At 67.2% G+C, this 111,759-nt stretch carries 113 protein-coding genes, 1 tRNA gene and 3 pseudogenes (2 of these 117 cut by a window edge); 57 read left to right on the top strand and 60 right to left on the bottom strand.

The annotated features are described in order from the left end of the window. The 5 genes and pseudogenes from D3874_RS08145 to D3874_RS08130 form a co-directional block, all read left to right on the top strand. Positions 1-93, top strand: the end of a protein-coding gene (locus tag D3874_RS08145) for a response regulator (protein ID WP_119777635.1). Its footprint begins 633 nt before the window's first position; only the last 93 of its 726 coding nucleotides appear in the window; its start codon lies off the left edge, out of view; its stop codon occupies positions 91-93. 46 nt (positions 94-139) lie between these two features. After that, positions 140-1,231: an FIST signal transduction protein gene (locus tag D3874_RS08140; protein ID WP_119777634.1), complete on the top strand. Its 1,092-nt coding sequence runs from the start codon at positions 140-142 to the stop codon at positions 1,229-1,231. 311 nt (positions 1,232-1,542) lie between these two features. Continuing rightward, a pseudogene (locus D3874_RS31935) lies at positions 1,543-1,938 on the top strand (PAS domain-containing protein); the annotation flags it as partial. 482 nt (positions 1,939-2,420) lie between these two features. Further along, on the top strand, positions 2,421-2,786 hold the full coding sequence (locus D3874_RS31930) for an ATP-binding protein (RefSeq protein ID WP_408899985.1): 366 nt from the start codon (positions 2,421-2,423) through the stop codon (positions 2,784-2,786). A 16-nt stretch (positions 2,787-2,802) separates the two neighbouring features. After that, entirely contained in the window at positions 2,803-4,014 is a 1,212-nt protein-coding gene (locus tag D3874_RS08130; protein WP_158595897.1) for a response regulator, read from the top strand. Positions 4,015-4,107: 93 nt separating this feature from the next. Here D3874_RS08130 and D3874_RS08125 read toward each other — a convergent pair whose 3' ends face one another. From D3874_RS08125 to D3874_RS08100, 6 genes are all read right to left on the bottom strand, one after another. Beyond that, positions 4,108-4,545, bottom strand: a complete 438-nt coding sequence (locus D3874_RS08125) for a DUF2852 domain-containing protein (RefSeq protein ID WP_119777631.1) — start codon at positions 4,543-4,545, stop codon at positions 4,108-4,110. Between the two features lie 159 nt (positions 4,546-4,704). Beyond that, positions 4,705-5,295, bottom strand: a complete 591-nt coding sequence (locus D3874_RS08120; RefSeq protein ID WP_199698991.1) for a TetR/AcrR family transcriptional regulator — start codon at positions 5,293-5,295, stop codon at positions 4,705-4,707. Between the two features lie 55 nt (positions 5,296-5,350). After that, positions 5,351-5,734, bottom strand: a complete 384-nt coding sequence (locus D3874_RS08115) for a YdbL family protein (RefSeq protein WP_158595896.1) — start codon at positions 5,732-5,734, stop codon at positions 5,351-5,353. Next, the gene (locus tag D3874_RS08110) at positions 5,709-5,933 is read right to left on the bottom strand and encodes a YnbE family lipoprotein (protein ID WP_233559874.1); all 225 of its coding nucleotides are present in this window, start codon (positions 5,931-5,933) and stop codon (positions 5,709-5,711) included. Before D3874_RS08110 ends, D3874_RS08115 begins: the two co-directional genes overlap by 26 nt. Beyond that, complete coding sequence (locus tag D3874_RS08105) at positions 5,930-6,889, bottom strand: intermembrane phospholipid transport protein YdbH family protein (RefSeq protein WP_119777628.1); 960 nt, start codon at positions 6,887-6,889, stop codon at positions 5,930-5,932. The genes D3874_RS08110 and D3874_RS08105 overlap by 4 nt, the downstream gene beginning before the upstream one ends. Further along, positions 6,886-7,752 carry an intermembrane phospholipid transport protein YdbH family protein gene (locus D3874_RS08100; protein ID WP_119777627.1) on the bottom strand — a complete coding sequence of 289 codons (867 nt, stop codon included), beginning with the start codon at positions 7,750-7,752 and terminating at the stop codon, positions 6,886-6,888. Before D3874_RS08100 ends, D3874_RS08105 begins: the two co-directional genes overlap by 4 nt. A 159-nt stretch (positions 7,753-7,911) precedes the next feature. On the opposite strand from D3874_RS08100, the gene D3874_RS08095 reads away from it, so the two are divergent. The 12 genes from D3874_RS08095 to D3874_RS08040 all read left to right on the top strand — a co-directional run bounded on the left by D3874_RS08095 (position 7,912) and on the right by D3874_RS08040 (position 21,556). Next, entirely contained in the window at positions 7,912-8,619 is a 708-nt protein-coding gene (locus D3874_RS08095) for a putative 2OG-Fe(II) oxygenase (RefSeq protein WP_119777626.1), read from the top strand. A gap of 148 nt (positions 8,620-8,767) precedes the next feature. After that, on the top strand, positions 8,768-9,823 hold the full coding sequence (locus D3874_RS08090; RefSeq protein WP_158595895.1) for a sulfatase-like hydrolase/transferase: 1,056 nt from the start codon (positions 8,768-8,770) through the stop codon (positions 9,821-9,823). After that, positions 9,802-11,160, top strand: a complete 1,359-nt coding sequence (locus tag D3874_RS08085) for a sulfatase-like hydrolase/transferase (protein WP_199699335.1) — start codon at positions 9,802-9,804, stop codon at positions 11,158-11,160. The genes D3874_RS08090 and D3874_RS08085 overlap by 22 nt, the downstream gene beginning before the upstream one ends. Then, positions 11,157-11,978, top strand: coding sequence for an SUMF1/EgtB/PvdO family nonheme iron enzyme (locus D3874_RS08080; protein WP_233559873.1), 822 nt, complete (start codon positions 11,157-11,159; stop codon positions 11,976-11,978). The genes D3874_RS08085 and D3874_RS08080 overlap by 4 nt, the downstream gene beginning before the upstream one ends. 92 nt (positions 11,979-12,070) lie before the next feature. Beyond that, positions 12,071-13,849, top strand: coding sequence for an AMP-binding protein (locus D3874_RS08075; RefSeq protein ID WP_119777623.1), 1,779 nt, complete (start codon positions 12,071-12,073; stop codon positions 13,847-13,849). A gap of 213 nt (positions 13,850-14,062) precedes the next feature. After that, on the top strand, positions 14,063-14,275 hold the full coding sequence (locus tag D3874_RS08070; protein WP_119777622.1) for a cold-shock protein: 213 nt from the start codon (positions 14,063-14,065) through the stop codon (positions 14,273-14,275). A gap of 191 nt (positions 14,276-14,466) precedes the next feature. Then, complete coding sequence (locus D3874_RS08065) at positions 14,467-14,976, top strand: CinA family protein (RefSeq protein ID WP_119777621.1); 510 nt, start codon at positions 14,467-14,469, stop codon at positions 14,974-14,976. Between the two features lie 199 nt (positions 14,977-15,175). Further along, complete coding sequence (locus tag D3874_RS08060; RefSeq protein ID WP_147385570.1) at positions 15,176-16,507, top strand: outer membrane lipoprotein-sorting protein; 1,332 nt, start codon at positions 15,176-15,178, stop codon at positions 16,505-16,507. Continuing rightward, positions 16,504-17,463, top strand: a complete 960-nt coding sequence (locus tag D3874_RS08055) for an MMPL family transporter (protein ID WP_119777619.1) — start codon at positions 16,504-16,506, stop codon at positions 17,461-17,463. The genes D3874_RS08060 and D3874_RS08055 overlap by 4 nt, the downstream gene beginning before the upstream one ends. Positions 17,464-17,471: 8 nt before the next feature. Then, a complete protein-coding gene (locus D3874_RS08050) occupies positions 17,472-18,803 on the top strand; it encodes an efflux RND transporter permease subunit (RefSeq protein WP_119777618.1) in 1,332 nt (443 codons plus the stop codon). A 14-nt stretch (positions 18,804-18,817) separates the two neighbouring features. Then, complete coding sequence (locus D3874_RS08045) at positions 18,818-20,191, top strand: hypothetical protein (protein WP_119777617.1); 1,374 nt, start codon at positions 18,818-18,820, stop codon at positions 20,189-20,191. 48 nt (positions 20,192-20,239) lie between these two features. After that, a complete protein-coding gene (locus tag D3874_RS08040) occupies positions 20,240-21,556 on the top strand; it encodes an Hsp70 family protein (RefSeq protein ID WP_338016695.1) in 1,317 nt (438 codons plus the stop codon). Here D3874_RS08040 and D3874_RS08035 read toward each other — a convergent pair. Continuing rightward, a complete protein-coding gene (locus tag D3874_RS08035) occupies positions 21,546-22,250 on the bottom strand; it encodes a glutathione S-transferase N-terminal domain-containing protein (protein ID WP_119782211.1) in 705 nt (234 codons plus the stop codon). The two genes, D3874_RS08040 and D3874_RS08035, sit on opposite strands and share 11 nt — an antisense overlap. Positions 22,251-22,392: 142 nt before the next feature. Here D3874_RS08035 and D3874_RS08030 point away from each other — a divergent pair, with 142 nt between their 5' ends. The 4 genes from D3874_RS08030 to D3874_RS08015 are packed head-to-tail and all read left to right on the top strand — an operon-like array spanning position 22,393 to position 26,768. After that, the gene (locus D3874_RS08030; RefSeq protein WP_119777615.1) at positions 22,393-23,472 is read left to right on the top strand and encodes a toxic anion resistance protein; all 1,080 of its coding nucleotides are present in this window, start codon (positions 22,393-22,395) and stop codon (positions 23,470-23,472) included. A gap of 4 nt (positions 23,473-23,476) precedes the next feature. Next, positions 23,477-25,048: a vWA domain-containing protein gene (locus D3874_RS08025; protein WP_199698990.1), complete on the top strand. Its 1,572-nt coding sequence runs from the start codon at positions 23,477-23,479 to the stop codon at positions 25,046-25,048. 17 nt (positions 25,049-25,065) lie between these two features. Beyond that, positions 25,066-25,680: a 5-bromo-4-chloroindolyl phosphate hydrolysis family protein gene (locus tag D3874_RS08020; RefSeq protein WP_158595894.1), complete on the top strand. Its 615-nt coding sequence runs from the start codon at positions 25,066-25,068 to the stop codon at positions 25,678-25,680. Next, positions 25,677-26,768: a hypothetical protein gene (locus D3874_RS08015; RefSeq protein WP_119777613.1), complete on the top strand. Its 1,092-nt coding sequence runs from the start codon at positions 25,677-25,679 to the stop codon at positions 26,766-26,768. Before D3874_RS08020 ends, D3874_RS08015 begins: the two co-directional genes overlap by 4 nt. Before the next feature lie 44 nt (positions 26,769-26,812). Here the strand turns inward: D3874_RS08015 and D3874_RS27890 are convergent, their stop codons facing one another. From D3874_RS27890 to D3874_RS07990, 4 genes are all read right to left on the bottom strand, one after another. Then, complete coding sequence (locus D3874_RS27890) at positions 26,813-27,550, bottom strand: calcium-binding protein (protein WP_147385569.1); 738 nt, start codon at positions 27,548-27,550, stop codon at positions 26,813-26,815. Further along, the gene (locus tag D3874_RS08000; protein ID WP_158595893.1) at positions 27,484-30,654 is read right to left on the bottom strand and encodes an ExeM/NucH family extracellular endonuclease; all 3,171 of its coding nucleotides are present in this window, start codon (positions 30,652-30,654) and stop codon (positions 27,484-27,486) included. Before D3874_RS08000 ends, D3874_RS27890 begins: the two co-directional genes overlap by 67 nt. A gap of 219 nt (positions 30,655-30,873) precedes the next feature. Continuing rightward, positions 30,874-32,877 carry a PhoX family protein gene (locus D3874_RS07995; protein ID WP_119777612.1) on the bottom strand — a complete coding sequence of 668 codons (2,004 nt, stop codon included), beginning with the start codon at positions 32,875-32,877 and terminating at the stop codon, positions 30,874-30,876. 171 nt (positions 32,878-33,048) lie between these two features. After that, positions 33,049-35,058, bottom strand: coding sequence for a PhoX family protein (locus tag D3874_RS07990; protein ID WP_119777611.1), 2,010 nt, complete (start codon positions 35,056-35,058; stop codon positions 33,049-33,051). Between the two features lie 226 nt (positions 35,059-35,284). On the opposite strand from D3874_RS07990, the gene D3874_RS07985 reads away from it, so the two are divergent. The 3 genes from D3874_RS07985 to D3874_RS07975 all read left to right on the top strand — a co-directional run bounded on the left by D3874_RS07985 (position 35,285) and on the right by D3874_RS07975 (position 36,217). Further along, entirely contained in the window at positions 35,285-35,500 is a 216-nt protein-coding gene (locus D3874_RS07985) for a hypothetical protein (RefSeq protein ID WP_147385568.1), read from the top strand. A gap of 90 nt (positions 35,501-35,590) precedes the next feature. Further along, the gene (locus tag D3874_RS07980; RefSeq protein WP_147385567.1) at positions 35,591-35,869 is read left to right on the top strand and encodes a hypothetical protein; all 279 of its coding nucleotides are present in this window, start codon (positions 35,591-35,593) and stop codon (positions 35,867-35,869) included. A 15-nt stretch (positions 35,870-35,884) separates the two neighbouring features. Next, positions 35,885-36,217 carry a type II toxin-antitoxin system RelE/ParE family toxin gene (locus tag D3874_RS07975; RefSeq protein WP_119777608.1) on the top strand — a complete coding sequence of 111 codons (333 nt, stop codon included), beginning with the start codon at positions 35,885-35,887 and terminating at the stop codon, positions 36,215-36,217. 146 nt (positions 36,218-36,363) lie between these two features. Here D3874_RS07975 and D3874_RS07970 read toward each other — a convergent pair. The 8 genes from D3874_RS07970 to D3874_RS07935 all read right to left on the bottom strand — a co-directional run bounded on the left by D3874_RS07970 (position 36,364) and on the right by D3874_RS07935 (position 40,962). Beyond that, positions 36,364-36,440 (bottom strand) — tRNA-Pro (locus D3874_RS07970). Between the two features lie 103 nt (positions 36,441-36,543). Beyond that, positions 36,544-37,098, bottom strand: coding sequence for a MerR family transcriptional regulator (locus tag D3874_RS07965; RefSeq protein ID WP_119777607.1), 555 nt, complete (start codon positions 37,096-37,098; stop codon positions 36,544-36,546). Between the two features lie 6 nt (positions 37,099-37,104). After that, positions 37,105-37,440, bottom strand: a complete 336-nt coding sequence (locus D3874_RS07960; protein ID WP_119777606.1) for an integration host factor subunit alpha — start codon at positions 37,438-37,440, stop codon at positions 37,105-37,107. Between the two features lie 77 nt (positions 37,441-37,517). Then, positions 37,518-38,507: a beta-ketoacyl-ACP synthase III gene (locus D3874_RS07955; RefSeq protein WP_119777605.1), complete on the bottom strand. Its 990-nt coding sequence runs from the start codon at positions 38,505-38,507 to the stop codon at positions 37,518-37,520. Then, on the bottom strand, positions 38,504-39,577 hold the full coding sequence (plsX, locus tag D3874_RS07950; RefSeq protein WP_233559872.1) for a phosphate acyltransferase PlsX: 1,074 nt from the start codon (positions 39,575-39,577) through the stop codon (positions 38,504-38,506). The genes D3874_RS07955 and plsX overlap by 4 nt, the downstream gene beginning before the upstream one ends. Before the next feature lie 19 nt (positions 39,578-39,596). Further along, entirely contained in the window at positions 39,597-39,782 is a 186-nt protein-coding gene (gene rpmF, locus D3874_RS07945) for a 50S ribosomal protein L32 (RefSeq protein WP_119777604.1), read from the bottom strand. Positions 39,783-39,856: 74 nt separating this feature from the next. Next, entirely contained in the window at positions 39,857-40,417 is a 561-nt protein-coding gene (locus D3874_RS07940) for a YceD family protein (protein ID WP_119777603.1), read from the bottom strand. Then, positions 40,414-40,962 (bottom strand): ubiquinol-cytochrome C chaperone family protein, encoded by a 549-nt coding sequence (locus D3874_RS07935; RefSeq protein WP_119777602.1) that lies wholly within the window; start codon positions 40,960-40,962, stop codon positions 40,414-40,416. The genes D3874_RS07940 and D3874_RS07935 overlap by 4 nt, the downstream gene beginning before the upstream one ends. Before the next feature lie 141 nt (positions 40,963-41,103). On the opposite strand from D3874_RS07935, the gene D3874_RS07930 reads away from it, so the two are divergent. Then, positions 41,104-41,610, top strand: a complete 507-nt coding sequence (locus tag D3874_RS07930) for an outer membrane protein assembly factor BamE (RefSeq protein ID WP_119777601.1) — start codon at positions 41,104-41,106, stop codon at positions 41,608-41,610. Positions 41,611-41,743: 133 nt separating this feature from the next. Here D3874_RS07930 and D3874_RS07925 read toward each other — a convergent pair whose 3' ends face one another. From D3874_RS07925 to D3874_RS07845, 17 genes are all read right to left on the bottom strand, one after another. Beyond that, entirely contained in the window at positions 41,744-43,840 is a 2,097-nt protein-coding gene (locus tag D3874_RS07925; RefSeq protein WP_119777600.1) for a sodium-translocating pyrophosphatase, read from the bottom strand. Positions 43,841-44,032: 192 nt separating this feature from the next. Next, a complete protein-coding gene (locus tag D3874_RS07920) occupies positions 44,033-45,217 on the bottom strand; it encodes a pyridoxal phosphate-dependent aminotransferase (protein ID WP_119777599.1) in 1,185 nt (394 codons plus the stop codon). A 239-nt stretch (positions 45,218-45,456) separates the two neighbouring features. Then, positions 45,457-45,648 (bottom strand): hypothetical protein, encoded by a 192-nt coding sequence (locus tag D3874_RS07915; protein WP_119777598.1) that lies wholly within the window; start codon positions 45,646-45,648, stop codon positions 45,457-45,459. A 66-nt stretch (positions 45,649-45,714) separates the two neighbouring features. Further along, positions 45,715-46,908 carry an MFS transporter gene (locus D3874_RS07910; RefSeq protein ID WP_119777597.1) on the bottom strand — a complete coding sequence of 398 codons (1,194 nt, stop codon included), beginning with the start codon at positions 46,906-46,908 and terminating at the stop codon, positions 45,715-45,717. A gap of 4 nt (positions 46,909-46,912) precedes the next feature. Continuing rightward, positions 46,913-47,377 (bottom strand): hypothetical protein, encoded by a 465-nt coding sequence (locus D3874_RS07905; protein ID WP_147385566.1) that lies wholly within the window; start codon positions 47,375-47,377, stop codon positions 46,913-46,915. Next, positions 47,374-48,336, bottom strand: a complete 963-nt coding sequence (gene thiL, locus D3874_RS07900) for a thiamine-phosphate kinase (protein WP_119777595.1) — start codon at positions 48,334-48,336, stop codon at positions 47,374-47,376. Before thiL ends, D3874_RS07905 begins: the two co-directional genes overlap by 4 nt. Positions 48,337-48,354: 18 nt before the next feature. Further along, complete coding sequence (gene nusB, locus D3874_RS07895; protein WP_119777594.1) at positions 48,355-48,864, bottom strand: transcription antitermination factor NusB; 510 nt, start codon at positions 48,862-48,864, stop codon at positions 48,355-48,357. Then, positions 48,861-49,385, bottom strand: a complete 525-nt coding sequence (gene ribH / locus D3874_RS07890; RefSeq protein ID WP_338016694.1) for a 6,7-dimethyl-8-ribityllumazine synthase — start codon at positions 49,383-49,385, stop codon at positions 48,861-48,863. Before ribH ends, nusB begins: the two co-directional genes overlap by 4 nt. A gap of 8 nt (positions 49,386-49,393) precedes the next feature. Continuing rightward, a complete protein-coding gene (gene ribB, locus D3874_RS07885; protein WP_119777593.1) occupies positions 49,394-50,527 on the bottom strand; it encodes a 3,4-dihydroxy-2-butanone-4-phosphate synthase in 1,134 nt (377 codons plus the stop codon). Beyond that, positions 50,524-51,132, bottom strand: coding sequence for a riboflavin synthase (locus tag D3874_RS07880; protein ID WP_119777592.1), 609 nt, complete (start codon positions 51,130-51,132; stop codon positions 50,524-50,526). The genes ribB and D3874_RS07880 overlap by 4 nt, the downstream gene beginning before the upstream one ends. Positions 51,133-51,141: 9 nt before the next feature. Continuing rightward, positions 51,142-52,260, bottom strand: a complete 1,119-nt coding sequence (gene ribD, locus D3874_RS07875; RefSeq protein WP_233559871.1) for a bifunctional diaminohydroxyphosphoribosylaminopyrimidine deaminase/5-amino-6-(5-phosphoribosylamino)uracil reductase RibD — start codon at positions 52,258-52,260, stop codon at positions 51,142-51,144. Next, positions 52,247-52,711, bottom strand: a complete 465-nt coding sequence (gene nrdR, locus D3874_RS07870; RefSeq protein WP_119777590.1) for a transcriptional regulator NrdR — start codon at positions 52,709-52,711, stop codon at positions 52,247-52,249. The genes ribD and nrdR overlap by 14 nt, the downstream gene beginning before the upstream one ends. A 75-nt stretch (positions 52,712-52,786) precedes the next feature. Continuing rightward, a complete protein-coding gene (glyA, locus tag D3874_RS07865; RefSeq protein WP_119777589.1) occupies positions 52,787-54,091 on the bottom strand; it encodes a serine hydroxymethyltransferase in 1,305 nt (434 codons plus the stop codon). A gap of 30 nt (positions 54,092-54,121) precedes the next feature. Further along, positions 54,122-54,568 (bottom strand): ribose 5-phosphate isomerase B, encoded by a 447-nt coding sequence (gene rpiB, locus D3874_RS07860; protein ID WP_199698989.1) that lies wholly within the window; start codon positions 54,566-54,568, stop codon positions 54,122-54,124. 262 nt (positions 54,569-54,830) lie between these two features. Next, complete coding sequence (locus tag D3874_RS07855) at positions 54,831-55,469, bottom strand: glutathione S-transferase family protein (protein WP_119777587.1); 639 nt, start codon at positions 55,467-55,469, stop codon at positions 54,831-54,833. A gap of 107 nt (positions 55,470-55,576) precedes the next feature. After that, positions 55,577-57,352, bottom strand: coding sequence for an aspartate--tRNA ligase (gene aspS / locus D3874_RS07850; protein WP_119777586.1), 1,776 nt, complete (start codon positions 57,350-57,352; stop codon positions 55,577-55,579). 260 nt (positions 57,353-57,612) lie between these two features. Then, positions 57,613-57,897 (bottom strand): helix-turn-helix domain-containing protein, encoded by a 285-nt coding sequence (locus D3874_RS07845; RefSeq protein ID WP_119777585.1) that lies wholly within the window; start codon positions 57,895-57,897, stop codon positions 57,613-57,615. A 163-nt stretch (positions 57,898-58,060) separates the two neighbouring features. Between D3874_RS07845 and D3874_RS07840 the strand changes: the two genes are divergently transcribed. The 10 genes from D3874_RS07840 to D3874_RS07795 all read left to right on the top strand — a co-directional run bounded on the left by D3874_RS07840 (position 58,061) and on the right by D3874_RS07795 (position 67,250). Beyond that, positions 58,061-58,312, top strand: coding sequence for a type II toxin-antitoxin system Phd/YefM family antitoxin (locus D3874_RS07840; protein WP_119777584.1), 252 nt, complete (start codon positions 58,061-58,063; stop codon positions 58,310-58,312). A 2-nt stretch (positions 58,313-58,314) separates the two neighbouring features. Then, positions 58,315-58,758, top strand: a complete 444-nt coding sequence (locus D3874_RS07835; RefSeq protein ID WP_119777583.1) for a type II toxin-antitoxin system VapC family toxin — start codon at positions 58,315-58,317, stop codon at positions 58,756-58,758. Between the two features lie 67 nt (positions 58,759-58,825). Then, entirely contained in the window at positions 58,826-59,941 is a 1,116-nt protein-coding gene (locus tag D3874_RS07830; RefSeq protein WP_119777582.1) for an aromatic ring-hydroxylating oxygenase subunit alpha, read from the top strand. Between the two features lie 51 nt (positions 59,942-59,992). Then, positions 59,993-61,162 carry a ribonuclease D gene (rnd, locus tag D3874_RS07825; RefSeq protein ID WP_119777581.1) on the top strand — a complete coding sequence of 390 codons (1,170 nt, stop codon included), beginning with the start codon at positions 59,993-59,995 and terminating at the stop codon, positions 61,160-61,162. 37 nt (positions 61,163-61,199) lie between these two features. Further along, positions 61,200-61,991 carry a PrsW family intramembrane metalloprotease gene (locus D3874_RS07820; protein WP_119777580.1) on the top strand — a complete coding sequence of 264 codons (792 nt, stop codon included), beginning with the start codon at positions 61,200-61,202 and terminating at the stop codon, positions 61,989-61,991. A gap of 308 nt (positions 61,992-62,299) precedes the next feature. Then, positions 62,300-63,163, top strand: coding sequence for an ABC transporter permease subunit (locus D3874_RS07815; RefSeq protein WP_119777579.1), 864 nt, complete (start codon positions 62,300-62,302; stop codon positions 63,161-63,163). Further along, a complete protein-coding gene (locus D3874_RS07810; RefSeq protein ID WP_119777578.1) occupies positions 63,160-63,873 on the top strand; it encodes an ABC transporter ATP-binding protein in 714 nt (237 codons plus the stop codon). The genes D3874_RS07815 and D3874_RS07810 overlap by 4 nt, the downstream gene beginning before the upstream one ends. Before the next feature lie 27 nt (positions 63,874-63,900). Next, on the top strand, positions 63,901-64,917 hold the full coding sequence (locus D3874_RS07805; protein ID WP_119777577.1) for an NrtA/SsuA/CpmA family ABC transporter substrate-binding protein: 1,017 nt from the start codon (positions 63,901-63,903) through the stop codon (positions 64,915-64,917). A 9-nt stretch (positions 64,918-64,926) separates the two neighbouring features. Then, on the top strand, positions 64,927-66,147 hold the full coding sequence (locus tag D3874_RS07800) for an acyl-CoA dehydrogenase family protein (RefSeq protein WP_119777576.1): 1,221 nt from the start codon (positions 64,927-64,929) through the stop codon (positions 66,145-66,147). A 23-nt stretch (positions 66,148-66,170) separates the two neighbouring features. Further along, positions 66,171-67,250, top strand: coding sequence for an LLM class flavin-dependent oxidoreductase (locus tag D3874_RS07795; protein WP_119782206.1), 1,080 nt, complete (start codon positions 66,171-66,173; stop codon positions 67,248-67,250). 22 nt (positions 67,251-67,272) lie between these two features. On the opposite strand, the gene ppx is transcribed toward D3874_RS07795, so the two are convergent. The 6 genes from ppx to D3874_RS07765 are packed head-to-tail and all read right to left on the bottom strand — an operon-like array spanning position 67,273 to position 74,578. Continuing rightward, the gene (ppx, locus tag D3874_RS07790) at positions 67,273-68,784 is read right to left on the bottom strand and encodes an exopolyphosphatase (protein ID WP_119777575.1); all 1,512 of its coding nucleotides are present in this window, start codon (positions 68,782-68,784) and stop codon (positions 67,273-67,275) included. A 13-nt stretch (positions 68,785-68,797) separates the two neighbouring features. Next, positions 68,798-70,987 (bottom strand): RNA degradosome polyphosphate kinase, encoded by a 2,190-nt coding sequence (locus D3874_RS07785; RefSeq protein WP_119782205.1) that lies wholly within the window; start codon positions 70,985-70,987, stop codon positions 68,798-68,800. A 57-nt stretch (positions 70,988-71,044) separates the two neighbouring features. Further along, positions 71,045-71,746 carry a P-loop NTPase family protein gene (locus D3874_RS07780; protein ID WP_119777574.1) on the bottom strand — a complete coding sequence of 234 codons (702 nt, stop codon included), beginning with the start codon at positions 71,744-71,746 and terminating at the stop codon, positions 71,045-71,047. Next, a complete protein-coding gene (locus tag D3874_RS07775) occupies positions 71,739-72,827 on the bottom strand; it encodes an AI-2E family transporter (protein ID WP_119777573.1) in 1,089 nt (362 codons plus the stop codon). The genes D3874_RS07780 and D3874_RS07775 overlap by 8 nt, the downstream gene beginning before the upstream one ends. Then, entirely contained in the window at positions 72,824-73,375 is a 552-nt protein-coding gene (locus D3874_RS07770) for a CDP-alcohol phosphatidyltransferase family protein (protein WP_119777572.1), read from the bottom strand. Before D3874_RS07770 ends, D3874_RS07775 begins: the two co-directional genes overlap by 4 nt. 18 nt (positions 73,376-73,393) lie before the next feature. Next, the gene (locus tag D3874_RS07765; RefSeq protein WP_158595892.1) at positions 73,394-74,578 is read right to left on the bottom strand and encodes a DUF2066 domain-containing protein; all 1,185 of its coding nucleotides are present in this window, start codon (positions 74,576-74,578) and stop codon (positions 73,394-73,396) included. Positions 74,579-74,756: 178 nt separating this feature from the next. On the opposite strand from D3874_RS07765, the gene purM reads away from it, so the two are divergent. Genes purM through D3874_RS07750 form a run of 3 tightly spaced genes read left to right on the top strand, consistent with a single transcriptional unit; the run spans position 74,757 to position 77,435 of the window. Then, positions 74,757-75,842 carry a phosphoribosylformylglycinamidine cyclo-ligase gene (gene purM / locus D3874_RS07760; protein WP_147385565.1) on the top strand — a complete coding sequence of 362 codons (1,086 nt, stop codon included), beginning with the start codon at positions 74,757-74,759 and terminating at the stop codon, positions 75,840-75,842. Positions 75,843-75,895: 53 nt separating this feature from the next. Then, complete coding sequence (gene purN / locus D3874_RS07755) at positions 75,896-76,486, top strand: phosphoribosylglycinamide formyltransferase (protein WP_199699266.1); 591 nt, start codon at positions 75,896-75,898, stop codon at positions 76,484-76,486. 31 nt (positions 76,487-76,517) lie between these two features. Further along, complete coding sequence (locus tag D3874_RS07750; protein WP_233560174.1) at positions 76,518-77,435, top strand: transglycosylase SLT domain-containing protein; 918 nt, start codon at positions 76,518-76,520, stop codon at positions 77,433-77,435. On the opposite strand, the gene D3874_RS07745 is transcribed toward D3874_RS07750, so the two are convergent. The 3 genes from D3874_RS07745 to ndk form a co-directional block, all read right to left on the bottom strand. Continuing rightward, positions 77,429-77,995 carry a type II toxin-antitoxin system VapC family toxin gene (locus D3874_RS07745; protein WP_119777568.1) on the bottom strand — a complete coding sequence of 189 codons (567 nt, stop codon included), beginning with the start codon at positions 77,993-77,995 and terminating at the stop codon, positions 77,429-77,431. The genes D3874_RS07750 and D3874_RS07745 overlap by 7 nt on opposite strands. After that, positions 77,996-78,268 carry a hypothetical protein gene (locus tag D3874_RS07740; protein WP_199698987.1) on the bottom strand — a complete coding sequence of 91 codons (273 nt, stop codon included), beginning with the start codon at positions 78,266-78,268 and terminating at the stop codon, positions 77,996-77,998. A 127-nt stretch (positions 78,269-78,395) separates the two neighbouring features. Continuing rightward, positions 78,396-78,818, bottom strand: a complete 423-nt coding sequence (gene ndk, locus D3874_RS07735; protein ID WP_119782202.1) for a nucleoside-diphosphate kinase — start codon at positions 78,816-78,818, stop codon at positions 78,396-78,398. 117 nt (positions 78,819-78,935) lie between these two features. Between ndk and D3874_RS30110 the strand changes: the two are divergent. After that, positions 78,936-80,810: pseudogene (locus D3874_RS30110) on the top strand (ABC-F family ATP-binding cassette domain-containing protein). Here D3874_RS30110 and D3874_RS27885 read toward each other — a convergent pair. The 5 genes from D3874_RS27885 to D3874_RS07710 form a co-directional block, all read right to left on the bottom strand. Then, on the bottom strand, positions 80,750-81,001 hold the full coding sequence (locus tag D3874_RS27885; RefSeq protein WP_147385563.1) for a hypothetical protein: 252 nt from the start codon (positions 80,999-81,001) through the stop codon (positions 80,750-80,752). The pseudogene D3874_RS30110 and the gene D3874_RS27885 sit on opposite strands and share 61 nt — an antisense overlap. A 12-nt stretch (positions 81,002-81,013) precedes the next feature. Further along, positions 81,014-81,625: a hypothetical protein gene (locus D3874_RS07725; protein ID WP_158595889.1), complete on the bottom strand. Its 612-nt coding sequence runs from the start codon at positions 81,623-81,625 to the stop codon at positions 81,014-81,016. A 175-nt stretch (positions 81,626-81,800) separates the two neighbouring features. Continuing rightward, complete coding sequence (locus D3874_RS07720; protein ID WP_119777566.1) at positions 81,801-83,855, bottom strand: flavin-containing monooxygenase; 2,055 nt, start codon at positions 83,853-83,855, stop codon at positions 81,801-81,803. Positions 83,856-83,957: 102 nt separating this feature from the next. Further along, positions 83,958-84,416, bottom strand: a complete 459-nt coding sequence (locus D3874_RS07715; protein ID WP_119777565.1) for a DNA polymerase III subunit chi — start codon at positions 84,414-84,416, stop codon at positions 83,958-83,960. Between the two features lie 169 nt (positions 84,417-84,585). Further along, on the bottom strand, positions 84,586-86,082 hold the full coding sequence (locus D3874_RS07710) for a leucyl aminopeptidase (protein ID WP_119777564.1): 1,497 nt from the start codon (positions 86,080-86,082) through the stop codon (positions 84,586-84,588). Positions 86,083-86,212: 130 nt separating this feature from the next. Here D3874_RS07710 and D3874_RS07705 point away from each other — a divergent pair, with 130 nt between their 5' ends. The 8 genes and pseudogenes from D3874_RS07705 (at position 86,213) to rsmA (ending at position 95,608) form a co-directional block, all read left to right on the top strand. Continuing rightward, positions 86,213-87,700: an ArnT family glycosyltransferase gene (locus D3874_RS07705; protein ID WP_119777563.1), complete on the top strand. Its 1,488-nt coding sequence runs from the start codon at positions 86,213-86,215 to the stop codon at positions 87,698-87,700. 46 nt (positions 87,701-87,746) lie between these two features. Beyond that, a pseudogene (gene lptF, locus D3874_RS30105) lies at positions 87,747-88,802 on the top strand (LPS export ABC transporter permease LptF); the annotation flags it as partial. Between the two features lie 46 nt (positions 88,803-88,848). Continuing rightward, positions 88,849-90,000: an LPS export ABC transporter permease LptG gene (gene lptG, locus D3874_RS30100; protein WP_119777561.1), complete on the top strand. Its 1,152-nt coding sequence runs from the start codon at positions 88,849-88,851 to the stop codon at positions 89,998-90,000. Beyond that, positions 90,000-91,211 carry an LPS-assembly protein LptD gene (locus D3874_RS31130; RefSeq protein ID WP_119777560.1) on the top strand — a complete coding sequence of 404 codons (1,212 nt, stop codon included), beginning with the start codon at positions 90,000-90,002 and terminating at the stop codon, positions 91,209-91,211. The genes lptG and D3874_RS31130 overlap by 1 nt, the downstream gene beginning before the upstream one ends. Beyond that, entirely contained in the window at positions 91,172-92,236 is a 1,065-nt protein-coding gene (locus D3874_RS31125) for an LPS-assembly protein LptD (protein ID WP_158595886.1), read from the top strand. The genes D3874_RS31130 and D3874_RS31125 overlap by 40 nt, the downstream gene beginning before the upstream one ends. 146 nt (positions 92,237-92,382) lie before the next feature. Then, positions 92,383-93,711: a peptidylprolyl isomerase gene (locus D3874_RS07680; protein WP_158595885.1), complete on the top strand. Its 1,329-nt coding sequence runs from the start codon at positions 92,383-92,385 to the stop codon at positions 93,709-93,711. A 41-nt stretch (positions 93,712-93,752) separates the two neighbouring features. Beyond that, a complete protein-coding gene (gene pdxA / locus D3874_RS07675; RefSeq protein ID WP_119782201.1) occupies positions 93,753-94,766 on the top strand; it encodes a 4-hydroxythreonine-4-phosphate dehydrogenase PdxA in 1,014 nt (337 codons plus the stop codon). Then, positions 94,763-95,608 (top strand): 16S rRNA (adenine(1518)-N(6)/adenine(1519)-N(6))-dimethyltransferase RsmA, encoded by an 846-nt coding sequence (gene rsmA / locus D3874_RS07670; protein ID WP_119777557.1) that lies wholly within the window; start codon positions 94,763-94,765, stop codon positions 95,606-95,608. The genes pdxA and rsmA overlap by 4 nt, the downstream gene beginning before the upstream one ends. 3 nt (positions 95,609-95,611) lie before the next feature. Here rsmA and D3874_RS07665 read toward each other — a convergent pair whose 3' ends face one another. Next, positions 95,612-96,472, bottom strand: a complete 861-nt coding sequence (locus D3874_RS07665) for a helix-turn-helix domain-containing protein (protein WP_147385561.1) — start codon at positions 96,470-96,472, stop codon at positions 95,612-95,614. Positions 96,473-96,523: 51 nt separating this feature from the next. On the opposite strand from D3874_RS07665, the gene D3874_RS07660 reads away from it, so the two are divergent. The 4 genes from D3874_RS07660 (at position 96,524) to D3874_RS07645 (ending at position 100,058) form a co-directional block, all read left to right on the top strand. Then, positions 96,524-97,792: an SDR family NAD(P)-dependent oxidoreductase gene (locus D3874_RS07660; protein ID WP_199698986.1), complete on the top strand. Its 1,269-nt coding sequence runs from the start codon at positions 96,524-96,526 to the stop codon at positions 97,790-97,792. Then, positions 97,789-98,655: an MOSC domain-containing protein gene (locus D3874_RS07655; RefSeq protein ID WP_119777554.1), complete on the top strand. Its 867-nt coding sequence runs from the start codon at positions 97,789-97,791 to the stop codon at positions 98,653-98,655. The genes D3874_RS07660 and D3874_RS07655 overlap by 4 nt, the downstream gene beginning before the upstream one ends. An 88-nt stretch (positions 98,656-98,743) precedes the next feature. Continuing rightward, positions 98,744-99,259, top strand: a complete 516-nt coding sequence (locus D3874_RS07650) for a winged helix-turn-helix transcriptional regulator (RefSeq protein WP_119777553.1) — start codon at positions 98,744-98,746, stop codon at positions 99,257-99,259. 10 nt (positions 99,260-99,269) lie between these two features. Next, positions 99,270-100,058, top strand: coding sequence for an acyl-CoA thioesterase (locus tag D3874_RS07645; protein ID WP_119777552.1), 789 nt, complete (start codon positions 99,270-99,272; stop codon positions 100,056-100,058). On the opposite strand, the gene D3874_RS07640 is transcribed toward D3874_RS07645, so the two are convergent. Continuing rightward, positions 100,055-100,399 carry a DUF3703 domain-containing protein gene (locus D3874_RS07640; RefSeq protein WP_199698985.1) on the bottom strand — a complete coding sequence of 115 codons (345 nt, stop codon included), beginning with the start codon at positions 100,397-100,399 and terminating at the stop codon, positions 100,055-100,057. The two genes, D3874_RS07645 and D3874_RS07640, sit on opposite strands and share 4 nt — an antisense overlap. A gap of 76 nt (positions 100,400-100,475) precedes the next feature. Between D3874_RS07640 and D3874_RS07635 the strand changes: the two genes are divergently transcribed. Further along, positions 100,476-101,327 carry a dienelactone hydrolase family protein gene (locus D3874_RS07635; RefSeq protein ID WP_119777551.1) on the top strand — a complete coding sequence of 284 codons (852 nt, stop codon included), beginning with the start codon at positions 100,476-100,478 and terminating at the stop codon, positions 101,325-101,327. Here the strand turns inward: D3874_RS07635 and D3874_RS31120 are convergent. Then, a complete protein-coding gene (locus D3874_RS31120; RefSeq protein ID WP_274380574.1) occupies positions 101,308-102,261 on the bottom strand; it encodes a TetR/AcrR family transcriptional regulator in 954 nt (317 codons plus the stop codon). The genes D3874_RS07635 and D3874_RS31120 overlap by 20 nt on opposite strands. On the opposite strand from D3874_RS31120, the gene D3874_RS07625 reads away from it, so the two are divergent. Then, complete coding sequence (locus D3874_RS07625) at positions 102,146-102,742, top strand: hypothetical protein (RefSeq protein WP_147385560.1); 597 nt, start codon at positions 102,146-102,148, stop codon at positions 102,740-102,742. The genes D3874_RS31120 and D3874_RS07625 overlap by 116 nt on opposite strands. On the opposite strand, the gene gmk is transcribed toward D3874_RS07625, so the two are convergent. From gmk to fabD, 7 genes are all read right to left on the bottom strand, one after another. Next, positions 102,717-103,352: a guanylate kinase gene (gmk, locus tag D3874_RS07620; protein WP_119777548.1), complete on the bottom strand. Its 636-nt coding sequence runs from the start codon at positions 103,350-103,352 to the stop codon at positions 102,717-102,719. The genes D3874_RS07625 and gmk overlap by 26 nt on opposite strands. A 25-nt stretch (positions 103,353-103,377) precedes the next feature. Beyond that, a complete protein-coding gene (locus D3874_RS07615; protein WP_119777547.1) occupies positions 103,378-104,265 on the bottom strand; it encodes a YicC/YloC family endoribonuclease in 888 nt (295 codons plus the stop codon). A gap of 75 nt (positions 104,266-104,340) precedes the next feature. After that, positions 104,341-105,315 carry an endolytic transglycosylase MltG gene (gene mltG / locus D3874_RS07610; protein ID WP_119777546.1) on the bottom strand — a complete coding sequence of 325 codons (975 nt, stop codon included), beginning with the start codon at positions 105,313-105,315 and terminating at the stop codon, positions 104,341-104,343. A 19-nt stretch (positions 105,316-105,334) separates the two neighbouring features. Further along, positions 105,335-106,597: a beta-ketoacyl-ACP synthase II gene (fabF, locus tag D3874_RS07605; protein WP_119777545.1), complete on the bottom strand. Its 1,263-nt coding sequence runs from the start codon at positions 106,595-106,597 to the stop codon at positions 105,335-105,337. A 40-nt stretch (positions 106,598-106,637) separates the two neighbouring features. Next, on the bottom strand, positions 106,638-106,874 hold the full coding sequence (locus D3874_RS07600) for an acyl carrier protein (protein ID WP_119777544.1): 237 nt from the start codon (positions 106,872-106,874) through the stop codon (positions 106,638-106,640). Positions 106,875-107,104: 230 nt separating this feature from the next. Next, positions 107,105-107,845 carry a 3-oxoacyl-[acyl-carrier-protein] reductase gene (gene fabG, locus D3874_RS07595; protein ID WP_119777543.1) on the bottom strand — a complete coding sequence of 247 codons (741 nt, stop codon included), beginning with the start codon at positions 107,843-107,845 and terminating at the stop codon, positions 107,105-107,107. A 12-nt stretch (positions 107,846-107,857) separates the two neighbouring features. Beyond that, positions 107,858-108,802, bottom strand: a complete 945-nt coding sequence (fabD, locus tag D3874_RS07590) for an ACP S-malonyltransferase (protein ID WP_119777542.1) — start codon at positions 108,800-108,802, stop codon at positions 107,858-107,860. A 347-nt stretch (positions 108,803-109,149) separates the two neighbouring features. Here fabD and rpsF point away from each other — a divergent pair, with 347 nt between their 5' ends. From rpsF to D3874_RS07570, 4 genes are all read left to right on the top strand, one after another. Then, positions 109,150-109,569 (top strand): 30S ribosomal protein S6, encoded by a 420-nt coding sequence (gene rpsF, locus D3874_RS07585; protein WP_119777541.1) that lies wholly within the window; start codon positions 109,150-109,152, stop codon positions 109,567-109,569. After that, positions 109,566-109,835 (top strand): 30S ribosomal protein S18, encoded by a 270-nt coding sequence (gene rpsR, locus D3874_RS07580; protein ID WP_119777540.1) that lies wholly within the window; start codon positions 109,566-109,568, stop codon positions 109,833-109,835. The genes rpsF and rpsR overlap by 4 nt, the downstream gene beginning before the upstream one ends. Positions 109,836-109,847: 12 nt before the next feature. Continuing rightward, positions 109,848-110,396: a 50S ribosomal protein L9 gene (rplI, locus tag D3874_RS07575; RefSeq protein WP_119777539.1), complete on the top strand. Its 549-nt coding sequence runs from the start codon at positions 109,848-109,850 to the stop codon at positions 110,394-110,396. A gap of 273 nt (positions 110,397-110,669) precedes the next feature. Further along, positions 110,670-111,759 carry the 5' portion of an SAM-dependent methyltransferase gene (locus D3874_RS07570; RefSeq protein WP_233559869.1) on the top strand. It continues 86 nt past the right edge of the window, so the window shows 1,090 of its 1,176 coding nt (coding positions 1-1,090); the start codon lies at positions 110,670-110,672; its stop codon lies off the right edge, out of view.

The following is a 111,759-nucleotide window of genomic DNA, read 5'->3' as shown; positions in this document are numbered from 1 at the left end:
GCCGGCGCCCCGCTGACCGAGCACATGGTCGACCGGTTGCGCGAATTGTCCCGGGATCGTCCCGACCTGCGTAGCGTTCGCGTCCAAAAATAGGAATTGGCCCCGCCGCCAGGGGCATTGGGATCCCAAGGGGAGCGACATGACACTGCAGCCACCACCCGGATTCGCCGAAGGCGGCATAGCCCTCGACCCCGCCCTGGTGCGGGTCGTCAGGACGGACGGCGCCCTGTCGGGCATGTCGCCCGACACCCTGCGCTGCTGCGGCCGGCCGGCCGGCCTGATCGTCGCCTTCCTTTCGCCGAACGTCGATTTTTCCGCAACCTGCAAAGCCCTGCGTGGCATGAGCGCCGGTGCCCCCCTCCTCGCGGTATCGACCGCGGGTGTCCTGTGCGAGGTGCCGGATGCCGCAGCACCGCTGTACGAGGCGGCGGGCCCCGGCTGGCAGACCGTGCTGGTACAGGTTTTCAGCCCCGAGCTGATCGACCAGGTCAGCCTGCATTCGGTGCCCCTCCACAACGAGGACATCCGCCATGGCGCGCCCAAGCTGTCGCGGCGCGAGCGCATCCAGCGCATCGCGGACTCGCTGGATGCGGTACGGGTCCCGTTCCATATCGACAGTGCCGACACCCTGGCCCTGACCTTCGTGGACGGCATGTCGGCCTGCGAGAGCTATTTCATGGAGGCTGTCTACCGTGTCGGCCGATTTCCCTGCCTGTTCATCGGCGGCTCGGCGGGCGGCAATCTCGACGGCGGCAAGACCTATACGTTCGATGGTCGTTCGGCGTCGGAGAACCACGCCGTGGTGGCTTTCGTCAAGCTGGCCCAGGGCAAGCGCTATGCGGTTCTGAAGACCCAGAATTTCCGCAAGACCGACAAGCAGTTCATCATCCTCGACTCCGATCCCGATCGCCGGACGGTCTCGTCGGTGGTCGACCCGGAAACCTTCACGGCACATCCCATCATCGACCATATCTGCGGCCTGCTGGGTTGCGCCCGCGCCGAGCTCGAAGGCCATCTGGTCAAGCAGACCTTCGGCATCGAGGTCGCCGGCGAAGTCTTCGTCCGCTCGATCGCCCGAATCGACCTGGAGAACGACGAGATCTCGTTCTTCTGCGACATCAGCACCGGCGACCGCCTGTTCCTGCTCGAGTCGACCGACTTCGTGACCCAGACCCGCGACGACTACCAGGCGTTCCTGCGGGCAAGCCGCAGCCGGTGGCCGGGCTTCTGAACGACTGTATCCTGCGCCGTCTCAACAACCAGCAGGACATCGCCGCGGTCGAGCAGTTCTGGGGCTGCCCGGTCGCCGGTTTTTCGACCTTCGGCGAATTGTTCGGGATCAACATCAACCAGACCCTGACGGCGATCTTCTTCTTCGATGTGGCCCAGGGCCAGGCATTTTCCGATGCCTTCCTGGATTACTTTCCGGCGCACTACGGCAATTTCCAGAACTACTTCACCCTGGTCCGCCTGGCCCGGGTCGAACTCCTGGTCGAGATCCGGGCCCGCGCGGCCAATCAGTTGACCGACCGCTTCGCCGACATGGCCAACCTCTCCGAAGAGGTGGAAGCCATGGCGGTCCATGCCCGGCAGGAGCGGGCGCAGCGCAAGTTGAAGAAACAGCTCCAGGCCATCACGGCGAGCCTTCACGAAGGCGTGCTGCTCGTCGATGCCGAAGGCCGGATCATCTTCGCCAACCCTTCCGCCGGGCATCTCCTCGAACAGCCGGCGCTGCCTCTCCTCGCCCTCGACGAGGTGATGAAGCTGATCGTGCATGACGAAGCCGTGCCCTTCGCACAGGGCCCGTTCCGCACCGTGATCGAAAGCGGCGCCAGCAATTTCGCCGATGATTGCTTCGTCGCTCTCGCCGACGGCAGGCGCCTCAACGTCGCCTACACCGCATCCGCGCTCGAAGATGGCGGCGAGCTACGGGCCGTCGTCATCTCGTTCCGCAGCATCGAGACGCTGAAAGAGGCCCAGCGCCAGGCCCTGCAATCGTCGCACCTGGCCAGCATCGGCCAGCTTGCCGCCGGGATAGCCCACGAGATCAACACGCCGATCCAGTATGTCGGTGACAACCTGCATTTCATCATCGACTCCTTCGGCGACATCGCCGCCACCCTGACGGCCTTGCGGCGCGATCAGGCGACGGCCGGGGCCAACGAGGCGATCGAGATGATGTGTGCCGAAAGAGCCATCGACGACCTGCTCGAGGAAGTCCCCCTGGCCGCGAGCCAGTCCCTGGACGGGATCAGGCACGTTGCCCACATCGTGAAGTCGATGAAGGAGTTCTCCCACCCGGGTACGGGCGTGAAGGTCCCGACCGACATCAACAGCCAGATCAGAACCACGATGACGATCTCGCGCAGCGAATGGCGGGAAGTGGCGCACGTCGAAACCGACCTTGCTGACGATCTGCCATCGATCCCCTGTTTCCCGACCGACATCAACCAGTTGCTGCTGAACCTCGTGGTCAATGCGGCGCAGGCAATCGGTGCGCAAAAGCGCGCGTCCCCCGGCCATATCGGCATCACCACCCGCCGCCTTGCCGGCCATGTCGAAATCCGCATCAGCGACGACGGCCCGGCGTTCCCGAAAAGGTCCGCGACCGGATCTTCGATCCCTTCTTCACCACCAAGGAAGTCGGCAAGGGCACCGGGCAAGGCCTGGCGATCGCGCGCGACGTGGTCGAAAGCAAACACGGCGGCACCATTGCGCTCGACCTGAGCGTTCCCCTGGGTGCCTGTTTCGTCGTCCGCCTGCCCATCACCGACGCTGCGCCCTGACCCGTGGATGAACGACATGACCGACCTCCAGCCTCCTCCGGCACCGGCGCCCACGACCTCCATCTTGTTCGTCGACGACCAGACCAACCTGCTTCAAGGGCTTCAACGCAGTCTGCGCGGCATGCGTAACGAATGGACCATGCGCTTTGCCTCGAGCGGCAAGGAAGCCCTGGCCATGCTCGACATGGCACCGGCCGATGTGGTCGTCACCGACATGCGGATGCCGGAAATGAACGGCGCGGAACTTTTGAGCGAAATCAGGGCACGCTTTCCCGACACTGTCCGGATCATCCTGTCAGGGGAATTCGACCAGCAGACCGGATTGAAAGCGCTCGAATCCACCCACCAGTTCCTGTCGAAACCCTGCGACAGCCACCAGCTCATCGATGCCATCCGACGTAGTGCCCAGCGACGGGAACTGCTGTCCAACGCCACGGTTCGCCAAATCGTCTTGTCCCTTGATGCTTTGCCCAGCCTGCCCGAGGTCTACACCAGGCTACTCGACCTGCTGCAGGGCACCGACGCACCATCGAAGGAAATCGCGGCGCTGATCGAAAGCGATATCGGCCTGTTCTCGAAGACCCTGCAAGTCGCCAACTCCTCCTTCTTCGCCATGAGCAGGCAGGTGACTTCGGGTTTGCAGGCGGTCAATATGCTCGGCCTCGACGTCATCCGGGGCCTCGTCCTGAGCCACGGCATCCAGCAGAATTTCCAAGCCCGGCTGGACGCCCGGATCATCGAGGGGCTGTGGCAGTCCGCCATGACCATCGCAACCCTGGCCTCGGCGCTCGCCCGCCGCCTCGACCTCCCCCTCGCCGTCCAGACCGAGACCTTCACCGCGAGCTTGCTGCGCGATGTCGGCCAACTGGTTTTCCTGTCGATCGAGCGTCGCTACATCGACATTCTCGACGCCCACCGCAATGATTTCGAAACTTTGCTGGGCCGCGAGACCAGCACCTTCGGCACCACCCACGCCGACGTCGGTGCCTATCTTCTGGGCCTGTGGAATCTGCCGGACGTGATTGTCGAGACCGCCGCCTTCCACCACCAGCCGAGCCGCTCGCCGGTACGGCAAAAGGGCGCGCTCGCCATGGTCCACGTGGCCGGCGCCCTCAGCGCCGTCGCAGCAGGCCAGAAGAACCCGCTCGACCAGGCCTACCTCCGCGAGGCCGGCCTGCCGGCCGACTTGGGCTTCTGGCAGGCGGCTCTGTTGGCAAGCGGAGTCTAGAGCCGGTCAATCGCCTGCTGCCGGTTTCGGTCCTGAAACCGAAAAGGGCCTCCCCTTGCGGGAAGGCCCTTTGTCGACTGGCGCCGGTTGGTATCAGCCCTCGGGCTGCGGCTGAGGCGCGCTGTCGTCGCTGCGGCGGCGACGATCGGCCATGAACTGGTCGAATTCCGCCTTATCCTTGGCGCGGCGCAGATCGTCCAGGAAGGAATTGAATTCCTGCTGCTCGTCTTCGAGCCGGCGCAGGGTTTCCGCGCGGTATTCGTCGAAGGCGCTGTTGCCGCTGTCGGCATGGCGCCGGCGCCGCGAACCGCCGCACGAGGGCGAGTGCCAGCGGCCGTGACCATGATGCATGCCGTGCATGCCGCCGTGTTTCCAAAATGCCATGCGACCGCTCCAGATGAGATAGGCAAGAACGCCCAGGCCAACCGGCCAGAAAAGGATGAAACCTGCGATCATCACGCCGATCCAGGCGGGTTTTCCGATCTCGTCCAGCCTCGCTGTGATGCCGTCGAGCTTTGCTGCGATGTCCATCTGTGTCCTCGCGCCATGTCAATGTAAATGACATTTACATAAATGCGCGCGGGTCCGGCAACTGTCAAGAAGCCCCGTTGAAAAAAATCTAGGCCGGCCCGTCCAGCCCCAGGCCCTGGAGATAGACCAGCACGCCGGCCTCCAGCAGATCCTCGGGCGTCATGGGCAGCTTGCGCCGCCCCCGTCGCCGCGGGCAAAGAGCGAGGCAATGCCGTGCGACAGGGACCAGATGTGCAGGGCCATCATCAGGGCCGGCGGACGGCGGCCCTTGGGCAGGGTCGCCGACAGCACGTCGGCGGCTGTGCGGACGATGGCAAAGGCCTTGTCGCCGGCCAGGCGCAGGTCGGGATGATCGTCCAGCGCGATGCCGGCCTCGAACATGGCGGTGTAATAGGCCGGCTCGCTTCGGGCAAAGGCGAGGTAGGCCTTGCCAACCTGGTTGAAGGCCGTCATCGGGTCGGGCCGGCCGTCGTTCCAGGCCGCCCCCAGGCGATCGGCGAACAGTTCGTAGCCCTGGCGCGCCACATCGGCCAGCAAGGCGTCGCGATCACGGAAATGGCGGTAGGGGGCGGCTGGGCTGACCCCGGCGGCACGGGCGGCCTCGGCGAAATTGACGCCGGCCAAGCCCTTGGCCAGGATCAGGTCGAGTGCTGCCTTGATCAGCGCTTCCCGCAGATTGCCGTGGTGATAGCCGCGCCGCCCCGCCTCCGCGCGGCTGTCCGGCCCGTCCTTGTCCTTTGACCAACTCATGTAAATAGCTCTTACATGAGTTGGTGCGGCGCCGCAGCGAAAATGTGGGCCGTCGTTACTTCTGGGCCCACTGCCCGCTCTCGGACAGGAACCAGGTGCCTGCCGGGGCCGACTTGATGATCTCGGCCGCATAGATCTTGCCGATGTCCAGGATCGAGACACCCTGGGTCTTGGCCCGCTCGGCATAGAGCGCCTTGCGCTCGGCATTCACCTTGTCGACCAGGGCCGTAATGTCAGGCGTCACGGTGCCGCGGGTCACCGCATAGCCGTCATAACGCTCGCCCACCGTGCCCGCCACGCGGGGTGCATCGAGCGGGCGCACCTCGGCATTTGCCCGGGGCGATAGGCCGAACAGCGCCAGGCCCAGCGCCGCGGCGCCGGCGCCGACCAGCCATTGGCGGCGGTTCAGGCGCTTAAAAGATAGGCTTTGTTCCGACATCTTCCTTGGCCTTCTCTTCGATATGCAACCGCACATCCGCGTCGAGCTTGATGTTCAGGTTGATCGTGATGGGTTCCTTGGGCGCCACCACCTGAACGGTAGGCGTGCAGCCGGCCAGGACGGCGGGGATGGCCGCGGATGCCAGCAGGAAAAGCAGCCGGCGGCGGCGCGTGGCGTGGTCCATCGAAGTATCGCTCAACGTCCAGCACTCCTCGCGGCGCGGTCCAACAGCTCTTGGGCCGACGTTAGACTTAGCAGGGCATATTCAGCAAGCCGGTCGAAATTGCTGTCGATCCTGATGTTGAAATTATAGGGCTGGTCGGCCGCGACCTCGGGGTTGCGCCCTTCGAGCGCCAGCAGCACCGTGCCCTCGCCATTGATGCCCTTGTCGAGGCCGAGGCTGAGCCGTTCATAGTGAAAGCCGCCAAGCACCCGCAGCATCAGGTCGACGTCGTCGCCGGCCTGGGCGATCTGGGGCGGCAGATTGTCGGGACGGAAGCTGAGCAGGCCTGGCCCGCGGGCCGCCAGCTTGCCGCCGGCGATCGCCACCTTGCCGTCGGCCAGGGTCAGCGGAATGGTGCCGTCGAGTTGGCCGGTGCCGCTCAAGCCACCGATGCCGATGATCCGGGTGATCTCGGCCAATTCCACCCCGGTGACGGTCAGGACCGTCTCGATCTTCGCCTTGCCGGTGTCGACCATGAAGGGGCTGGCGGCGATCGTGCCGCCGGCCGCCCCGACCTCGAGCTTGGACAGGCGCAGGGCCGGCTTGGCCGTCAATTGCCCGGCCAGTTTCACCTTTGCCGTCTCGCCGCCGCTCTGCACGGTGGCGCTCAAGGCCTGATCGGCAGCGGTTACAGGCGGCCACAGTTTGGTAAAGCGCAAATTGCCGTTCAGGGCGCTGACCTGGGCGCCCGCTGCGGCGAAGGCCAGATCCTTCAGCCGCAAGGTGAGGTTGGGCGACAGCACGTTCTTGGCCCAGCGCACGGTTCCATCGACGGCCACGGCGCCTTCCAGGGGCGGCGCGCCGGCGCCCAGGGCGGGCGACAGGCCGGCCGGTTGGCGCCCGCCCCGCTTGAAGGCGATCGGGGCCATGGTCACGGTTGCCGAACCGCTGTTGGCCGCCTGATCATGCTGACCCTTGATCTGCACCTTCACTCCACTTTCCGTCTGGCTTTCGACCCGAGGGTGAAATCCACCAGCGAGCCCGCCAGCGTCGCGTTACCGGTTAACTGCAACGGCACGACGAGGGCCGGCTGCTGAAGATTAACCAGTTGGCCCGAGGTTAGTTGCAGGCTGGCCTTGTCGGACTGCCAAATAAAGTCGCCGGTGACCGATTGGACCGCCCAGGGCAGATCCTTGGGGGTGATCGCCCCCTGCGCCAGGGTCACGTGCACGCCGCCGTCCGCCTGCAAGGTGAGGCCGATCTGCTCCATCGCGATCGTCGCCGCCTGGCGCTGGCCGCCCACGGTGATGGCGAAATCAGCAGTGAACCCCGTGCCCTGGATCACACCGTCTGCCAGGGTCATCGTGGTCGAGACGGTCGCCTCGATCGGCCCGTCGTCGGGCCGCAGGACCGACAGCCGGGCGTCCCGCAGTGCAAAAGAATCGATGCGCAGCCCGCCCAGCGGCGCCCCCGGCACGGTCGCGACATCGCCCGCCGTCGCGGGCGGAAACGGCCGACCATTCAGCTCGATCCCGGCGTCGCCTAAGGTGATGGTGGCGACCAGGCCGTTGATTTCGACCTGGGTGATGTGGCCCGCATAGAGGTCGAACAGATCGTAAGTGACGACGATTTCGCTGGCTTCGATCGCCTGGCCGCCCAGCGCGAGACGATCGAGATGCAAGGCATCGAAGCCGACCGATTTGACCGCGAGGCGTACCGGGCCAAGGCCCTGGCGCTCCAGCACGCTGGTTGCGACTTGCGTCAGGATCTCGACGCGAGCGAACCACGCCGCCGCGCCGCCGACTACGATCAAGCCCGTGAAGATGAGGGCAAGGCGAACAAGCCATCGGCGCATTGAACACTCCGCGACCGGGACGATGAACCTTATCTAACAGGTTGTGGGCGATTGGGGTGCGGCGGCGTTCACGTTGACGCCGACTCCACCGCCAATATAGTGGCGGGGGCGTTCCAACCAAAGATCGCTCGCACCCTGAAGCGGCCTTGTGGAGATCGGATGAGTGACATCGAGCTCAAACCCGGTTTTCACGCCTTGTGGCCCACCCCGCTGGGTATCTACCGGCTGGCGGGTGTGTCGGAATTCAATGCCTTGCTCGTTCGTGCTCTTGGCGCCATACGCGCCGAGCAACTGGAGCAGCGGCGGCAGGCGCCGGCGAATTTCTTCGCCAGCGACGACGATCTTCTGCAGCGCATCAAGCTCAAGGAATGGGATCAATTCGTCCGCTTCGTCGTCGATCGCCTTCACGACACCGTCGAGCAGGCCAATGCCGGTTCCTGGCCGGCGGAAGGCCTCAATCTCGAAGTCGCCATGAAGGGCATGTGGTTCCAGTGCAGCAACGGCGGCGCCTTCCACGACGTGCATACGCACGGCAATTGCTCCTGGTCCGGGGTCTATGTGGTCCAGGTCGACGAGGCGCCGCTGCGTGCCCGCCACCCGGTTTACGGCGCGGCCAATGGGGTCACCCGGTTCTATGGCCCGCCCTTCGCGACGCTGGGCGGTGCCTTCGTCGATGTGGCGAACGCCTATCTGCAGCCGCCGCACCGTGACGTCGAGCCCGTGCCCGGACAACTCACCATCTTTCCGTCCTGGCTCGCCCATCAGGCGCTGCCCTATGCCGGCGACGCCGATCGCATCATCATCTCCTTCAATGCAAGCGTCCATGCCACCGGGGGCGACCAGCTACACGACTACAGTCCCCGCTGACTGACGCGGACCGCCCCCATCTCCCCGATCAGCGGCTTGGTCATTGACGAATTCCGTCTGCTCGGCGACTATTGGCATGGACCGTGCCAATAAAAATCACGCAGGGCAAGCGCCGGTTTGTCTGCCCCTGCGAAATGGAGAGAACGCCATGAGCGAGGACAAGAAACCCAAGCGCGGGCTGGACCGGCGCTCCCTGCTGCTGGGCGCGGCGGGCGGCGTGGCCGTGACGGGCGCGGCGGCGGCGGGTTTTGTCACCCTCGACCGCCAGGCGCGCAGCCTGCGCACCCCGGCCGCGGTCGAGGGCGGCCCGGCGCAGATCGCCGAATCCTTCCAGGACTCGCGCCCGGCTTACGCCGAGGCGGTGACGGCGCCGGCGGACGCCCCCAACATCATCGTCATCGTGCTGGACGACATCGGCTTTGCCGATCTCGGCTGCTACGGCAGCGAGATTGCGACGCCCAACATCGACGCGATCGCCGGGGCCGGCCTGCGCTATTCCAACTTCCGCACCTGCGCCATGTGCTCGCCCACCAGGGCCGCCCTGATGACCGGGCTCAACCATCATTCGGCCGCCATGGGCTGGCTCGCCGACCTCGACAGCGGCTATCCCGGCTATCGCGGCGACCTGACCCACGAGGCCGCGACCCTGGCCGAAGTCTTGCAGGAAAAGGGCTGGAACACGCTGCATGTGGGCAAGTGGCACGTGAACGTGGCCCACACCAACGGCGCCAACGGCCCGACCGACAACTGGCCGACCAGCCGCGGCTTCGACCGCGCCTATTGGTTCCAGGGCCACTCCACCGATTACTTCCGCCCGGGCGAACTGCTCGAAGGCACCGCGCCCGTCGAGCCGCCCGACAGGCCCGGCTATTTCGTCGTCGACGACCTGACCGACCGGGCGATCGCCTACATCAACACCCAGAAATCGATCGATCCCGAGCGGCCCTTCCTGCTCCAACTGTGCTATCCCGCCGGCCATTCGCCGCTGCAGGCGCCCGCGGCCGATCGCGACACCTATCGCGGGAAGTACGATATCGGCTGGGACGGGGTCCGCACCGAGCGGCTGAAGCGCCAGCAGGCCCTGGGCCTGGTGCCCGAGACCACCGTGCTGCCCCCGCTGGCCCCGGGGTTTCCACCTGGTCGGCCCTGTCGGCGGAGGAGCAGAAGCTGTTCGCCCGCTACATGGAGGTCTATGCCGGCCTGATCACCAATACCGACCGCAACATCGGCCGCCTGCTCGCGGCGCTCGATACGCTGGGCGTGCGCGACAACACCATGATCGTGCTGATGTCCGACAACGGCGGCTCGGCCGAGGGCACCCAGACCGGCACGCCCAACGTCTTCGCCGCCGCCTTCGGCCGGCCGGTGCCGGTGCCCGAGGCGGCCAGGCTCTATGACGTCATGGGCGAGGACCAGACCTTCCCGCACTATCCCATCGGCTGGGCCTGCGCCTCGAACACGCCGTTCCGCCTCTACAAGCAATATGCCCACTTGGGCGGCGTGGCCGATCCGCTGGTCATCGCCTGGCCCAAGGGCATTGCCGCCAAGGGCGAGATCCGCTCGCGCTTCGTCCATGTCATCGACCTCTATCCTACCATCCTGGAGGCGATCGGGGTGGAACGGCCCGCGACCTATCGCGGCCGCAAGCTGAAACCCCTGGAAGGCGCCAGCGCCGCCGCCACCTTCAAGAGCGACAGCGCACCGACCCGCAGCGAGCAATATTTCGAACTGGGCGGCCAGCGCGCCTATATGGACGGCAACTGGCGCGCGGTGATCCGCCACGAGCGCGGCACGCCCTTCGAGGGCGACCGCTGGGAACTCTACGATCTCAGCCGGGAGGTGAACGAGATCACCGACCTTGCGGATCAGCAGCCCGAGAAGGTCGCCGCCCTGGCCGCCAAGTGGCAGGCGGCGGCCGAGCGCTACGGCGTCTTCCCCATGGACGACCGCAACCTGATCATCAAGCTGTCGCAGGACCGCCTGCGCCGGGGCACCAAGACGCATTTCGACATGCGCGCGCCCATGGACCGCCTGTCGGCTCATGTCTCGCCCCAGGTCGGCGGCTATTCGCACGAGATCATCGTCGACCTCGTGCGCCGGCCGGGTGCCGGCGACGGCGTCCTGTTCGCCTGCGGCTCGCGCCATGCGGGCTTCGTCATGCACATCAGGCAAGGCCGGCTGGTCTACGAGCAGAGCATGACGCCCTGGGTCGAGCGGATCGAGCCGGCCGAGGCGCTGCCCGACGGGCCCTTGCGCCTGCGCTATGTCCAGACCATGACCGCCCGGCCCTTCGAGGGCGGCGGCGCCCTCTTCCTGGGCGAGCGCAAGCTGGCGGAGCGCACCTTCGCCAACGTGCTGCTCTCGACCTCCTACGACGGCTTCTCGCTGGGTGCCGACCTCGGCAACCGGGTCTCCACCCTCTACGAGGGACACAACCCATTCCAGGGCGAGCTGGTGCGCGTACAGTTCAATATCGACAGCACCCCCTTCGACCTGATCGAGAGCAAGCGCTTCATCGACCGCATCGGGATCAGGGTGTGAGCCTCGAGCGCGACATGGTCCTGATCCCGGGCGGCGTCTACCGCCTGGGATCGGACGACTATTACCCGGAGGAACGGCCGGCGCGCCTGGTCGATGTCGACGCCTTCTGGCTCGACCGCCGGCCGGTGACGAACGGCGATTTCGCCCGCTTCGTCGCCGCCACCGGCCATGTCACTTTGGCCGAGCGGGCCGCGCCGGCCGGTTCGGCGGTATTCACCATGACCGCGGGGCCGGTCGACCTGCACGATCCCTCGCACTGGTGGCGCTTCGTGGCGGGGGCCTGCTGGCGCGCGCCGCGGGGGCCGGGCTCGACCCTGGACGGCCTCGACGCTTGCCCGGTGGTTCACGTCGCCCTGGCCGACGCCCAGGCCTTCGCCGCCTGGGCCGGCAAGCGCCTGCCCAGCGAAGCCGAATGGGAGGCGGCAGCGACCGCCGCCGACTGGAGCAAGACCTATCCCTGGGGCAACCGGCTGATGCCGGAAGGCCGGCTGATGGCCAATATCTGGACCGGCGCCTTCCCCTGGTATTTCGCCCGCGAGGGCGCCCCCGACCCCTCGCCCGTCGGCACTTTTCCGCCCAACGGCTGGGGCCTCTACGACATGATCGGCAATGTCTGGGAACTGACCGCTTCGCGCTTCGACCGCGAGGCGAGCTGCGGCTGCGGCCCCATCCAGGGCACCGCCCTGCTCACCGCCAAGGGCGGCTCGTTCCTGTGCGCGGGTGACTATTGCGCCCGCTACCGCCCGGCGGCGCGCATCGGCGTGAGCGCGGAGTCGACCGCGGCCAATGTCGGTTTCCGCTGCGCCCGCTCGACATGACGCCGTCCCTGGTGCTTGACTTTCCCCGCTGATCGCTCAAGATTTACGTACACTGTACGGAAACAACAAGAAGCGTCGCGGGGAGGTTCGTCATGACCCAGTTTTCCGGCAATGTCCACGCAGCGCTGGAGGCCACCTGCCGTGACCATGGCGGGCGGACGGCCCTCACCTTCCTGGCCTCGGGCGAGCCGGGCGCCGCGCGGGTGGAGGTCACCTATACGCAACTGCTGGCCGGCATTGCCCAGGCCGCCAACCTGTTCCGCGCGCGGGGCATCGGGCGGCGCGACGCCGTGGCGATTCTGCTGCCGTCGCTGGTCGACACCCAGTTGGTGCTGTGGGGGGCCGAGGCCGCCGGCATCGCCTTCCCGGTCAATCCCCTGCTCCAGGTCGACGAGATCGCCGCCCTGATCCAGGCCGCGGGGGCGAAGGTGCTGGTCGCCTTCGGCCCGGCGCCGGGCATCGACATCTGGGAGAAGGCCTTGAAGCTGCGTGACCGCGTCGACGGCATCACCACGCTGGTGAAGGTCGGCGGCGGGCCGGTCGAGACCCCGGATGTCGTCGACTTCGCCGCGGCCCGGTCGGCCATGGCGCCTACCCTGGCCTTTGCCGACCGGGCGGCGGCCGATGACGAGGCCGCCTATTTCCACACCGGCGGCACCACGGGATCGCCCAAGCTGGTCATCCACACCCATCGCAATCAACTGGCGGCCGCCTACGGCGTCGCCGCCGGGATCGAATTGACGCCCGACGATGCCGTGACCAACGGCCTGCCCATGTTCCATGTCGGCGGCACCATCATCAGCGCCCTGGCCTTCCTGCTGGTCGGCGCGCGCGTCGTGCTGCTGTCGCCCAGCGGCTTCCGCAACCCCAGCATCGCTGCCAACTACTGGCGCATCGTCGAGGAGACCGGGGCGACCCTGGTGGGCGGCGTGCCCACCGCCCTGGCCGCGGTCGGCGCCGTCGATCCGGCCGGCCACGACCTGTCGGCCGTCAGGCTGGCCCTGTGCGGCGGCGCCTCGACGCCCAAGGTGGTGGCCCAGCGCATCGAGCAGATCACCGGCAAGCCGCTGCGTGAAGTCTACGGCATGACCGAGACCGCCGGGGCGATCTGCATCGACCCGATCTCGGCCCCGCGCGTGCTGGGCTCGGCCGGCCTGCCGATCCCGTTCTGCCGGGTCGAGGCACGCGCCGTGCTGGCCGATGGCGCGGTGGGCGACACCTGCCCGCCGGGCGTCGCCGGGGTGATCGTGGTGTTCGGCCCCAATGTCACGCCGGGCTACAAGAACAAGGCGCAGAACCGGGGCCTGTTCACCGCCGACGGCTGGCTGATCACCGGCGACCTGGGCTTCGTCGACGGCGCCGGCCGGGTCTTCATCACCGGCCGGGCCAAGGACCTGATCATCCGCGGTGGCCACAACATCGATCCGGCGATCATCGAGGAATGCCTGCTGGCCCACCCCGGCGTGCGCGATGCCGCGGCGGTGGGCATGCCGGACGGCTATGCCGGCGAGGTGCCGGTCGCCTATGTCGTGCTGAAGCCGGATCGGGCGGACGCAGAAACCGCCCTGCTGGCCTTCGCGGCCGAGCGAATCGCCGAACGCCCGGCCCTGCCCAAGCGCATCATCGTCGTGGATCAGTTGCCCCTGACACCGGTCGGCAAGGTCTTCAAGCCGGCCCTGCGCCTCGATTGCGCCGAACGCCTGTTCCGCGAGGTCCTGGCCGGCGAAGCGCTGGACATGATCACGGTCCAGCAGGATGCCCAGCGCGGCCTGGTGATCCAACTGGCCGCGGCGCCGGACCTGTCCTTGCAGTCCCGCGTCGCGACCCGGCTGCAAAACTACCTGGTGACGGTCGACTGGACCGAGGCTTAAACCAGCGGAATCGGCCGTGATCTGAAGATATTTCTCAAAGACCCTTGTATTTAATCCGGGCCGAGACCAAATTGTGCTGGCCGATGAATGGCCAGACGACTTGGCCTTGCGCAATTAATTTGCGCCAAGCTGAAATTCTTCTACCTGAAAATGCGACTTCGGCGGCCCGCGTTTTGCGCGGGAGAGCAGATTCTATACGTTGAAAGGGATCCCATGAAGACGGGAACCGTAAAGTGGTTTAACGCCCAAAAGGGCTTTGGTTTCATTGCGCCGGACGATGGCGGCAGCGATGCCTTTGTCCACATCAGCGCCGTGGAGCGTTCGGGCATTGGCGAACTGCGCGAAGGCCAGAAGATCGGCTTCGAGCTCGTCGCCGATCGCAAGAGCGGCAAGATGTCGGCTGACAACCTGAAGAACATCGCCTGATTGCAACGCCGGCGGCTTGGTTTGACCGACCGCCGGCGGCCAGCATCATTCCACCGATCGACCACGGATGTACTGGCGATAGGTTAAGAATGATGCGGCAGCATCTGGTGTGACTTGACACCCGACCAGGAAAACCCCGTCCCTCTCCGAGGTGGCGGGGTTTTTCTTTGTCATGGCGGGAGACGACGGGCATGCACGACATTCTGGCCATGGGCACCCGAGCCGGCAGCCTGCTGAAGGCGCGGGGCGAGAAGATCGCGGTGGGCGAAACCTCGGCGGGGGGCCTGATTTCTGCCAGCCTGCTGGCCGTACCCGGTGCCTCGGCCTATTTCGCCGGCGGCGCCATCACCTATTCCGCCCGCGCCATCCGCGGCCTCGTCGGCATCTCGACCGATGACATGCGCAGCAGCGGCGTCCGGTCGAGTTCCGAACCCTATGCCCAGCTCCTGGCGCAAGCGGTGCGCGCCAAGCATGGCCGAATCACCTGGGGCCTGTCCGAGACCGGTGCCGCCGGCCCCGGCGGCAACCCCTATGGCGACCCTTCGGGCCACAGCTGCATGGCGGTGGTCGGGCCGGTGAACCTTGTCCGCACCCTGCGCACCGGCCTCGACGACCGCGTCGCCAACATGTGGGCCTTCGCGCAAGCGGCCCTCGCCCTCCTCGTCGAGGCCCTGGAAGCAGCCCCGCCGCGCCAGCCATGAACCGCCGGCGCCGCCTTGCCCGCGCCCGGCCCATATGAAAAACTTTTCCCCGACTCGCTTTCGCGCCGCCGCCGACCGTTGATTCCGGCCAAGCGCTGCGACCGCAAGCCACGCCCATAACGGTGACGAGTTGGCTTGAGCGTATATTCCGATCGCCGCAAAACTATGCCCGGGGGGAGTGCTGGTGGGGGCGGTCTCGATGAATGGACAGACACGGTGGTACATCGAGGCCTATCGACACGGTATCGGCTCGATCAGGCTGCCGTTGTTCATCTGCGTCACCATGGCCGCGGTCAGTGCGGCGGCGGCCGTCTTCGAGCTGTGGCCGCTGGCCCTGCCGGCGGGGGTGCTGTGCCTGACCCAGGCGGCGGACTGCCGCAGCCGGCTGCGCGAATACGCCATCCTGCGCCGCCTGCTCGCCCTGGGAAGGATCGAGCCGGCTTGGCGCTTCGCCCGGCGCAACCGGCAGTCCCTGTGCCAGCGCTCGACCATGCGGGCCGCCTGGCGGGATGCGACGGGTGACGATACACTGCCGGCCTTCTACCGCGACCTGGGCTATCGCTGGCGCCACTTCGTGCCCGATGAACTGTTCACACGGCACTCGCTCGTCCTCTCGGGGCGCTTCTGGCTCTGCGCTTTCAGCCTCGGGCTGATCCGCCGCCCCGGCCCCTTCGTCGGCGGCCCGCCGCGACCGGCCGCGGCCGCGCCTTTCGCGCTGCGCCAGCGCAGGATCGCCGCGGCCTGCGCCTTCACGGGTTTCGTCGCCGTGGCGATCTGGGCTTCCGTCAGTCTCGCCGACGGCGCGAGCGGGCGCGCGATCATGGACGAGGTCGCCGCCCGCCACGACCTGCCGCATGAATTCGCGGTCGAGGCCATGCTCATCAAGGGCGCCGACGGCCGCGAGGCCCGGCGGGTGTTCCGGCGCTATGCCCGGGCTTTCGGCCCCTCGGCCTATCGCTACCTGCTGACCGTCGACGAGCCCGCCAGCGTGCATGGCACCGCCGTCCTGACCTGGCAGCGCCCTGGCGAGCCCGACGACCAATGGACCTACCTGCCCGCCCTCTCGGTCTTGAAGCGGGTGATCGGCGGCGGCCGGCGCTCCTCCTTCGCCGGCTCGGATTTCACCCATGAAGACCTGGTGAACGAGGATCGCGACGATTACACCTATGTCCGCGAGGGCGACGAGGCCATCGCCGGCGCGGCGGTGTTCGTCGTCACCGCGACGCCGACGGCCGACATTGCCGACGACAGCAGCTATGCCTTCCGCCGGCTCTACATTCGGCAGGACAATTACCTGATCGTCGAGACGCGCTACTACGAACGCGGCTCGGGCAGGCCGCTCAAGACCTTTACGGTCGAGGAGGCCGAGCCGGTGACGGCCCGTGCCTGGCGGCCGCGTGTGGCCGTAATGACGGACCTCGTCACCGGCGGCTCGACCCGGGTCACGACCGTCAGCCGTTCGATCGCGGCCGACAGTGTCCCTGAGGACGTCTTCTCCCATCGCTTCCTCGAGAGCCGGGCGCATCTATGAGCACGCCGACCGCGGTGCGCGCGACCAGCCTCTTCGAGTGGCTGTTTCATCGCCGCCGCCTGGTCTTCGCGCTGCTCGCCCTGGTCACCCTCGTCACTGCCACCGGGCTCGGCCGGGTGTCCCTGGATGTCAGCTACAGCAGCCTGGTCGATCCCACCCTGCCCGATCATGCCTTCTACGCCGAGACGACGGCGCGCTTCGGGTCGGACTATGTGGTCCTGGTCGTGGTCGCGGACGACGCCCTGTTCACCACGCCCAAGCTGACCCGGCTGCGCGAATTTCGCCGTGCCCTGGGCAATTCCCCGCTGGTCGACCACGTCAACAGCGTCTTCGACGTCGGCCACGCCCAGGCGAACGGCGATGCCGTCGACACCACGCCGGTCATGGCCAGCGTCCCGCAGGACGCCGCCGGCCTTGCCGCGGCACTGGCGCGGGCCCGCGCCAACCCCTTCGTCGGCGGCACCTATCTCGCCACCGACGGGCAGACCGCGGCGATCGCCGTCTACGTGAAGGCGACCTGGGAGGACGGGCAGTTGCCCCGCCAGGCCTTCGATTTCGTCGCGCAGGCCATGGCGCCCTACCAGGGTGACTTTGCGCGTCTCTACCAGTTGGGGCCGCCGCGCACCTATGTCGAATCGCGCCGCCTCATCCTGGGCGATGTCGCCCTGCTGACGCCGATCTCCATCGCGCTGCTGATCGGCACCGTGGCCATCGCCTTCCGCTCGCTCCTCGCCACGCTGATCCCGCTGTGCACCGCCCTGATCAGCATCGTCTGGACCTTCGGCTGCCTGGGCTGGCTGGGCCTGCCGGTGAACCAGCTAACCGGCGCCTTGCCCGTGCTCCTCATCGGCATCGGCGCGACAGAGGATTGTTACCTCATCGCCGGCTATTTCCGCGCCTTGAGCGAAAGCGGCGACCGGGACGGGCGCTGGCCCTCACCTCGCGCCGGCTGCTGACCGCCAGCGTGCTGACCGGCACCACCACCGCCATCGGCTTCGGCTCCAATGTCATCGGCGCCATTCCCTTCATCCAGGATTTCGCGCTGGCGACCACCATCGGCATGATGATCAACCTGGTGATCACCATCGTGCTCGTGCCGCTGCTGCTTGCCTGGTGGTTTCCGCGCCCCACGGCCAGGATCGCCTCGATCGGCCAGCGCTCGCGCCGCCTGGGGCAGTTCCTCGAGCGGGCGACCCGCCCGCTGGTGGCGACGCCGCGGCGCCGCAAGCCCGTGCTCGCCGCGGTTTTCGCCCTGACCGGCCTGTCGCTCGCGACCATCATCGGCCTGACGCCGTCGATCGATCCCATCGCCATGATCAACAGGCAGGCCCAGGTCGTGCAGGACATCGACTTCTTCCAGGCGCGGATGACCGGCCTCAACCTGTTCTATGCCGTGGTGGAAACCAACTCGGGCTCCCTGCTCGAACCCGACCGCCTGGAGCGCCTGGCTGCGCTCGAGGCCGAGGCGAAAGGCCTGTTCGGTTCGGCCGTGTCGATCGCCGACTATGTAACCCTCACGCACCGGGCGTTCACCGGCGCCGCGGCGGCATCGCCGCCGCCCGCGCTGGAGGCGACCGAGCAATACCTGCTGTTCCATGACCTGGGGGAACTGCGCCATTTCCTCGCCGACGAGCGGCAGCAGGCCCTGATCCTCGTCCGCCACCCCTATTTCGACAGCCGCGAGATCAACCGCCGCCTAGAATTGCTCACGTCACGGGCGGCGACGCTGTTCGCCGGCAGCGGCCTCAGCCTCGAGGTGACCGGGCAGAACATCCTGGTCAACCGCAGTGCCGAATCCCTGGTCGAAAGCCAGTTCATCAGCTTCGTGGCCCTGCTGGTGGTGACCGCCCTGTTCCTGGCGGCGGCATTCCGCTCCCTCGCGGTGGGCCTGATCTCGCTCATCCCCAACGTGCTGCCCGGCGCCTTCGTGTTCGCCGTCATCGCCATCCTGGACCTGCCGTTCAACCCGGGCACCGGGGTCGCGGCGATGGTGTGCTTCGGCATCGCCGTCGACGACACCATCCACATGATCAACGCCCACATGCTGCGCACCACCGGCGAGACGGACATGCCGCTCCTCGAGGAACAGGCCTTGGCCGTCACGCTGACCGTGACCTGCGTCTCGCTCGCCTTCCTCGCCTTCGCCTTCTCGGAATTCAGCGTGGTCTGGCATTTCGGCCTGCTGGGCGCCATCGGCCTGTGGTGTGCCTGGGTGACCGACGTAGTGGTCACGCCGCTGCTGCTCGACGTCGCCGGACGGGTCGCGCAACGGCGCGCCGCCGTCCGCGCAGCCTGAAGGAATCGCCCGCGATGACCTGCAAGCCTAGCCATGCCTGTCGCCGGATCGCCCCGCTGCTCGGCGCCTTGGCCTTCCTGGGGATCGGCGAGGCCTGTGCCGGCGAGGCCGGTGCCCTGCGCTGGACCGGGACGCTCGAAGCTTTCGGCGATGCCTTCTTCGACGATCCCGCGCAAACCGTAAGACAGCGCGACGACGTCATCGCCTGGAGCCGCCTGTCGCTGGAGGCGAGCTACACGCCCGACCCCAGCATCAGCTTCGATCTCGGGGCCTATGCGGCCGGGTCCACGCCCGACCTCATGGCCCGCACCTGGGGCGAGGCCTTCCAGGCCGACGAAGCGGCCAATTTCGACTTGACCCGGGCCAACGTCCGCTGGCGCGGCACCGGTTTCGACCTGGTGGTAGGCAAGGCGCCGCTGAAACTCGGCTATGGCGACCTCTATTCCCCCGCTAACCGCTTCGAGCCGCACGACTACGCCAATCCCCTGCACGACTTCTCCATGGGGCTGTGGCAAGCGACCGCCAGCGTTTATCTGGGCGACGATCGCCTCTCCCTTTCCGTGCTGCCGGCGGACGAACGGCCCCGCCGCGGCGACGACGAGAGCCGCTGGTCGACCGGCGCCGGCAACACGTCCTTCTTCGACCTGTCCGCGCTGCCGGCCATCCCCGGCCCCGTCGACCTGCGCGTCGACACCGCGTTCCGCTCGCTCGAGCCTGAGGACTGGGGCGCGCTCCTCACCTATACCGGACGGCGGCAGGCCTTCGACTTCTACCTCGGGGCCCATGTCGGCGCCGCGGCCTATCCCGTGTTGCGGGGACGTGCCCTCCTGCCGCCGCCGGTGCCGGGCGCAGCCACCACCATCGTCGGCGACCAGGAATTGCTCGACACCGCCTCGGCCCTGGGCGGCATCGTCATCGCCCGCGAGCGCTACAAGCTCTATGCCGACGCAGTCTGGCAGCACACGCCCTCCGATAAGGACGACGACTTCTTGCGCTACCTCCTGGGCGCGCAGTTCCGCCTGGTGCCACTGGAGCGGTGGCTTGCCGTCGAGGAGGCCCGCGCCACGCTCGAATATGCCGGCGACGTGCGCACGAGAAAGGCGGACACCACGGATCCCATCCTGGTGTCGCGCTTCGGCCGCCCCTATGCCAACTATGCACTGTGGGAGTTGCGCCTGATCGTCGATCGCTGGCTGCAGCTCTACGGCAAGGGTGCTGCGAACGTCTATGAGGGCGACGCCGCCGGCCTCGTTGGCTTCGACTACCTGCTTACCGACGACCTGACCGTGAAAGGCGCGGTCTATCTGTTCGCGGGCGATGCCGACACCCAGTTCGGCCTGTGGCGCGACAACGACGGCGCCTATCTCGGCCTCGAACTGCGGTTTTAGGGGCAGCCGCCGGCGCGAGCGGCCTTGCCCCGGCGGAGGGCGACAGGCATGTTACCGCCCCGCGGCAAGCCGCCCCCTCCCTCTGGACCCGTAATGCCCCCTCGGTACTGTGGCCTCGATTTCGGCACGTCGAATTCCACCCTCGGCTTCAGCGTAGGGGGACGCTATGTCCTGTGCCCGCTCGAGGGTGGCAGCGTGACCCTGCCCAGTTCGATCTTCTTCGATTACGAGGACAAGACGGTGCGCTTCGGCCGCGACGGCATCAGGGCCTATATCGACGGCACCGAGGGCCGGCTGCTGCGCGCGCTGAAAAGCGTGCTGGGGTCGTCGCTGATCGCCGAGACGACGCAGATCCGCAACCGGCCGATGGCCATCAGGGACATCATCGGCATCCTGCTCAGGCACCTGAAATCGAGCGCAGAGCAGCACCTGGATGCCGAGATCGACAGCGTCGTGCTGGGTCGCCCGGTCCGCTTCGTCGACGATGACGACGCGGCCGACCGCCAGGCCGAGCAGGAACTGGTCGAGATCGCCCGGGCCCAGGGCTTCCGCCATATCGAGCTGCAATTCGAGCCGGTGGCCGCGGCGCTCGACTACGAACAGTCGCTGGCGCGCGAGGAACTGGCCCTGATCGTCGACCTGGGCGGCGGCACCTCGGACTTCGCCGTGACCCGCCTGTCGCCCGAGCGGTCGCGCAAGGCCGAGCGGGCGGACGACATCCTGGGGCGCAGCGGCGTGCATGTCGGCGGTACCGACTTCGACCGCCTGCTGTCGATCGCCCATGTGATGCCCGAACTGGGCTTCAATGCCACGATCGGCACCAAGAAGCTGCCCATGCCGATCCGCCTGTTCCATGACCTGGCGACCTGGCACCGCATTCCGTCGCTCTATACCGCCTCGACCCTCAATTATTTCCGCTCGATCCGCTCCGGCGTCGACCAGCCGGCGCTGATCGACCGGCTGATCGAGGTCCTGGTCGAGCGCAACGGCCACCGGCTGGCGACCGAGGTCGAGGCCGCGAAGATCACCCTGTCGCAGCAGGCGACGGCGATGCTGCACCTGCCCTTCCACCCGCCTGTGGAACTGGTCCTGACCCGCCGCGACCTGGTCGACGCCCTGCGCCGGGAGACGGCGGCCATCGTCGCCGGCATCGACCGCTGCCTGGCCCAGGCGGGGGTAACCCCGGACGAGATCCAGTCGGTCTTCCTGACCGGCGGCTCGACCGCCATTCCCGATATTCGCCAGCGCATCCTGGGCCACCTGCCCAACGCCGCCCCGGTGGAGGGCGACGTCTTCGGCAGCGTGGGCCTGGGCCTGGCGATCGATGCCGAACGCCGGTTCGGCAATGGTGCGCTCAAGGCCTGAGCGGAATGCTCAAGCCGCGCTGCACGGCGGGGCGGGCCAGGCCGCGTTCCAGCCAGGCCGGAACCTGGACGAGGCTGGCGAAATCGACCAGGTCGCCCGCGTCGTAGAAACCGATCAGGTTGCGCACCCAGCCCAGCAGCGAGATATCGGCGATGGTATAGGCCTCGCCCATGATCCAGGTCCGCCCGGCCAGCCGTGTTTCGAGGACGCCGAGCAGGCGCTTCGACTCGGCGACATAGCGTTCCAGCGGGCGCTTGTCCTCGTAGTCCCGCCCGGCGAATTTGTGGAAAAAGCCGACCTGGCCGAACATCGGCCCGACCGCCGCCATCTGGAAGAATACCCACTGGATCGTCTCGTAGCGCAGCACCGGGTCGGCCGGCAGGAACCGGCCGGTCTTCTCGGCGAGATAGAGCAGGATGGCGCCGGATTCGAACAGGGCGATCGGCTGTTCGCCCGGGCCGTCGGGATCGATGATGGCGGGGATCTTGCCGTTGGGATTGAGCGCGAGGAATTCAGGGGTCCAGGTCTCGTTCCGGCCGATATCGATCATGTGCGGCTCATAGGGTAGGCCCAGTTCCTCGAGCATGATCGAAACCTTGACGCCGTTGGGCGTGGGCAGGGAATAGAGCTGCAGCCGGTCCGGCTGCTGGGCCGGCCAACGGGTGGTGATCGGAAAAGCGGAGAGGTCTGACACGATCGATTCCTTAAGCGACAAGGCCGAGGGCACAAGATAGGGTCGCCGGGCAGCCCCTCGTCAACCGTCGCACAGCCGTCACATGAAGGGGATTGAATGCCGGGGCGGAAGCGCCATCCTGTGCGCCAAGGGGGCACCAGCCATGACGACGACCAGCGATAGCCTTGCACCGGTCACTGCCCTGCCCGCCGTCGCCGCCGATCCGGGCCGGGTGGCGGTCATCGGGCGGGGCATCGATCTTGGCGACCGGGCGCTGCTGGCCAGTTTCGGCGAGGGCGCGCAACGCACCGTCACCGCCTATGCCGACAAGATCCTGGGCCAGACCCGCAATCGCGAGCTGGGCGATACCGGCCGGCTGCTGGTCGACATCATCGAAAAGGCCAAGGGCCTGGATGCGGCGGGCCTCCAGTCCCTGGGGTTCCTGGGGCGGTTGTTCTCCTCGGCCCAGGCGCGGATCCGCCGCTTCGCCGCCCAGTTCGAGGATGTCGCGAGCCAGATCGACGGCATCGTCATCACCCTGGACAGCCACAAGGACCGCCTGAAACGCGATATCGCCGTGCTCGACGACCTGCACGAGGAAACCCGCCGCTCGATCAGCGAGCTCGAGGCGTATATCCAGGCCGGCAAGGCTTTCGGCGAACAGTACCGCGCCGGCGAACTGCTCCGCCTGAAGGCGGCGGCCGACAGTGCCACAGCGGCCGGCGACGGCCTGTTGGAGGCCCAGGGTTACCAGGACGCGGTCCAGGCGCTGGACCGGCTGGAAAAGCGCGTCTTCTACCTCCAGCAAGCACGCCAGATCGGCATCCAGCAACTGCCCCAGATCCGCATCGTTCAGGCCGGCGACGAGACCCTGATCGAAAACCTGCAAGCCACGGCGCAACTGACCGTCCCGGTGTGGAAGCAGAAAATGATCCTGCTGCTGGGCCTGACCCGCCAGAAGGAGGCGCTGGACCTCCAGAAGACGGTCACCGACGCCACCAACACCATGCTGAAGCAGACCTCGGCCATGATGAAGGACCAGGCCATCGCCATCGAGCAGCAGGCGCAGCGCGGCATCATCGATATCGAAACCCTGGAACAGACCAATCGCGACCTGATCGATACCATCGGCGGCGTCCTGAGGGTCCAGGCCGAGGGACGGGAAAAACGCACCCAGGCGGAACAGCGGATGGAAGCGATGACCAGCGATCTCCAACGCACCCTGAGCGCAGCAAAGGCCTGACCTCATGCCCATGCTGATCCTCCGCCTCGCCGCCCTGCTCTCGGCCGCCTTTCTCCTCAATGCCTGCGACGACAGCCCCAAGTTCGAATTCAAGATCGTCGCGGGTTCCGAGAACCAGGTGCTGGAGCCGATCGTCAAGGCCTTCTGCGACGATAAGGGTATCGCGTGCAGCGTAACCTACCTGGGTTCGCTCGATATCGGCCTGGGGCTGCGGCCCGGGCAGGAGGCGACGGTCGACGCGGTCTGGCCCGCCTCGAGCATCTGGATCGACCTGTTCGATACCCAGCGCCGGGTCACCCACCTGCAATCGATCTCGCAGAACCCGGTGGTGCTGGGCGTGCGCAAGGCCAAGGCCGAGGCCCTGGGCTGGACCAAGGGCCCGGTCAGCACGGCCGATATCCTCAAGGCCGTCGACGCCGGCGACCTGCGCTTCCTCATGACCTCTGCCACCCAGTCCAATTCGGGCGCCAGCGCCTATCTCGCCATGCTGGCGGCGGCGCGGGGCAAGCCGGTGCTGGAAGCCGGCGACCTCGACGATCCCGCCACCCTGGACCAGGTCACCCGCCTGCTGCACGGGGTGGAGCGGTCTTCGGGTTCCAGCGGCTGGCTCGCCGAGCTCTATGTCGACGCCTTCGACAAGGGTGCCACCTATGATGCCATGTGGAATTACGAGGCGGTGCTGAAGGAGACCAACGACCGCCTGCGCGCCAAGGGCCGCGAACCCCTGTGGGCGGTCTATCCCGGCGACGGCGTCTCGATCGCCGACTCGCCCCTGGGCTTCCTCGGCCGCGGCCGGGGCAAGGAGGTCGAGGATTTCTTCGTCGAACTCCAGGCCCATCTGCTCACCTCGCCAATCCAGGCGCAGATCGCCCAGACCGGGCGGCGCATCGCTCTGGGCCGGGCCGCCCAGGCCAAGCCGGAGCCCGATTGGAACTTCGATCCCGCCCGCCTCGTCACCGCGGTGCAGATGCCCGAGCCGGCGGTCATCCACAAGGCGCTGACGCTGTACCAGGAGGCCTTGCGCCGGCCGTCGCTGACCGCCCTGTGCCTGGATTTCTCGGGCAGCATGCAGGGCGAGGGCGAAAGCGCGCTGCGCCAGGCCATCAGCTTCCTGTTCACGCCCGAACGGGCCGCGGAGGTGCTGGTGCAATGGTCGCCCAAGGACCGCATCTTCGTCATTCCCTTCAGCGGCGACGTTGCCGCCGTGTGGAACGGCAGCGGCACGGCCGCCGATCAGGCCAGCCTGCTGGCCCAGGCCACCCGCCACCGGGTGGGCGGCGGCACCGACATGTATGCCTGTGTCCGCGAGGCCTACACCCGGATGAGGCCCCTGCTCGCCACCGACGACTATCTGCCGGCGATCGTGATCATGACCGACGGCCGCAGCGAGGGCGACCCCGACAGCTTCCTGGCCAGCCGGGATCCGGGCGACCAGCGCATCCCCATCTTCGGCATCACCTTCGGCGACGCCGACCGCGGCCAGCTCGACACCCTGGCAGCGGCGACCGGGGCCAGGGTTTTCGACGGGGCCAAGGATCTCACCGGTGCCTTCAGGGCCGCACGCGGCTATAACTGACGGCCTGGATGGGTGGAATGTTCACAGACGACCGCAATTGGCTCATCGCCGGCCTGGTCAGCGCGATCCTGATCCCGGGGCTGGTCTTTGTCGTACAGGTGCCGCTTGCCGTCGCCCTGGGCGTGGGCGCCCTCGCCTTTGCCGGGCTGGTCTTCGCCTTTGCCCCCCGCCGGGTGTTCGAGGGCATCGATGTCTCCAACGTCGCCCGCGGCCGGCTGGACCTGGCGCGCAAGGTGCTGAACGACGCCGCGCCCCAGATCGAGCGCCTGGGCGAAATCGCCCGGGGCATCCGCAAGGACACGGTGAAGGCCCAGGTCGGCCGGCTGGCCACGACCGCGCGGTCGATCGTCGCCGGGGTCGAGCAGGACGCCAACCGCCTGAGCACCGTGCAGCGGTTCCTGACCTACTACCTGCCGGCCGCCGGCGACGTTGCCGAACGCTATGGCGTGCTGGAACAAAAGCGCCTGCCCGACCCTGCCAGGATCACCCAGACCGAGGCGGTCATCGCCAAGCTCGAAGATGCCTTCAGCCATTATTCGGACTCGCTGCTCGACACCGACCTGGCCGATCTCGATGTCGAGCTGCGGCTGATCGAATCCTCGCTGAAGGAAGACATGGGGACCGCGCGATGAGCATGACACGGCGCGCCTTCGGCCTGGGCCTGGTGGGGGCCAGCGCGGCGGCAACCGGCGGCTATCTCTACCTGCGCGGCACGCCACTGTTTCGCGACCCCGCGCTGCTCACCGGTTTCGTCGGCGGCGAGAAAAAGGCGTTCCTGGCCAACCCCAGGACGATCGACGCCCTGGCCGGCGCCGGCTTTGCCCTGAACGGGCGCCAGGCCGGCTCGGTCGAAATGGTCCGGGCCCCGGAATTGCTGGCCCAGAGCCCGGATTTCCTGTGGCCGTCCTCCTCGGTGATGGTCGAGATCGCCCGCGAGAACAATGTCCAGGTGCGGCGGTCGCAGGTGGTGCTCAATTCGCCCATCGTGGTCTATTCCTGGTCCAACGTGGTCGACGGGCTGATCAAGGCCGGCACGGCGGCACGGGACGCCGCCGGTCACGCCACGATCGACCTGCTGGCCTTCCTCAAGGCGGTGCTGGCCGATGCCACCTGGGCCTCGCTGGGCGTCGGCGAGCTGTTCGGCAAGGCACGGATCACGGCGACCGATCCCAACCTGTCCAATTCGGGCTTCATGTTCGCGGGCCTGGCCGCCAACCTGCTGGCTGGGGATGTGGCGACGCCTGCCGTGCTGGGCAGCGTGGCCGGCGACGTCGAGAGCCTGTTCCGCCGCATGGGCTACAAGTCCCATTCCTCGGGCAGCCTGTTCGAGGACTATCTGGCAGGCGGGCCGGGCGCCTATCCCATGGTTGTCGGCTATGAGAACCAACTGGTCGAATGGATCATCGCCGATCCCGAACGCTGGGTGCGGGTCGCCAAAAGCGCCAACCGGCCGGTGGCGCTCTACCCGGTACCGACGGTCTATTCCGCCCATCCGCTGCTGAGCCTGAAGCCCGGCGCCGACGGGCTGATCGAAGCGCTGACCAGCAGCGAGCTGCAGAACATCGCCTGGGCCGACCATGGCTTCCGCGGGCCGCTGGGCGCGCCCGGCACCGCCTCGCACCCCGACGTCGCCGCCATGGTGCCCGAGCGGCTGGACGCGATCACGCCCATGCCCGAGGCATCGGTGATGCTGGCCCTGCTCGCCCGCCTCGCCGCCTGAGAAAAACGCCCCGGCCAAGGTGGCCGGGGCGCTTCTCGTTAGCCTCAGACCAGGAAGCTGTCGACCAGCAGGGTGTGGCTGGCGATCACCGCATCGGTCAGGCTGCCATTGAAGTTGGCGAAGGTGACGTAGTCGTCGCCGCCGCCGTCCAGGTCGACCTGCAGGTCGGTCGTGGTACCGGCCGCCTGGGTGCGCAGGAAGCCGCCGGTGAACAGGTCCTGCGCTGTGGCGCCGGCAAAGCCCGTGAAGCTGGACTTGGCCAGGACGATCTGGTCCTGAACGCTGCCGCGAACCGCGAAGTCGCTGATCGTATCGATGCTGTCGAACGTATCGAAGACGAACTGGTCGAGGCCCTGGCCGCCCTTCAGGAGGTCGGCACCGAGGCCGCCCACCAGCACGTCGTTGCCGGAGTTGCCATCGAGCGTGTCAACGCCCGCGCCGCCGACCAGCTCGTCGTTGTCCTGCGCACCGTAGAGCAGGTCATCGCCGTCGCCGCCGTCGAGCAGGTCGTTGCCCTGGCGACCATAGAGCGTGTCGTGGTCGGCACCGCCGGACACCTCGTCGGCCCCCAGGCCGCCGTCCAGCCGGTCATCGCCGGCATCGCCCAGCAGCAGGTCGTCGCCGTCGTTGCCGACGAGCGCATCCGCGCCGGCGTTGCCACGCAGGGAATTGGCCACCGCGTTGCCGCGGAACACGTCGTTGCCGCTGCCACCGATCAGGTTCTCGATGCTGGTGATGGTGTCAGCGCCCAGGCCGAGCGGGCCGCTGTCGGGCAGGACCACGGTGACCCGGCTGGTCGCCGCGCTGAAGTCCAGCGTGTCGCTGCCGTGCCGCCGTCATAGAGGTCGGCGCCGTCATAGGGCGTCGGCACGATGACGAAGGTGTCGTTGCCGCCCTCGCCGAACAGTTGGTCGGCGCCCAGGCCGCCGGTCAGGATGTCGTCGCCGTCCAGGGCATGGACAATGTCGTTGCCGCCCAGGGCGTTGATCGTGTCGTTGCCCGTGGTCGCCGTGATGGCGTCGCTGCCGGCGGTCGGGATGGTGTATTCGGCCAGGTCAATGCCGACGATCACCGGGTCATGGTCGGAGACGCGCACCGGGCTGGTGCCATCGTAGATCGCCGGGTCGCGGCCGAAGTCGAGGTTGTAGTCGAGCGCGTCGGCTTCGTCGGAGTTGATGTGCCACTTGGTGGCGCCGGTGATCTGGCCGTCCAGGTCGGCGTTGGCGAAGACGTAGTCGAGCGTGCCGGTCTGGCCGTCGAAGACATAGGAATGGTCGCCCGGCTGGGCCTGGTTGAAATAACCCGCCGCCTCGAGAATGGCGATGGCATCTTCCATGGCATAGGCGTTGAAATCGCCCAGCAGCAGGACATCGTCATCGCCAGAGTTGGTGGGATCGCTGGCGATCCAGGCGGCCAGGGCCTCTGCCGCCAGTTCGCGCTGCTGCGACCAGCCGCCCTGGCCGTCCAACTGGTCGGCATCCTCGCCGGTGCCGGCCCCGCTCTTGGACTTCAGGTGGTTGGCAACGGCGGTGAACTCGCCGCCCGTCGCAAGCTCGGTGAAGGTCACCGCCAGCGAGTGACGGCTGGTGTTTTCGCCGTCAAAAACATGGCCGATGGTGCTCTCGGTCAGCAGGTTGCCGAGACCGAGACCGGGCAGGTCGCTGTCGCTCAGGGTTTCGACAGTGGTGCCGGTAGAAACCTGCAGAGTATCCGTCTTGTAGAGGAAGCCCGGCGCGATCGCGTCGCCGCCGACGAACTGCGTGCCGGGGTTCACCCAGTCATAGATGTCGCTGCCCAGCTCGGCATTGAGTTGGTTGCACAGGTATTCAAGCGAGTTGCCCGAGGCACCGGGGAGGAAGTTGTTTTCGAGTTCGACCAGGCTGAACAGGTCGGCGTCGATATCCACCAGCGCGGTGATCAGCTTGTCGGTCTGGCGGGTGAATTCGGTTGCGTCGTTGGCGCCGCGCGGCTCCAGGCCGTTGGCGGTCATCGAACCGTCGTCCAGGGTCGCGAAGTAATTCAACACGTTCAGGCTGCAGACCGTGAGCGTGCCGCCGGTGTCGGCCGGGCTGTCCTCGCGGGGACCCGAGGAGACGAAAGTGTTGTCGCCGTTCTCGACCGAGCGGATGCGCCAAGTGGCACCGCTGGCCGAGGCACCGGCCCACTGGTAATCGAGCACGCCGGTCAGGCCGGTCACGGTGTCGCCCATGCGCGGGGCGCTGTCGGTGTCGTAGCCGGCAAAGCCGTCCAGGTTGCTGATAGGCTGGTTCTGGGTGTTCAGGCCGTCGTCATAGGTGATGGTGTGGCTGCCCAGTTCTTCCAGATGCGCCTGGTAGCCTGCCTGGTCGGGGGCGTTGTCCTGGGTGAAGCTGGCCGGACGCTCGCCCTCGACCAGCTTGATCTCATTGAAGCGGTCAAGGTTGAACTGCTCGGTGATGGTCAGGGTATCGGGCAGCTTGACCAGCATGCCCTCATAGGCCTCGAGGTCGGGCTGATAGTCGCCATCCTGGTTGAGGGTGACTGCGGCACCGGGCAGGTCGATCTCGACCGCGAGATCCTGCACATCGGCAACCGCGCCGGCCTCAACCACGTTGACGCTGGTGGCGGTGAACTCGGTCAGGCCGAAATATTCGCTGATCGTGCCGGTGACCTGCACCCGGTCGCCCAGTTGCACATCGGTGGCGCCCTGGAAGACGAAGATGCCTTCCGAGGTCAGCGCGTTGGCGTCCCAGTCGGCGCCTTCTTCCTGGAGGTAGAAGCCGTTCAGGTTGCGGCCGGTGTCGGCGTCGCCGTTCTGGAAGTCGCCGACCACGATCGCCTCGATCGTCACCGTCTGGCCGACCATGGTGCTGGCACTGCCGGCGCCCTGGATGGTCGAGATCAGGGTCAGGGCGACATCGTCGTTGGTGATCGTGCCGGTGGCGGTGCCGTCGCCGACGACCGCCGTGCCCGTGGTGTTGATGATGTTGGACAGGTCGACCGTGAAGGTCTCGTTCGCCTCGATGTCGTCGTCGCCGTTGATGGTGATCGAGACCTGCTGGGTCAGGGCGCCGCCGGCGGTGAAGTTCAGGGTGCCGTTGCCGGCGACATAATCGCTGCCCGCCGCGGCCGTGCCGTCCGTCGTGTCGTAATCGATCGAGAAGGCGCCGTCCGCATCGCTGCGCGTCACGGTGAAGTTCAGGGTCTGGGTGCCCGAATCGTTTTCCGTGATCGTCGCATCACTGATCGACACGGTGGTGTCGCTGCCGGTCAGGGGATCGCTGGAGACGTTGATGTCGTCGATGCCGACCCATTCGTCGTTGCCGGCCGCATTGGTGGTCAGGATGCGGACCTGGATCTGCGACTGGCCGTCGGCGTCGCTGGGCAGGGTCACGTCGAAGGCGGTGGTCTGGGTCGCGGTGTTCGCCGTGGTCACGTCGGCATTGTAGCCGCCGGTGACATTGGTCCAGGTGCCGCTGTCGCCGATGCGGTACTGGACGGCGATGGGCTGCGCGGCATTGTCGGCCGAGCCGTCGATGTCACGGGCATTGAACTGGACGCGGACATCCTGCTGACCGGTCGCATCGAGATACAGCACGATGGCCGGCGCATCGGCGGTGCCCGAGCCGTTGAGGGCGATGGTCGGGTCGGTGATGGCGAATTCGGCCACGCCGCCGTTGCTCAGGGTGTTGGGCGCGGTCTGGTTGGCGATCACGTCGACCGCGCCCGAGCTGGCGCCGGTCAGGGTGCGCGGGTCGACCGCCGTCGGGCTGCCGGCATCGATGTCGCCCAGGAAGCCCTGGATGCTGGGCACGCCCGACCAGTCGTCGTTGGCCGTGATCTGGCCGGCATTGCTCCAGTCCTGCTGCAAGGCGCCGGAACTGAGGTCGTGATAGACGGTCGACATGATGAAGCGCCCCCGATTACAACAAACGTCGATTGGCCGGGGGCCGGAATGGGCCCCTCGAATCCGCGCGATGCTGGCAGCGGGTGTTTACAGGGGCGTGACCGGACGGTTGCTTATTTCCGACGAAATTGTGCCGGTAGATTCGCGCCTCGGCAGCAACCAAAAAAACAAAGGGCCCGGTGTCGCCACCGGGCCCTTCGCTATTGATTGCCGGGACGATCAGCTCCCGATGATGCCGCCGTCGGTGCGGCGCACGGCGACCATGACCGGACGCTTCTGGCCATTCGGGAAGGTGCTGGCCTGGCCGTCTTCGCCCGGATGCTGGATGTTGCAGAAGAAGGTCGTGTTGTCGGGCGAGAACAGCGGGCCGCAGACCTCGCAGCCGAACGGGCCGACCAGGAAGCGCTTCACGCGGACCTTGCCGTTGCCGGCGATTTCCGTGCACAGGACCTGGTCATTGCTGGCGAAGCTGTTCGGGTTGCCGTCGGTCGCGATCCACAGCAGGCCGCGGTTGTCGAAGGTGATGTTGTCGGGCGAGCCGAAACGGTCGCCGAAGAACGTGTCCTTGACATCGCCGACCGCGCCGCTGGCCGCCTTCGGGTCACCTGCCAGCAGGTAGAGCGACCAGGTGAAGGTGGTCGAGGTGTGGTCGTTGCCGTCCTCGGTGATCTGCACGATGTGACCCGTGCGGTTGTTGTTGCGCGGGTTGGCCGCATCAGCCGCCGACGAGCGGACGGTGCCGGTGCCCGGGCGATTGGCCGCCGTGGCCGAGCCGCCGCGGTTGCTGTTGTTGGTGCAGACCACGAAGACCTTGCCCGTGCCGGCAAAGGTCACCGGATCGTGCGGGGCTTCGACGTCTTCCGGGCGGTCCATCGGGGTGGCGCCCAGCACGTCCGCGGCTTCGCGGGTGCGGATGCAGATGTCGGCCTGGTCGGCGAAGGCGCCGGCGGCCTTGCTGTCGACATTGGCGTGGGTGAGCGGCAGCCACTCGCCCGTGCCATCGGCATTGAACTTCGCCGTGTAGAGCGTGCCGGCCGACAGCAGCGAGAAGTGGGCCTTGGCGCGCGGGGTTTCGCGGTCGAAGGTGCCGTCGGTGACGAACTTGTAGACATAGTCGAACTGCTGGTCGTCACCCGAATAGGCCACGACCTTGCCCTTGGCGGCACCCGTCGGGTACTGCACGACGATGGTGGCGCACTCGTGCTTGAAGCGGCCCAGGGCGGTGTGCTTCACCGGGCGGCGGGTCGGGTCGTAGGGGTCGACCTCGATGATCCAGCCGTACTTGAAGCCTTCGTTGGGCATCTTCGCCAGGTCGAAGCGATCGTGGTACTTTTCCCAGCGGCGCGACGTGGCGCCGTTGCTCATGCCCAGGATCTGGTAGTTGGCCTTGGTCGTGCCGGCCGGCAGGGTGCTGAGGTTGGCGAAGTACTGGTTGAAGTTCTCTTCGGCCGACAGATAGGTGCCCCAGGGCGTGAAGCCGCCGGCGCAGTTGTTGAAGGTGCCGGCGACGGCACCCGCCAGGCGGGGATCGTCCTTGGCCGGGCCGTCCAAGGTGAAGCGGGTGTTGCCGGTGATGCGGCGGGCGACCAGCGCGCCTTCGGCGACATCGCCGACGCGCATGCCGACGTCATGGGTCCAGGTGCCGCCGACGAGGCGGATGCCGGCGATGGTGATGCCGTGGGCGGCGATTTCCACATCCACGGTGTTGCGCGAGGCCGAAGCCGCGCTGTAGCCGGGGAACATGTCGGTGCCGGTGGTGTATTCCTGATTGAAGGCCGCGATATAGGCGCCGTGCGGCTGGCCGCCCGCGCTGGCCGGCGAACCGATCGGGTTGGCGAACAGGGCCAGCATGTCGTGGTTGAAGCCGACGCGACGTTCCTGCTGATCGGCGGTCAGGTTGGTGCCGTTCACTTCGCCGGCGCCGGTGCCCCAGGCAGCGTCGCCCGAGAACAGCGGGTCGCCCCAGGCCAGCAGCGTGTTGAAGCCGTAGCCGGTCGGGACGGTAATCGTGTCGGCCTTGGTTTCGGCGACGGCGACGAAGCCGGTCGCGGCCAGGGCTTCCGTCGGGAAACCGACGGTCAGAACCGACGAGGCAGCAGCGGTCGCGGCAACGGCACCGACCAGGAAGCCGCGGCGGCTGAGATGGGCGTCGACCATCCCTTCGAAAGTATTGCTGGAGGAGAGGCTGCGCTTGCGCAGAGCCTCGGCATCGTAATCGGACATATCCCAACCCCTTGTTGCTCGACTCCCTCGGCGGGCATCGATTCAGGCGATCGGGATTACATATCGGCTTGACGACACTACGGTTACAGAACGGAAAATCTCTAGTGAAGCTCGCCCGCGCTGACGGCAGGGCAGGATTGCCCTGCCCTGCCGTCGCTTAGGTCAAGTCCCTCAGGTCCCGACGATGCCGCCGTCGGCCCGGCGAACCGCGACCATGCTGGGCCGCGGACCGGTGCCGTTGGGGAAGGAGCTGGCGACATTCTCGCCCGGGTGCTGAACGTTGCAGAAGAAGGTCGTGTTATCGGGCGAGAACAGCGGACCGCAGATCTCGCAGCCGGCAGGGCCGACCAGGAAGCGCTTCACGCGGACCTTGCCGTTGCCGGCGATTTCCGTGCACAGCACCTGGTCGTTGCAGGGATAGCTGGCCGGGTTGCCGTCGGTCGCGATCCACAGCAGGCCACGATTGTCGAAGGTGATGTTGTCGGGCGAGCCGAAGCGGTCGCCGAAGAACGAGTCCTTGACATCGCCGACCGCCCCGGCCGCCGCCTTGGGATCACCCGCCAGCAGGTAGAACTGCCAGGTGAAGGTGGTCGCGGTGTGATCGTTGCCGTCTTCGTTGATCTGCACGATATGGCCCGTGCGGTTGTTGGCGCGGGGGTTGGCCGCGTCGACCGCCGAGGAACGCACCGTGCCGTTGGCGCGGTTGGCCGCGGTCGCGGAACCGCCACGGTTGCTGTTGTTGGTGCATACCATGAAGACCTTGCCGGTGCCGGCGAAGGTCAGCGGGTCATGGGGCGCCTCGACGTCTTCCGGGCGGTCCATCGGGGTGGCGCCCAGCACGTCGGCCGCTTCGCGGGTGCGGATGCAGATGTCGGCCTGATCGGCGAACGCGCCCGGCGCCAGGCTGTCGACATTGGCATGGGTCACCGGCAGCCACTGGCCGGTGCCGTCGGCGTTGAACTTGCCGACGTAGAGCGTGCCGGCCGACAGCAGCGAGAAGTGGGCCTTGGCGCGCGGGTTTTCGCGATCGAAGGTGCCGTCGGTGACGAACTTGTAGACATAGTCGAAGCGCTCGTCGTCGCCGGAATAGAGTGCGACCTTGCCCTTGGTCTGGCCCGCGGGATATTGCACCACGACCGTGGCGCACTCGTGTTTCACGCGGCCGATCGCCGTGTGCTTCACCGGGCGCCGGGTGGGATCATAGGGGTCCAGTTCCAGGATCCAGCCCTGCTTGAAGCCTTCGTTGGGCATCTTGGTCAAGTCGAAGCGATCGTAGACCCGCTCCCACAGGGTGCCCGAGGCGCCGTTGGGCATGCCGAAGATCTGGTGCGTGGTTTTGGTCTGGCCGGCCGGCACGCCGCTCAGGTTGGCGAAGTTGAAGTTGAAGTTCTCTTCGGCCGACAGATAGGTGCCCCAGGGCGTGAAGCCGCCGGCGCAGTTGCTGAAGGTGCCGTCCACCGGGCCGGACAGGCGCGGATCGTCCTTGGCCGGGCCGTCCAGCAGGAAGCGGGTGCGCCCGGTGATGCGGCGGGCAACCAGCGCGCCCTCGGGCACGTCGCCCACGCGCATGGTGCGGTCCTGGCCCCAGACGTTGCCGACCAGGCGGATACCGGCGACGGTGATGCCGCTGGCATTGATTTCGGTGTCGATCTGGTTGCGCGTCGGGTTCGCGGCGACGAAGCCGGGGAACATGCGCACCGGCTCGGTATATTCGTTGTTGAAGGCCGCGATATAGGCGGCATGCGGCTGGCCGCCGGCGCTGGCGGGCGAGCCGAAGGGGTTGGCGAACAGGGCCAGCATGTCGTGGTTGAAACCGACGCGACGGGCCTGCTCGGCCGCGGTCAGGTTGCCGCCGTTGATCTCACCGGCGCCGTTGCCCCAGAGGGCGTCGCCCTCGAACAGCGGATCGCCCCAGGTCAGCAGGGCATTGAAGACATAGCCGGGCGGCAGGGTGACGGTGTCGGCCGTGGTCTCGGCCACGGCGACAAAGCCGGTCACGGCATGGGCGTCGGTCGGCACGCCGATGTTCAGGAGCGCGCCCCCCGCGGCGGCGGTGACGGCAGCCGCGCCGGCGCCCTTCAGGAAGCCGCGGCGGTTGAGGTTGGCCTCGACCATCCCCTCGAAGGTATTGCTGGACGACAGGCTACGGTGACGCAGTTTCTCGATATCGTAATCCGACATGTCTCACCCCCTACCCCACGGCCTCGGCGAGGCCAAGCGATCAGGATTACATATCGGGTACGCGACAATGCCGTGACGGATCGGCAAAACTCTGATGAAGGTGCCCTTGCTCGCCGCTTTCGGTATCGGCGTACCGGCGACGGTGTGTCTCGCCGGGCCGTGAGAATTGGACCTATACCAATGGCCCTCATGGTATAGAGTCACGCGCGCCGTTCAGGATGACTTCATGGACCCTCGTATCGTCACCCTATCCCGTGTCGTGGAGGCTGCCGCCCGCTCCGGCTGCGGCAGCGGCCAGATTCTCGAGCGCGCCCGCCAGGCCGACCCCGGCGCCTCGACGGCCGAGATCCGGCGGGCGGCGATCTATGCCCTGACCGATCCGGCCGAGCGCGACGACCAGGTGAAATCACGGCTGCACGCCCTGGCCATCGACATTCGCTGAATGGCGGTTACGTGGTCGGGCAAGCCGGATTTGAATTCATGCCACCCCCATCTAATTTGACGCGAACTTGGCGGGGGTATGATCAGGGCCATGAGCATGACCACCATCAAACAGGAAATTGCCGAACTACGGGCAAGGCTCAACGAACTCGAGGAGCGCGTGGACGCCGGCATGATTGAAGGCGACCTTGGTCCTGAGGCGACCGAGGCCGATCTGGATGCTTGGCTCGCCCGGAATTGGCCGGCTCTCGAACAGCGTTCCCTTGAGGGATACGCGGCCCTTGCCCGAGGCGAATGCCTCACGGGCACAGCCGACGAAACCGCTGCCGTCATCATGGAAGACCTGCGCCGTCGCGCCGCCCACTCCTGAGCACTTTTCGGTTATATGGCTGACCGTCGAGTTACGTATCTGCCAGAAGCGCGGGCGGACCTTGTCCGAATTGAAGCCCGCATTCGCGACAACAACGGCCCGCTCGTTGCGGCGGATAAAATCGCCGTCATCCTGCGCAAAGTGAAGCTTCTCGCGATCAACCCGAGCACCGATTCCAAGCCGAAACGGCGCACCCTCCCCAATGGGAAAGTCCTTCGTTTCGCCGTCGTGATGCGATGGTGGGTGGTTTATGAAGACATAGAAGACGAGAACCACCTCGTCGTAAACGCGATCGTCGACAGCGTCCGCGACATCCCCAACATCACTTTCCACCCATCGGAAAGATGATTAGGCACAGCGCACATATGCCAACGCGGCCGGCACTCGCCGCACCTAAGTCTGGCGAGAGCGATAGCGAGCCAAACGGCCTTGAGAAGCAAAAAGGGCCTCCCTTTCGGAAGGCCCTAAGTGCTTGAAAGCGTTAGCTTTCTTGATGGTCGGGCAAGCCGGATTTGAACCGACGACCCTCAGTCCCCCAGACTGATGCGCTACCAGGCTGCGCTATTGCCCGTCAGTCACAGGCCAAAAGACCTGCGAGGCGGCGGACTATAGCCGCATCGGCTGCGCTGGGCAACGCCGCTGTAGGCTATTTCTCGAGGCCGCGCCCGCCACCCCTAATTCTTTGATTTTCCAGCCAAAATTGCCCGTATCGCGGCCAGTTCGGCGCGCAGGTCGCGCACCAGGGCGCGCAGATCGTCGGGCGTATCGGGGGCTGCGTCGTCGGCATCGGTGCCCTCGGGCCCGCCGGGCAGCGCCGACTCGTCGGGCGATTCGTCCGCCACATCCTCCTGCACCTGGGACGGCGACAGGGTGACGATGGGCGGCGGCGTGCGATGGTCGGCCAGACGCTCGGCCAGCGGCTTGGCCACGGCGATCACCGCCTGGGCACCGTTCTCGCGCAGCACCTTCTGCACGCCCTTGATCGTATAGCCGTCGCTGTAGAGCAGGTGGCGGATGCCCTTGAGCAGGGCAACATCCTCGGGCCGGTAGTAGCGCCGCCCCCCGCCCCGCTTCAGCGGCTTGATCTGGGGAAACTTGGTTTCCCAGAAGCGCAGCACGTGCTGCGGCACGTCGAGTTCGACGGCAACTTCGGAAATGGTGCGAAAGGCGCCGGGATGCTTGGCGGCACCGCGGGGAAGATCACCGCTGTCGAGCGCCCGGTCACCCACCGGCGCTTAGCCCTGATCCTTGGGCGCTGCCTTGGCGGCGCCACCAGCCAAGCCCACGTTGATGTGATCCTTGAGGACATGGGACGGCCGGAACACCAGCACCCGGCGCGGCTCGATCGGCACTTCCTCGCCGGTCTTGGGGTTGCGCCCGACCCGCCCGCCCTTCTGGCGCACGGTGAAGGTGCCGAAGGAGGAAATCTTGACGGTCTCGCCATGCACCAGGCTGTCGGCAATGGCATCAAGGACGGACTCGACCAGTTCGGCCGATTCATTGCGCGAAAGGCCGACCTCTTGATAGACGGCCTCGCTGAGATGGGCACGCGTGATGGTGGTGGTCGCCATGCTTCCCCCAAGGTCCGACGGCTAAGCCTAGTATCAGGTCATAAATCCGTCAATATCAATGGGATAGGCCGGGCTTTTCAGATTCGGACCAAGCACGAGCCCCAGGTGAAGCCACCGCCCATGGCCTCCAGCAGCACCAATTGCCCCGGTTTGATCCGGCCGTCGGCCATCGCTTCGGCCAGGGCGAGCGGCACCGACGCCGCCGAGGTATTGCCATGGCGATCGACCGTCACCACCACCTTGGACAAGTCGAGCCCCAGCTTGCGCGCCGTGCCGTCGATAATGCGCAGGTTGGCCTGATGCGGCACGATCCAGTCGAGGTCGGCCGGGGTCAGGCCGGTGGCCGCCAGGGCTTCGCCCACCACCTCGGCCAGGTTCACCACGGCATGGCGGAACACCTCGCGCCCGGCCATGCGCAGATGGCCGACCGTCTGGGTCTTGGACGGGCCGCCATCGACATAGAGCAGGTCGTGATGGCGCCCATCGGTGTGCAGGTGGGTGGTCAGCACGCCGCGATCGGCGCTGGTCCCGGCCCCCTTGCCGGCCTCCAGCACCACGGCGCCGGCGCCGTCGCCGAATAGGACGCAGGTGGTGCGGTCCTGCCAGTCGAGAATGCGCGAGAAAGTCTCGGCCCCGATCACCAGGGCCCGCTTGTGCTGGCCTGCCTTGATGAAATTGTCGGCCACGGCCATGGCATAGACGAAGCCCGAGCAGACCGCCTGAATGTCGAAGGCCGCGCCTTTGCGCACCCCCAGGCTGGCCTGGACCGTCGCCGCGGTGGCGGGAAAGGTATAGTCGGGCGTCGCCGTGGCCAGGACGATCAGGTCGATGTCCTTGGGCTCGCGCCCGGCCGCCTCCAGCGCCCGGCGCGACGCGGCAATGGCGAGGTCGGAGGTGCATTCGCCCTCGGCCGCGATATGGCGCTGCCTGATGCCGGTGCGGGCGGTGATCCAGGCATCGTCGGTATCGACCATCGCGGCCAGTTCCGCGTTGGACAGGATGCGTTCGGGAAGGTAGGCACCGCTGCCGATCAGCAGCGACCGGGTTACGCCACCAACAGATGTCATGATTGAACCGTCACCTCGGCGGGCACCACCGCTTCGGGGGCCGTCGCGGGTGCTATCCGTTTGAGATCATCGAGAATTTTCGTGGTGAAGTTGCCCAGCGCCAGATCCGCCGCGATGGCGATGGCGGCGGCGAAACCCACGGCATTGGTGCCGCCGTGGCTTTTCACCACCAGGCCGTTCAGCCCCAGCAGGGCGCCGCCATTGTAGCGATTGGGATCGAGGCGCTCGCGCAGGGCCTGCAAGGCCGGGCGGGCCAGCAGGTAGGCGAGCCTGGACCAGATCGAGCGGCGGAAGGTCGCGGCCAGATAGGCCGAGACCAGGCGGGCCGTGCCCTCCTGGGTCTTGAGCGCGATATTGCCGGCAAAGCCGTCGGAGACGATGACGTCGGCCTCGCCCTGGGCAATGCCATTGCCTTCGACGAAGCCGGTGAACTCGAACGGCAGATCGGGCGTCTCGCGCAGGATCTGCGCTGCGCCGCGCACGGCCTCGTTGCCCTTCAGATCCTCGGTGCCGATGTTCAGCAGGGCGACCCGCGGCTTGGCCAGGCCTAAGGACAGGCGGGCGAAGGCGGCACCCATGAAGGCGAATTCGACCAGGTTGCGCTCGTCGCAGCCGACGTTGGCACCAAGGTCCAGCATCACCGATTCGCCGCGCACGGTGGGCAGGAACGAGGCGATGGCCGGGCGGTTGATGGCGGGCGAGGTGCGCAGCAGCAGCATGGCCACGGCCATCAGGGCGCCGGTATTGCCGGCGCTGACCGCGGCCTGGGCCTTGCCGTCGCGCACCGCTTCGCAGGCCAGCCACATGGACGTGCCCTTGCCGCGCCGCATGGCCACGCTGGGCTTTTCGTCGGGCGAAATCTGCGTGGCGGTGTGGACCAGCTCGCTGCAGTCGATCAGCAGGGGCTGGGCCTTGATCAAAGGCTCGACCTTGGCCGCGTCACCGAAAAAGACGAAGCGGAGCTGCGGATAGCGCTCACGGGCAATCGCCGCGCCACCGATCAGCACATCGGGGGCATGGTCGCCCCCCATGGCGTCGATAGCGACGGTGAGCGGGGACATGGTCGCCATGCCCCGTTCTCAGTCGGCGTCAGGCCGTCGTGGTCGCGGCGACGACCTCGCGGCCGTCATAAAACCCGCAAGCGCCGCAAACATGGTGCGGCAGCTTCAGCTCGCCGCAGTTCGGGCACTCGTTGGAGGCAACCGGGGTCAGGGCCAGATGACTGCGGCGCATGTTGCGGCGCGAGCTCGACGTACGTTTCTTAGGAACAGCCATTTTTCAACTCGTTCAGGTTACGGGGACAGGCCCCGCCCAGGAAGGGCACGAACATACACGGAAAGTTCTTGAACTCAAGTCTCTCGGCCACCCTTGAGCACGCTGAAGGGGCGATGGGTGGTCTGCGCCTCGTCGCTGGCTATAGCCTCGTCCTCGGCCCGGTAGGCGGCCGGAATCTCGGCGCCCGGCGCCCGGGGATAGGGATCGAGCGACAACGCCAGCTCTTCGGCCACCAGTTCGCCCAGGTCGACCATGCCGCCGATCAGCGGCTCGGGCGGGTCCTGGGCCTCGGGATCGAACAGGTCGTCGACCGAGAAATTCTCGTCGGGATCCGCCGCACCCGGCTCGAAGACCCGCTCGAAGGCGACCTCGATATGCTCCGGCACCGGCTCCAGCGAGATGATGCAGGCCTGGGTCACATCGGCGACCAGCCGCCCCGACAGGGCCAGGCCGTCGCGCCGATGGGGCCTGACCTCGATCTCCGCGGCCAGCGATTCGACCGAGAGGATGTCGAATCGCGCGGCCAGCAGGGCACATTCCGCGGGGGTGGCGGCCAGTTTCTCGACGCGGCCGCGCGCGCCGACGCTTTCGACCCGCAGGGGCCTGGGAAATTCGGTCTGTTCTGCAGCGGTCATGCCGGCACTTCCTGAGGCAAGGGCGCGGACGGCAGCGTGCCGGCCACGAAAACGTCGAGCGGGGCGGCGGCCAGGGCCGCGGCCTGGGCCCGGACATCGGCCGCCATGGCCGCCAGTGCGGCCGGCGCCACTGCGCGCCCACGGTAGAGATTACGCTGCAATGCCTCGATCAGGGAATCCTCCCCGGCATCGGCCAGGGCGGCGTCATAGGCATTGAGGCGGCCGTAGAAGGCCTGGCCCATCTTCTTCACCCGGTGCTTGACCCCATCGTCGCCGATGCTCATTTCCCGCAGCGAGCGGTCCATGTCGGCGAACATGGTGTCGAAAACCCCCTGGGAAAGCCGACCGATGCGCGGATCGGCCGCGCCTTTGAAGCGGTGCAGCAGCAAGACCACCTGCAGGGTGACCATGTCGAAGCGACCGTCCAGGGTGTCGGCGATCCCCAGATCGCGGTAGAAGACAGGCGCCCGCGCCCGGTTCACCGCGGCGGCGTACAGCGTCGCGGCGACCCGCGCATCCTGCCGGCGAAACAGGCTTGCGAACATGTTGATAGGCACCTCGTCTTTTCGTCTTTGGCTGGTTCGCCGTCGAATTGACAGGTCTGTGGCGCAATGACAAGGTGCCACGTCTTTCTTCATATCGCATGGGGCGCTGTTTCGCCCGCTCCTTGATGGACTTGCTCGCTCATGGCTGCTGACCGCCTTCCCCTGCTGCGCCTGTGTGGCGCTGCCGTTGTCGTTGCGAGCCTTGGCCTTGGCGCTTGCACACCGATTGTCGACGAGCGCGGCTGGCGCCCCGACGAGACCGCGATCACCTCGATCCGGCCGGGTGTCGACAACAAGGAATCAGTGGCCCGGCTGCTCGGCACGCCGTCGACCGTCTCGAATTTCGACGACCAGGCCTGGTACTACATCTCGGCCACCACCGAGCGTGTCGCCTTCCAGCGCGACCAGCTTACCGCCCAGGGCGTGCTGATCGTCAATTTCGACCAGGCCGGCAATGTCACCGAGGTCAGCCGCCTGGGGCTCCAGGACGGCAAGCAGGTGGCGATGAACCCGGACAAGACGCCGACCCTGGGTAACGAATTGACCATCTGGCAGCAATTGTTCGGCAACCTCGGCCGCTTCAATGTGCCCTCCGACGGCGGCCGCGCCCCCCTGCCCGGCGGCAGCAACAGCCCAGGTAATAGGTAACGGGCTTGGCAGCGCGGGCCTCAACCGCCCATAGAAAAAAGCCCCGCCAGAATTGCGGGGCTTTCTTTTTCCGGGCCATTGAAGCCCGGCGCTCGAGGGACGTTCGAGGGCAAGGCCCTCGAACGCCTTCCCATCAAGCCGCGTGGGCCAGGATCGCCAGGAGGAGCAAGGCCACGATGTTCGTGATCTTGATCATCGGGTTGACGGCGGGGCCGGCGGTGTCCTTGTAGGGATCGCCGACCGTGTCGCCGGTCACCGCGGCCTTGTGGGCGTCCGAGCCCTTGCCGCCGTGGTGGCCTTCCTCGATGTACTTCTTGGCATTGTCCCAGGCGCCGCCGCCGGCGGTCATGGAGATCGCCACGAAGATGCCGGTCACGATCACGCCCATCAGCATGGCGCCCACCGCGGCGAAGGCCGAGGTCTGGTCAGCCACCGTCAGCACGACGAAGTAGAGGACCACCGGCGCCAGCACCGGCAGCAGCGAGGGGATGATCATCTCCTTGATCGCCGCCTTGGTCAGCAGGTCGACGGCGCGGCCGTAATCCGGCTTGGCCTTGCCCTGCATGATGCCCTTGATCTCCTTGAACTGGCGGCGCACCTCGACCACGACCGAACCGGCCGCGCGGCCGACCGCGGTCATGCCCATGGCCCCGAACAGATAGGGCAGCAGGCCGCCGATCAGCAGGCCGACCACCACATAGGGGCTGGACAGGTCGAAGGTGACCTTCAGGTCCGGGAACAGGGTCACCAGGTCCTGGGTATAGGCCGCGAACAGCACCAGGGCCGCAAGGCCGGCGGAACCGATGGCATAGCCCTTGGTGACCGCCTTGGTGGTGTTGCCGACAGCATCCAGCGCGTCGGTGGTCTTGCGCACCTCCGGCGGCAGGTTGGCCATCTCGGCGATGCCGCCGGCGTTGTCCGTCACCGGGCCGTAGGCATCGAGCGCCACGATCATGCCGGCCAGGGCCAGCATGGTGGTGACCGCGATGGCGATGCCGAACAGGCCGGCAAGCTGGAAGGTGGCGACGATGCCGACGCAGATGATCACGGCCGGGATCGCCGTCGCTTCCATCGAGATCGCCAGGCCCTGGATCACGTTGGTGCCGTGGCCCGTGGTCGACGACTGCGCGATCGAGCGGACCGGGCGGAAGGCGGTGGAGGTATAGTACTCCGTCACCCAGACCAGCAGGCCGGTGATGGCGAGGCCGATCAGCCCGCAATAGAACAGCGACCGGCCGGTGAAGACATGGCCGCCGCCGGTGATCTCGGTCGTCATGTCGCCCAGCACATACTGGGTGATCGGCCACAGCGCCACCGCCGACAGGACGCCGGTGACGATCAGGCCCTTGTAGAGGGCGCCCATGATCGATTGGCTGGCGCCCAGACGGACGAAGAAGGTGCCGATGATCGAGGTGATGACGCAGACCCCGGCGATGGCCAGCGGGAACAGCATCATCTTGTCCATCAGCGGCGTGCCGATGAAGAAGATCGAGGCCAGCACCATGGTCGCGACCAGCGTTACCGCATAGGTCTCGAACAGGTCGGCCGCCATGCCGGCACAGTCGCCGACGTTGTCGCCCACATTGTCGGCGATCACCGCGGGGTTACGCGGATCATCCTCGGGGATGCCGGCTTCGACCTTGCCGACCAGGTCGGCGCCCACATCGGCGCCCTTGGTGAAGATGCCGCCGCCCAGGCGGGCGAAGATCGAGATCAGCGAAGCGCCGAAGCTGAGCGCCACCAGGGGATCGACGATGCCGCGGCCCGTGGCCCCGGTCTGGAGCAGGACGTAGTAGTAGACGGTGACCGCGAGCAGTGCCAAGCCGACCACCAGCATGCCGGTGACGGCGCCGGCGCGGAAGGCGATGGCGAGGCCGGCGGCAAGCCCGTCGCGCGAGGCGGCGGCGGTGCGGACATTGGCCCGGACCGAGATATTCATGCCGACATAGCCGGTCGCGCCCGACAGCACGGCACCGATCACGAAGCCGATGGCGACGAATTGCCCCAGAAGCCAGAACAGCAGGCCGAAGACCACGATGCCGACGATGGCGATGGTCCGGTACTGCCGGTTCAGATAGGCGCGCGCGCCCTCCTGGATGGCAGCGGCGATTTCCTGCATGCGCACCGTGCCCGCATCACGCGACAACACCGAGCGAGCAGCCCAAATGCCATAGAGCAGCGCCAGTAGGCCGCACCCCATGACGATCCAAAGGCCTAGAGTGGTATCCATGATCTCCCCACACATTTCCCCGAAAGCCAGGCAAACCCAGCCGTACCAGGCAGTTCAATTGTTGGTCGCCCGCCGATTCCGGGAGGCCCCTGCTTCTGCCGGGCGAAACCGTGCCAGAGAACCGCGCGCCCCGCAATCGAGGTTAAGACGCTGGAACCCAGTGCCCGCCTTGTTTTCGCGATCGGTGGGGCGTCAGCCGTGGCCCAGCGCCCGGGCGAGGCGCGCGACCCCTTCGCGCAGCCTGGCGCTGTCGGCGGCATAGCACCAGCGCAGCCAGCCCTCGCCTTCCGGCCCGAAGGCACGGCCGGGCGCCAGGCCCAGGCCGGCCTCGGCCACCAGGCGCTTGGCCAGGGCCACGGAGTCGGTCTGGCCGGCGACCCGGAAAAAGGCGTACATGGCGCCATCGGCCTCCGGCAGATCGATTTCGGGCAGGCTTTTCAGGGCACCGACCACCAGTTCGCGCTTGGCCGCCAGATCGGCCCGCAGCGCGGTGATGTAACCATCACCCTGGGTAATCGCCACGGTCGCCGCCCGCTGGACGAAGTCCGGCACGCAAGAGGTATTGAACTCGATGAGCTTGGCCAGGTCCGCCAGCAGCGACGGCGGCACCACCAGCCAGCCGGCGCGCCACCCGGTCATGCTCCAGGCCTTGGAGAAACTGTTGACGCCGATGATGCGGTCGCCCGCCTCGCCCATCGCCAGGAACGACGGGGCCGACGCCAGCCCCTCGCGATAGACCAGCCGTTCATAGACGTCATCGGCCAGGATCCAGATGCCGTGGCGCCGGCAATGGTCCAGCACGACCCGCTGGTCGCCTGCGTCGATGGTCCAGCCGGTCGGGTTGCTGGGCGAATTCAGCAGCAGAAGCCTGGTGTCCGGGGTCAGCGCCGCCAGCAGCCGGTCGAGGTCGAGCCGCCAGCGCCCGCCGTCGACACCCAGGGGCACGCGGATGACCTCGCCGCCCAGGATGCGCGGGATCTCGACGATATTGGGCCACAGCGGTGTTACCGCCACCACCCGGTCGCCCGGCTCGACCAGGAGCTGGTTGGCCAGCATCAGGGCATTGACGCCCGACCCGGTGACGCCGATGCGCTCGACCGTGAAGGACTTGCCGTGCAGGCCGGTGAGATAGGTGGCGATGGCCTGGCGCAGTCCCGGCTGGCCCAGATTTGGGGTGTAGAAGGTCTCGCCCTGCTCCAGCGACGCCATGGCAGCGCGGCGGATGAATTCAGGGGTCGGCTGGTCGGACTCGCCGAACCAGAAAGCCAGGACATCGGCCCGTCCCATGGCGGCATTCGCCACCTCGCGAATCTGCGAGGCCGGCAGGGACTGTACCCGGGCACGGGAAGCAGGAAACAACGGGGATACCTCTCTCATCTCAGCCTCGGCTGGTCCCACTCACCAGGAAGTGGGCACGGAAAGCCACGTCCTTTACGCAATTTTCTCTCCATCCTCACAACCCAAATCCGTCATGGCCGGGCGAAGTCCCGGCCATCCACGTCGCCAAGCCGCCAATACCGTCAACGGAGGTGCACTGTCCCGACGTGGATGCCCGGCACAAGGCCGGGCATGACGGTTGGGGGGTGGTGCGCGCGTGCCGTAATTTCCTTGACCAGTCAGCCGCGGGAACTGGGCAAGGATCGATGGGTGCTGGTTGGCGCGAGGGCATCAAGCGTTGCATCAAGATCGGCGTCGTCGATTTCTGTAGACTCGCCACACGCCAGCGCGTCGATCCCGGCCTTGAGCCGGGCATGCAGCAGATCGCGCTTCAATTCGTCGTCGGTGAAGTTGATGTTCCGCGTCGGCATTGCCAAACCCTCAGCTATTCAGCGCACGATAACTCTGTTGGCAAAATTTGCCGACAAAGGGGACGGTCAAGAACGCACCTCCACGATCCGCGGCGCCCGCGCGATCAGCGGCAACAGGCACAGCGCCAGCAAGGCCAGGGGCAGCGCGGCGACCGGCACGCTGTGCCAGCCCGAAACATCGAGCAGCACGCCCGAGAGGAACGAGGCGGCCGAGACCGCGCCGAAGACGATCAAGTCGTTCGCCGCCTGGGTCTTGGCGCGCTCGGCCGGGCTGTGGCAGGTGGTGACCAGGGTGGTGGCGCCAACGAAGGCGAAATTCCAGCCCAGGCCGATCAGCACCAGGGCGAACCAGAAACGCTCCAGGGTCACGCCGGTCAGGGCCACCGCGGAACAGCCGAGGATCAGGACCAGGCCGATGCCGATGATGCGCGCGGCGCCGAATCGTTCGATCAGCCGGCCGGTGAAGAACGAGGGCGCAAACATCGCCAGCGAATGCCATTGAATGACGAAGGCGGCGTCCTCGACCGTCAGGCTGCAGGCGACCATGGCCAGGGGTGTCGCGGTCATCACCAGGCTCATCGAGGCATAGGCCGCAACCCCCGTGGTCACCGCCGCGATCATGCGCGGCTGGCGCAGGATGGCCAGCAGCGGCCGGCCCGGGTCCTGGACCGCCTGCGCACTCAAGCCCGGCAGGCGCAGACCGGCCAGCACGACCGCAGCCACCAGGCCCAGGGCGACCACCACCGCATAGGCCCCGGCGAAGGGCAGGCCCAGCACCATGTCCTTGGTGTACTTGACCAGTTCAGGCCCCGCCAGGGCGGCCGCCACGCCGCCGGCCATGACCATGCTGATGGCCCGGGGCAGCCGCTCGGGCGCCGCCGCCTCGGCCGCGGCAAAGCGATAGAACTGGGCATTGGCGAAATACCAGCCCGAGACCAGGGCCGCGGCGACGAACAGCCAGAAACTGCCCTGCCAGATCGCCAGGCCATGGCCGACGCCGCCCAAGGCCCCGGCCGTCGCGCCCAGCATGAACCCCGCGCGCCGGCCATAGCGCTTCTGGATGAACGAGGCCGGCGCAGTGGACAGGGTCGCGCCGACCATCACCGCCGTAATCGGCAGGGTGGCCAGCGACTTGTCGTCGGCCAGCAGGTGGCCGACCAGGCCGTTCAGGGTGAACAGAATCGTCGTCGCCGTGCCGTAGAGCGCCTGCCCCAGGCCCAGCAGCAGGACATTGCGCCGCTCGAAGGGAACCGTCGCCATCCGCTCACCCCTTGATCGGCAGGACGCGCTCGATCAGCACCCCCTGGATCAGGTCGGGGCCAGCCACCTTGACCAGTTCCGCCAGAACCCTGGCCCGGAAGACGGCATCATCAAAATCGGCGGGGCCGGTCTTGGTTTCGATCGGCTCGGTCGAGAAGGCACCCACCAGGGCGGCGCGCATGTACACTTCGCGCTCTTTCAGCGTCTGCGCCGTCGCCTCGTCCTTCACCTCGATCTTGAAGGTGAAGTTGATGTAGTTGCGGAACTGGCCGCCGCGATTGGCCGGCAGGATGACGTTCTTCAATTCGAGATAGGCGACGTCGGGCACGGTCGGCAGCGTTGCCACGGGCGCCGGCGGCGGCATCTGCGTGTCCGGCCCGGCCAGGATGAAGCCCCCGAGGTAGAGCCCGCCGAAGCCCAGCACGGCCAGGACGAGCACGGCGACCACGATAACGATCCACCGTTTCACGAGGCACCTACCCCGTGGCGCCAGCCTGTCCGGCGCAACGCGACATCATGGCCCCCGGCATCGATCACGCGAACCCCCTGCCCCGCCTCGAAGCGGCCGATGACCGTGACCGGGGTGATCGCCGCCAGGGCCGCGAGATCGGCATCGGGGGCCAGCGCAAAGACCAGTTCATAGTCGTCGCCGCCGGCAAGAATGGTCTCGAGCAGGGCCGGGCCGGCGTCCAGGCTGGCCTGCGCGGCGGCCGACAGGGGCACACGCGCCCACTCGATCACGGCACCCAGGGCGGACTGTTCGCACAGATGGCCGAGGTCGGCAATCAGGCCGTCGGAAATGTCGCAGCAGGCATGGGCCTTGCCCTTCAGGGCCTGGCCCAGGGCCAGCCGCGGCTGTGGCAGGCGATAGCGGTCTTCCAGCAGCGCCACGTCGGCGACCGCTGCCCCTGCCAGGCGATGGGCGACATAGAGGGCGGCATCGCCGATCGTGCCCGAGACGCAAACGAGGTCGCCGGCCCGCGCGCCCTTGCGCCGGATCATGGTGCCCGTCGGCAGCTCGCCGATCGCGGTCAGGCTGAAAAAGCCAGGCCCCGGCGTGGACACCGTATCACCGCCGATCAGGGTACCGCCGAAGCGCTTCTGATCGGCAGCGATGCCGGTGGCGAAGCGGGTCACCCAGGCCTCGTCGGCCTGGGCAGGAAAGGCCGCCGCGAGCATATAGGCCCGCGGCCGCGCGCCCTTGGCAGCGAGATCCGACAGGTTCACCCGCAGCAGCTTGGCGGCGATCGCCTCGGGCGGGTCGTCGGCGAAGAAATGTATGCCCTCGACGATCGCATCCTTGGTCAGGACAAGGTCCATGCCCGCCGTCGGCGTCAGCACCGCGGCGTCGTCGCCCAGGCCGAAGGCACCCGGCTCGGCCTGCGCCAGCGGCGCGAACAGGCGGGCAATGATGTCGAACTCATCCATCGCCTCGCCCCGGCCGGATCAGGCGAATTCCGCCGGCCTCAGACGCCGTGCCAGCGTGTTCAGGACACCGTTGGCAAAGGCCGGCTCGCTGCCCGAGAAGAAGGCATGGGCGACATCGAGATATTCGTTGATGACGACCTTGGCCGGGACATCGATGCGCGACAGGAACTCGTAGACCGCGATGCGCAGCAAGGCACGCAGGATGGAATTCAGGCGGTCGAGCGGCCATTCGGCGGTGAGGGCCGGCGTGATCAGGGCATCGACCTCGGCCCGCCGTTCGGACGTGCCCTTCACCAGATCCGAGAAAAACGGCTCGTCGGCTTCGTGCAGGCGCTCGCCCTCGTCGACCTCGACGCCGAAGCGATGGGCGACGAATTCCTTCACCACCCCGGTCGCCGGCCGGCCCGTGACCTCGATCTGATACAGCGCCTGCACGGCGGCGAGGCGGGCGGCACTGCGCGCCGCCTTGCCGCCGCCCTTGGGCCGGCGCGAGGCCGGGGTGCCGCTGTCTTTTTCCGGTGTGGTCACGAGGCAACCCCGAAACGTTTGCGTAAGGAGATCAGGGCCAGCGCCGCCTGGGCCGCCCCCGCCCCCTTGTTGAGGTCGCTGCGCAAAGCGCGCGCCCAGGCCTGGTCCTCGTTCTCGACGGTCAGGATGCCGTTGCCGATGGCCAGGCCCGACGCCAGGCACAGGTCCATCAGGCCCCGCGCACTCTCGCCGCAGACATAGTCGAAGTGGCTGGTCTCGCCGCGGATGACGCAGCCCAGCGCCACATAGCCGTCGATGTGCCGCACCCGGTTGGCGCGGCCGCTGCTGCCGGCGTGGGCGATGCGGATGGCGGTCGGGATCTCCAGGGCCCCGGGCACCGTCACCCGTTCCCAACTGCCGCCGGCCGCCTCGATCGCCTCGGCCGCGCCCAGCAGCATCTCGTCCTGGATCGCCTCGTAGAAGCGCGCCTCGACGATCAGCAGATGCGGCCGCCCGGGCCCCATCTCACCGCCCGAAATCGGCAGGTTGGGATCGCCGGCATCACTGGCATTGGGTCGCATGTCGTCACTCAGTCAAGGTTCAGGTGGCGCTGATCGACGATCTTGAGGTCATAGCCCTCGAGACCGACGACGGTGCGCCGCGTATTGGACAGCAAAATCATCTCGTGGACGCCGAGATCCAGCAGGATCTGGGCGCCGATGCCGTAGTCGCGCAGCTCCCGTTGGGCCAGCGTACCATGCGCCGCCTCGGGGGCGGACGGATTTGCGTGCCGGCTCATCAGGTCCGACAGGGCATTGGGCCTGGTGTCGCGGATCAGCACGACCACGCCGCGCCCCTCGCGGCCGATCGCCTCCATCGCCGCGCCCAGCGGGCTGGGGCGGTCGCGCTGGTCGCCCAGCAGATCCTCGAAGACATTGACCGTGTGCATGCGCACCAGGGCCGGGCCGCCGGTCGACACATCGCCCTTCACCAGGGCGATGTGCTCGCTGCCGTCGACCTTGTTGCGATAGATCAGCGTGCGGAAGCCGCCGCCATGAACCGAGTCGATGTCGGTGGCACCGACGTTGGAAACCAGGTTGTCCCAGCGCAGGCGATAGGAAATGAGATCGGCGATGGTGCCGATCTTCAGGGAATGGAACTGGGCGAACTTCACCAGGTCGGGCAGGCGCGCCATGGTGCCGTCGTCGTTCATGATCTCGCAGATCACGCCGGCCGGGTTGAGGCCGGCCAGGCGCGAGACGTCGACCGCGGCTTCGGTGTGGCCGGCGCGGACCAGCACGCCGCCGTCGCGCGCGACCAGCGGGAAGACGTGGCCGGGCGTCGCCAGGTCCTTGGCGCTTTTGCTGGGATCGATGGCGACGGCAATGGTGTGCGCCCGGTCATGGGCGGAAATGCCCGTGGTCACCCCTTCCCGCGCCTCGATCGAGACGGTGAAGGCGGTCTGGTGGCGCGAGAGATTGTCCCGGCTCATCAGGTGCAGGCCCAGTTGCTCGACCCGCTGCGACGACATCGACAGGCAGATCAGGCCGCGGCCGTAACGCGCCATGAAATTGATCGCGTCGGGCGTCGCCATCTGCGCCGGGATGACCAGGTCGCCCTCGTTCTCCCGGTCCTCGTGGTCGACCAGGATGAACATGCGGCCGTTGCGGGCGTCTTCGATGATGTCGTCGATGGGCGACAGGTACTCGGTCCATTCGTTCATGAACGCCACTCCTGCAGGCGCGCGACATAGCGCGCCAGCACGTCGATCTCGAAATTCAGCTTCGTTCCCGGCGCGATCAGGTCGCGGCGAAAGGTGGTCATCGCCTGGGTATGGGGGATGACGTTGACCCAGAAATTCTGCCCGTCGACCCCGTTGACGGTCAGCGACACGCCATCCAGCGCGACCGAGCCCTTGGCAGCGACATAGCGGCCGAAGCTGTCGGGCGCCGCGATGGTGATGCGCACCGAATCCCCTTCGGGCTCGGTCGAGAGGATCGTCGCCAGGCCGTCGACATGGCCGGCGACAATGTGACCGCCCATCTCGTCACCCACCTTCAGCGAGCGTTCGAGGTTGACCAGGCTGCCGGGTGCCCATTCGCCCAGCTTGGTGCGGCGCAGGGTCTCGGCCGAGGCATCGACCTCGAACCAGCCGCCCTCGCCGGCCGGGCCCTTGTCGACCACGGTCAGGCACACGCCCGAACAGGCGATGGACGCACCGATCGCGACCGAGCCCATGTTATAGGCGGTCTCGAGGCGGAATCTGGTGTCGCCGCGCTGCTCTACCGCAGCGATCCGGCCGACGTCGGTGATGATGCCTGTGAACATGGCCCTGTCTTAGCGGGAGAGGCGGTAAGTTTCCAATAGGTCATCCCCGAGACGCTCGACCGCTTCCAGCGCATAGGTCGAGGCATTGCGGAGCCGATCGAGGCCCAATGCCGCGACCGCGGGGCGCCCGTCGTCGCCGATGACGACCGGGCCACGGAACCAGCATAGATGATCGACGAGTTTGGCACCGATCAAGCTGGCGGCAAGCTGCCCGCCGCCTTCGACCAGCAGCCTGGTGATGCCGTGCTCGGCGAGCTTTTTCATCGCCGTGACCGGATCGGGATAGCCGCGCGGGTCGCTCGCCACCTCGATCACCTCGACGCCGGCGCCGATGAAGGCCGCGCGCCGCTCGGCCGGGTTGCCGGCCACGGTGAACAGGATGGTCGGCACTTCGCGCGCCGTGCGCACCAGGTAGTGGGTCAGCGGCAGGCGCAAGCGGCCGTCGGCCACGACGCGCACCGGCGAGCGATGTTCGAGGCCCGGCAGCCGGCAGGTCAGTTGCGGGTTGTCGGCCACGGCCGTGCCGACGCCGATCATCACCGCGTCATGCTCGGCCCGCATCAGATGGGCGCGGGCGCGCGCCAGTTCGCCGGTGATCCACTGGCTGTCGCCGCTGTGGGTGGCGATACGGCCGTCGAGGCTGGTCGCCAGCTTCAGGGTGGTCAGCGGCCGCCCGTCCAGGCGCGACAGGAAACCGGCATTGAGGATCTGCGCCTCGCATTCCAGGCAGCCGATGTCGACCGTGATCCCGGCGGCCCGCAAGGCGGCGACGCCGCGGCCCGAGACGCGCGGATCGGGATCGATGGTCGCCACCACCACGCGCGCGATCCCGGCCGCGACCAGCGCCTCGGCGCAGGGCGGGGTCTTGCCGTGATGGGCGCAAGGCTCCAGCGAGACATAGGCCGTGGCGCCCCTGGCCGCGGCCCCGGCCCGGGCCAGCGCCTCGGTTTCGGCATGGGGCCGGCCGCCGGCCTGGGTCCAGCCGCGGCCGACCACCTTGCCCTTGGCGACGATGACGCACCCCACCGCCGGATTGGGCGCGACATTGCCCAGCCCCCGGCGCGCCAGGTTCAGCGCCGCCGCCATATGCCGGCGGTCGACCTCGGCGAAACGATCAGTCGTTGGCATCCGCACCGGCCAGACGCCCGACGAAGGTCTCGAAATCCTTGGCCTCGCGGAAGTTGCGATAGACCGAGGCATAGCGGACATAGGCGACGGAATCGATGGAGGCGAGGCCCTCCATCACCATCTCGCCCACCAGGTCCGACGGGATCTCGCTCTCGCCCATCGATTCCAGCCGGCGCACGATGCCGGAGATCATGCGCTCCACCCGCTCGGGCTCCACCGGGCGCTTGCGCATGGCGATCATGACCGAGCGGGCCAGCTTGTCGCGGTCGAAGGGGACGCGGCGGCCGCTCTTCTTGACGATGATGATCTCGCGCAATTGCACCCGCTCGAAGGTGGTGAAGCGGGCACCGCAGCCGGGGCAGAACCGGCGGCGACGGATCGCGCCATTGTCCTCGGTGGGACGGCTGTCCTTCACCTGGGTCTCTTCATGGCCGCAAAACGGGCAGCGCATTGTAACTCCCCCTCACCCCGACTGGTTGACGGCGCGCCACCGAAGCCCCCGGCGGCGCACCCCTGGTTCATTGCCTCAGCGATAGATCGGGAAGGCCTGGTTCAGCTTGGTCACCTTGGCCGCCACCGCCGCCTCGACCGCACCGTTGCCCTCGGGGCCGTTGGCCGCCAAGCCGTCCAGCACCTCGGTGATCAGATCGGCGACATATTGGAACTCGGCGACGCCGAAGCCCCGCGTGGTGCCGGCCGGGGTGCCTAAGCGAATCCCCGAGGTCACCATCGGCTTTTCCGGGTCGAACGGGATGCCGTTCTTGTTGCAGGTGATGTGGGCCCGGTCCAGGGCCTTCTCGGCGATGTTGCCGGTCAGCTTCTTGGGCCGCAGGTCGACCAGCATGACATGGGTGTCAGTGCCGCCCGAGACCAGGTCGAAGCCGTGGGTCTTCAGCCGTTCGGCCAGGGCCTTGGCATTCTCCACCACCTGGCGGGCATAGGTCTTGAACGAGGGCTGCAGTGCCTCGCCGAAGGCCACCGCCTTGGCCGCGATGACATGCATCAAGGGGCCGCCCTGGAGGCCGGGGAAGACGGCCGAGTTGATCTTCTTGCCCAGTTCGGCATCGCGCGACAGGATCATGCCGCCGCGTGGGCCCCGCAGGGTCTTGTGGGTGGTGGTGGTCACCACATGGGCATGTTCCAGCGGGTTGGGGTGGGCGCCGCCCGCCACCAGGCCGGCGAAATGCGCCATGTCGACCATGAACCAGGCGCCGACCTTGTCGGCCACCGCGCGGAAGCGGGCGAAGTCGATGGTGCGGGGATAGGCCGAGCCGCCGGCGATGATCACCTTGGGGCGATGCTCGACCGCCAGGCGCTCCATCTCGTCATAGTCGATCTGGTGCGTGTCGGGCTTCACCGAATAGGGCACCGGCTTGAACCATTTGCCCGACTGGTTGGCCGGGGCGCCATGGGTCAGGTGACCGCCCGCCGCCAGGTTCAGGCCCAGGAAGGTATCGCCCGGCTGCATCAGGGCGAAGAACACCGCCTGGTTGGCCTGGGCGCCCGAATGGGGCTGGACATTGGCGAAGGAGCAGTCGAAGAGCTGGCAGGCACGCTCGATGGCCGCGACTTCCGCCTTGTCGACTTCCTCGCAACCGCCGTAGTAGCGCCGGCCCGGATAGCCTTCGGCGTATTTGTTGGTGAGGACCGAGCCCTGAGCCTCGAGCACTGCCTGGCTGACGATGTTCTCAGACGCGATCAGCTCGATGAAATCCTGCTGGCGCTTCAGCTCCAGGTCGATCGCATGGGCGATGACCGGGTCACGCTCGGCGAGCCTGCCGGCGAAGAAATCGGAAGACGAAGCAAGGGGGGTGGCGCTGGTGGCGGTCATGGCGGGACCTCGCACTTTTCTCGAGAAGGTTCAGGGCTTTGACGGGGGATTGCCGAGCTTGGCAACCCGCCCGGCATGGCGGCCCCCTTCATAGGGGGTATCAAGGAAGGCGGCAAGGCAGTCGCGCGCGGTCTCGACGCCGGTCAGCCGGCCGCCCAGGACCAGGACATTGGCGTCGTTGTGCATGCGCGACAGGCGGGCCGTCAGATGGTCGTGGACCAGGGCCGCCCGGACATGGGGGTGGCGGTTCAGGGCGATGGAAATGCCTATCCCCGAGCCGCAGACGGCAACGCCGCGCGCGGCCCTGCCGGTCGCCAGGGCCTCGGCCAGCTTGTAGCCATAGTCGGGATAGTCAACCGAGGCCGGGCCATTGGTGCCCAGATCCAGCACCTCGAAGCCCTTGGCCCGCAATTCGTCGGCCAGGAAGTTCTTGAGTTCGGCGCCGGCATGATCGGACGCCACGGCAATAACGGACAAGGGGCGCGCCCTCCAGGATCGACGGATGCTGTCGGCGATGATGGCAAGGCGCGAAACTTACCAGATGTCGGCACGGGATGCCATGCCGCATACTAGGGGTCGGTATTCCGTTCCCCCATAGTCACTTGCCTTTACCGTCATTCCGGCGAAGGCCGGAATCCATCGGCCACACGGGCCAGATCCCTCGGGCAGGGCTGGTCAAGAGCCTGCCCTGCCCCGGAATGGATCCCGGCCTTCGCCGGGATGACGACAAAAATTATCGTCAGCCGCCCATCATGGCACGCTCCGCGCCCAGCACTTCGACGAAGCTGGGGCGGGCGTGCATGGTGGCGAGATAGGCCGCGAACTTCGGGTACTTGGCCGCGTCCACCTCGACCCCGGCATAGCCGAGATTGACCATCTGGGCCGCGATGGAGAGATCGGCCACGGTCAGGCGGTCGCCGACCAGGAAGTTGCTGGCCGGGATCTGGCTTTCCAGATAGGCGAAGATCGGCGGCAGGCCTTCCGCCTCGGCCTTGTCGGCCGCCGCGTCGTCACCCTTCTGGCCCATGAAGCGGGGGGCCACCACCCGGTTCCAGAAGATCGCGCCGGTCTGTGCGGCCAGGATCGTGTCCGAGAATTCCTCGAACCACACGGCACGGGCGCGCAGCGCCGGCTCGGCCGGCAGCAGCGGCTTGTCGGCGAACTTGGCGTCGACATAGGTGATGATCGCCGTCGAGTCGCAGATCTTGAAATCGCCGTCGGTAAAGCCCGGAATCTTGCCGAACGGGCTGATGCTGCGGAAGCTGGGGCTGGAATCGCCCGGCATCACCGGCTGATGCTCGAAGGAGAGGCCCTTCTCCTTGAAGGCGGCCAGCGTCTTGCGGACGTAAGGCGACAGGCCCGCACCATAAAGAATCATCGTTTCCTCCTTCCCCCTTATTCCCGGGGCGGTGTGGACAATGACGCATTTCAGAACCTGAAAAAAGCCCGGCCGCCGATGCGGCCGGGCTTTTTCACGCCAATGCCTTACTTCTTTTCCGGCAGCGCCAGGCGGATCGAAAGCTCGCGCAACTGCTTGGGCGAAACCTCGGCCGGGGCGCCCATCATCAGGTCTTCCGCGCGCTGGTTCATCGGGAAGGTGATGACCTCGCGGATGTTGGGCTCGTCGGCCAGCAGCATGACGATGCGGTCGACACCCGGCGCGATGCCGCCGTGCGGCGGCGCGCCGTAGCGGAAGGCGTTCAGCATGCCGCCGAAACGCCGCTCGACCTCCTCGGCCGGATAGCCGGCGATCTCGAAGGCCTTCAGCATCAGGTCCGGGCGGTGGTTACGGATGGCGCCCGACGACAGTTCGATGCCGTTGCAGACGATGTCGTACTGGAAGGCGTTGATGGTCAGCGGATCTCGGGTCAGGAGCGCGTCCAGTCCGCCCTGGGGCATGGAGAACGGGTTGTGCGAGAAGATCACCTTCTTCTCGTCCTCGTCCCATTCGTACATCGGGAAGTCGACGATCCAGCAGAAGCGGAAGACGTCCTTCTCGATCAGCCCCAGTTCGTTGCCGATGCGGGTACGCGCCAGGCCGGCCAGCTTGGCCGCCGGCAGTTCCTTGTCGCAGGCGAAGAACACGGCATCGCCCTGGCCAAGACCGGTCAGCTTCGCCAGATCGGCGACCCGCTCGGGCCCGATGTTCTTGGCGACCGGCCCCTTGCCTTCCGCCCCGTCGAAAATGACATAGCCCAGGCCAGCGGCACCCTCGCCCCTCGCCCAGTCGTTCATCTTGTCGAAGAAGCTGCGCGGCTGGTGGCCGGCGCCCGGCGCCGGGATCGCCCGCACCACGGCGCCCTGCTCGACCGCGCGGGCGAACACGCCAAAGCCCGAGCCGCGGAAAATCTCGCCGGCATCGACGATCTTGATCGGGTTGCGCAGGTCCGGCTTGTCGTTGCCGTACCACAGCATGCTGTCGCGGTAGGCGATGCGCGGGAACGGCGCGGCGGTGATGGTGCGCTTGGAGAATTCGCGGAACACGCCCTCGATCACCGGCTCAACCGCAGCAAAAACATCATCTTGCGTGACGAAGCTCATTTCCAGGTCGAGCTGATAGAACTCGCCCGGGCTGCGATCGGCGCGGGCATCCTCGTCACGGAAACAGGGTGCGATCTGGAAGTAGCGGTCGAAGCCCGCGACCATGAGGAGCTGCTTGAACTGCTGCGGCGCCTGCGGCAGGGCATAGAACTTGCCCGGGTGCATGCGGCTGGGCACCAGGAAGTCGCGGGCGCCCTCGGGGCTGGACGCGGTCAGGATCGGGGTCTGGAACTCGGTGAAGCCCTGGTCGATCATGCGCCGGCGCAGGCTGGATATCACCTTCGAGCGCAGGATGATGTTCTGGTGCAGCTTCTCGCGCCGCAGGTCCAGAAAGCGGTACTTGAGGCGGATGTCCTCGGGATAGTCGTGATCGCCGAACACCGGCATGGGCAGCTCGTCGGCCGCCGACTGGACTTCGACATCCTTGATATAGATTTCGATTTCGCCGGTTGGCAGCTCCGGGTTGTCCTTCCCCTCAGCCCGCCTGACCACCTGACCGGTGACCGTCACCACCGATTCCGAGCGCAAGGACTCGACCACCTTGAACGAGGCCTGATCGGTTTCGACAACGCCCTGGGTGATGCCGTAGTGGTCGCGCAGGTCGACGAACAGCAGATTGCCATGATCGCGCTTGCGGTGAACCCAGCCCGAAAGACGGACGGTCTGGCCGATGTCGGCGGCGGTCAGCGCGCCACAGGTGTGGGTGCGATAGGCATGCATTTTACGATCGACTCCGATGCGATGGCGGCGGTTTTACGGGGGCCACAGCCAAGGCGCAAGCTTGTGCCTTCGCGATCGTGTCGCATGCTTCACACAAACTTCACAAGCATGCCCCCTACCGCGCATGGATTTGGGGCATGATGGCCAAATCCGAACACCGCATCTTGGACGAGGCGGTTGCCCGGCGGGACACCGTGCCCGCCGGGCTCTTTTTTACCGGATCACGGCGAGCGATAGTGTTCTTGTCTGTCGCTGACGTCTCACACCAGTTCCAACTGAACGCGCCGGCCGATTATCGCCGCCGCCCGCTGCAACGTCTCGATCGTGACATTGCCTTCCTTGGGGTCGAGCACCCGGTCGACCTGGGTACGGCTGGTGTGCATCAGTTCGGCAAGCTTGCGCTTGCTGATCTTGCGCTCCCGCATGGCCTCCGCCAGTTGCCAGGCGATCACTTCCTTGATGGCCTGCGCCTGGAATTCGCCCAGAACCCCTTCCTCCTCGAGAAAGCTATCGAGCGACGAGCCTTTGTGCTTGTTCTCAGCCATTCTCGATCTCTTTCATCCGCTTGCGCGCCAGCGCCAGCAATTCAGAGGGCTCGATACCGAACTACTGGAAGGCGGCCCGATCATACACCAATCCCGCAGCGCCGGTTGACTGGCCTCACCCATCGGCGATATGACTACCGATAGTCATATTTGGAAACCGCCGATGAAAGATCTCCCCCTGAAGGACGCGAAGGCGACGCTGTCGGCCGTGGTCGACCGGGCCGTCGCGGGCGAGCCGACCGTCATCACCCGCCACGGCCGGAAGGAAGCCGTGCTTATCTCTTTCGAGGAATGGCAGCGGATCTCGGCGGTGCCCAGCTTCGCCGACCTGCTGCTCGCTTTCCCGGGAGAGCCGGGCGACATCCCCGAGCGGGCCCGCAAGCCTGCCCGCGCCCTTCCCGGCGCCGGCCGCTGACCTTGTATCTGCTCGACACCAACATCGTGTCGGCCGACGCGGCGGCCAAGCGCGCGGTCGGCGCGGATGCCTTCGCCGCCTGGGTCCAGGCACATTCGGCGCAGCTCTTCATCTCGACCGTGACCGTCGCCGAGATCGAGGCCGGCATTGCCCGTGCCGCGCGAATCGGCGCCACGGCCAAGGCAAGGCACCTGCGCCATTGGCTTTCCGCCGTCGAGCACTTCTATGCCGGGCGCATCCTGCCGTTCGGGATCGAGGAAGCGCGAGAGGCGGGCGCCGTCATCGACCGGGCGCGGGCGCATGATCCCGGCTTCGAGGACATCGCGATCGCGGCCACCGCCGCCGTGCGCGGCTTCACCGTCCTCACGGCCAACGAGCGGCACTTTGCCCCCCTTGGCGTGCGGCTGGCCAATCCCTTGAAGACACTGCCGCCGCCCGGCCCGTGACCGAAACACAAACTGACGCATCATCAGACCGGCGCAATCGGCGTGGAAATTTGCTAACAAGCAGAAGATGAACGACTTGCAGATAGCCTCCACCGCCAATGCCCCGAACAATGCCCCCGGCGAACTGCGCCCGGCGCGTGGCATCGACGCGCCGGAATGGCTGCGCGACCTCTGGTATCTGGCCCTGCCGTCCAGGCAGTTGAAGCCGGGCAAGATGCTGGCCAAGTCCATCCTGGGCGAGCCGGTCCTGCTCGCCCGCGGCGACGACGGCCAGGCCTTTGCCCTGCGCGATATCTGCCCCCATCGCGGCATCCCGCTGTCCTGCGGCCGCTTCGACGGCCGCCAAGTCGAGTGCTGCTATCACGGCTGGCGCTTCGACGGCACCGGCACCTGCACCGCGATTCCCTCCCTGGTCGCCGACCAGGCGATCAAGGTCGACCGGATCAAGGTCCGGCGCTACCCGATCGCCGAACAGCATGGGCTGGTGTGGATTTTCATCGGCGAAGCGGCCCAGGCCGCCACCACCCCGGTGCCGAGCGTGCCGGGCTTCGCCGCCGACAGCCGCCCGTCCCATATCGAGCGCATGCACTTCCCCTGCCCCCTGGATGACGCGGTGGTGGGCCTGATGGACCCGGCCCATGGGCCTTTCGTCCACCGTTCCTGGTGGTGGCGGACCAAAGCCTCGATGCACGAGAAGGCGAAGAGGTTCGCCCCCTCGGACCTGGGCTTCACCATGGTGCGCCACGCCCCGTCGAAGAATTCCTTCGCCTACAAACTGCTGGGCGGGGCGCCGGCGACCGAGATCGCCTTCCGCCTGCCCGCCGTGCGCACCGAGGAAATCACCGCCGGCCGCCATCGCTTCGCCGGGCTGACCGCGATCACGCCGCTGGGCAAGGACAAGGGCTGCGAAGTCACGCAGGTGATGTACTGGACCATGCCCTGGATCACCCTGCTGCGCCCGGTGCTGCGCCATTTCGCGCGCACCTTCCTCGCCCAGGACAAGGCCATCGTCGAGATGCAGCAGGCAGGCCTCGCCCACGGCCCCTCGCTGATGCTGCTCGACGACGGCGACACCCAGGCCAAATGGTACTATCTGCTCAAGAAGGAATTCGCCCGCGCGCGCGCCGAAGGGCGGGCGTTCCAGAACCCGGTCAAGGAAAAGACCCTGCGCTGGAAATCGTGAAGCACTTGAGGATATCAGCGTAACGCTTTGAAAGGACGAGTGGTTTTAACAATGTCAAAGGGCTTTCTCCACATTACCGACACGGCCGGCCTGACGGCCCTCGTCGAACGTCTCAGAGAAGCCGATTATGTCACTGTCGATACTGAGTTTTTGCGCGACAACTCCTATTGGCCGAAGCTGTGCCTGGTGCAGGTCGCCGGGCCCAACGAAGCGGCCATCATCGACCCCCTCGCCCCGCTGATCGACTTGAGTCCCCTGTTCGACCTGATGGCCGATCACAACGTCCTGAAGGTTTTCCATGCCGCCCGCCAGGATATCGAAATCTTCCTGAAGCTGTCGGGCCGCATTCCCGAGCCGCTGTTCGACACCCAGGTGGCGGCCATGGTCTGCGGCTATGGCGACTCGGTCTCCTACGAGACGCTGGTGGCCAAGATCGCCCGCGCCGGCCTGGACAAATCCTCGCGCTTCACCGACTGGAGCCGCCGCCCGCTGACCGACCGGCAACTCCAATACGCCATCGGCGATGTGACCTTCCTGCGCAAGGTCTATGACACGCTCTATGCCGAGCTGGAGAAATCCGGCCGCATCGACTGGCTGGACGAGGAGATGGCGATCCTGATGGACCCCGCCACCTACATCATCGAGCCCGACGAGGCCTACCAGCGCATCAAGACCCGCACCACCAACCGCCGCTTCTTAGGTGTGCTGCGCGAAATCGCCGCCTGGCGCGAGACCGAGGCCCGCGCCCGCGACCTGCCGCGCGGCCGCCTGCTGAAGGACGACGCCCTGCTGGAGGTCGCCGCCCACCCGCCGGCCTCGATCGACGACATGAAGCAGTCGCGCGGCGTGCCCAAGGGCTTTGCCGACGGCAAGCTGGGCCCCTCCCTGCTGGAAGCCGTGCTGCGCGGCCTCAATTGCCCCGAGGACCTGCTGCCGGTGGCCGAGCAGGTGACCGAGGCCCCGCGCGGCGTCGGCCCGCTGGTTGAACTGCTGAAGGTCATGCTCAAGCTGCAGTGCGAGGATCACGGCGTCGCCCAGAAACTGGTCGCCAACACCGCCGATCTCGAACAGATCGCCGGCAGCGACGAGGCCGACGTACCGGCGCTCCACGGCTGGCGGCGGCAGATCTTCGGCGATGCGGCCCTGGCCCTGAAGCACGGCCGGGTGGCCCTGGCGGCGGAAGGCCGTCGCATCAAGCTGATCGACTTGACGGTGAGATAGGCCGCGCCGGGGGGCGCTGCACGGCACGGGGGAAACGATGGGTCCGGTCCTGATGATTGCCGCCGCGGTGGTGCCGTCGCTGCTGATCCTGCGCTATTTCGTCAAGAGCGACCGCTTCCCCGAGCCGACCCGGGCCATCCTGGGCACCTTCTTCCTGGGCGTGCTGATCGTCATCCCGGTGCTGGTCGTCGCTTTGCCCCTGGGGGCGGCGCTGGAGCCGCGCATCGGCCAGCCGCTCGCCCTCGCCGGGGTCCAGGCCTTCCTGCTCGCCGCGATCCCGGAGGAAGCCTTCAAGCTGGCGGTGCTGCTGCTCTATTGCCGCCGGCACAAGGCCTTCGACGAGCCGATGGATGGCCTGGTCTATGGCGTGACCGCATCCCTGGGCTTCGCGACCCTGGAAAACCTGCTCTATGTCGTGGGCGGCGGCGAAGGCTGGATCGGCATCGCCGTGCTGCGCGCCTTCACCGCCGTGCCCGGCCATGCCGTGCTGGGCGCCATCATGGGCTTCTATGTCGCCCGTGCCCGCTTCGAGCCTGAACGCGCCGGTGCGATGCTGTGGGCCGCTTTCCTGGTCCCAATGGCCCTGCATGGCCTCTACGATTTCGGCCTGCTCGGCGCCGCCCTGACCGAGGAGGCCGGCTGGATCGGCCTGGGCCTGATCGTGCTGATCGTCGAGGTGGTCTGGGCCCTGCGCCTGCAACGGCGCCTGCGCCGGGAACAACAGGTGCTGCTCAGCGCCCAGGCGGCCGCCACCCTGGCCCAGTCCCCCACCCCGCCGGTCGAACTGGAACCGGCGCCGCGCTCGACCTCGCCCTACAAGATCGATTGAAGCGGGCTGCCCGCTGCCCCTGTACTTAAGCCACATCGTTCAGGTCGTCATTCCGGCGAAGGCCGGAATCCATCCTGGGCCAGCACGCAATCGTCCCGATGGATTCCGGCCTTCGCCGGAATGACGGTTGGGAGACCAGACCGACAGCTCGACCTTGGTCAGGCGCGGTAACGGTCTCGTCGGGCGAAGGCCTATTTACCGAAACATCTCGACTGAATTTATTGACGGACAAAATACGACTGTTTATCATTATTTAACACATATTATCAATGTGTAATTAAAATGTACAGCGTAAAAGGGGTGTTCTCGTGACCGATGTCGACCGTCTGGCCTTTCCGGTGACGGGCACCCGCGCCGCTCCTGCCCCAAGGCCCCGGGCGGTCAAGGGTTTCGCCGCGGGGCAACGCCGGTTTCTGGTCCTGTCGTGGCTGGCCCCCGCCCTGGCGGTCGCGGTTTGGGAGGTTCTCGCCCGGTCGGGCTGGATACCGCCCCATGTGATGCCGGCCCCCAGCACGGTGGCCTGGACCGGGATCAGGCTTACCGTCGCTGGCACCCTCCTTCACGACCTGGGCATCAGCCTGCTGCGCGCCGCCACGGGTTTTGCCGTCGGCGGGGGCATCGGCTTTGCCTTGGGCACGCTGGTGGGCTTCTCGCGCCTGGCCGAGGCCCTGGTCGACCGCAGCGTCCAGATGGTGCGCGCCATTCCCTTCCTCGCCTTGCTGCCGCTGGTCATCGTCTGGTTCGGCGTGGGCGAAGGGGCGAAGGTCTTCCTCGTGGCGCTGGGCGTCGCCTTTCCCATCTACATCAACACCACGCTGGGCATCCGGCAGATCGACCCCAAGCTGCTGGAACTGGCCAGGGTCCAGGGGCTGGGCCCGTGGCGGACGATCCGCCGCGTGATCCTGCCCGGCGCCCTGCCCTCGGTCCTGACCGGCGTGCGCTATTCGCTCGCCACCGCCTGGCTGGCCCTGGTGGTCGCCGAGACGATCGGCGCCGATTCAGGCATCGGCTTCCTCGCCATGGACGCCCGCGAGTTCCTGCGCACCGACGTCATCATCCTTACCATCACCATCTACGCCCTGATCGGGGTCCTTGCCGACTCGATCGCCCGTCTTCTGGAACGCCGGCTTCTCGCCTGGCATCCCAACTACGCGCCCAAGGGTGCCCGATGAACGCCCCGTTCCAGTCCCCGCGCGAGAGCGTGGTGAGCGTGCACGGGCTGGTGCGGTCCTACGGCGGGCGGCGGGTGATCGAAGGCCTGGACCTGCGCATCGAGCGGGGGGAATTCGTGGCGCTGCTGGGCGAAAGCGGCTGCGGCAAGACCACCCTGCTGCGCGCCCTGGCCGGCCTCGACGAGATCCAGGGCGGCCATATCTCGGCACCCAAGCGGCCCGCCGTGGTGTTCCAGGAGCATCGCCTGCTGCCGTGGGAGCCGCTGTGGGCCAATGTGGCCCTGGGCCTGCCGCCCCGGGGCGCCCGCGAACGGGCCGAGGCGGCGCTGGCGGAAGTGGGGCTCGGCACCCGGCTGGACGACTGGCCGCGTAACCTGTCCGGCGGCCAGGCACAGCGTGTGGCGCTGGCCCGGGCGCTCGTGCAGGAGCCGGAATTGCTGCTGTTCGACGAGCCCTTCGCCGCCCTCGACGCCCTTACCCGCATCCGCATGCACGGCCTGGTCAAGGAGCTGGTGACACGCCACCGGCCGGGCGTGCTGCTCGTCACCCATGACGTGGACGAGGCCATCGCCCTGGCCGGCCGTATCCTGGTGATGCGCGACGGCGCCATTGCGGCCGAACACCGCCCGTCCCGACCGGGCGCCCCCGCGGCGACGCGGGCCGAACTGCTTGCCGAACTCGGCGTCGCCCCGACGCACGCCGCCCACTGATCCCCAAGTCCCCCCGAAGGAAGTCCCATGACCATCTCGTCACTGCCGCCCCATTCCCGCCGCCGCTTCCTGAAGACATCGCTGGGCATCGGCGCGCTCGCCGCACTGGGCACCGCGGCGTCACAGGGCGCACGGGCCGCGCAGTCAACCGGGCGCAACACGGATGTGGTGCGCCTCACTTGGGGCTTGAGCGGCTTCGGCCTGATCGCCAAGGAGCGCGGCGAACTCGACCGCAGCCTCGCCAAGGAGGGGATCAAGGTCGAATGGCTGGGGCCGTTCCCCAACCACGCGCCGACCCTCCAGGCCGTGACCGGCGGCACCGCCGATTTCAGCTTCGGCGGCAGCACCACCCCGGCCCTGGCCGCGATCATCGCCGGCTCGCCGCTGGTCTTCACCCAGTTCCTGATCTACGACCCGCGCACCACGGCGATCATCGCCAAGGACGGCTCGGGCATCGACAAGGTCCAGGACCTGGCCGGCAAGTCGGTGGCGGTCAACCGCTCCGGGCTCGGCGAATTCCTGCTGGTGGCCGCACTCGAGAAATTCAACGTCGACCGCTCGACGGTGAAATTCGTCTATCTCAACCCGCCCGACGCGGCGCCGGCGCTCGCCGCCGGCAAGGTGGACGCCTGGTCGATGTGGAGCCCGGGCGTGGATATCGCCCGCGTCGAATACAAGGCACACGACGTGTTCCTGGAGGAGCGCGATCTCGACTTCCAGATCGACTTCACCTCCTGGCTCACCCGCCGCCAGTTCGCCGAGGAGAATCCCGACATCGTGCGCGCGGTGAACGCCGCCCTCGCCACCGAGGCGCAGTGGGCGAGCGAGAACACCCGGGAGGCGGAACTGATCGCCCAGGCCAAGGGCGGCTACCGCGACGAGGTGCGCGACCATCTCGCCGGCCTCAAGCGCAAGTACCTGATCCATTCGGTGAACGACACGGCCTTCGTGAGCAATCTGCAGTCGGCCGCCGACTGGCTCACGGCACGCAAGGTGCTGCCGGAGCAGGTCACCGTCGCGGATCACCTGGCAAGGCTGGGCTGAGGCGACATCATGAATCAACTTGCCGCGCCGCCAAGCGATGGCCCCCTCTCGCCCGATTCCGCGGAACTGGAGCGGCTGCTTGCCCATATTGCCGAGGGGGCGGCCGAACGGGACCGGGAGCGCATCCACCCTTACGAGGTCATGGACCTGATCCGGACGGCCAGGCTCGGGGCCCTGCGGCTGCCGAAGGCGGATGGCGGGGGTGGCGTCACGCTGCGCGAGCTCCTCGCCGTGGTCATCCGTCTGGCCGCGGCCGACCCCAATGTGGCCCATGCCCTGCGCAATCACTACACCTTCGTCGACCGTTTCGCGCGACCGCACGATGCGATCAACCGGCCGAAATGGGCGCGGCTGATCGCCCGAGGAGATCTATTCGGCCTCGGCAATACCGAGCTCGGCAGTGCCAAGGTGGGCGGCAGCCCTTATACGACGAAGCTGCGTGCCGACGCAGACGGCTATCGCCTGGACGGCACCAAATACTACAGCACCGGCACGCTTTATGCCGATCATGTGCAGATCCGTGCCGCCGGTCCCGACGACGAACTCGCGTCCGTGATCGTGCCCGTGAACCGGGAAGGCGTGGAGCTGGTCGACGACTGGGACGGCGCCGGGCAGCGCCTGACCGGCTCGGGCACGACACATCTGCGCAACGTGCGCGTGGAGCCGGACGAGGTGATCTTCGATGCGCCCGGCATCGGCTATGGCACCAGCTACAACAACACCCTGGCGCAATTGCTGGTCACCGCGATCGTCGCCGGGATCCTGCGCAATATTCTGACCGATGCGGTCGACCTGCTGGCGGGCCGCAAGGACCGGCATTTCTATTATGCGACGACGCTGCGCCCCTGCGACGATCCGCTGTTGCAGGAGATCATCGGCGAGATTTCGAGCAGCGCCTTCGCCGCCGAGACACTGGTCCTTGCCGCCGCCGAGGCCCAGGACCGGGCCGCGCAAGCCCGCGACGACGGCGAGCCGGATGCCGAGCTTGCCCTACAGGCGGCGGTCGTCGCGGCGAAGACCAAGCTGATCGTCGACGATCTCACCATCAAAAGCGCCAGCCGCCTGTTCGACGTGGGCGGCGCCTCGGCCATGCGCAAGAACCGCAACCTCGACCGTCACTGGCGCAATGCCCGCACGCTCGCCTCGCACAATCCCGGGCCGCTCAAGGCGCGTGCCTTGGGAGATTTCGAGCTGCACGGCACGCCATTGCCCACGCAGGGCTTCTTCTGACCTTGGCCCAGGGGATCGGCTTCATGACATCCAAGACACTCCGCTTCGGGATCTGGGCTGCCGTTCACGGTGCGCGCGCGGCCTTGCAGGATCCTGACGAACCCTTCGATGCCTCGTGGGAGCGCAATAAGCACCTGGTGCTGGAGGCCGAGGCGCTGGGCTATGATTCCACGCTGATCGCGCAGCACACCTTCAACCCGCACCGGCCCGACTTCGACCAGCTCGACGCCTGGACCGCCGCCGCCGGGCTCGCCGCGCTCACCACGCGCATCGAGCTGATCGCGGCGATCAAGCCCCAGCTCTTCCATCCCGTCATCCTCGCCAAGATGGCGCTCCAGATCGAGGCTATCAGCCGCGGCCGCTTTGCCCTCAACCTGGTCAATGCCTGGAACAAGGTGGAATTCGAGAAGACCGGCCTGCCCTTCGCCGAGCATGACGACCGCTATGCCTACGGTCGCGACTGGATCTCCGTGGTGTCGCGGCTCCTCGCCGGCGAGAACCTGACCCACCGCAGCGAGAACTTCGACCTGAAGGAATGCGCCCTGTTCCCCAGGAACAGCTACCGGGCGCGCCCGACCCTCTATGTGGGCGGGGAATCCGCGCCGGCCCGCGACCTGGTCGCCGATCACGGGGATGTCTGGTTCATCAACGGCCAGCCGCCCGCGGATGTGGCAGTGCTGATCGCCGACGTGCGGCGGCGGCCGCGCCGTGGGCCGCCGCTGCGCTTCGGCCTCTCCGCCTTCGTGATCGCGCGGGAAACCGAGGCCGAGGCGAACGCGGTGCACGAACATCTCTCGGCGCTGGCGGCCAAGGATGCGGCCGTGCGGGCGGTCCAGCGGGCGAACTCGGACGCCAAGGTGGTGATGCTCCAGACCCTTGCCAAGGCACCCCGGGTGGGCAGCAACGGCGGCACCGGCGCCGGCCTCGTGGGCAGCTACGACCAGGTCGCCGAGCGCATCCAGGCATTCCATGCCCTCGGCATCGAACTGTTCATGCTGCAATTCCAGCCGTTCGAGGCCGAGATGGCCCGCTTCGCCCGGGAGATCTTTCCGCGGGTCAGGCCCGGCGGCGCGGCGCGGGACAGCGTCTCGCAACGGGCCTAGACGGCCCCGACGATGGCGGCCCTCAGGCCGCCATTTCGACCTTGGTCTGGCGGCCGATCAGGCGGCCGATGGTGGCGAGGCGGCGCTGGACCACTTCACCATCGAGGGCCGCGTGGCGCGGCGGCAGGCTCAAGGTGACGGCCTCGTCGCCCAGCACCAGGGGGCAATCGTGCAGGATGCCGGGCGTGCCGCCGGTCAGCACATGGCCCAGGCGCAGGGCGGCCCCCAGGACCCGGGCGCGCAGGATCTGGCGCTCGTCCAGCACGGCCGAGGCCTGGCGCGAGGCGCCTGACTCGGGGTCGCCGTCATAGCGGGCATAGATGGCCAGGGCGACATGGGCGCGGCCGGGATGGTCGATGCCGACAAAGGGCCCGCGCAGGATCTCGAACAGGCTTTGCTGGGCGCGATAATCCGGGTGGCCGCGCCAGCCGATGTCGGAGAGATGGCAGGTGGCCAGACGCAGGCGCGCTTCCTCGGCATTCTCGTCGGCAAAGAGCTGGGCGGTCCACTGCGCCATTTCCTCGCCGTGCTCGGCAAAGCGGCCCATGCGGGCGCCCATCTCGCAGGCGGTTTCAATCAGCGGGTCCAGCGCCCGCTCCCGCGCCGACAGCCGGCTGTAGAGCAGCCCTTCGCGCAGACCGTAGGAGGAGAACACCACATCCTTGGGCCTGGTCGCCTTCAGCACGCGGTCGAGGATCAGGGCGGCCAGCGGCAGGGTGTCGAGGCGCCGGCGCGAGAGGCCGGAAATCCGCTCCAGGCTTTCGCGAGACAGGTTCGAGATGATGCGGGAGAGATCGCGCACGTCACCGCGCTGGATGCGGTAGTGATGCAGCACGCGCAGGGGATAGCTGACCTGGGCCATGTGGATCTTGGCCAGGGCCCGCCAGGCGCCGCCGACCGCAAAGAAGGTGCGCCCGCGCAGGTCGTCCAGCCAGGGCAGGCCCGACAGGGACTGGTCGATGATGTCGCTGGCCTTGTTGCGATCGCCCTGCGCCGCTTCCATCAGGCGCAGCGGGCCCAGCGGCAGGGTCGCCTGGGCACCCACCTGGCCCTCGCCGACCATCACCACTTCCAGGCTGCCGCCGCCCAGGTCGCCGACCAGGCCGTTGGCGTCGGGAATCGCCGAAAGCACGCCTTCGGCCGAAAAATAGGCTTCCTCCTGGCCCGAGAGCACGCGGATCGGCGCGCCCGCGATCTTGCCGGCGCGGGCCACGAAATCGGGCCCGTCGCTGGCATCGCGCACTGCCGCCGTGGCCACGATTTCCAGACGCGATACCCCCATCACCCGGGACAAGGCGACAAAGCGCTCGATCGCGGCGAAGGAGGTCTTCACCCCTTCGGCGTCGAGCTTGCCGGTCGAGGCCAGACGCCTTCCTAAGCCGCACAGCACCTTTTCATTGAACATGGCAGCGGGATTCCGGCCCACGCTCTCGTAGACCACGAGGCGGACCGAATTCGACCCGACGTCAACGACCCCGACCCGTCCTGTTCTGCTTGCACGCGTACGCGGTTCCACGGCCTCGGCTATCGTCATCGGCTCTCGACGTTCAAGATTCGTCCAGCACCAGGCGCGGTGCCGCGGCGGTCTTAAGCGCCTTGCCGCGTCCCGACAAGCTCGGATTGGTCATGAAGTAGTTGTGCGCTGAAAAGCCGCCATCCTTGGCATGGATCCGCTGAAACTGGCCATCGGGCTGAAGGATCCAGGATTGTGCCTCGTCCTTCAGGTTAGCCACCATGATCTGGTCGAGGATCTGGTCCTGCACGGTGGGGTTGAGGATGGGCACCAGGGTCTCGACCCGGCGGTCGAGGTTGCGCGGCATCCAGTCGGCCGAGGAGATGAAGACCTTGGCATTGTCCGAGGGCAATTCCTGGCCGGCACCAAAGCAGATGATGCGCGAATGCTCGAGGAACCGGCCGACGATCGACTTCACCTTGATGTTTTCCGACAGGCCCGGCACGCCGGGGCGCAGGCAGCAGATGCCGCGCACCACCAGTTCGATCTCCACCCCCGCCTGGCTGGCGCGGTAGAGCTCGTCGATGATCTGGGGATCGACCACCGAGTTCATTTTGGCCCAGATCTGCGCCGGCCGGCCGGCCTTGGCATGAGCGATTTCCTCGTCGATCAGCTTCAGCAGGGTCGGCCGCAGCGTGTCGGGCGAGGCGGCCAGCTTCACCAGATGCTCGGGCCGGGCATAGCCGGTGAGGAAGTTGAAGAGATAGGAGGCATCGCGGCCCAGCACCGGATCGGCGGTGAAATAGGACAGGTCGGTATAGATGCGCGCGGTGATCGGGTGGTAATTGCCGGTGCCGAAATGGGTATAGGTCACCAGTTGCCCGGCCTCGCGCCGCACCACCAGGCTGATCTTGGCGTGGGTCTTCAGCTCCAGGAAGCCATAGACCACCTGCACCCCGGCGCGTTCCAGGTCGCGCGCCCATTTGATGTTCGCCGCCTCGTCGAAGCGGGCCTTGAGTTCGACCAGGGCGGTCACCGACTTGCCGGCCTCGGCCGCCTCGACCAGGGCCTTGACGATCGGGCTGTCGTTGGAGGTGCGGTACAGCGTCTGCTTTATCGCGACGACCGCCGGGTCCGCCGCCGCCTGGCGCAGAAACTGGACCACCACGTCGAAAGACTCGAAGGGATGGTGAACCACGATGTCCTTCGAGCGGATGGCGGCGAAGCAGTCGCCGCCGAAGTCGCGGATGCGCTCGGGAAATCGGGGGTTATAGGGGGTGAACTTCAGCTCGGGCTTGTCGTCGATGATCAACTGGCTGGTGTCGGCCAAGCCGATCAGGCCGTCGACCACGACCACCTCGGCCGGGGACACTTCCAGTTCCTCGATGACGAAGCGGCGCAGATCCTCGGGCATCGCCGAGTCGATCTTCAGGCGGATCACCAGGCCCTTGCGCCGGCGCTTCAGCGCCGACTCGAACAGGCGGACCAGATCCTCGGCCTCCTCCTCGATCTCCATGTCGCTGTCGCGAATGAGGCGGAACAGGCCGCGCCCGGTCATCTCGTAGTTGGGGAACAGGCGGTCGAAGAACAGGCCGACGATATTTTCCAGGCTGACGAACCGGATCTCGGCGCCGGGCAGGCGGATGAAGCGGTCGATCTGGGTGGGCAGCGGCAGCAGCGCCTTCATCAACTGCCCGTCGGTCCGCCGCTTGAGCTGCATGACGATGGCAAAGCCCAGGTTGGGCAGGAACGGGAACGGGTGCGCCGGGTCGATGGCGAGCGGTGTCAGCACCGGGAAGATCTGCTCGAGGAAGCGCGACGAGAGCCAGGACTTCTCGTCGGCGGTCAATTCCTCGGGCGGCACGACGGCGATGCCGACGCCGCGCAGGTCGTGGGTCAAGCCGATCCAGCAGCGCTGCTGATCGGCCATCAGCTTGGCCGCCGTCGTATTGATCGCCACCAGTTGCTGCGCCGGGGTCAGGCCGTCATAGCTGAGCGTCTCGACCCCGGCCCGCACCTGGCCGCGCAGGCCGGCGACGCGCACCATGAAGAATTCGTCGAGATTGTTGGCCGAAATCGATAGAAAGCGCAGGCGCTCCAGCAAGGGGTGCTTGATGTTGAAGGCCTCGTCCAGGACGCGGTTGTTGAAGGCGAGCCAGGAGAGTTCGCGGTTGATGAACCGGTCGGGACTGTCCATGGAAACCGCGGGGATGGCGGCCGGTGCCGGGGTCGCGGGCTGGTCGCTGGTCGCAGTCTTGCTCGCGGCGCTCTCGGTCACGGCCATATCCTCCATACGCTCAACGAAATATTGCGCAAAAGCTACAATAGCAAAATGACACTGTCATGGCGCGTCGCTTGCGGGGCCGGCGGGTTCCAACATCGCCACCACCCGGCGCACGACGGCCGGGCCCAGCCGGCCGCCGGCGCTCAGCGACTCGCGGTCCAGGGCCGCGACCAGGTTGCGGGCCGCTGCCGGGGTGCGGTCGATGCGGGTGACCACCCAGTCCAGCAGCCGCGCTTCCAGCGATAGCTGGCGATCGGCCAGCAGCTTGGCGATCAGGGCCACCAGCGTGGCCTCGTCGGGCAGGCCCAGCGATGCCACGGGGACAGCCCCCAGGCGCGAGCGCAGGTCGGGCAGGGTCAAGGGCCAGCGTGCCGGGGCCGCGCGCGCCGTCAGCAGCAGGCTGCCCCCCTCCTCCCGCATCAGGTTGATCAGGTGGAAGAAGGCCTCCTCGTCGCCGACCGCGTCCGCGTCCTCGATCAGCACCGGGCCGCCGGCAAGGGCCGGCACCAGGGCATTCGACAGCGCCGCCGGCAGCACCACCGTGGCGCCGACATCGCTGGACCAGACCGCGGACAGGTGCGTCTTGCCCGAGGCGGGCGGCCCGACCAGCGCCAGGGCCTGGCCCGGCCAGTCGGGCCAGCGGGCCAGCCATTGCACCGCGGTTTCGTTGCCGCCGTGAACGATCAGGTCGTCACGGCCCAGGGCGGTGGAAAACGGCAGGTCCAGGGGCAGTTGCACCGCCCCGGGCCGCTCACTCACCGTCGACCTCGGCCGGCGCGGGCTCGCCGGTATAGAGGCTGCTGCGCAGGTAGTTGTGCAGGGCGAAGCGCACCAGCACGCCGACCGCCGCCGCCGCCGGCACGGCCACCAGCACGCCCAGGAAGCCGAACAGGGCGCCGCCCGCCAGCAAGGCGAAAATGATCCACAGGTCGTGCAGGCCGACGCTGCGCCCGACCAGATAGGGCTGCACGAACGTGCCCTCGGCCCCCTGGACGACCAGGTAGATGGCAAAGATGATTCCCAGTTGCGTCCAGTCGAGGCCGAATTGCCCGGCGCCGACGATCAGCGCGACGGACAGCCCGAACAGGCCGCCGACATAGGGGATGAAAGCCAGGAAACCGGCGAACAAGCCGATGATCAGGGCGAAATTCAGGCCGGCGATGGTCCAGCCCAGGGCATAGAGCGTACCCGAAATCAGGCACACGCCGACCTGGCCGCGCACGAAGCCGGCCAGGGCCTGGTCGATCAGCCGGGCCTGTTCGCGGATGGTCTGGACATGCTGGCGGGGCAGCCAGGAATCGACGGCGGCGATCAGCTTTTCCCAGTCGCGCAGGAGGTAGAACACCACCACCGGCGTGATCAGCATGATCGACAGGAAGTCGACCACGATCAGCCCGCCCGCCCACAATTTCCCCAGCACGTCGCCGACCATCGCCGCGGCGCTCTTGCCGACCTCGCTCAGGCTGCTGGACACGGCGGTGCGCTGCTGGCGGGTCAGTTCGGCCATTACATCGTTGATGAGCTGCTGGCCGACCTCCTGGGCCTTGGCGATCAGATCGGGCAATGCCTGGCCGAAGGCCACGACCTGGTCGCGCAGCAAGGGAAACAGCGCGACGAAGGCGATCAGGGCAAAGACCACGGAGGTGAACATGATCAGGGCCGTGCCCAGGGTTCGGCCGATGCCCCAGCGCTCCAGCCGGTCGACAACGGGATCGAGCAGATAGGCAATCGCCATACCGACCACGAAAGGCAGCAGCACCGACGACAGGGCCCACAGGGTGATGGCGAACAGGGCGACGGCGACAAGCCAGAACAGCAGTTGCTTGCGCGCCGTCATCATCCCTGCTCCATGCCCGCCATGTCGTTCAGCCAGATAATCAGATAGCGATACCACGAGGCCACCGTGGTTGCCGCGACCACCCAGATCAGAATCGTCGTGATCGTATCCGCCCGTTCGGTCAGGCCGAAGGCGAAATGGGCCAGCACCCAGCCGATCAGGCCGATCTGCGCGACGGTGTTGATTTTGGAGATCATGGTCGGGCGGATGGCCACGCGCCGGCCCAGCGCGCCGGCCAGCAGGATGGCGCCGATGATCAGCAGATCCCGGCTGACCACCAGCAGCACCAGCCATTTCGGTAGGTAGAGCTGAAGCCCCAGGGCGACGTAGATCGAGACCAGCAGGGCCTTGTCGGCGATCGGGTCGAGATAGCGGCCCAGCGTCGTCTCCATGCCGAAGCGCTTGGCCAGGAGGCCGTCGATCCCATCGGAAATGCCGGCGATCACGAACAGCCAGAAGGCCGTGACATAGCGCTGGTCGAGCAGCAGCCAGACGATGACCGGCACCGATCCCAGACGACCGAGCGTGATGAGATTGGCCAGATTGACCATCTATCCGGCCTGGTTACCTCATTCGAACAGCAGGTCAGGCGGCGCGTTGCCGCCCGGCGCCCCACTGCCCGGCAAGGGGGAAAGCGTCACCGGCGCCTGGCCGGGCGTCGCGGGCGTGTAGGGCACCGCGGTGGTCGAAGGCAGGCCGGCCCGCACCTGCCAGCCGGTGGTGGTATTTTCGAGCGCGATGCCGCGCTGGGCCAGGGCTTCGCGCAGGCTGCCCGGATCGCCCTGGTATTCGATGGCGATGGTCGCCTCGCCCACCACCAGCCGGCGGACGCTGACCTTCTTCACCGCGGCGGTGCCCTCGATCGCCGCCTTCAGATCGCGCCAGCCGCGCAGGTCGGTAAACAGCGCCTTGGCCTCGAGACTGACCACCGGGCCGGCCGGCACGGCATTGAGAGTGCGGTAGCGATTCTGGATCGCGTTGGCCACCGCGGTCACCGCCTTGTCGTAGGCCGCCGCCGGGTCGGCGCCGACCGGGTAGGTCGAGGTGAAGAACGGCGGCTGGCCGGGATCGGCGGCGGTTACGGTGATGCCCGCCCCGCTCTGCTGCACGGTGGCGACGATGCTGCCGTCGGCCTCGTAACGCGCCGCCAGCACGGCCAGGGCCCCGCCGTCGCCCTGCTGGGCCGCCTGGGCAGTCAGCGTCTGAAGATCAGGCAGATCGCCCAAGGGAATCACCATGCGCAGCGGATCGTTCCCCGCCGGGCGGCGATCCCAGGCCTGGCGCCAGCCGTTATCGTCCTCCCACAGGCGGGCGATGCCGTCCGAGCCGATCAGCAGCGGCACCACCACCACCGGCTTGCCCGCCGCCTCGACATAGTCGACGCCGGCGTTGGCCAGCAGCCGGTCGATCGCCTCGCGGCGGAACTCGACGGTGAAAACCGCGGAATAGCTGGTCGCCGTCGTCTTCTCCTGCTGGACCTCGAAGCCCTGCATGGTCTTGAACACCAACTGGTCGGTCACCGTCGGCAGGCGCCCCTCGGTGCCCGGCGCCGCCAGCCGCTTCAGCAGCATTTCGAGCGCGTCCCGCTGGGCCTTGGACGTTGCGGCATCGCGCGCCGCCAGCGGGTCGGCCGCCATCGCCTGCCCCGCCACGCCCTCGACGAGATAGCCCTCGGCCCGGGCGGGCGCCGACAGCGCAAGGGCGCCCAGCAGGCCAACGAAGACGAGCCGGATCACCAGGCGGAAAAGCGGCATGACAGGTCCAGGATGAAGGTGCATGGTCCGGCGACTATAGCGGCAGAAGGTGGCGCGACAAGGGCGGCAAGCCCTGGCTGCGTGCATATGCGCGGCCCCGCCCCTTGAGAATGCCCGCGATTGCAGTATGGTCCCGGCTTCCGGCCCTTTGGGCCCATTGCTTCTATCCAGGCGAGTCATGAGCAGCGGCTATACCTATCGCGGCGCGGGCGTCGATATCGAGGCGGGCGATGCCCTTGTCGAGGCGATCAAGCCGGCCGCCAAGGCGACCCTTCGTCCCGGCGTCATCGGCGGGCTGGGCGGTTTCGGCGCCCTCTTCGACCTCAAGGCCGCGGGCTATGACGATCCCTTGCTGGTCTCCTCGACCGATGGGGTCGGCACCAAGCTGAAGGTCGCGATCGCCGCCGGCATCCACGATACGGTGGGCCAGGACCTGGTCGCCATGTGCGTGAACGACCTGGTGGTCCAGGGGGCGGAACCGCTGTTCTTCCTCGATTATTTCGCCTCGTCCAAGCTCAAGGTCGATGACGCCGCCGCGGTGATCAAGGGCATCGCCAAGGGTTGCGAGATCGCCGGCTGCGCCCTGATCGGCGGCGAGACGGCCGAGATGCCGGGCCTCTACCAGGACGGCGACTATGACCTGGCGGGCTTCGTCGTCGGCGCGGTGGAGCGCTCGAAGCTGCTCACCGGCGGCGACGTGGTACCCGGCGACCTGCTGATCGGCATCGCCTCCAGCGGCGTGCATTCCAACGGCTATTCCCTGGTCCGCCGCATCGTCGAGGGCGAAGGCTATGCCTATGACCAGTTGAGCCCGTTCGAGCCGGGGAAGACGCTGGGGCAGAGCCTGCTGACCCCGACCAGGATCTATGTGAAGGGGCCGCTGGCCGCGCATCGCACCGGCCTGGTCAAGGCCTATGCCCATATTACCGGCAGCGGCATCATCGGCAACCTGCCCCGCGTCCTGCCCGATAAGGCGGCGGCAGAGCTGGATGCGGCGCGCTGGAGCCTGCCGCCGGTGCTGGCCTGGCTGCAGCAGGTCGGCCGCCTGGACGCGGCCGAGATGGCCAACACCTTCAACTGCGGCTTGGGCATGATCGCGGTGGTGGCGCCGGACAAGGCGGAAGCGGCCCTGCGCGTCCTGCACGAGGCGGGCGAAAGCGTCGGCATCGTCGGCCGCATCGTCGAGCGCACCGGCGCCTCCCAGACCTCGGTCATCGGGCCGGCCGGCTGCTGGGGCCAGCAAGAGACCTGGGCGGTATCGTGAGCGCTGCCCCGCGCCGGCGCACCGCGATCCTGATTTCGGGCCGCGGTTCCAACATGGCGGCCGTGCTGGACGCGGCCGTGGCCGCGGACTATCCGGCACAAATCGTCCTGGTGCTGTCGAACCGGCCGGGCGCCGTCGGCCTGGAACGCGCCGCGTCGGCCGGCGTGGCGACCCTGGTGATCGACCACAAGGGTTACAAGGACCGTGCCGGCTTCGATGCGGCGCTGGATGCAGCGCTCGAGGCGGCCGGCGTCGAACTGGTGGTGCTGGCCGGCTTCATGCGCCTGCTGACGCCGCAGTTCACCCTGAAATGGCTGGGCCGGATGATCAACATCCACCCGTCCCTGCTGCCCTCGTTCAAGGGCGTGCATGTGCACGAACAGGCGCTGGCCGCCGGCGTGCGCTTTTCCGGCTGCACCGTGCATTTCGTCACCGCCGACATGGATGCGGGGCCGATCATCGGCCAGGCCGTGGTCCCGGCCGTCCCCGGCGAGGGCCCGGACGACCTGGCGGCCCGGACCTTGGCGGCCGAACACCGCCTCTACCCTGCCGCGGTGGCCCTGGTCGCCGCGGGCCGTGCGCGGCTGGACGGCGGCCGCACGGTCTATGACGGCGACGCCTGGACCGCCGTTACCTTAACCTGACGTCAAGATGGCCCGGGTATTCGTCGTGACCATGACGAAACAGCGGGCCCTTGCGATCGCCCTCGCCCTGTCCGTGCTGGCGGCGCTGCCGGCCCAGGCCGCGACCGGCCGCGCCCGCTTGGTGCAGGCCTTCACCGACCTGCGCCTGGGCAAGGCCGACCTGGAGGACGCGCAGGTCATGCTGGACGCGGCCCAGGGCGGCGATGCCCGCTCGGCCGAGGCGATCGCCTGGATGCTGGGCACCGGCACGGTGCTGGAGCAGAACCCGCCGCTGGCCTTCGAATGGTATTTGCGCAGTTACCTGCTGGGCCTGCCCGACGGCGTCCAGATCGCCTATCGCTATTACCAGGCGATGAACACGGTGGAGCGCGCGCAACTCGATCCCGCGGTGCTGTCCTATGTCATCGCCGAGGCGACCAGGCCGCCACCGCCCCAGGCCCCGACCGATGTCATCGTGCCGCGGACCGCACCGCCGCCCGATTCAGCACAAGTGGCCGAGATCCTGAAGATAATCGAGGAGGAGACGCGCAATTCCAACGTCTCCTATGCCCTGGCGCGGGCGGTGGCGAAGGTCGAGTCCGGCTTCCGGTCGAATGCCCTGTCGCCCGCCGGCGCCCGCGGCGTGATGCAGATCATGCCGGCGACGGCACGGGGCGAATTCGGCCTCGACCCCGACACGCTGTGGGATGCGCGGGTGAACATCCGCACCGGGGTGAAATTCCTGGGCGCGCTGATCAGCCGCTACGGCTCGGTCGACATCGCGCTGAGCCACTACAACGGCGGCTCGCGCGTGGGCAAGCCCGGCTCTGCCAAGGTGATCCCGGCAACCCAGCCTTACGTCGACGCGGTCAATGCCTGGACCGCCTACTACCTGAGACAGGACGGGGGACCGCAGCCGGCCACGCCGCGTCAGGATATTTTCGTGGTGCCGCAGCCAGCCCGTCAGTGAGCCCGGTAGAACAGCGCCCGCCCCGCCGGCACCAACTGAAGCAGGATGTCATAGTCCGCCACATTGGCGGTCAGCACCGCGAGCCCCAGCTTCCGGGCCTGGAGGAACAATACACAATCCTGCAAGGCGCGCAGCCTGCCGTCCTTCTCGTAACCCTGAAGGCGGCACAGGATGCCCGAGAGCAGCGCGCCCCGGCCCAGGACATCGGCATCGGGGGTGAAGACCCGGTGCGGCGGCATGGCCGCGATCTGCTTGCCGATTTCGGCCGCAACACCCGCGGTTCGCGGATCGGCGGGATCGAGCGCGCCGACACTGTGCATCAATTCCTGAATGGCGACGGTTGAATGACCGACTTGAGACCTCTCGATGAGGTCGTCCAGCAGACGAGGAGCGCGGTTCCGCATCTGGTCGATATAGACGCAGGTATCGAACAACAATGCCTGCCCGCCCAGCGCATCGACCCGAATGAAGGGAAGGTCTTCATCGGCTCGTCGTGCCAGCGTCTTTCGCCGATCGAAGCGGGCCCAGCGCCGCGCCGCCTCGAAATCGAAGGCTGGCACTCAGTAGCCGAGCTTCAATGTTGGATCCACCGTGCCACGGGATTTTTTGAAGACTTCGACGAAATTGTCTTCAAGCGCGATCGACGCCAGGGCGAATTCGATCAGGTCGGTATCGGTCTTGATGCCGGTCAGCCGCTTCGCTTGCTCGACCAGCACCGGGCTGACCCTGCCGGCGATCCGCCCGCTCTTGTCGCGCAGCAGGCCCGCCTGCTCCGCAGCCTGCATGACGGCCTCGAAACGCTCCTTGCTGATGCTGGGGGCTGGCTTGGCCATCGCCGATACCTTCGTTCAACAAATTTTCATGTGTGTTGAACATGCGCCGCAGACCGTCGCTTTTCAAGGCCCTCAAATGAAACGGGGCCGCACAAGGCGGCCCCGTCAGTTGCGAAGAAATCCGCTTTCAGCCGACGATTTCGGTCTGGGCGAAGAAGTAGGCGATTTCGATCGCGGCGTTCTCGGCGCTGTCGGAACCGTGGACCGAGTTGGCCTCGATCGACTCGGCGAATTCCTTGCGGATGGTGCCCTCGGCGGCATTGGCCGGGTTGGTGGCGCCCATCACTTCGCGGTTCTTGGCCACGGCGCCTTCGCCTTCCAGGACCTGGACGACGACCGGGCCGGAAATCATGAACTCGACCAGCGAGCCGAAGAACGGCCGGGCGGCGTGCACGGCGTAGAAGCCCTCGGCCTGGGCCTTGGTGAGCTGGACGCGCTTCTGGGCGACGATCGCCAGGCCGGCGTCCTCGAACTTGGCGTTGACCTTGCCGGTCAGGTTGCGGCGGGTGGCGTCCGGCTTGATGATCGACAGGGTGCGCTCGACGGCCATGATCGGCTCCATTTGGTCTAAGGGGGCTGGTAAAGTCGGGCGCCTTGTAGCCGAGGCAGGCCTGTGTGGCAACCGTGGTGCTTTGTCACTTGTGCTGCACGTGCTAATAGCCCGCCCATGTTACGGATCGAGAACCTCACCTACCGCATTGCCGGGCGCGTCATCATCGACGGCGCCTCGGCCTTCGTGCCCGCCGGCCACCGGGTCGGCCTGGTCGGCCACAACGGCGCCGGCAAATCCACCCTGCTGCGCCTGATCTTAGGCCAGGCCCATGCCGATGACGGCGACATCTCGCTGGAACGCGGCGCCAAACTCGGCACCGTGGCCCAGGAGGCGCCGGGCGGCGACGAGACGCCGCTGGACGTGGTGCTGGCCGGCGACCAGGAACGCGCGCAACTGATGGCCGACGCGGAGACCGAGACGGACGGCGAACGGCTGGCGGAGATCCACGAGCGCCTGGGAGCGATCGGTGCCCATGCCGGCCCGGCGCGGGCCCAGCGCATCCTGGCCGGCCTTGGCTTCGACGCCGAGGCGCAGTTGCGGCCGATGGGCAGCTTCTCCGGCGGCTGGCGCATGCGCGTGGCGCTGGCCGCCGTGCTGTTCGCCGAACCGGACGTGCTGCTGCTGGACGAGCCGACCAACTATCTCGACATCGAAGGCACGATGTGGCTGGAGGATTTCCTCGCCCGCTACCCGCGCACCCTGGTGATCGTCAGCCATGACCGCGACCTCTTGAACAAGGCGGTCAACTCGATCCTGCACCTCGACCAGGGCAAGCTGACCCTCTATGCTGGCGGCTTCGACCGCTTCGTGAAAACCAGGGCCGAGAAGATCGCCAACCTGGAAGCCCAGAAGGTGAAGCAGGACGCGGCGCGCAAGCACCTGCAGAGCTTCGTCGACCGCTTCCGCGCCAAGGCCTCCAAGGCCAAGCAGGCCCAGGCGCGCATGAAGATGATCGAGCGGATGGAACCCTTGCCGGAACTGCCGGGCGAGACGCGGGTGGTGTTCCGCTTCCCCTGCAAGGACGAGTTGGCGCCCCCATCATCACCTGGACGGCGTCTCGGTCGCCTATGAGAACCGGCCGCCGGTGCTGCGCCACCTCAATCTGCGCATCGACCCCGATGACCGCATCGCCCTGCTCGGCTCCAACGGCAACGGCAAGTCGACCTTCGCCAAGCTGATCGCGGGCCGCCTGGCGGCCGCCGGCGGCCATGTCCACCGCGCGCCCAAGCTGCGCCCCGGCTTCTTCGCCCAGCACCAGCAGGACGAATTCCGCCTGGGCGAGACGCCGATCCAGCACATGTCGGACCTGCTGCCGCGGGCACGCCCACGCAGATCCGCAGCCGCCTGGGCGCCTTCGGCTTCGGCGGGCAACTGGCCGAGACCGCGGTGGGCCGCCTGTCGGGCGGCGAGAAGGCGCGGCTGCTGTTCGCCATGATGGCGGTCGACGAGCCCAACATGATCATCCTCGACGAGCCGACCAACCACCTGGACATCCAGGCCCGCGAGGCCCTGGTGGAGGCGGTGAACGACTACCCGGGCGCCGTCATCCTGATCAGCCACGACCGCCACCTGATCGAGGCCTGCGCGGACCGGCTGTGGCTGGTGGCCCATGGCACCGTCGCCGCCTTCGACGGCGACATGGAGGACTACCGCCGCCAGGTCCTGGCCGGCGCCTTCGAGAGCGGCCCCAGCAAACTCGCGGGCGGCGACATGTCGGCCGCCGATCGGCGCGAGGCCCGCCGCGAAGCGGCCAGGGCCCGCGACGCCCGGGCGCCGCTGGTCAAGAGGATCAAGACCCTGGAAGCGACGATGGAGAAACTGGGCAAGGACTTGGCCCAGATCGAGGTGTCGCTGGCCGATCCCAAGAACTTCAACGACGCCACCAGGCTGGCCGAACTGGGCCGCAAGCGGGCCGAGGCGACCCGCGCTCAGGAAGCCGCGGAAAGAGAATGGCTGGAAGCCCAGGAAGTCTTGGAAGCGGCTTCCTGATCCCGGCGGGCGGCGAGCCAGGCCTTCCGCCCCGCGGCATGCACCGCCGCCATCACGGCAAAGGGAATGGTGACCTCTGTCGGCACCAGGCCGGCGATCTCGCAGACCATGAGCAGCGGGAACAGAACCAGTGCCGGGCGGCACGCCCAAGCCAGCCAAGCCATCACCCGATCGAAGCGCGCTGCCACCATTTGCCGGTTCCCTCAGATCAATGTTCTTTCTTTGTTCTCACATGATCTGACGTCGCGCGCAACAGGAATCTTCACCTTTTGTTCTTCGATGTCGAGTCCTTGATATCGAGCGTCAGGCCCTTGGGGCAGCGCGTCGCACCGCTCCATTTCAACGGTGGGTCGCCCATCCCCAAGCCAATGACCATCGCGGATAATCTCTTTCGCGATGCCATGTGCGGTGATGACCGCCTCTATGGATTTGATCTTCCCTTGTGGCGTCTTGATGACTTCACTTGCCCCGAGTCGCTGTTGGTCATCAGACGCCGTCGTCGCAAACCCGATCCGATCTGGCGCTAACCGGGTGGCCGACACGATCAGCGTCCCCACGTACTCGCCCGCCCCACTGTTATTGGTGATATGCGGGCCAATAGGCGAGTCGACAACATAGCGAAGATACTGGTTCCGCTTCGACGGCGGCTCCCCGCAGTCGACGGCCCACGTCCCGACCAATCCGAATTCCAGCATGGTCGATATCGTGTCCTTCGCATCGTCCGCCTGGGCTGAAACTGCTCCAGAGAGAAGTGCTGCGATGGCCGCTGCAGCCATTTTGGATCGACAGTTGAAGGTCATCGTGCCCGCCAGCAATTGGAGAAGCCTGAGAATACTCACTCTCTGTACGAGCACAAAACTATCCGGATCCGGGCGCGGCTCTATACCCAATCGTCGATCTGAATGACCTCGCCGCTTTGAACGGGAGACTCCAAATTTCGATTGTCGAGTCCGTTCGGATAGATCACGCGACGGCCCGATGGATCCCGGATCAAGTCCGGGATGACGACATGAAGAGAGCGAAAATCCGGGGAGGTCGCGCCCTGTAGAACCGAGCGCCAGCCTCCCCCATGTCGTCATCCCGGACCTGATCCGGGATCCATTGCGGGCCGGGCGTGGTCAACACGAAATCGTCCGGATCGGGCCGTCTTGTCATGTTCCAGTAGTCGACCAGCGCCAGCGGCCAGTTCTGCGAGACGCGGCCCTTGGCGTTCTTGTACCAGCTCGAGACCTGCGGCGCGCCCCAGGCCATGCCGGCGTTGGCGGCGTCGATGCGGGTGTTGAAGGCGTCGTGCATGTCGGGGCGGACCTCCATGGCGGCGTAGCCGCCTTCCAGCAGCAGCTTCACGCAGCCGACGATGTAACGCACCGCGCATTCGGAGAAGAAGATGATGCTGCCGTTCACCACGATGTTGGTGTTGGGGCCGTAGATGCTGAACAGGTTGGGGAAGTTCGGCATGGCGATGCCGAGATAGGCCCGGGCGTCACCATTCCACTGGTCGTGCAGGTCGACCCCGCCCCGCCCCTTCACCTTGAACGTGCGCAGGAAGTCGCTGGCGTGGAAGCCGGTGCCATAGATGATCACGTCGACATCCACCGCCCGGCCAGCGGCGGTGACGATACCGGTCGGCGTGATGCGAGCGATGCGCTCGTCGATCACCTCGACATTGTCGCGCTTGAGGGCATTGAGCCAGGTGCCGTTGTCGCGCAGCATGCGCTTGCCGCCGGGCGGGTAGTCGGGCGTTACCTTGGCCAGCAGGCCGGGATCTTCTATCTGCATGGCGATGTAGCCGGCCAGCGCCAGGCGCAGTTCCTCGTTGAGCGCGCTGACCGCCTGCGGGCCGCCATCCCAGGCGGGGTCGATGCGCACGGCGTCGAGCACGCCGTCGGTCATCAGCCAGAACAGGTAGAAGCGGTACCAGCTCCGGTAATAGGGCACGTGTTCGAGCAGCCATTGTTTGCCCGCCGGCACATCCTCGTGATATTCCGGCGTCGGCCCCAGCCAGGGGGCGGAGCGCTGGAACACGAAGAGTTTCTCGAGGCCCGCGGCGATCTCGGGCACGAACTGGAAGGCGCTGGCGCCGGTGCCGATCACGGCGACGCGCTTGCCCTCGAGGGTCACGCCGTGGTTCCAGCGGGCGGAGTGGAAGCTCTCGCCCTGGAAACTGTCGCGGCCTTCGATGTCGGGGAATTTGGGCTGGTTGAGCTGGCCCACCGCGCTGATCACCGCGCTGGCCTCGATCACCTCGGCATGACCCGATTTGTCGCGGACGCGCACCTGCCAGCGACGGCTTGCCTCGTCCCAGACCGCCTCGTCGACCGTGGTCTCGAAGCGGGTATGGGCGGCCAGGCCGTGCTTGGCTGCGATGCGCTGGAAATAGCCGTAGAGCACGCCGCGCCTGGAATAGAACTGCGGCCAGTCGTGGTTGTTCTCGAAGGAATAGGAATAGAGGTGGTTCTGGGTATCGACCCGGCAGCCGGGATAGGAATTCTCGAACCAGGTGCCGCCGAAATCGGCGTTCTTCTCGACCAGCACATAGGGAATGCCCGACTGCTGCAATTCGATCGCCGCCAGGATGCCCGACATGCCGGCACCGATGATGACGACGCGGAACCGGGCCTTGGCGCTGGCCGGAACATTGATCTCGGGCGCGCTGGCGCGGGGCTTGCCGCCGCCGATCGCCAGTTCCTCCATCAGGAAGGACACGTAGTGTTCGGGAATGTCGACGCCGGCGATGAAATCCATCATCCGGCGGATCGTGTCGGCCGGCGGCAGGGGCGGCAGCGGCGCGCCGTCGCGCAGGGCTTTCAGCGCCGTGGCGGCCCGAGCGCGCACCGTTGCCTGGACGTCCGGGGCCAGGCTGCCCTGCCCGTCGCCGAAAAAGTCGTAGACCGGCCGCGGCACTTGGGTCAGCAGCGAGACATCACCGGTCAGATGGACCAGTGCCAGAACCAGCGAGGGGATATGCGCCGATTCCAGCGCCTGTTCGATGGCCCGGTCGTCGCCAAAGCCCTGGTCCGCCCGCTTGAACGCCGGATCGCCCATCTTGAACCCTCCCTTGTGCCGGTCCGGGTCGTTGCCCGGCCGATCGTTCTTGCTTGGGCAAATTATGACGCAGGAGTCAGGTTTCGTGGCAAGGGGATTTCATCAGGCCTTCTTCTCCCACTTCCCGTCGCCGCTCTGCTGCCAGTAGGCGAGCGTGTGGCCGGCCTGCTTGAAGGCGGTCCAGCGGGCGCGGGCGGCGGCGAGCGCCACTTCGTCGTTGCCGTCGAACATGTCGAGGCAGCGGTCGAAGCCGGCGAGGTCCAGGCTGGGCGGGCTGGCGCCGTCGACCAGGACCAGGATGGTGGCGGCGTTGGGCCTGTCGTCGGGTCTCGCGGTCAGCCAGACCGGCTGGTGGGCGGCGTTGTCGTCCGGCGCACGCCCATGGGGCAGGAAGGCCTGGTCGTCATAGGTCCAGAGGGCTGAATCGAGGGACGGCAGGCGTTCCGGCACACCGGTGACCACCACCGCCTTCAGGCCGCTGTCGACGACACGGGCCAGGAGACGCGGCAAGGCCCATTCGAGGGGGCGGGATTCAAGGTGGTAGAAAGAGACGTCAGGCATTGGTCACCCCGCGAGATGCAAGCCCTCTCCGCCCCTTGGGGGGAGAGGGTTGGGTGAGGTGGGGCGGTGGCGTAGGGCGAGCTTTTGCCCGGTCCACCACCTCACCCTTCCCATTGCGGCGCAATGGGCCCCTTCCCTCTCCCCGCTTGCGCGGCGGAGAGGGAGTTTTTTATTTCCCCTCGTAGTTGTCGGCGACTAGGCGGTCGAGGAGGCGGACGCCCCAGCCGGTGCCGCCCTTGGGCGCCGTAGGCTGGTCCTTCTTGGTCCAGGCGGTGCCGGCGATGTCGAGGTGGGCCCAGGGCAGGCCGTTCACGAAGCGCTGCAGGAACTGGGCCGCGGTAATCGAGCCGCCGGCGCGGTCGGCGCCGATGTTCTGCATGTCGGCGATGTCGGAATTGATCTGCTTGTCGTAGGCGTCGCCCAGGGGCAGGCGCCACACGCCCTCGCCCGTCGCCTTGCCGGCGGCGGTCAGCTTGTCGGCCAGCTCGTCATTGTTCGAGAACAGGCCGGCATATTCGTGGCCCAGCGCCACGATGATGGCGCCGGTCAGGGTGGCGAGGTCGACCATGAACTTGGGCTTGAAGCGACCCTGGGTGTACCACAGCGCGTCGGAGAGGACGAGGCGGCCTTCGGCGTCGGTGTTCAGCACTTCAATCGTCTGGCCCGACATGGAGGTGACCACGTCGCCCGGGCGCTGCGCCGTGCCCGACGGCATGTTCTCGACCAGGCCGACGACGCCGACCGCGTTCACCTTGGCCTTGCGGCCGGCCAGGGCCTTCATCAGGCCGATGACCGTGCCGGAACCGCCCATGTCCCACTTCATCTCCTCCATGCCGCCGGCCGGCTTGATCGAGATGCCGCCGGTGTCGAAGGTGACGCCCTTGCCGACGAAGGCGACCGGCGCCTCCTTGGCCTTGCCGCCCTTCCACTGCATGACCACGAGTTGGGATTCCCGTTCGCTGCCCTGGCCGACACCCAGCAGCGCGCCCATGCCGAGCTTGCGCATCTGCGCCTCGCCCAGGATCTCGACCTCGACACCCAGCTTCTCCAGGGTCTTGGCCTGCTTGGCCAGGGTCTCGGGGTAGATGATGTTCGCCGGCTCGGTCACCAGGTCGCGGGTGAAGAAGACGCCGTCGGCGATCTTCTCCAGCGGGGCGAAGGCCTTCCTGGCCGCGGCCTCGCCGGCCACGGCGATGGTCACCTTGGCCAGACTGGGCTTGTCTTCCGGCTTCTTCTTGGTGTGGTACTTGTCGAAGCGATAGCTGCGCAGCAGAGCGCCATAAGCGATCCGCGCGGCGGTCTCGCCCAAGGTCAGGGCCGAGCCTTCGGCGGCGTCGAGCAGGACGGTCACCGCCTCTTCGCCCGAAAGCCCCAGGCGCGCGACGATGGTGCCGCCGGTCGCCTCGGCGGCCAGGGTGTCCAGCGCCTTGGGCTTGCCCAGGCCAATCAGCAGCACGCGGGACAGGTCCAGGCCGCCCGGCGCCAGCACTTCCAACGCCTCGCCCCGCTTGCCCTTGAAGCGGCTGGCCTTCATCGCCCGGGTCAGACCGCCGCCCGTGGTCTTGTCCAGCCGCTGCGCGGTGGGCGACAGCGCGCGATCTTCATAAGCAAAGACGACCGCAGCGCCGGCGGTCGGCAGGCTGGGGGCGGCGAAGGCGATCTTCATCGAATGACACTCCGGGATGACAGTGATGTTTCATAGAGGCGGGCCGGCGGCATCTTGAAGCGCGCGAGCACGGTTGGGAAGCCCCCAGCCGGCTCGACATGGCAGCGGCGGGCCGCTATTCACGTCGGCCATGAGCGCCCCCGCCCCTGCCCCGCCCGCACCATCGGGCCACCTCGCCCTCGTGGTCGCCATCGCGGCGGGCATTGCCGCCCTGCGCGTGGCGGCCCTGGCGATCGGCGACCTGCCGCTCTACCTGGACGAGGCGCAATACTGGTTCTGGGCCCAGGACCTGGCTTTCGGCTATTTCTCCAAGCCGCCGCTGATCGCCTGGGCGATCGCCGGGACCACGGCGATCTGCGGCGATGGGGCGGCCTGCGTCAAGCTCGCCTCGCCGCTCGCCTATGCGCTCGCCCCGATCTTTGCCTATCTGCTGGGGCGCAACCTGTTCTCGGACCGGGTCGGGCTGCTCTCGGCGATCGGCTTTGCCACCCTGCCGGGCGTCGCCTTCTCCGGTTTCATCATTTCGACCGACCCCCTTCTCCTCTTGTTCTGGGTGATGGGGCTGTGGGCGTATGAACGCGGCCTGGCGACCGGCAGCCGGCCCTATTGGCTGGCCCTGGGCGTGGCGCTGGGCCTGGGCCTGCTGGCGAAATATGCCATGGCCTATTTCGCCCTGCCGGCGCTGATCGTGATGGCCCTGCGCCCGAAGGGCCTGCGGTCCTGGGGCGGCCTGGCCCTGGCCGGGCTGGTCGGCCTGGCCATCCTGTCGCCCAACCTGATCTGGAACGCCCAGTCGGGCTTCGAGACCTTCCGCCACACCGCCGCCAATGCCAGCGTCGGCGCCCGGATCGGCAATGTGGCCGGGGTGGTCGATTTCCTGGCCGACCAGGCCGCGATCCTGGGCGGCTTCTCCCTGATCCTGATCGCCGTGCTGATCCGGCCGCGGGCCAGCTTCGCCGGCCGGGGCGAGCGCTTCCTGGGCTGGTTCTCGCTGCCGATCCTGGCCCTGCTGATCGTCCAGGCGTTTCTCTCGCGCGCTCACGGCAATTGGGCGGCGGTCGCCTTCCCGGCCCTGGTGGTGCTGATCGTCGCGGTGCTGGACCGGCTGGACTGGCCGCGCCTGCTCAAGGCGACCCTGGCCTTTCACGCCGTGATCCTGCTGGTCCTGACGGCCGGCATCGCCATCGGCCAGGTTCCCTTCGTCGAACTCACCACCAAGACCGACCCGTTCCGCTGGGTCCGCGGCTGGGACCGCCTGGCCGGCGCCGTCGACGGGTTGCGCCGCCAGGGTGCCGACCGGGTCGTGATCACCACCGAACGCGGCGCCACGGCGGAACTGGTCTATTGGCTGCGCGACAGCGGCGCCGTGATCCGCCGCTGGTCCAATGCCGCCGACGGCGCGCCGGACGATTCCTTCGCCCTGGTGCTCGACATCAACGATGCCCGGGGCCGCGATGCCGTGATCGTCTCGCGTTCCGACAACCTCTCGGCCGAATTGATCGCCGCCTTCGCCGCGGTCGAGGCGCCGGTCAAGGTCGAGATGCGCCCCTATCCCGACCCCAAGGGCACCTATTACCTGTTCGTCGGTCATCAGTTCCGCGGCCGCGAGACACCATGAGCGCCGGGCTATCTCAGGCTCGGCCCCGAGGCTATAGTCGCGCGCAATGAATCGGATGACGTCCTATATCCGGCGGCAGATTGCCGCCCCCTTGATCTTCTTCACCTTAGGCTTGACCGGGGTGATGCTGGTCGGGCAGTCGCTGCGCACGGTCGACCTGATCGTCAACAAGGGCCTGTCGCTGCAGACCCTGCTGCAACTGACCTCGCTGCTGATCCCCGGCGCCCTGTCGCTGATCCTGCCGATCGCCCTGTTCTGCGCCATCATCTTCGCCTTCTACCGGCTGTGGCAGGACAGCGAGCTGATCGTCATGAACGCCTCGGGCTTTTCGGTCTGGAGCATGATCCGGCCGGCGCTGGAGCTGGCGGTGGTGATCATGGGCCTGACCCTGGTGCTCAATCTCTACATCACGCCGCTGGGCCTGCGCTCGTTCCGCAACGAAGTGGCGGAAATCCGCGGCGACCTTGCCGCCGTGTTCCTGCAGGACGGCGAATTCACCGAGCCGACCTCGGGCCTCACCGTCTACGTCCGCGAGCGGGCGCTCAGCGGCGAATTGCGCGGTGTTCTGGTCTATGACGCCAGGCGGCCGGACAAGACCGTGACCATGATGGCCGAGCGCGGCACCCTGCTGCCCGAAGGCGACGGCACCAAGATCCTGCTGGTCAACGGCAACCGCCAGGAAAGCGAGCTGTTCACCGGCAAGGGCGCCTACCTGAGCTTCCAGCGCTATGTCCTGGACCTGGGCAGTTTCAGCGACGGCGGCGGCACCCGCTGGATCAAGCCGGGCGAGCGCTTCCTCAGCGAATTGCTGCCGCCCTTCACCGATCCCAAGGACCAGGAGTCGGCGGCCCAGTTGATCACCGAGGCGCACAAGCGGATGTCGTCGCCGCTCTATGCCCTGCCGCTGGCGCTGATCGCCGCCTGCGGCCTGCTCTCGGGCGAATATTCCAGGCGCGGCAAATACCTGCGCACGGCGGTCGCCGCGGTCGCCGGGCTGGGCCTGCGCCTCAGCGAACTGGGGCTCAGCGGCCTGGTCATCGGCGAGCCGATGCTGGCGCCCGTCCTTTATCTCGTGCCGCTGGTCGCCGCAGCGCTTGCGCTCTACATCCTGCGCCCGCCACGCCGCAACGTGGCGGCGAACGATCCCGATGTCGGGTCGGCAATGCCCGCGGGCGCGGGCGGGGGGCCGCCTGATGCATCGGATCGCCCCGGTCTTCGCGCTCTACATGATGCGGCGCTACCTGTCGGGCCTGGGCCTCGTCTTCGCGCCGGTGATCGCCCTGATCTATATGATCGACCTGCTGGAACTGACCCGGCGGGCCAGCCGCGTCCTGACCCGCGAGGCCGACCTGCTGACCTTGATGCAGATGTCGGCGATGAAGCTGCCCGGCCTGGCGGTCACGGCCCTGCCCTTCGCCTGCCTGTTCGGGGCGATGTGGACCTTCGCCCGCATGACCCGGTCGAACGAACTGGTCATCGCCCGTGCCGCCGGCCTGTCGGTCTGGCAGTTCCTGGCGCCGCCGATGATGGTTGCCCTGCTGCTGGGCATCTTCGTCGTCGGCATCGTCAATCCCTGGTCGTCGGCGCTGAACTACCATTACCGGCAGCTCGAATCCTATTACATCAAGGGCACCTCCGAGAGCCTGTCGACGGTCACTGATTCGGGCATCTGGCTGCGCCAGGCCGATCCGCAGGGCAGCGCCGTGATCCATGCCCTGACCGCCTCCGACGGCGGCCTGCGGCTAAGTGCCGTCGTGGTCTTCATGTTCGACAAGGACGAGCAGTTCCTGCGCCGGGTCGAGGCCTTCAGCGCCCGCTTCGACGGCGACGTCTGGACCTTGAGCGACGCCTGGGTGATCGAGCCCGACCGCCAGGCCAAGGCCGTGCCGGTCTATCGCCTGGCGACCAATCTGCGCCCCGACGACATCCAGCAAAGCCTGGCAAACCCTGATTCCGTCTCGTTCTGGTCGATTCCGGCCTTTGCCAAGCGGCTGGACGCGGCCGGCTTCTCGTCGACCCGCTACCTGGTGCAGTGGCACACGCTGGCCTCGCTGCCGCTGATCCTGTGCGCCATGGTGATCGTCGCCGCGACGGTGTCGCTGCGCCATTCCAGGCGCGGCCATGTCGGCGTCCTGATCGGGCTGGGCGCGATCGCCGGTTTTGCGCTGTTTGTCGTATCTGACATTGCCCGCGCGCTCGGCATCGCCGAAAGTGTGCCGATCATTCTCGCTGCCTGGGGGCCGGCAATCGCCGCCACCCTGGTGGGCATCGCGTTGCTGCTTCATTTGGAAGATGGTTGATGGCCGTCCGTCGTGGCTTTCTGGACATTCCCCGCTTGCGCAACCGCACGGCCATCGCGCTGGTGCTGGGCGCCGTTGCCCTGGGCGGGCCGACCCTGGCCGTGGCCGAGCCGCTGCCGGGCGGTGTCGCACCGGCGGAAGGCCCGGTGCAGATCATCGCCGACGAGATCATCTACAACCCCAATACCAAGACGGTAACCGCCACCGGCCACGTCGAGATCTCGCAGGGCGAGCGCGTGCTGATGGCCGAAAAAGTGACCTATTTCGAGGACAGCCGGATCGTCGCCGCGACCGGTAAGGTGTCGCTGCTGGAGCCGACCGGCGAAGTGCTGTTCGCCGACTATGTCGAACTCGACGATCAGTTGCGCGAAGGTTTCGTCCAGACCATCCGCCTGCTCTTCGCCGACGATTCGCGGGCGGCGGCGGTGCGCGCGATCCGCCGCGACGGCAATGTCACCACCCTCGACCAGGCGGTCTACAGCCCCTGCCTGCCGTGCGCCGAACATCCCGAACGGGCGCCGCTGTGGCAGGTCAAGGCGGTGAAGGTCACCCACGACCAGGCGGCCAAGACCGTCGAGTACGAGGATGCGACCTTCGAGGTCTTCGGCGTGCCGATCGCCTATACGCCCTATTTCTCGCATCCCGACCCCAGCGTGAAGCGCCTCAGCGGCTTCCTCAGCCCACAGATCGGCGGCAGCGGCAACTTAGGATTCAAGTTCGGCCTTCCCTACTACTGGGTGATCGACGATTCGAGCGACCTGACCCTTACGCCCTACATCACGACCCAGGAAGGCCCCTACCTGGTCGGCGACTATCGCAAGCTGTTCGAGACCGGCGACCTGACCGCCCAGTTCAGCGCCGGCTACGGCACCGAATACGACGACGACGGCAACGCCATCGGCGACGATTTCCGCGGCCACATCTTCGCCCACGGCCGATGGGACCTGGACGAGAACTGGCGCTGGGGCTTCGACGCGGAACGGGCCTCGTCCGACACCTATCTGAAGCGCTTCCAGTTCGTCTCGCCCAACTACCTGACCAGCGATCTCTATACCGAAGGCTTCTTCGACCGCTCCTATGTCTCGCTGACGACCTACAGCTTCCAGGGCCTGCGCAGCATCGACGACGAGGACACCACCCCCTGGTCCTGCCCCTGGCGATGGGAAGCTGGGTGTTCGAGCCCGATTCGATCGGCGGCCGCCTGGACCTGACCGCCAGTTCCGTCGCCCTGTGGCGCCAGGAAGGCACCAGCCAGCGCCGCTTCAGCGCCGGCGCAGCCTGGCAGCGCCCCTGGATCACGGACCTGGGCAGCGTGATCACCGTGGACCTGTCGGTGCGCGGCGATCTCTATGACAGCGAAGACGTCATCGACGACAGCGGCAACGATGTCTCGGGCCAGACTGCGCGCCTGCTGCCCAAGGCCTCGCTCGACATGCGCTATCCCATGGTCCGGCCGACCGAAAACGGCCGCCAGGTAATCGAGCCGATCGCACAGATCGTGCTGGCGCCCAGCGTGCCCCTGTCGAAGAAGATCTCCAACGAGGACAGCCAGAGCTTCGAGTTCGACGACACCAACCTGTTCGCGGTCAACCGCTTCAGCGGCTATGACGTGTGGGATTCGGGCTCGCGCTTCGTCTATGGCCTGCGCAGCGCCTATTACGGCAACGGCGGCACCACTTTCTCGGTCTTCCTGGGCGAAAGCTACGAGTTCAGCGACCAGGAGGACGTCTATCCCGAGGGCAGCGGCGTGGGCGACGGCCGCTCCGATTTCGTCGGCGCGATCACCTTCACGCCGACCTCCTGGCTCGACATCCAGCACAATTTCCGCCTGGACAAGGACGACCTGTCGTTCAACCGCAACGACATCCGCGCCATCATCGGCGACAAGCGCTTCACTGCCTATGTCGGCTACATGGCGGTCAAGGATCCCTCGGGCGTGCCGGGGCAGAACGACCGCGACGAAATCTATCTGACCGCGATCGCCCATCTCGACGACAACTGGTCGATCTACGGCGACACCCGCCGGCGCCTGAACGGTTCCAGCCTCGTCACGACCAGCAGTTCCGACACCACGACCGACAGCGCCAACCAGCTCTCGACCGGCTTCGGCCTGTTCTATACCGACGAGTGCATCGAGATCGGCGGCGTGTTCCGGCGCGAGGAATACCGCGACCGCGACATCGAACCCGATACCTCGTTCAATCTCGTCCTCCGGCTGCGCAATCTGGGCATGTGATGGGGCTTGCAATCGGCGGCTTCCGCCACAATCTGGCCACACCGCGGCGCTTTTCCTATTGTCGCCCAGGGACTATGCTGCACCCCGCTTTCCAAGACGGGCCTGAACGCGGCGCGGCTTCTCCCCGACCTAACGAACGATCGAGCATGCGCATCCTTGTCCTTACCGCGATCACCGCTCTGACCTTGTCACTTGGCACCGCCTTCGTGACCGACGCTTCGGCCCAGACGCCGCGGCCCCCTGGCGGCAAGCCGCCGGCGGCCGCCCCCGTGCCGCAGATGCCCAACGACGTCGCCATCGCCGCCGTGGTCAACGAGCAGGTGGTGACGGAATACGACGTCGGCCAGCGCGTGCGCCTGCTGCTGGTCACCACCGGCGTGCCCTACACGCCCCAGGCCGCCCAGGCGGCCCGCCTGACCGCCCTGCGCGCCCTGGTGGACGAGATCCTGCAATTGCAGGAAGCGGCCAAGCAGGGCGTCACGGTGACCGACCAGGAAGTCGAGCAGAGCTTCCAGCAGGTGCTCGAATCCAACAAGGTCACCGCCGAACAGTTCAATGAAATCCTCGCCCGGGCAGGGGTTTCCGCCGACACGCTGAAGCGCCAGTTGCGCGCCGAATCCGCCTGGAATCGCACCGTGCTGCGCCGCTATCAAGGCCGCCTGTCGGTCGGCGACGAGCAGGTCCAGGCCGCGATCGACCGGATCAAGGCCAATGCCGGCCGGCCCGAAAGCCTGGTCTCGGAGATCATGATCGCGGTCGACAATCCCGAGCAGGAAGCCCAGGCCCAGGCTCTGACCCAGCAACTGTTCGATCAGATCCGCGCCGGCGCCCGCTTCTCGGCCCTGGCCCGGCAGTATTCGCAGGCGCCGTCGGCTGCCAATGGCGGCGACATCGGCTGGATCCTGCCCGGCCAGCTGGCGCCCGAGCTCGACACCACCCTGGCCCAGATGCAGACCAATACGGTCTCGCCGCCGATCCGCGCGGCGACCGGCGGCTGGTATATCATCGGCCTGCGCGACCGGCGCCAGACGCCGCCGCCGCCGCCCGACGTGACCATGGTCGAAATCAAGCAGGTCTTCGTGCCCGCCAATATCTCGACCGACGATGCCACCATTGCCAGCCTGACCGAGCGGATGCAGGCCGCCGCCGCCGACATCGACGGCTGCGGCGTGCCGCGCGACGCCCTGGAAGCCCTGCCCGACGCCACCTTCGGCGAGGTCGGCCGCCTGAACATCAAGGATCTGCCGGCGGAATATCGCGCCGTGGTCCAGACCCTGAAGGTCGGCCAGGCCGGCGGCCCCGTGCGCTCGACCGATGGTCTGCACCTGCTGGTGCTGTGCGAGCGCGAGGAGCAGACGCCCGACAACATGATGCGCGACGCGGTTCAGCGCAGCCTCGAGGACCAGCAGCTCGCCATGCTGGCGCGCCGCTACCTGCGTGATCTGCGGCGTACCGCGACGATCGAGGTTCGTTGACCGCCCCCGATCACACCCTGACCGATCAGCACCCGGCCGGCTTGCCCCCGGTCGATCTGCCGCTGGCGCTGACCTGCGGCGAGCCGGCCGGCATCGGGGCCGAGATCGCCCTGAAGGCCTGGGCCGAACGCGAGGAAGGCGGCCCGCGCTTCGTGCTGCTGGACGTGCCCGCCCGGCTGAGCCGGCTGGCCGAGCGCCTGGGCCTGAGCGTGCCGTTGGCCACCATCGCCGACCCGGCCGATGCCGACGCCGACCTGTTCGAAGACGCGCTGCCGGTGCTGCCCCTGGCCGCCCCCATCCATGGCGAGCCGGGCAAGGTCGACGGGCGCGATGCCGCGGCGATCATCGAATCGATCCGGCGCGCGGTGGAACTGACCCAAGGCGGCCGGTGCGCGGCGGTCGTCACCAACCCGATCCGCAAACAGTCGCTGAAAGCGGCCGGCTTCGATCATCCGGGCCATACCGAATTCCTGGCGACGCTGGCGGGCAACGGCGCCCGTTCGTTGATGATGCTGGCCTCGCCCAGCCTGAAGGTGGTGCCGGTAACCGTTCATGTCGCGCTGAGCGCCGTGCCGCGCCTGCTGTCCACCCGCGGCATCGTCGAGGTGGCGCGCCTGACCGCCAGGGCCTTGATCAGTGATTTCGGCATCGCCCGGCCGCGCCTGGCGGTCATCGCGCTCAATCCCCATGCCGGCGAAGGCGGCCTGCTGGGCCGCGAGGAGATCGAGGTGATCGCGCCGGCGGTGGAGATCCTGCAAGCCGAGGGGATCGACGCCTTCGGCCCCCTGCCGCCCGACGCCTCCTTCCACGCCGCCGCGCGCAGCCGCTACGACGTCGCGATATGCATGTATCACGACCAGGCGCTGATCCCGCTCAAGACGCTGGATTTCGACGAGGGCGTGAACGTCACCTTGAACCTGCCCTTCGTGCGCACCTCGCCCGATCACGGCACGGCGATCGATATCGCAGGCCTAGGCAAGGCCAACCCGCAAAGCCTGATCGCCGCCTTGAACCTGGCCGCCAGGATGGCACAAGCCCGCCAAGCGGCGCCATGAGCCTGGACGACCTGCCGCCGCTGCGCGAGGTGATCGCGCGCCACGGCCTGATGGCGAAAAAATCCCTGGGCCAGAATTTCCTGCTGGACCTCAATATCACCGCCCGGATCGCCCGCGCCGCCGGGATCGGCCCCGGCGACCTGGTCTATGAGGTCGGCCCCGGCCCCGGCGGCCTGACCCGCGCCCTGCTGGCGGCCGGCGCCAGCGTCGTCGCCGTGGAACGCGACGAGCGCTGCCTGGAGGCCCTGGGCGAGATCGCCGCCGCCTATCCGGCCGGCCGCCTGACCGTGGTGCCGGGCGACGCGATGGCGATCGACGAGCGCGCCATCCTGGGGGGCAAGCCGGCCAAGATCGTCGCCAACCTGCCCTACAATGTCGGCACCGCCCTGCTCATCCGCTGGCTCTCGGTCGAGCCCTGGCCGCCCTGGTGGCAATCGCTGACCTTGATGTTCCAGAAGGAAGTCGCCGACCGCCTGACCGCCAGGCCCCGCGACGACGACTATTCGCGCCTGACCATCCTGGCACAGTGGCGCGCCCTGGCCCGGCATCATTTCGATCTGAGCCCCAAGGCCTTCGTGCCGCCCCCCAAGGTCACCTCGACGGTTGTCGGCCTCACACCGCTCGCGGCCCCCACCCATGCCTGCCGGCGCGAGACCCTGGAGAAAGTCACCGCCGCCGCCTTCGGCCAGCGCCGCAAAATGCTGCGCCAAAGCCTGAAGGGCCTGCAGGTCCCCGCCGACGTCCTCCTCGAACAGGCCGGCATCACGCCGACGGCCCGGGCGGAAGAACTGGACGTCGCCGCCTTCGCCAGGTTGGCCCGGGCGCTGGATGCCGGCGCCTGATTTTCAGGCGGCGACCGAAACCACGCTGGGCCTTGCGGCGCCCTTGAACAGGCTGGCGGCCGTAACGCCGAATGTTGCCTTGAACGCATGGCTGAAATGGCTCGAATTCGAAAAACCGGCATCGAGGGCCGCGGCGGTGATCGAGGCACCGCCCGCGACACCCTCCACTGCGTGGCGAAATCGGATCCATATCCTGAAGGTGCGAAGCGGCACGCCGATTTCCTGCACGAACAGATGCTGCAGGCGGCCGGGCGAGAGACCGACCTTGCCGGCCAATTCCTCGATCGAGTGGTTGTGGTCGATATCGGCCCTGATCGACGATATGACCCGCGCCACCCGTGCATCGGGCGGGAGCGGCCGCGGCTCGACGCCCAATGCCTGCGCCGCCGCGGCCTCGAAGCCGTCGAACCGCAAGCCCCCGCCCGCCTGGCGTGACGCATAGAGGTTCTGCGCCGCGTCGATGAAGGCGCCTTCCACCGCCGGGGCCAGCGATACCAAGCTATTTTTCCGCAAGGGCGACAAGCGCCGGTAAAAGGGTCGGTCGGGGTCGTTGTAGATCACCGCGACCGGTTCGCCACCCACATCCAGGCTGTGCGAAAGGCCGGCGGGGACGATGGCCGTGCGACAGGCGCGCTCCTCGCCAGCCGCGCCGACCCGAATGGGTCGCCGAAGCGCCACCAAGCAGACCGATATGGGATGCTGGTGCGGCGGCAGCACGCCCAGGCGCCCAATGAACATCAGGCGCTGCGGCCACAGGCACAGCAAGGCCCCCTCGTCGCGCATGGTAGCCGATTCTGGCAAGCGCCCTTTCCCCCAACGATTTATCTTGGCCTTGAAAATTACGCCGGCGACGAAGGCGCGCAAGTTCTTATCCGCGCCGGACACCGAGAGCCGGAAATACCAATGGGAGAGAATGTGCCGAACGCTGTCTTGATCGCAATACTGGGCTGCGGCTGCTTCTTCACTGTCGGGCTGGTGACCGGCATATGGAAATACACGCGCATGATTACGTCGCCCAACGCGCAGGCGCCCGTCTATGTCGACATCTGCCACCGCAGTGCGCTCATGTATTCCTTCGCCTGCCTGGTCCTTGCCGAATTCGCCCGGCTAAGCGTCTGGCCGTCCGTGGTGAACACTGTCGCGGTCGCCGCCGCCGTCACCTTCTTCGCGACGGCCGTCGCCAATTACGCGATCCACGGCTGGCTGAACGATACCGACAACATGCTGAGACGCCCCCATGTCCTGGGCAAGGGCACCGTCCACGGCAAGGTCGTGCACCGCTATGTCATGGCCCTGATCCTGGGCGAGTTCGGGGGTTCCTCGTACTCTTTTCAGGCGCCCTGGCGTCAATGCTGGCCTAGGGAGCCTCTCATGTTCCGGTTGCGCAGCATCGTCATCACGGGAGGCTCGACGGGTCTGGGCTTTGCCCTCGCCGACGCGCTCGCCCCGCTGGGCGCCCGACTGACGCTCGTCTCCCGGCAGGCGGACAATCTCGACCTCGCTGCCCGCCAACTTCGCCGGCGCCACAGCTACGCCGACATCGAGGTGCAAGCGCTCGACGTGGGCGATCCCGAGGCCACTCGGCTGGCCATCGAGACGATCGCCCGGCGGTGTGGGCGGATCGACATGCTGTTCAACAATGCCGGCGTGATGCGCGAGGGCCGGTTCGAGACGCTGGCCGAGGACGATTTTCAATCCGTGATGCGGACCAATTTCCACGGCGTGGTAAATGTCACCAGGGCGGCCCTGGTTCATTTGCGTGCCTCCCGTGGGCACCTCGTCAACATCGCCTCGGTTGCCGGGCTGACTGGCACCTTCGGCTTCACCGCCTATGCGTCGGCGAAACATGCGCTGGTCGGCTTCACCGAATGCCTAAGCTACGAGTTGCCGCCGCAGGGGATCAAAGTCCACCTCGTCTGTCCCGCCGAGTTCGAAACGCCGATGGTGGCTGAACTGGACAGCTACAGGACGCCCGAGAACCGGCGCCATACGCTGGCAATCCCCAGGACCAGCCTGGAAACCGTGGTCGCTGATACGCTGGCCGGGATCCGCCATGGCCGGTATTTCATCGTGCCGGGCCGGCGCGCCCGGCTAGCCGTCCTCGGCCTTCGGCTTTTCCCGTCCGTCGCGAGACGGCTGGGGGCACGCCTCGTCGCCAACGCCCAGCAGGAGGATCCGGCATGAGTTTCACGGTCAAGGAAATCTGGCGCTATCCGGTGAAATCAATGCAAGGGGAGAAGCTGGACGCCTGCGCTGTCTCGCCCCTGGGCATCCCCTATGATCGCGGCTGGGCGGTCCGGGACGAGAAGACGCAGACGATCCGAGGGGCCAAGCATCTGCCCAAGCTCATGCTCTGCGCGGCACGCTATGTAAACGATGCCATGGCGGGCGCCGTGCCCCATGTGGAGATCACCCTGCCGGGTGGCGAGCGGATCCGCTCGGATGCGCCCGGCATTCACGCCGCCGTATCGGAAGCGGTCGGCCGCGAGGTAACCCTGTGGCCGCTGGTTGCGGCGGAGAACAAAGATCACTACCGGATCCATGAGCAACCGTCCGGCGATCCCATTGACGAATGGCGGCGCATCTTTGCCCTGGGGCCGGAGGATCCCATGCCGGACCTGGGCGGCTTCAGCGCAGAGCTCTTACAGGAGCTGATCGAATATGCCTCGCCCCTTGGCACCTATTTCGACGCGTTCCCCATCAACCTGCTGACCGAGAGTTCGCTGCGCCATTTGCAGAACCTGGCCCCCGAAGCGGTGCTCGATGCGCGTCGATTCCGGCCCAACTTCCTGCTCGCGGACGACACGGCCGCCGGCGTGGTCGAGGAGGCGTGGGTCGGGCGGCAACTGCGCATCGGCACGGCAAGCCTCGACATCTCGGCCAGGGCGCCGCGCTGTGTCATGACCTCGCACGCGCAGCCCGGGCTGGACCGGGACCCGACCGTTATCCGGACGATCGTGCGCGAATTGGAGAGCTGTCTCAGCGTCTATGCCACGGTCGCCGCCCCCGGTGCCGTGACGATCGGAGATGCCATCGTCGTGGCCTGAGCCGGGCGCCGGAATTGCCCGCCATCGTCCGCCCTTGCCAGGGCGTGCCGTCTGGTTCATTGTCACTTCAAATTTTGAAGTGACAGGTATGAGTTGGGACGAGATCGGCGACACCCCCTGCCCCATCGCGCGGACCCTGGCGGTCGTGGGTGACCGCTGGACCATGCTGATCGTGCGGGAACTGTTCACCGGCACGCGCCGGTTCGAGGATTTCCAGGCCCAGACCGGCATCTCGCCGCACCTGCTCTCGACCCGCCTGAAGCGGCTGGAGGCCGACGGCATCGTGCGGCGCCAAGCCTATAGCGCCCACCCGCCGCGCCACGACTACCGGCTGACCGAGAAGGGCCTGGATCTTTACCCGCTGATCCTGGGCCTGCGCGCCTGGGGCGAGAAATGGGGCGGCTTCGACGCCGCTCACCAGCCCGCCCTGCGCATCCTGCACAAGGCCTGCGGGCACGAGACCGGCTTGCCGTTGCGCTGCGCCGCCTGCGGCATGGCTTATGGCGCCCGCGATACCAAGGCAGTCATGAGCGACGATTTCGCCACCGCCCGCGCCGCGCGCCACCAGGCCTTCCACGCCCGCAAGACCACCGATCGAGGATGAGATCCTGCAGATGACTCCGTTTTCCACGCTTGTCGCCGCCATTGCCCTCTCGACCGATGGCTATACGGTAACCCTGCCCGACGATTGGCTGCAGGGCCGCACGGCTTACGGCGGCCTGAGCGCCGCGCTGTGTTACGAGGCGGCGAGCCGGGCCTTCACCGACCTGCCGCCGCTGCGCTCGGCCCAATTCTGCTTCATCGGCCCGGCCGGCGGGACCGTGACCATCGTCCCTACGATCCTGCGCCAGGGCCGTTCCACCGTCTTCGTCTCGGTCGATCTCATGGCGGAATCCGGCCTCGCCGCCCGCGCCCTGCTCAGCTTCGGCGCCGCCCGGGAATCGGCCTTCGACTACAGCGACCTGGCCATGCCGGCGGTGGCGGCACCCGAGCAGTGCGAGTCCTTCTTCGGCGGGCGGCCGGGGCCGAGCTTTGCCAAACACTTCGATTCCCGCCTGGCCGGCGGCTTCCGTCCCATCACCGGGGCGCCCGAACCCGACATGCTGCTGTGGCTGCGCCATTTCGACGAGGCGACGCCCAACGACCTCACCGCGCTCATCGCCCTGGCCGATGCCGCCCCGCCCGCGGCCATGACCCAGTTCACGACACCGGCCCCGATCAGCACCATGACCTGGTCGATCGATATGCTGGCCCCGGCGCCAGCCGACGACAGCGGCTGGCGCCTGATGCGGACCACCGCGGAGAGCACCATGGCTGGCTATTCCGCCCAGGCGATGATGATCTGGGGGCCGGGTGGGGAACCGCTGATGGTCGCCCGGCAGAACGTGGCGATCTTCGCCTAGCGCCGGTGTTCGAGCACCCGGCGCAGATCCTCGGGGATCGGCATCGGCTTGGTCGCCGGCACGTTCGCCCCGCCGGTGTTGCCGGCGGGGACCCAGATGCGGGAAAATAGCGCGGCGGCGGCGATGCGCTTCACCTGGCCGACGATTTCGCGCCGGTCGCCGCGCCGCCGGCCGACCTTCAGCATCCAGACATGCACCCGGACATGACGCCGGGTCGAGCGCTGGCCCAGGATGTGGGCGCGTTCCAAGGTCTTGAAACAGGCATCGAATTCGCCGTGGGCATAGGCCAGCTCGGCCCGCGCCATCTCGACTTCGAATGCCAGCTTCCACAGATGGTTCACTTGCCCTCATCCCCTATCCACCGCAGCATGGCGGCCCGGCTGGGACACTTCTTGCCAGAACGAAGGAGGCAGCGCCATGGATCAACGTATCATCGACCTCTATGACGAATACACCCACGCCCCGCTCGACCGCCGGGTGTTTCTCGATCGGCTGACCCGCCTGGCCGGGGGCACGGCGGCCGCGTTTGCCCTGCTGCCGGCGCTGGAAAACAACTATGCCCTGGCCGCGGTGGTGGCGCAGGATGATCCGCGCCTGGCGATCGCCACGGGCAGCTACGACGGCGCCACCGGCCCGGTGAAATATTACGAGGCCAAGCCCAAGGAGGCGGCCGCGACCACCCCGGCGGTGCTGGTGATCCATGAGAACCGCGGCCTCAATCCCCACACGCAAGATACGGCGCGGCGCCTGGCCGTCGCCGGATTCCGGGCTGTCGCTGTTGATTTCCTGTCCCCTGCCGGCGGCACCCCCGCCGATGCCGACAAGGCCCGCGACCTGATCGGCGCACTGGATCCCGCCGCCACCCTGGGCAACGCGGTTGCCGGCGTGGCCTTCCTGGCGGCGACCGGCGCCAAGGTCGGCGCTGTCGGCTTCTGCTGGGGCGGCGGCCTGTCCGGCCGGCTGGCGACCGCCAGCGACAAGCTGTCGGGCGCGGTGGTCTACTACGGCATGCCGCCCGATGCCGCAGAGGTTCCCAAGATCAAGGCGCCGCTGTTGCTGCACTATGCCGGGCTGGACGAGCGCATCAACGCCGCCGTACCCGCCTTCGAGGCGGCGCTGAAGGCGGCGGGCGTGAAATACCAGGCCTTCGTCTATGACGGCAAGCAGCACGCCTTCAACAACGACACCAACGAGGCCCGCTACGACAAGGACGCGGCCGAACTGGCGTGGGGCCGGACCATCGATTTCTTCAAGGCATCGCTGGCCTGAGCAGCAGGGCGATGAAGAGGTCGAGCGCGCCGGTCATCACCGCCTCGACCTCGCCGTCGGCCACCCGCCAGGTCGGGAACTGGCCGTCCACATACATGCGGGCCAAGCCATAGACCAGGGCCCGCGTGGTGAGGCGCACCAGGCGGGCATCGGCGGCGATCTGCGGCGCGGCCGCCGCCAGGATCTCGTCCATCATGTCCTGCAGCAGGTCGAGATCACCGGTCAGCGCGGCGGAGCCGGTGAAATCGATCTGCCGGCGCGCCGAAATGATCTCGAAATGCGTCGGGTTGGTCCGCGCCCAGCGCAGATAGGCAAGGCCCATGGCGCGCAGGACCGCGGCCGGCGCAGCCCCGGGCACGGCGTCGAGCGCCAGGGATATCTCGGCGCGCAGGCGGCTCATCGCCTCCTCGGCCACCGCGGTCATCAGGGCGGTGCGACCGGCGAAATGGCGGAACGGCGCGCCCGACGAGACGCCGGCGCGCCGGGCCGCCTCGCGCATGGTGACGTTCTCCGGGCCCCTTCCGCCGCCAGGCTCAGGGCTGCATCGATCAAGGCCTGGCGCAGGTTGCCGTGGTGATAGGCGCGCGACTGCACCATCCCTTTCCTCATCCGTTACTCCCTCGCCCCGCTTGCGGGGAGAGGGCCGGGGTGAGGGGCCATGGGGACGTGCGCCGGCCCAAACACCCCTCACCCTAACCCTCTCCCCGCAAGCGGGGCGAGGGAACTTGAAGATAACATGATGTAAGCGGCGCGTACATTCGGTTGACGTGATCGTCGCCCTCGTGTAAGCATTGCTTACATAAAGAGGGAGCGCGCCGATGAGATTGCTGCAAGGTTGGCCGCTGGTCGGCACGGTGGCGATGCTGATCGCCCTGCCCTGCCTGGCGATCGTCCTGGCCGGCGGCGGCCAGGTGGACGATCTCCGGCTGGTCATCCGCATCACCGCGCGGACCTCGCTGGTGCTGTTCTGCCTCGCCTTTACCGCCTCGGCCCTGGTGCGCCAGTGGCCGGGCACGGCGACCCGCTGGCTGCGGCGCAATCGCCGCTATGTCGGGGTTTCCTTTGCGGCATCCCATGGGCTGCATGCCATCGCCATCGTGGCCTTTGCCATGGCCGATCCCGTGCGCTTCAACGCCCAGGTGCCGCTGCCCACGCTGATCGGCGGCGGCTTTGCCTATGTCCTGATCGCGGCGATGGTGGCGACCTCGTTCGACCGCACGGCGGCGCTGATCGGGCCGCGCGCCTGGAAGATCCTGCACACCGTGGGCAGTTACTATGTCTGGATCGTCTTCTTCCAGGGCTTTGCCAAGCGCTCGGTCGACGATCCGTTCTATCTCGTCCCCGCCGCCGTCGTGATCGCGGCGATGGTCATCCGCTGGATGCCGGCGATTACACGCCGTCGCGCAGCCGCTTGACGAAATCGCCAAGGCCGGTCTGGCGGCGGCGGCGCAGCCGTTCGGCGTGCAGGATCGACTGGACCTGAAGCAGGGTCTTCTCCAGGTCCTCGTTCAGGACGACGTAATCATACTCGGCCCAATGGCTGATCTCGTCCGAGGCCTTGGCCATGCGCGCGGCGACCACGTCGGCCGGGTCCTGCGCCCGCTGGCGCAGGCGGCGTTCCAGCTCGCGGGTCGAGGGCGGCAGGATGAAGATCGAAATCACGTCTTCGCGGGCATGCTCGACCAGTTGCTGGGTGCCCTGCCAGTCGATGTCGAACAGCACGTCGCGCCCCAGGGCCAGGGCTTCGGCCACCGGCCCCTTGGGCGTGCCGTAGTGATTGCTGAAGACCTTGGCATGTTCCAGCAGCTCGCGCCTATTGACCATCAGGCCGAATTGTTCGGGCGTGATGAAGAAATAGTCGCGGCCCTCGACCTCGCCCGGGCGCGGCGGCCTGGTTGTCACCGAAACCGACATCTTGAGCTGCGGCTCGCTTTGCAGCAGCTTGCGGGAAATCGTGGTCTTGCCGGCACCCGAGGGCGACGACAGCACCATCATCAGGCCGCGGCGTTCGATCCCGTGCGACATTACCCGTTCCCTATCCGGCGGTGCGTCATTCGACGTTCTGGACCTGCTCGCGCAGGCGATCGACACTGGTCTTCAGATCAAGGCCCAACCGCGTCAACTCGACGTCGGTCGACTTGGAGCACAGCGTATTGGCCTCGCGGTTGAATTCCTGGGCGAGGAAATCGAGCCGGCGCCCCACCCCGTCGCCGGCCTTCAGCAACTTGCGCGCCTCGGCCACGTGGGCCCGCAGGCGGTCGATTTCTTCCCGGACGTCGGCCTTGACCGCCAGCATCGCCACTTCCTGGACCAGGCGATCGGGCGACACGCTGCCGGCCTTGTCCTTCAGGACATCGGCAAGCTGGGCCTCGAGCCTTGCCTTGATCGCGCCGGGCTGGGTCGCCGCCAGCACTTCCGAGGCATCGGTCAGGCGTTCGATCTCGTCGAGATGAGCCTGGAGGGCCGCCGCCAGATGAGCGCCTTCGGCGTTGCGCGAAAGGCTCAGGGCATCCACCGCCGCCTCGAAGGCCGCGATAACGGCAAGATCCAGGGCTTCCTCGTCCGGCGTCTGGGTCCCGCCGTCGCGGGCGATCACGCCGGGCAGTGCCATCAGGCCTTCGATCCGCGGCGCCTTCAGGCCGTGGGCGACCGCCAGCGCACTCGCCGCCTTGATATAGTGCGACAGGACCGCCTGGTCGAGGCGGGGCAGATTGCCGTCGCCGGCTGTGACCAGGTTGAGCTGGGCCTGGAGATTGCCGCGCTTGAGCCGCTTGGCCGCGAGGTCGCGCACCGGGCGTTCCAGCCGTTCCATGCCCCCGGGCAGGCGGGTGCGCACTTCCAAACCACGACCGTTGACCGATTTCACTTCCCAGATGAATTCGAGATCGCCCGCCTTGCCACTGATGCGGGCAAAACCGGTCATGCTCTGCAAGGCCATGGACGACGACTCCGGTTCAGGCGGGCAACGGTGCTGCGCTCATACTATGGGGGCCTGCATTGGACAAGCGGGGGCTCAATTGCCCTTGGCCGCCTGGAGGTCGCGCCACTTCTTGACGTTGCGGTTGTGCTCGTCGAGGGTCGCGGCAAAGGCGTGGCCGCCGCTGCCGTCGGCGACGAAATAGAGGTCGTTGGTCTTCAGCGGATTGACCGCGGCCTCGATCGAATCCTGCCCCGGGCTGGCGATCGGGCCCGGCGGCAGGCCGGGGATCGTATAGGTGTTGTAGGGGGTGGCGGTATCCAGCTCGCTGCGGGTCAGGCCCCGTCCCAGGCCGCGGGCTCCTGAGGTAATGCCATAGATTACGGTCGGGTCCGACTGCAGACGCATGCCGCGGTTGAGGCGGTTGACGAAGACCCCGGCGATGCGGCGGCGTTCGCTGTCCCTGGCGGTTTCCTTCTCGATGATCGAGGCCAGGACCAGGGCCTCCTCGGGCGTGGTGAAAGGCAGGTCGGGGCTGCGCTTCTCCCAGGCCTGGGCCAGGGTGCCGGCCATGGCGCGGCGCATCCGGTCGATCATGGCCGAGCGGTTTTCGCCGCGGGTGAAGTTGTAGGTCTCGGGCAGCAGGCTGCCCTCGGGCGGCATGGGCGGCAGTGAACCGGACAGCGCGGCGGTATCCTCGACCAGGCGCATGATCTGGGCGACCGCCATGCCTTCGGGCACGGTCAGGCGGTGAACCACCACCTTGCCGTCGCGCAGCAGGCGCACGATCGCCGAGGCGCTGGCGCCGGGCGGAATTTCATATTCGCCGGCCAGCAGCGGCCGCTCGTCGCCCGGCACCACCGCCGCCGCGACCACCCACCACGACCAATCGACGGCATTCGCCGCTTCGAGCGTGCGCGCGATACCCTCGAGGCCGGTGCCCGGTTCGATCACCACCGTAACCGGCTGCGTTGCCGGGCCGGCGCGCTGGATTTCGAAATAGCCGTAGAGGACGAGGCCGCCCGCAATCAGGGCGAGCGAGAAGAGGCCCAGCAGGAGCGCGCGCAGCATCTGCCCGCGCTCCCCCGGCTCAATCGACGCGGGTCAGAACCAGCGCCGCGTTGGTCCCGCCGAACCCGAACGAGTTCGACAGCGCGGCGCGGATTTCCCGCTTTTTGGCCGTATGCGGCACGAGATCGATGCCCGTGACGCCGTCTGCTGGCGTGTCGAGATTGAGGGTCGGCGGCGCGATCTGGTCGCGCATGGCCAGCACGCAGAAGATCGCCTCGACCGAACCGGCGGCGCCCAGAAGATGCCCGATCGACGACTTGGTCGACGACATGGAGACCTGCGCGGCCGCGTTGCCGAACATGCGCTTCACCGCCCCGAACTCGATCTCGTCGGCCATGGTCGACGTGCCATGGGCGTTGACGTAGTCGATGTCGGAGGGTTGCAGCCCCGCCCGCTTGAGCGCGGCCTGCATGGCCCGGAACCCGCCGTCGCCATCCTCGGACGGCGCCGTGATGTGATAGGCATCGCCCGACAGGCCGTAGCCCTTCACCTCGGCATAGATCTTGGCCCCGCGCGCCTTGGCATGCTCGTACTCCTCGAGCACGACAATGCCGGCACCCTCGCCCATGACGAAACCGTCACGGTCCTTGTCCCAGGGCCGCGACGCCTTTTCGGGCGTCTCGTTATAGGCGGTGGAGAGGGCGCGCGCGGCGGCAAAGCCCGCTATCCCTAGACGGCAGAGCGCCCCTTCGGTACCGCCGGCGATCATCACGTCGGCGTCGTCGAGCGCGATCAGGCGCGCGGCATCGCCGATGGCATGGGCACCGGTCGCGCAGGCCGTCACCACCGAGTGGTTGGGTCCCTTGTAACCAAAGCGGATCGAGACATGGCCCGACGCCAGATTGATCAGGCGTCCGGGAATGAAGAACGGGCTGATGCGCCGGGCGCCGCGCTCGTGCAACAGCACCGCGGCTTCGGCAATGCCCGGCAGGCCGCCGATGCCCGAGCCGATCATGACACCGGTCCGCAGGCATTCTTCCGGCGAGGGCTGCTCCCAGCCGGAATCGGTGACCGCCTGGACGGCAGCGGCGATCGCATAGACGATGAAATCGTCGACCTTGCGCTGCTCCTTGGGCTCCAGCCACTGGTCTGGATTGAAGGTGCCGTCAGAACCGTCGCCGCGGGGCACGTTGCCCGCAATCTTGGCCGACAGGTCCGACGTATCGAAGGTCGTGATGGACCGGATGCCCGACTGGCCGGCGAGAAGACGCTGCCACGTCTCCTCGACCCCGCTGCTGAGCGGGGTAACCAGGCCGAGTCCGGTGACGACGACGCGCCTCATGTGAGGTCTGCGTGTGCTGCTGCGGGAAACGTCGCCGTAATCAGGCGACGTTCTCCTTGATGAAATCGATCGCGTCCTTGACGGTCAGGATCTTTTCCGCGGCAGAGTCGGGGATCTCGCAACCGAATTCCTCCTCGAACGCCATGACCAGCTCGACCTGGTCGAGCGAGTCCGCGCCGAGATCATCGATGAAGCTCGCGCTTTCGACGACCTTGTCCTCATCGACGCCAAGGTGCTCGACGACGATCTTCTTCACGCGCTCGGCAATGTCGCTCATTCCATTTCCCCTGCTCTAAAAACTCGGCGCCTCGCGCCAACCTGTTGATGCACCCTGGCAGTCCGCTCACACAAGCCGCCCAGATCATGGCGGGCACCAGATCTTGGCGGGCAGAAGTCACGCGGCCGCGACCGGCGCTATTCCCTCGGCAACCGACGGCTGGCTTCGTAACATAATCGCACGACCTTTGCCAGCGCCGCCGCCTCGGCGGAAATCCGCGCCTGACCCGCTTAAATCATAGCCATTCCGCCGTTTACGTGAATGGTTTGGCCGGTGACGTAGCCACCTTCGTTCGATGCAAGGAAAACCACAGCGGCCGCCACGTCTTCCGACTTGCCGAATCGGCCGGCCGGAATCTTGGAAAGCGTCGCTTCCTTGATCTTGTCGTTCAGGACATCGGTCATTGCGGTTGCAATGAAGCCCGGCGCCACGCAATTCACGGTTACATTGCGCGAGGCGATTTCCTGCGCCAGCGACTTGGTCATGCCCACGACGCCGGCCTTCGAGGCGGCGTAGTTGGCCTGGCCGGCATTGCCCATCGCCCCGACGACCGAGGTGATGGAAATGATCCGGCCGAAACGCCGCCGCATCATGCCGCGCGAAATCGCCCGGGTCAGGCGGAAGGTGCCGGTCAGGTTGACCGCGATCACCTCGTCCCACATCTCGTCGGACAGGCGCATGAACAGCATGTCGCGGGTCAGGCCGGCGTTGTTGACCAGGATGTCGACCTGGCCAAGGGCCGCCTCGGCCTTCTCCGCCAGGGCCTCGACCGCGGCGGCATCGCCCAGTTCGCCGGTCAGGACATGGACCCGCTCGCCGCCCAGTTCGGCCGCCAGGGCCTCGAGTGCTTCCTGCTTGCGGCCGGCGAGGCCGACCGTGGCGCCCTGGGCATGGAGCGCCCGGGCGATCGATCCGCCGATGCCGCCGGAAGCCCCGGTGACGAGTGCGCTCTTGCCGCTCAGGTCGAACATGGCCCTACCCTCTCACAGCGTCTTCAGGAAGACGTCGATGTCGTGCGGATTGTTGATGGTGACCGCGGTCAATTCCTTGTCGATGCGCTTCACCAGGCCGGTCAGGACCCGGCCGGCGCCGATTTCGACCAGTTGCTCGACCCCTTCCGCCCGCATCCGCTGGACGGATTCGCGCCAGCGCACGGCACCGGTCACCTGGGCGACCAGCAGGTCGCGAATCGTGTCGGGATCGCTGACCGGGGCCGCCGTCACATTGGCGATCACCGGCACGGCGGGCGGCAGAATGTCGATCTTGGCCAGCACTTCGGCCATCTCGTCGGCCGCCGGCTGCATCAGCGCACAATGGAACGGGGCACTGACGGCCAGCGGCATGACGCGCTTGGCGCCACGCTCCAAGGCGATGACCCCGGCCCGCTCGATCATGGCCTTGTGTCCCGAGATCACGACCTGGGCGCCGCCGTTATCGTTGGCCGCCGCGACGATCTCGCCCCCGGTCGAGGCATCGGCCGCGATCGCCTGGGCCTGATCGAATTCCACGCCCAGCAAAACGGCCATGCCGCCGACGCCCAGGGGCACCGCGCGCTGCATGGCCAGGCCGCGCGCCCGCAACGCCCGCGCCGTGTCGGTCAGCGACATGCCGCCCACGGCCGCCAGGGCCGAGTATTCGCCCAGCGAGTGGCCGGCGACGAAATCGGCCATCTGCGCCAGCTTCTTGCCCGATTCCGCTTCCAGCACGCGCACCGCGGCCAAGCTGACCGCCATCAAGGCGGGCTGCAGGTTTTCGGTCAGGGTCAGGGCCTCGGCCGGGCCCTCGAAGGTGATGCGGGACAGCTTCTCGCCCAGCGCATCGTCAACTTCTTCAAAGACTTGGCGGGCGATCGCAAAGGCATCGAACAGTTCGCGCCCCATGCCAACGACTTGCGAACCCTGGCCGGGGAAAGTGAAGGCACGACGCATGTGGGGGGCCCATTGCGAAAAGATCGAGTGGCGGGGTGTTTGCCCGTGACCGGGGCAGGTGTCAAGCGCCACAGGTCCCGCCGTGGGGCGGCGCCGATCACCGGAAGAGCGATATCCCAGGTAATAGTGGCACCGCTACAATGGCCGGGGCGCCAGGGGCCGGCGCAACGAAATTTCGGGCGCGCGCCACCCGCGGCCGGGTGAATCCGTTGCGGTGCCCGTGGAAATATGTATAGTCCGCCGCTTCCAACGCTCCTTGCCGGCATGGTGCCGGCTAGGCCTGTTCGGTTTCGCCCGGATGTCCGGGCCAACTCCAGGCCGCGAAAAGCCAGAAGGAGAAGCGCGGAATGTCACTCTACGAGCATATTTTCATTGCTCGCCAGGACGTCTCGAACCAGCAGGTCGAGACCCTCGTCGAAGATCTCACCAAGATTCTGACCGACAATGGCGGCACGGTCGTGAAGACCGAATTCTGGGGCCTGCGCAACCTGGCCTACCGGATCCAGAAGAACCGCAAGGGCCACTACGTGCTCATGCACATCGACGCCCCGCACGCCGCGGTCGCCGAGATGGAGCGCAACATGCGCCTGAACGAAGATGTCATCCGCGTGCTCACGATCCGCAAGGACGAGCTGCCGGAAGCGCCGTCGATCATGATGCAGGTGAAGGCCGCCCGCGAGGAACGCGCCAAGCGCGAAGCCTCGGAAGGCCGTCGCCGCGATCGTGACGGCTATGGCGACCGTGAAGAATTCGGAGTCGAGCTATGAGCGAGCGTAATTCCCAGGGCGGTGGCGCCGCCGGCGGCGCTGCCCGTCGTCCGTTCTTCCGTCGCCGCAAGTCATGCCCGTTCTCGGGCCCGAATGCGCCCAAGATCGACTACATGGACGTCAAGCTGCTGCAGCGCTTCATTTCCGAGCGCGGCAAGATCGTCCCGTCGCGCATCACCGCGGTGTCGGCCAAGAAGCAGCGCGAGCTCGCCCAGGCGATCAAGCGTTCGCGCCATCTGGCGCTGCTGCCCTATATCGTGAAGTAAGGAGGCGAGATCATGCAAATCGTCCTCCTCGAACGCGTCGAGAAACTGGGCCAGATGGGCGACGTCGTGCGCGTGCGCGACGGCTTTGCCCGCAACTTCCTGCTGCCGCAGAAGAAGGCCCTGCGCGCCACCAAGGAAAACCTGGCCCGCTTCGAGAAAGAGCGCGTCCAGCTCGAGGCCCGCAACCTCGAACTGAAGCGTGAAGCCGAGCAGGTCGCGGCCAAGATGGACGGCCAGCGCGTCGTCATCGTCCGCCAGGCCGGCGACACAGGCCAGCTCTACGGTTCGGTCAGCAACCGCGATGTCGCCACGGCGATCATCGAGGCCGGCTTCTCGATCGACCGGCGCCAGGTTCAACTGGGCCAGCCGATCAAGACCCTGGGCCTGACCCCGGTCCGCATCGTCCTGCACCCGGAAGTCTCGGTCACCATCCAGGTGAACATCGCCCGTTCGGCCGCCGACGCGGAAGTCCAGGCCACCACCGGCGAAGTCTCGCTGGAAACGCAAGACGAGTCGGTCGTCAACGACGAAGACCTGGTCGAGACCGCCGAAGAGGCGTGATCGGCAGGGCTTCGGCCTTCCAGGAACAAGCCCGGCGCAGCCAACTGCGCCGGGCTTTTTCGTGTCTTTGGGGCCGCAGGCCCAAGCTATGCACAAAATGCAGGCGGTTCACCCTGTTGTTCCATGTTGCAGGATATTTTTTCATCTCTTTAAATTGATTCCAGGGCACACCCATATAGTGGGTGTGCATGCCCGTCGCCCTTACGTGCAGGGGGTGTCGCGATGTTGTTCGACCGGTTGCTTCACAGCGCCATTCGTCGAGGACGCTTGGCGATGATTGGTCCCGATGGCCGCCGCTATATCTATGGCGAGGGCGGGCCCGGGCCGTGCCCGACCTTCAGGGTGCGCGACCGGGCGACCCTGCTCAAGGCAGCCCTCGATCCCAGCCTGGGCTTTGCCGAAGGCTATATGAACGGCCACATCACGATCGAAGAGGGCGACCTCTATGACATCGTGCTGGTCGCCGTGATGAACTTCGACAAGGTCGGCCTGAGCGGGCTTGCCCGCCTGCGCCAGCGGTTGCGGGTCGTCTTCCGCCGGCTCGAACAGCTCAATCTGCCCGGTGCCAGCCGGCGCAACGTCGCCCACCACTACGACCTGTCGGGCGAACTCTACGACCTGTTCCTGGATGCCGACCGCCAGTATTCCTGCGCCTATTTCCCCGCGCCCGGCCTGTCGCTGGAGGCGGCCCAGGCGGCCAAAAAGGCCCATATCGCCGCCAAGCTGCGCCTGGAGCCGGGCATGCGCGTGCTCGACATCGGTTCGGGCTGGGGCGGCCTGGGCCTGACCCTGGCGCGCAACTACGGCGTCGACGTCGTCGGCGTGACCCTGTCTCAGGAGCAACTGGCCCTGTCGCGCCGGCGGGCCGAACTGGCCGGGCTGGCCGGCCGGGTGCGCTTCGAGCCGGTCGACTATCGCAAGATCGACGGCCAGTTCGACCGCATCGTCTCGGTCGGCATGTTCGAGCATGTGGGCGCCGCCTTCTATGACACCTTCTTCAACAAGGTGTCGTCCCTGCTGGCGCCCGACGGCGTCGCCCTGCTGCACACGATCGGCCGCAGCGGCCCGCCCGGCGCCACCAACAGCTTCATCGCCAAATACATCTTCCCCGGCGGCTACACCCCGGCCCTGTCGGAACTCATGGCCTCGGTCGAGCGCAGCGGCCTGGTTGCGACCGATGTCGAAATCCTGCGCCTGCACTATGCCGAGACCCTGAAGGAATGGCGCCGCCGCTTCCTGGCCAACTGGGACAAGGCCGAGGCGCTGTACGATGCCCGCTTCTGCCGGATGTGGAACCTGTACCTGGCCTCGAGCGAGGCGTCGTTCCGCGAAGGCGGCCAGGTCGTCTTCCAGGTCCAGCTCG

Origin of the sequence: Oleomonas cavernae, assembly GCF_003590945.1 — a bacterium.
GTDB classification, from domain to species: domain Bacteria; phylum Pseudomonadota; class Alphaproteobacteria; order Zavarziniales; family Zavarziniaceae; genus Zavarzinia; species Zavarzinia cavernae.
The sequence above is the reverse complement of the archived record's forward strand: the minus strand, read 5'-3'. Positions and strand labels throughout refer to the sequence as shown.

Coding starts and splice junctions, on each gene's coding strand:
- D3874_RS07600 (WP_119777544.1), bottom strand. CDS start 106,874: ATGAGCGACATTGCCGAGCGCGTGAAGAAGATCGTCGTCGAGCACCTT.
- D3874_RS07775 (WP_119777573.1), bottom strand. CDS start 72,827: ATGATGACGGCGCGCAAGCAACTGCTGTTCTGGCTTGTCGCCGTCGCC.
- D3874_RS07820 (WP_119777580.1), top strand. CDS start 61,200: ATGGGTCCGGTCCTGATGATTGCCGCCGCGGTGGTGCCGTCGCTGCTG.
- D3874_RS07810 (WP_119777578.1), top strand. CDS start 63,160: ATGAACGCCCCGTTCCAGTCCCCGCGCGAGAGCGTGGTGAGCGTGCAC.
- D3874_RS07615 (WP_119777547.1), bottom strand. CDS start 104,265: ATGGCCTTGCAGAGCATGACCGGTTTTGCCCGCATCAGTGGCAAGGCG.
- D3874_RS07880 (WP_119777592.1), bottom strand. CDS start 51,132: ATGTTCACAGGCATCATCACCGACGTCGGCCGGATCGCTGCGGTAGAG.
- aspS (WP_119777586.1), bottom strand. CDS start 57,352: ATGCATGCCTATCGCACCCACACCTGTGGCGCGCTGACCGCCGCCGAC.
- D3874_RS08020 (WP_158595894.1), top strand. CDS start 25,066: ATGTTCACAGACGACCGCAATTGGCTCATCGCCGGCCTGGTCAGCGCG.
- rplI (WP_119777539.1), top strand. CDS start 109,848: ATGCAAATCGTCCTCCTCGAACGCGTCGAGAAACTGGGCCAGATGGGC.
- D3874_RS07800 (WP_119777576.1), top strand. CDS start 64,927: ATGAATCAACTTGCCGCGCCGCCAAGCGATGGCCCCCTCTCGCCCGAT.
- ribD (WP_233559871.1), bottom strand. CDS start 52,260: ATGCCAACGACTGATCGTTTCGCCGAGGTCGACCGCCGGCATATGGCG.
- D3874_RS07785 (WP_119782205.1), bottom strand. CDS start 70,987: ATGGCCGTGACCGAGAGCGCCGCGAGCAAGACTGCGACCAGCGACCAG.
- D3874_RS08045 (WP_119777617.1), top strand. CDS start 18,818: ATGACCTGCAAGCCTAGCCATGCCTGTCGCCGGATCGCCCCGCTGCTC.
- D3874_RS08100 (WP_119777627.1), bottom strand. CDS start 7,752: ATGCGCCGATGGCTTGTTCGCCTTGCCCTCATCTTCACGGGCTTGATC.
- D3874_RS07920 (WP_119777599.1), bottom strand. CDS start 45,217: ATGAGAGAGGTATCCCCGTTGTTTCCTGCTTCCCGTGCCCGGGTACAG.
- nrdR (WP_119777590.1), bottom strand. CDS start 52,711: ATGCGCTGCCCGTTTTGCGGCCATGAAGAGACCCAGGTGAAGGACAGC.
- D3874_RS07910 (WP_119777597.1), bottom strand. CDS start 46,908: ATGGCGACGGTTCCCTTCGAGCGGCGCAATGTCCTGCTGCTGGGCCTG.
- fabD (WP_119777542.1), bottom strand. CDS start 108,802: ATGCGTCGTGCCTTCACTTTCCCCGGCCAGGGTTCGCAAGTCGTTGGC.
- rsmA (WP_119777557.1), top strand. CDS start 94,763: ATGAGCCTGGACGACCTGCCGCCGCTGCGCGAGGTGATCGCGCGCCAC.
- rnd (WP_119777581.1), top strand. CDS start 59,993: ATGTCAAAGGGCTTTCTCCACATTACCGACACGGCCGGCCTGACGGCC.
- D3874_RS08070 (WP_119777622.1), top strand. CDS start 14,063: ATGAAGACGGGAACCGTAAAGTGGTTTAACGCCCAAAAGGGCTTTGGT.
- D3874_RS07705 (WP_119777563.1), top strand. CDS start 86,213: ATGAGCGCCCCCGCCCCTGCCCCGCCCGCACCATCGGGCCACCTCGCC.
- D3874_RS08130 (WP_158595897.1), top strand. CDS start 2,803: ATGACCGACCTCCAGCCTCCTCCGGCACCGGCGCCCACGACCTCCATC.
- D3874_RS07840 (WP_119777584.1), top strand. CDS start 58,061: ATGAAAGATCTCCCCCTGAAGGACGCGAAGGCGACGCTGTCGGCCGTG.
- lptG (WP_119777561.1), top strand. CDS start 88,849: ATGTCGGGTCGGCAATGCCCGCGGGCGCGGGCGGGGGGCCGCCTGATG.
- D3874_RS07975 (WP_119777608.1), top strand. CDS start 35,885: ATGGCTGACCGTCGAGTTACGTATCTGCCAGAAGCGCGGGCGGACCTT.
- fabG (WP_119777543.1), bottom strand. CDS start 107,845: ATGTTCGACCTGAGCGGCAAGAGCGCACTCGTCACCGGGGCTTCCGGC.
- D3874_RS07645 (WP_119777552.1), top strand. CDS start 99,270: ATGACTCCGTTTTCCACGCTTGTCGCCGCCATTGCCCTCTCGACCGAT.
- D3874_RS07940 (WP_119777603.1), bottom strand. CDS start 40,417: ATGACCGCTGCAGAACAGACCGAATTTCCCAGGCCCCTGCGGGTCGAA.
- D3874_RS08065 (WP_119777621.1), top strand. CDS start 14,467: ATGCACGACATTCTGGCCATGGGCACCCGAGCCGGCAGCCTGCTGAAG.
- D3874_RS07720 (WP_119777566.1), bottom strand. CDS start 83,855: ATGGGCGATCCGGCGTTCAAGCGGGCGGACCAGGGCTTTGGCGACGAC.
- gmk (WP_119777548.1), bottom strand. CDS start 103,352: ATGTCGCACGGGATCGAACGCCGCGGCCTGATGATGGTGCTGTCGTCG.
- D3874_RS07625 (WP_147385560.1), top strand. CDS start 102,146: ATGAGATTGCTGCAAGGTTGGCCGCTGGTCGGCACGGTGGCGATGCTG.
- D3874_RS31130 (WP_119777560.1), top strand. CDS start 90,000: ATGGCCGTCCGTCGTGGCTTTCTGGACATTCCCCGCTTGCGCAACCGC.
- glyA (WP_119777589.1), bottom strand. CDS start 54,091: ATGACCGCCACCAGCGCCACCCCCCTTGCTTCGTCTTCCGATTTCTTC.
- fabF (WP_119777545.1), bottom strand. CDS start 106,597: ATGAGGCGCGTCGTCGTCACCGGACTCGGCCTGGTTACCCCGCTCAGC.
- ribB (WP_119777593.1), bottom strand. CDS start 50,527: ATGAACGAATGGACCGAGTACCTGTCGCCCATCGACGACATCATCGAA.
- rpsF (WP_119777541.1), top strand. CDS start 109,150: ATGTCACTCTACGAGCATATTTTCATTGCTCGCCAGGACGTCTCGAAC.
- D3874_RS07995 (WP_119777612.1), bottom strand. CDS start 32,877: ATGTCCGATTACGATGCCGAGGCTCTGCGCAAGCGCAGCCTCTCCTCC.
- D3874_RS08085 (WP_199699335.1), top strand. CDS start 9,802: ATGGAGGTCTATGCCGGCCTGATCACCAATACCGACCGCAACATCGGC.
- D3874_RS08060 (WP_147385570.1), top strand. CDS start 15,176: ATGAATGGACAGACACGGTGGTACATCGAGGCCTATCGACACGGTATC.
- D3874_RS07655 (WP_119777554.1), top strand. CDS start 97,789: ATGAGTTTCACGGTCAAGGAAATCTGGCGCTATCCGGTGAAATCAATG.
- D3874_RS07855 (WP_119777587.1), bottom strand. CDS start 55,469: ATGATTCTTTATGGTGCGGGCCTGTCGCCTTACGTCCGCAAGACGCTG.
- D3874_RS07925 (WP_119777600.1), bottom strand. CDS start 43,840: ATGGATACCACTCTAGGCCTTTGGATCGTCATGGGGTGCGGCCTACTG.
- ribH (WP_338016694.1), bottom strand. CDS start 49,385: ATGCGACCCAATGCCAGTGATGCCGGCGATCCCAACCTGCCGATTTCG.
- D3874_RS08055 (WP_119777619.1), top strand. CDS start 16,504: ATGAGCACGCCGACCGCGGTGCGCGCGACCAGCCTCTTCGAGTGGCTG.
- D3874_RS08120 (WP_199698991.1), bottom strand. CDS start 5,295: ATGAGTTGGTCAAAGGACAAGGACGGGCCGGACAGCCGCGCGGAGGCG.
- D3874_RS08125 (WP_119777631.1), bottom strand. CDS start 4,545: ATGGACATCGCAGCAAAGCTCGACGGCATCACAGCGAGGCTGGACGAG.
- purM (WP_147385565.1), top strand. CDS start 74,757: ATGAGCAGCGGCTATACCTATCGCGGCGCGGGCGTCGATATCGAGGCG.
- D3874_RS07710 (WP_119777564.1), bottom strand. CDS start 86,082: ATGAAGATCGCCTTCGCCGCCCCCAGCCTGCCGACCGCCGGCGCTGCG.
- D3874_RS07955 (WP_119777605.1), bottom strand. CDS start 38,507: ATGACATCTGTTGGTGGCGTAACCCGGTCGCTGCTGATCGGCAGCGGT.
- D3874_RS07765 (WP_158595892.1), bottom strand. CDS start 74,578: ATGCCGCTTTTCCGCCTGGTGATCCGGCTCGTCTTCGTTGGCCTGCTG.
- D3874_RS07935 (WP_119777602.1), bottom strand. CDS start 40,962: ATGTTCGCAAGCCTGTTTCGCCGGCAGGATGCGCGGGTCGCCGCGACG.
- D3874_RS08140 (WP_119777634.1), top strand. CDS start 140: ATGACACTGCAGCCACCACCCGGATTCGCCGAAGGCGGCATAGCCCTC.
- D3874_RS08015 (WP_119777613.1), top strand. CDS start 25,677: ATGAGCATGACACGGCGCGCCTTCGGCCTGGGCCTGGTGGGGGCCAGC.
- D3874_RS08115 (WP_158595896.1), bottom strand. CDS start 5,734: ATGTCGGAACAAAGCCTATCTTTTAAGCGCCTGAACCGCCGCCAATGG.
- D3874_RS07985 (WP_147385568.1), top strand. CDS start 35,285: ATGGACCCTCGTATCGTCACCCTATCCCGTGTCGTGGAGGCTGCCGCC.
- D3874_RS31120 (WP_274380574.1), bottom strand. CDS start 102,261: ATGACCAGCCGGAGATCGTCCACCTGGCCGCCGCCGGCCAGGACGATC.
- D3874_RS07845 (WP_119777585.1), bottom strand. CDS start 57,897: ATGGCTGAGAACAAGCACAAAGGCTCGTCGCTCGATAGCTTTCTCGAG.
- plsX (WP_233559872.1), bottom strand. CDS start 39,577: ATGGCGACCATGTCCCCGCTCACCGTCGCTATCGACGCCATGGGGGGC.
- D3874_RS07650 (WP_119777553.1), top strand. CDS start 98,744: ATGAGTTGGGACGAGATCGGCGACACCCCCTGCCCCATCGCGCGGACC.
- rpsR (WP_119777540.1), top strand. CDS start 109,566: ATGAGCGAGCGTAATTCCCAGGGCGGTGGCGCCGCCGGCGGCGCTGCC.
- D3874_RS07915 (WP_119777598.1), bottom strand. CDS start 45,648: ATGCCGACGCGGAACATCAACTTCACCGACGACGAATTGAAGCGCGAT.
- D3874_RS08090 (WP_158595895.1), top strand. CDS start 8,768: ATGAGCGAGGACAAGAAACCCAAGCGCGGGCTGGACCGGCGCTCCCTG.
- D3874_RS08040 (WP_338016695.1), top strand. CDS start 20,240: ATGTTACCGCCCCGCGGCAAGCCGCCCCCTCCCTCTGGACCCGTAATG.
- D3874_RS07770 (WP_119777572.1), bottom strand. CDS start 73,375: ATGGTCAATCTGGCCAATCTCATCACGCTCGGTCGTCTGGGATCGGTG.
- D3874_RS07680 (WP_158595885.1), top strand. CDS start 92,383: ATGCGCATCCTTGTCCTTACCGCGATCACCGCTCTGACCTTGTCACTT.
- D3874_RS07795 (WP_119782206.1), top strand. CDS start 66,171: ATGACATCCAAGACACTCCGCTTCGGGATCTGGGCTGCCGTTCACGGT.
- D3874_RS07930 (WP_119777601.1), top strand. CDS start 41,104: ATGGCTGCTGACCGCCTTCCCCTGCTGCGCCTGTGTGGCGCTGCCGTT.
- thiL (WP_119777595.1), bottom strand. CDS start 48,336: ATGGATGAGTTCGACATCATTGCCCGCCTGTTCGCGCCGCTGGCGCAG.
- D3874_RS08095 (WP_119777626.1), top strand. CDS start 7,912: ATGAGTGACATCGAGCTCAAACCCGGTTTTCACGCCTTGTGGCCCACC.
- D3874_RS07960 (WP_119777606.1), bottom strand. CDS start 37,440: ATGGCGACCACCACCATCACGCGTGCCCATCTCAGCGAGGCCGTCTAT.
- D3874_RS08000 (WP_158595893.1), bottom strand. CDS start 30,654: ATGTCGACCGTCTATCACGACCTCAGTTCCGGCGCCTTGCAGCAGGAC.
- D3874_RS07750 (WP_233560174.1), top strand. CDS start 76,518: ATGACGAAACAGCGGGCCCTTGCGATCGCCCTCGCCCTGTCCGTGCTG.
- D3874_RS08030 (WP_119777615.1), top strand. CDS start 22,393: ATGACGACGACCAGCGATAGCCTTGCACCGGTCACTGCCCTGCCCGCC.
- D3874_RS07980 (WP_147385567.1), top strand. CDS start 35,591: ATGAGCATGACCACCATCAAACAGGAAATTGCCGAACTACGGGCAAGG.
- D3874_RS07830 (WP_119777582.1), top strand. CDS start 58,826: ATGAACGACTTGCAGATAGCCTCCACCGCCAATGCCCCGAACAATGCC.
- D3874_RS07805 (WP_119777577.1), top strand. CDS start 63,901: ATGACCATCTCGTCACTGCCGCCCCATTCCCGCCGCCGCTTCCTGAAG.
- D3874_RS08025 (WP_199698990.1), top strand. CDS start 23,477: ATGCCCATGCTGATCCTCCGCCTCGCCGCCCTGCTCTCGGCCGCCTTT.
- rpmF (WP_119777604.1), bottom strand. CDS start 39,782: ATGGCTGTTCCTAAGAAACGTACGTCGAGCTCGCGCCGCAACATGCGC.
- ppx (WP_119777575.1), bottom strand. CDS start 68,784: ATGACGATAGCCGAGGCCGTGGAACCGCGTACGCGTGCAAGCAGAACA.
- D3874_RS27885 (WP_147385563.1), bottom strand. CDS start 81,001: ATGGTGGCAGCGCGCTTCGATCGGGTGATGGCTTGGCTGGCTTGGGCG.
- D3874_RS07635 (WP_119777551.1), top strand. CDS start 100,476: ATGGATCAACGTATCATCGACCTCTATGACGAATACACCCACGCCCCG.
- D3874_RS07715 (WP_119777565.1), bottom strand. CDS start 84,416: ATGCCTGACGTCTCTTTCTACCACCTTGAATCCCGCCCCCTCGAATGG.
- ndk (WP_119782202.1), bottom strand. CDS start 78,818: ATGGCCGTCGAGCGCACCCTGTCGATCATCAAGCCGGACGCCACCCGC.
- D3874_RS07990 (WP_119777611.1), bottom strand. CDS start 35,058: ATGTCGGATTACGATATCGAGAAACTGCGTCACCGTAGCCTGTCGTCC.
- purN (WP_199699266.1), top strand. CDS start 75,896: ATGGCGGCCGTGCTGGACGCGGCCGTGGCCGCGGACTATCCGGCACAA.
- D3874_RS08075 (WP_119777623.1), top strand. CDS start 12,071: ATGACCCAGTTTTCCGGCAATGTCCACGCAGCGCTGGAGGCCACCTGC.
- mltG (WP_119777546.1), bottom strand. CDS start 105,315: ATGCTGCGCGCGCTCCTGCTGGGCCTCTTCTCGCTCGCCCTGATTGCG.
- D3874_RS07740 (WP_199698987.1), bottom strand. CDS start 78,268: ATGGCCAAGCCAGCCCCCAGCATCAGCAAGGAGCGTTTCGAGGCCGTC.